The organism is Bartonella tamiae Th239 (assembly GCF_000278275.1).
Lineage (GTDB): Bacteria > Pseudomonadota > Alphaproteobacteria > Rhizobiales > Rhizobiaceae > Bartonella > Bartonella tamiae.
On sequence record NZ_JH725147.1, the window covers coordinates 1021206 to 1136548 of the forward strand.

Here is a 115343-nt window from a genome sequence, read left to right on the forward strand (position 1 = left end):
TCAATCATTTGAAATTGGATATCAGTAATTAACTTTTTTTTATAGAGAGCAACGAGTTTTTGAGCTAAGCAATTAAGAATAAAAGATGGTTTATTATGAGTTTTTAAATATTCATCATTGATTTTAAAATTCAATTCTAAAAGAGCTTCAGGAATGGCTTTTGAATTTTTTAAATCATAAGCAAGACTGAAAGAAAAGGCAGATGTTAAGTAGAGAAACGCATGACGTTCATTGATGCGATCAGAAAATAGATATGTTTGTCGTATAAGATCACGTGAACTTGATACGATTTTACCCCAAATAATACGCCCTTCCCACCAGCGATCATAACAGGCATTATTACGAAATCCTAAAAATACCGATAATGCAATACCAAGCATAGTAAATGCGGACGCACTATTATAAGTTGGAACAATATTTGGAAAAAAATAATGTGCCAGAACAACTGTCACTGAAAGCAAAAATATTGCAATAAGTTGTGGGGCAATTTTGGGTAATATTGATCCTTGCATTACAAAAAAAAGTTTAAAAATATGTGGGCGTGGACGAATAATCATCATTATTCTCCTTGTTTAAGCACAATCATTACAAATGATATATTTAGGGCTTAAAAACATTTTCATTAAGGTGATATGATTAAGCTCTTTAAATTTATTTAACCAGTGATGAGTATTTTTTCATAACACAATTTATTCATTCAGTTTTGAAAAATCAGCCACGCTTGTCGTGACAGATTTTATTCGTTGTAGTAAAGCAAGACGATTGGTTTTAATCGCTTTATTATCATCATTCACAAGCACTTTATTGAAAAAAGCATCAATGGGTGCGCGCAATGTAGAAAGCACATTTAAAGCTAAAGAATAATCACCCACAGTGATAGAGTGATGCACTTTTTCTTCAACCTTTTGAATTTGATCAAAAAGCGTTTTTTCTTCCGTTTCAATGAAAAGATCAGGATCTATATGTTTTGGTATCACCATTCCTCTTTTCAATTCACTATCAAGAATATTCACAGCGCGCTTTGTCCCAGAAAGAAGATTGACTCCGTCTTGACCATTGATAAAAACAATGAGAGCTTCAACACGGCGAGCGAGCTGAAGTATATTGTCAGCATCATCGGTGACAACTGCATCAATAACATCGTAGCGCGCACCTTCATCTTTTAAATGTACTTTTAAACGTTCATGGAAAAAAGAAAGTAAATCTTTTAGAATTGAATCTGTCTTTATAGATAATGCATTTTCAAGTTTTATTTCTTCATTGCGCAAGGCGTTGTTTATGTCTTGGGCATCATCAGTTTCATTGGCCTTTTCATGATCAAGTTTACTTTCATAGACAGCAAGATCTATTTCGACAATGTGACGGGTAAGCAGCTCTGCTGCTTGTTTAAAAAGCGGCATGAGATGGATTGTCCAATCTCGCGCCATAAGAAGACGAATGACACCTAATGATGCACGCCGCAAAGCGTAAGGGTCTTTAGAGCCTGTTGGCTTTTCATCAATGAGCCAAAAACCAACTAATGTGTCCAATTTATCAGCAAGTGAAACAGCTATAGAAAGTGTATCTTGAGGAATATTATCTGTTGGACCTTGTGGCTTATAATGGTCTTCAATTGCTTGACTAACCAAAGGGTTTTCACCTTGTAAAGCAGCATATTTATGCCCCATTACACCCTGTAATTCTGGAAATTCACCAACAGCTTCTGTTTGTAAATCTGCTTTTGCCAAACTTGCTGCTCGTTTGGTTAAAGCTTTATCTGCTTGTACTTGAGGTGCGATAATTTGCGCCAGATCAACAATACGTTCAACACGTTCGCCTTGAGTTCCAAGACGTGCATGAAACGTGACATCCAAATAATCAAGACGCGCCATGCGCTGATCAAGGGGTTTTGTCAAATCAAGATCAAATTTTTGGGCGGATGGCACAAGAGCGTTCTGATCAGGGAGATCATTTTGGTCTGTTTGCCAAAAATAGAATGCATCGGATAAACGCGCCCGCACAACTTTTTCATTGCCATAAGCAATCATTTTTCCACCATCAGGTGCTATAATGTTTGAAACAAGAATGAAATGGTGAGAAAGTTGTGACGGCTCATCTCTTTTACGCGTGACAAAACATTTTTGATTAACACGAATTGTAAGTTGTATAATTTCGGGTGGAATCGCAAGGAATGCTTCATCAAATTGTCCCATAAGAACGACTGGCCATTCAACCAAGCCTGAAACTTCTTCGGCTAATGCGTCGTCATCGACAAGATCGAGACCATTCGCAAAACAAAGATTTTGTGCATCGGCAAGAATGATCTCCTTTCGTCGCTGGCCATCAAGAATGACCTTTTCTTCTTCAAGGCGCGTAATATAATCATCAAACCGCCGAATGGTGATTGGTTTTCCATCACTCAAAAAACGATGCCCATAGGTCATATTCGTGCTTCTTAATCCAGCAATTTCAAAAGGTATAACTTCCGTTTCGCCTGTTTCAGAACCAAAAACACATAATATATTTTGAAGAGGGCGTACCCATCTTAAAGAATTGTCTTTGTCAATAAATCTATTCCAACGCATCGATTTTGGCCAAGGAAAATCACGAATGATTTGTGGCATAATCTCAGCAATAATTTCTTGAGCAGAACGCCCATTTTTTATGATTTCAGCGGCATAAAAACCACCTTTTTTGGGGTCATTAATAATTTTAGCCTGTCTAATATCGCTTAAGCCTACAGAACGTAAAAAACCCGCAATGGCTTGCTCACCAGCTTTGATACTTGGACCTTTGCGTTCTTCATGAACATCTTTTGAGCGAGGTGTTAATCCACGAACATCTAAAGTTAACCGTCGTGGTGTCCAATATTCACGTGCCGCCTCATAGGTTAAACCAGCATCAACCAATTTATTGGTGAGTATTTTTTTCAAATCACCGGCAGCTTTGCGCTGCATACGAGCCGGAATTTCTTCACTAAAAAGTTCAATCAGTAGATCGGGCATCAGACGTTTCCTTAAAATTGACCCCACCGGCCTCTGTGAAAAGAAAGGCTTCACCACATCGACGTGCAAGATTGCGCACACGTAAAATAAAACTTTGTCGCTGAGTTACAGAAATTACACCGCGTGCTTGCAATAAATTAAAAATATGGCTTGCTTTAATACATTGGTCATAGGCAGGCAAAACACATAGATGAAGGCGCTCATCGTCATTTGAATGACCAGCATTCAAAATGTCATTACATTCGCGTTCTGCATCCAAAAAATGCTGATGTAATATTTCTGTATTGGCAAATTCAAAATTATAGCGTGAATATTCTTGTTCAGCTTGAAAAAAAATATCACCATAACTGATACGTTCAGCGCCTTCACCCCCATTGAAGTTGAGGTTATAAACATTGTCAACGCCTTGAATATACATAGCCAAACGTTCTAAACCATAAGTCAACTCGCCAGATACAGGGGAACACTCGATGCCGCAAACTTGCTGGAAATAAGTGAATTGCGATACTTCCATACCATCGCACCAGCATTCCCAACCAAGTCCCCAAGCACCTAATGTAGGGCTTTCCCAGTCATCCTCAACAAAACGCACATCGTGTAGTGTTGTATCAAGACCAATTGCGCGTAATGATCCAAGATAAAGATCCTGAAGATTTGGAGGGGAAGGTTTGATAATGACCTGAAACTGATAATAATGCTGTAAACGATTGGGATTTTCGCCATATCGCCCATCGGTGGGGCGGCGAGAGGGCTGAACATAAGCGGCTTTCCAATGTTTTGGCCCCAGAGCGCGCAGGGTTGTCGCTGGGTGAAAAGTGCCTGCACCAACCTCCATATCATAGGGTTGTAAAACTGCACATCCATATTGTGCCCAATAATTTTGTAATGTTAAAATCAACCCTTGGAAAGAGCGTTTCGGATTGAGATGTTCAGGAAGGTTCACGTGGTCACCTTTAAAATTTAAAAAAAGTGCAAACTCTATTATTTTCTTGTTAAAAAGACTTATTCTCTCCTATGAACTTGGTCAAGTCGCAGCTGAAGTGAAACCATGACTTTCCCCATTCATCCTTTTTATTTTACAGATGTTCGATCCTTTAAGACGATAAAAGCATTTTAAGACGATTTAAATTTTTAAATTTGATAAAACCATCTTTTCAGAGACATTTAAATAAATATTTTCAAACTTTAATGATGATACGTGTTGATTAAATCTCAGCATGATAATGATTAAAATCGATATATTATGGATTTGCTGTGCATTCTTATTTATGCAAAGTGATCGTTGAAAATATCGGCGCGTTTGATGACTGATGAAGTCACTATTATATTGATTAGGTTAGTTGTCTTCACTCATTACTTTTATTGATTTTTTCAACATTAGAAGATTGTTCTTGCGTTTTTAACCCTGTTTTGAGCTTTTCTTCAATTTTTTCAAGCTCATCATCAGTTGGTTTGCCTGCAATTGCATGATTCCACTGAAATGTTGCTTCTAACTTTCGCCCAATATGCCAATAGGCATCACCTAAATGATCATTAATTGTTGGATCTCCGGGCAATAATTGTACGGCCCTTTCCAGAATTGTAACGGCCTCATCAAATTGACCAAGCTTAAAATATGCCCAGCCAAGAGAATCGACGATATAGCCATCATCTGGACGTAAATCAGCAGCTTTTTTGACCATATTTAAGGCTTCATCAAGTTTTTCATTACGATCAATCAATGAATATCCAAGATAATTTAAAACCTGCGGTTGATTTGGAAAAAGCTCTAACGCTTGGCGAAAATCAGGTTCTGCTTTTTGCCATTCCTTCATTCTTTCACGCGCAATACCGCGTTGATAAAATAACAACCAATCTTCTCTTTGAAGTTGAGGAATTTGATCAATTGTTCGATCCATTACTTTTTCTGTTTTTTCAAAAGCATCTTCTTGCATGTAAATACCAGCAAGAGCCAGCGAAATGCGGCGATCATCTGGGTATTCTTCTTCTAAAAAGACAAGATGGTTCAATGCTTTTTCATTATCACCAAAATCAGAATAGCTAAGCGCCAATCTTAATTCAGAATCACGATAATAAGGCGATGTTTTTTGAACATTTTTATAATATTCTATAGCGCTTTTATAGTCACCAAGCTTTGTCGAAATATCCGCAAGTTGAAAGAGTGTGGCATCATTTTGAGGTCGTAAGGCAAGGGAGAGTTGTAAAATAATACGTGCAAATGATTCTGCACTACCGCGATTGATAGCCGTTCCTGTATCATATAACACTTCGCCAGCCGCTTCTTGTGGCGTTTTGACAAGCCTATCAATTGTGCCACCATTTTCAACATTTTCACGCATATATTTCAAAGCATCGCGGCCAGAGAGAAGTGTCTCACCTTGACGCAATGTTTTCAAGGCATCATCACGTTTTTTATGACGCAATTGAAAAGAGGCGTAAGCGACAATGACACGTTCATAAGTATCAGGGGCTGACATGCCCCCTCTTTGATCATTAAGGGCTTGTTTATAATAGCGTTCCGCCTCTTTTTTGTTTCCTGCAAGATCATTCATAAGTGCCAAATGGAAACTGGTGAAAATATCAAACCATGCTGGTCCCAAAAGTTGTTTTATTTCTGAAGCCGCTTGTTTGCGATTGCCTTGACCAAATGTTGCCCAAGAACTTATTAAATGTGACATAAGGCGATCAACATCTGTTGATTGCGAGGGTTTAATTTCTTTTTTTGCAGTTTTGTAAGATTTTTTTATAAAACCGTCGCTTGCCAATGTTAGACGAACAAAACGGTCAATATCTGTATCGTGTTGAAGCGTTTTTGCTAGCTTAACGGCTTGTTTAAAATCACCAGCTGATAATAAAGTAAGCAACATATCTTGTTGCATGAAAATATTATCTGGTTCAAATGCAAGTGCTTGATTAAAATAATCAATGGCAAGATTAATGTGTTTGTCTTGTCCTGCAACACGACCGGCAATGAAAGCACCTGCGAAAGATTCTGCCTTTGTCATAGCGTCATGATGGGCAAAAGCGCTCGAGCTTATCAATATCGTTCCCGCCGATAAAACTGCTAAAAAACGAGTAGCTTTTGTACGCATCATCACACTCTTCCTTTGTTTTTCCACGGATCGTTTTGAGCCGTAATTAAGACCAGTATTCTCACCTATAACAGATGAATTTGCGAAAGCATATCAGATTAAATATCATTGCCTTAGTCAATACGATAACTCTAATGAAACACTATTTATAAATTCAAAAAACAAATTTAAAGATGAAAGTGATAATTGCCAATTGTTAATTGACACGTGAAATGCAAAAATCAATAACCTCAAGAAGCGCCTGTTTATGTGCATTATCCTTGATAGGATTTAATGCATTTGCTGCTTGGCTACCGTAAGTGCGTGCTTTAATAATTGTTTTGTCGAGGCTACCATGTTTTTGCATCAATGCGCGGGCATGCTCTAATGCGTCATTATCATTTTCACCCCTTTCTAATGATTGTTTCCAAAAGGCTTTTTCCTGCTCATTGCCACAAGCATAAGCGATAATAACAGGCATTGTGATTTTGCCTTCGCGAAAATCATCGCCTGTATTTTTACCCAGTTTTTTTGCACTGCCGCCATAATCTAGCGCATCATCGACAAGCTGAAATGCTAATCCTAGTGCGCTTCCATATTCGCGTAAGGCTTTGCGTTCGTTTGTTCCAAATCCTGCAATAATTGGTCCGACTTCAGCAGCTGCAGAAAAAAGAGCGGCTGTTTTTGCATTAATAACTTTAAGGTAATTATCTTCAGTCGTTTCAAGGTCTTTGGCGGCAGCAAGTTGCATGACTTCACCTTCTGCAATGATTGATGCCGCATTGGCTAAGACGGATAATGCATCCATAGACCCTACATCAACCATCATTTTAAAAGCTTGGCCTAAAAGAAAATCGCCAACAAGGACGCTTGCTTGATTGCCCCAAATCATTCTGGCTGTGGATTTGCCGCGCCGCAAATCGCTTTCATCAACGACATCATCATGTAATAAGGTTGCTGTATGCATAAACTCCACAGCCGTTGCCAATTGAATATGCCCTTTTCCTTCATAACCAAAAAGCCGTGCGCTGGCTAATGTCATCATAGGGCGCAATCTTTTACCTCCTGAAGAAATAAGATGATCTGAGATTTCAGGAATCATATCAACATCAGAACCTGCCATTGATAAAATCAATTGATTGACATGGTCCATATCGTTTTGTGTAAGATCAATAAGAGGTTGGATAGACGCTTGTTGAGGGTTTTTTAGATCTTTTTTTTGTGCGGCAAACAAGGTGTTCACTCCTAAAGCATATTTATATTTGCATGCACCATAAAGAACGCATTGAAAGGACTCAAGCTTTCATTCTGATTTGACAGAAGCTTTGCTCTAAAATATCTGGAAAACATTTTATATTTTGAAAATGCGCTATATAATCAATGAGGGATATGGCACACATCAACAATGATTGAACTGATACGCACAAATGATATTGTTTTATTGTCTTTCGTAGAAAGTCTTATGAAAGAGGCGGATATTATTTATTTTATTGCTGATTGTCATACGAGTATGGCTGAAGGCTCTATGGGCTTTTTACAACGTCGTCTTATGGTTGATGAGAGGCGTAAAAGTGAGGCGCGAAAAATCATTATTGATGTTGGATTAGCGCATGAATTGCGCACGAAATAAATCGATTGATTAGGAATTAAGTGATGGTCGATATTCATCATGATAATGAAACATTAGATGAATTTCATCGCGGAGGTTTTTATCTGGTGCAATCGCGACGTCAAGGACATCGCTCAGGTATGGATGCCATGATTTTGGCAGGCTTAGTCCCAACTTCATTTAAAGGTCGTGTCGTCGATCTTGGTGCTGGTGCAGGTGCAGCAGGCTTTGCAGTTGCAGCTCGATGTATCAATACAGACGTGACTTTGGTTGAGCGCTCGCCAGTAATGTTTGCGCTTGCGAAAAAAAGTTTGTCACTGTCGCAAAACAAAATTTTAAAAACGCGTATTAGTATTTTACAAGCTGATGTGACTTTAAAAGGACGTTATAGAGTTGAGGCGGGATTAAAGAATAATATGTATGATTTTGCTGTTATGAATCCGCCCTTTAATTTTTCTTCTGATCGCCGCACCCCTGATGTTTTAAAGGCTGAGGCGCATGTTATGGAAGATACAATGTTTGAAGATTGGCTGCGTTGTGCAGCCGCAATTGTCAAACCCGGTGGTTTTTTAGGCTTAATTGCGCGTCCTCAATCTCTTGAGCATATTTTGTTATCTATGAAAGGACGCTTTGGTGATATAAAAATCATTGCTCTACATCCACGTGATGGTCAGCCTGCAATTCGCATTTTGGTGCATGCAAGACGAGCAAGCAAGGCACCACTTCAAATTCTTCCCTCACTCATCATTCACATGAAAGATGAGCAGTGTTTTACGACAAAAATTGATAATGTTAATAATGGACTTTTAAGTTTATGGGATCTTCCATAAATCATGTAATCTGCGTTAATAAAATATTGCAGTTTTAAAATTATATCTTAAATGAAAAGTTAGAAGAATAGACGATAGAAGATCATATGATCACTATCTAAAACACTATGAGGAGTCTTATTTTGGCCGGTTTTATTAAACGTTTAATCCCCCGTCGGTTCCGATCAAGTGCGGTTGAGATACCTGTTGTGCGGCTACAAGGTATGATTATGGATTCTTCTTCACCTTTGCGTCAAACGTTGTCATTAGGCTCATGCGCGACAGTGTTAGAAAAAGCATTCGGCGAAAAAGACGCACCCGCTGTAGCCCTATCGATTAACTCACCTGGTGGTTCTCCTGTTCAGTCACGTTTGATTTATCGTCGCATTCGTGACCTTGCAGAAGAAAATAATAAAAAAGTTTTGGTTTTTGTAGAAGATGTTGCAGCTTCAGGGGGATATATGATTGCTTGCTCAGGTGATGAAATTTTTGCTGATCCTTCATCCATCGTAGGGTCTATTGGTGTTGTATCTTCTTCTTTTGGCTTTCCTGAGCTTTTGAAAAAAATTGGCGTTGAACGGCGTGTTTATACAGCTGGTAAAAATAAAGTTTCTTTGGATCCATTTCAACCTGAGAAAAAAGCGGATATTGATCATTTAAAAAAATTACAATTGGAAATTCATGATACTTTCATAACAATGGTTAAGAACAGCCGAGATAAAAAATTAGCGGATGATGAGACATTATTTACAGGTATGTTTTGGACAGGAACAAAAGCTAAGGAGCTTGGACTTGTCGATGAATTGGGTGATATACGCTCTGTTATAAAAAAACGTTATGGACAAGATGCAAAACTGAATCTTATTGCACCTTCCAAAGGGTTTTTAGGGCGCAAGACACCTTCGGGTGTTTCGGCATCATTCGTGACGAGTGCTATTGATGGCGCATTAAATGCAGCTGAAGAGCGGAGTCTATGGCAGCGTTATGGTTTATAATTTTAATTATATTAGACTTATGCCGTAAAAAAGCTTAAGTTTAAGAGTAATAATTATTCTTTGACTTGGCTGTGACAAAATTCTTTAGTTTACGTTATAGAAATGCGTATCCGCCAAACTTTGAGGTTAATATCAAAGAATTTGCCCATATGATGGTTTGGGAAAGGAAAAAAATGATTAGATTAATTGTTTATGGTTTAATTTGTGCGGCTGCTTTATATCTTTATCGCGCATTAAAGGGAGAATCGCAACGTGTTGCACAGCGTGTCAAACGTGCTGAAGCCGAACAACGTAACGGTGTGCGTGGAACTCTTGTGCAAGATCCTAAAACTGGCGTATATCGGGTTGTGCGCGATTAAACTGTCCTTTCTTGTAAAAGTAGATTGTGCATAATTTTTATGGGTTAAAAATAGCCACATGGGCTGTCATGTGGTTGTTTTTTTTGCAAGACGATGGAAATTTATACACCTATTAAAGTAAATTTAGCCCTCCATGTTGTTGGACAACAAAGTGATGGTTATCATAGTCTTGAAAGCTTGGTTTATTTTAGCCTTGATGGTGACAAAATCACGTATGCACCATCCAATCATGATGTGGTGAGTGTTTCTGGGTCTTATGCTAAAAATTTAAAGAACAACCAGCATAATCTCATTGTAAAAGCACGTGAGTGTTTAACTGCGTATTTTCCAAATTATTATCGCCCTTCCTTTTTGAAGCTTGAAAAAAATCTACCGCTTTCTTCTGGTTTAGGTGGAGGGTCTGGTGATGCCGCAGGCGTTATGCAGCTTTTACGGCATGCATGGTGTTTAAAAGCTTCGGATAAGATTTGGTCAGAGCTTGCTTTGTCTTTAGGGGCAGATGTTCCTATGTGTTTAAGCGCTTTAACGACAGGGAAGTCCTTAATTGCGAAAGGTGTTGGCGAAGAGTTAACACTTTTAAATGAAGCATGTCCTTTATGGCTTGTTTTGGTTAATCATGGGGAGGAAATTCCCACAGCTGAAATATTTAAACGCTTAAAAAATAAAAATAACACGCCTTTAAATCTTGACATTTCATGTTTAAAACATGTTGATAGTTTGGTTGAAGCCCTAAAAAAAACGCGCAATGATCTTTACGAACCCGCACGAAGTGTTGCACCCAAACTTGAAGACGTTTTAACATTATTGGATCAAACTGGATCAAAATTGTCACGTATGTCTGGTTCTGGAGCGACGTGTTTTGGAATTTTTGGTGATAAGAGAGCGGCATGTGCAAGTGCGTCAAAAATTAAAGAAAAACATCCAACTTGGTTTGTTAAAACGATTAAAACACTTGGCACAATTTGAAATGTGTTTAGAATTTTGAGTAGCAATGATGAAAAACGAAATTGATGAAAATCTTCCCTTTCAGCCATTAAATATTGCTATATTAACCATTTCAGATACGCGAAATATTGATCAGGATCGTTCAGGCGATGTTTTAGAAACACGTTTAAAAAGTGCAGGCCATAAGCTTTCAGTGCGTAGTATTGTTCGTGACAATGTGAGTGATATTGCTGAACAGGTTAAAGCATGGTCAAAAGATCCCGATATTCAAATTATTATAACGACAGGTGGTACAGGCTTTACAGGTCGTGATGTAACGCCTGAGGCCGTAACGCCACTCTTTGACAAAGTTATGGACGGCTTTTCTGCTATGTTTCACCATGTTTCTTATCAAACGATTGGCATGGTGACCATTCAATCACGTGCTGTTGCTGGTTTGATAGATGATACATTTGTTTTTTGTTTGCCCGGTTCGACTGGGGCGTGCAAAGATGCGTGGGATTTTATTTTAAAAGGTGAACTTGATAGCCGACAAAAACCGCATAATTTGGTTTTGCTTCTACCACGCTTAAAAGAACGATAAGTTTGTTGGTACCGCGTTCACCACATTTTTGAGATAAAATTAAGTGTTTGATACAAAAAATAAGGAAAACTCTTTTTTCTGTCATGATAGAAAAAATTAAAAAACCGCCATTTTAACGTTTTTTTGCATTGGCTGAAAGTTAAGCATTTTACTGCAGTGTTCAATTATAATTTTAATATTTTCATTTAGAACGTTTGATACATTCGCATATTGCAGAACAAATTTTTATATGAAATTTATATTTTCATAAAATGTTCTTTATTTGTTCTTTATGGTTTGATAAGTGAAATTTATGAAAAAATCGATTATTGATCAGAATCTGTTAGGTCTGTTAAATCAAGCTGATGATATAGCTTTTTGGGATCATGATGTTTCAAAAGCAGAGTGTTTTATCAAGCAATCTTTGATGCGAGTTTCTGAAAAACAAGCAAAAGGGCGAGGAACAAGTCTTAATCCTTCAGGACGATTTGAAACTCATAGTCGCGTTTTGATTGATGATGGTTGGGAAAAGGACGAGGTTGAAACGCCGCTTAAAACCAATGTTCAAATTGAAACAGCACGCCATATTATTACTCATAATCGATCACCTGATTTACCATTTGATCGTTCAATTAATCCCTATAGAGGATGTGAGCATGGTTGTGTTTATTGTTTTGCGCGACCCTCTCATGCCTATATGGGGCTTTCATCGGGTCTTGATTTTGAAACTAAACTTTTTGCAAAACACAATTGCGCGACTTTACTTGAACGCGAATTATCAAAACCAAGTTATAAACCAAAAGTTATTGCGATTGGGACGAACACTGATCCCTATCAGCCCATTGAGAAAAAATGGAAGTTAATGCGTGAGATCTTACAGGTGTTGAATAAAGCCAATCATCCTGTACAGATTGTCACAAAATCGGCGCTTATCACACGAGATTGCGATATTTTAAAACAAATGTCGCAAAAAGGGCTTGTTCATGTAAGCATATCGATAACAAGTCTTGATGCCCACCTCATTCGTGCTATGGAACCACGAGCGGCCACCCCCCAACGTCGTTTGTGGGCTTTAGAATATTTGACAAAACTTAATATACCCGTGTCAGTTATGGTGGCACCGATTGTGCCTGCTTTAAACGATCATGAAATTGAAACAATATTACATGCATCAAAAGATCATGGTGCTTTGAATGCCTCCTATACTATATTGCGGTTACCTTATGAAGTTGCACCGCAGTTTCGAGATTGGTTGTTAAGAGAATATCCAGATCGTTATCGGCGTATCATGCATGCCATACGTGACATGCGTCAGGGCAAAGATTATGATGCCAATTGGAAGACACGCATGAAAGGGGAAGGAACTTTGGCGCAACTCATTGCAAGGCGTTTTGATGTGGCGGTCAAAAAAATAGGGTTTGCTGATAAAAGAATAAAATTTAATTTTGATTTATTTCGTGCTCCACTTCAACAGGCAGAGCAGCTTAACTTGTTTTCATAAGGAAAAACTTATGCCCACCAACTATTTTTTCTTCTCATAAATAGTTGGGCTTGCGGAAAATCGGTGGTAATGCGAAAATAGTATTATGTCTCGTAGTATCACCGATTTACCCTTGTCATTAAAGCCTTCTTTAAAGCCCGATTATTTATCTGAAATCCATTTGATATCAAAAGGGTTTCAGGCAATAGCAGGGGTTGATGAAGTTGGTCGCGGCCCACTTGCTGGCCCCGTGGTTACGGCTGCTGTTATTCTTGATCCTTATCGTTTACCAATCGGCCTTAATGATTCGAAAAAATTATCGAAAAAAAAACGAAATTTTCTTTATGACGATATTTTAAAAAAAGCGTTATCCGTTTCTATTTGTAGTCTGAGTGCAAAAACTATTGATATGATCAATATTCGAAAGGCAGCATTAGAAGCAATGCGGCGTGCTGTTTTTTCTTTGTCGATCAAAGCAGATTTTGTCCTTATTGACGGGCGTGATATTCCGCCGCATTTGGACTGTCCTGCAACGGCGCTTATAAAAGGAGATCAACGTTCAATGTCGATTGCCGCAGCGTCAATTATAGCCAAAGTTACACGTGATCGGATGATGGAACGTATAAGCTCGATTTATCCTGTTTATGGGTTTGATCGTCATGCTGGATATGGGACAGAATATCACCGCGATGCCCTTATAAAAAAAGGTGCAGTTGAAGAACTTCATCGCTTTAGTTTTGCTCCTTTAAATCGAAAGTCTTAGGAAAAAAATTACATGTCCATTTTGCCTGTTGAAAAAAAAACTATTGATAAGGCTGTGGCTTTGCTAGCTGATGGAAAACTCGTAGCCTTGCCCACTGAAACTGTTTATGGTCTGGCAGCTGATGCAACAAATGGCAAAGCAGTGGCTTCAATTTTTGCTGTGAAAGGGCGACCACAATTTAATCCCTTAATTGTTCATGTGAATTCAATAGGAATGGCTGAAAGATTTGTTCATATTGATTCTATATCACAAAAACTCATGAATGCTTTTTGGCCAGGGCCACTAACGCTTGTTTTAGCGTTAAAAGACGAACACACTATTCATCCATTAAGCAGTGCTGGTTTGCCAACATTAGCTATACGTCAACCGCAAGGTGTTTTTGCTGATATTGTCACACAACTTGATGTGCCACTTGCCGCACCCAGTGCTAATCTTTCAGGGCGCTTAAGCCCTACATCGGCACAAGATGTCAGTGATATGTTAGGCGATCAAATTCCCCTTATTGTTGATGCGGGTGCTGCATCAGTGGGGGTTGAATCGACAATTGTTAAGGTCACACATGAAGGTGTATTTTTATTGCGCCCCGGTGGTGTGATTAGTGAAGAGATCGAAGCTCTTATAAAAATGCCATTGAAACGTATGGAGCAGCATACCGCTATTGAAGCACCAGGAATGCTTAAATCACATTATGCGCCACTTGCAAAAGTCAGATTAAATGCGAAGCAGGTTGAAGATGGAGAAGCACTTTTGGCTTTTGGTGAAAGTCGTATTTCACAAAGCCAGAAAGCGATAGCGATGCTCAATCTCAGCAAAACTGCAAATCTCACGGAAGCGGCAACCAATCTTTTTCATTTTTTAAAAGAACTAGATCAAAAAAATATAGCGCAAATTGCTGTAGAGCCCATTCCTAATTATGGTTTGGGGGAAGCAATTAATGATCGTTTGCAAAGAGCTGCGGCACCAAGAGGATAAGGCTGATGGATAAAGCTTTGATTGATCAATTTTCATCAATTGTTGGACACAAAAATGCGCTGACGACGGATGATTTTATTGCACCTTATTTAAGAGAGGAAAGAGGGCTTTTTATTGGCGACAGTTCGTTGGTTTTGCGTCCTTCTTCGACACAGCAAATATCTGAAATAATGAAACTTGCCTTTAACACAAAAACGGCAATCGTTCCACAGGGTGGTAATACGGGTTTGGTTGGCGCACAATTGCCTGATCAAAGTGGAAAGCATGTTATTTTATCACTTGAACGTCTTAATGCCATTCGTTCTATTGATGTTGAAGGCAATATGGCACTTGTTGAAGCTGGTGTAATCTTAAAAAAGTTACAAATAAAAGTTGAAGAACAAGACAGATACTTTCCTTTATCGCTTGGTTCTGAAGGCTCTTGCCAGATAGGGGGGAATTTGTCGTCAAATGCTGGCGGAACAAGTGTTCTTGCTTATGGTAATAGTCGAGAACTCTGTTTAGGCTTGGAAGTTGTGCTGGCTGATGGGCGCATTCTTGACGATTTGCGCTTTGTAAAGAAAGATAATAGTGGCTATGATTTGAAAGATCTTTTTATCGGTGCAGAAGGTACTCTTGGTATTATTACCGCTGCTGTTATGAAAATTTTTCCAAAGCCGAAAGGCAAAGCAGTGGCTTATGTCGGGTTAAAATCTCCATATAAAGCACTTGAACTTTTTGTTCACGCGCAAAAAAAACTTGGATCATTATTAACGGGTTTTGAATTAATGGCAAAAATTGGTATGCAAATGAGTTTAGCCTATGCCTCAAATATACGCCCACCATTGAAAAATGATCATGAATGGTACGTGCTTATTGATCTATCCTCAACAAAAAGCGAAGATGAAGCAAAACATGCTTTGGAGGAATTTTTAAATGAGGCGTTGGAGGAGGATATTATAGAAAATGCAGTTCTTGCACAATCTTTAAACCAGCAAAAAATATTTTGGCAGCTGCGAGAAGATATGTCACCGGCACAAAAAAAATTCGGCGGATCAATTAAGCATGATATATCAGTACCTATTGCATCAATTCCTGATTTCATCGTTGAAGCAGAAAATATTGTTCAAGAGCTCTCTCCAGGCGCCCGTACTGTGTGTTTTGGCCATATGGGGGATGGCAATTTGCATTATAATATTTCTCAACCTGTAAAGAGCGATAGACAGGCTTTTCTCAATTTATGGGAAGACATGAATCATCGTATTCATACCTTGGTTATGCGCTATCATGGTGCATTTTCGGCAGAACATGGTATTGGTCAATTAAAACGTGATGAACTTAAAGCCTTTAAATCACCTGTCGCGCTTGACCTTATGCGCGGCATCAAAAAACTATTTGATCCGTATAATATTATGAATCCCGGCAAAATTTTATAAAATAAAATGATCACGTTATGGTGATAATATGATTGAGAAGAAAAATAATTGTTTTTTATTGATGTGTTTGTAATTTGCTAACCATAATTTATGCCAATACTTTTTTAACCTAACCTTTTAATAATCCGCTTAATAAAATGCGTTAAACTGACCCCGTAGTAACGTAAATATTGGGGACTTTTATGGCCAATCAATGGGCAAACCAAGCAAAATCAGGATTAGAATTAAGACTGGATCCGTGTCATTTACCGCAAAATGTGGCTTTCACAGCAACAGATACTGGAGATGTTGTTATGTGTACGCTTAATGAGGGGGGTGTATCTATAACAATTCAAAAGGGCAAACATATATCACAATTAGTGCCAATTCAACATTTTAAAGCAGTGATTGCACGCGCGACAACAACACCAGCGGGTCACAAAGTTGTTTCATTAGAGTTGTTGCATGATGATACCAATAAATGCATTCCTTTATTGGTTTCGCGGGATCTTGATGATGTCTTGATGGATTGGCGTCTTTGGTCTGACATATATGATTTACCTATGATGCTTATAAATGATGATGGGTCTTATGTTTCTGTCAAAGATCGCTCTCCTTTGCAGCAATTTTTAGGTCAAACACCGCATAACTATCAACGCAAACACTTTTATCTTCGATGTCGTGGTCGTTCGCTCGGCTTGCGTTTGGTTATTGCTAATCAAGTTATGTTAGGATGATGAATATTCATCCTTAACAAAGGATGATAAAAAAAAATTTAATCTTAATTGAACACAGCATACAAAGCAGTAAGCTTTTAAACGATTTATGATATAAATTTTTTTACTTTTTAAAGCGAAAAAACCACATTGAAAGGTTTTTTTGATGTTTATTTGCGTGTGATACTCTTAGCGATGATACCCATATAGCATTGAAATTTGAGGATGTATGAAACGAAAATTGACATTCCAGTTGAGCGAAAAGGAAGCATTCACGATGCTTCACGATTTTTTTAGCATAAAAAAAAATAACAAAAAAATTATAACTTTTTTTCTTCTTTTGTGGTTGTGCATTTGTCTTGTTTTGATAACAGCATTTTGGTCTTTTGGTGCTGTATTCAATTTTCATATTTTATTGCTTTTCCTTTTTTTCATTTCCGCTATTTTTGGTATCACCATCAGCGCAATTTATGCGTTAAAGAGATTTTATATTTTGCCACGATTGGTGCGTCAGTTTATGCGTTCCGATAAACAACTTTGCCTTAAACAAACATGGATATGGGATGAAAACGCCGTGGCTTTATCAAGCAATAAAATAAAAGGATCTTATCCTTTTCGTTTGTTTTATAACTGGCAAGAATTTGATAATTTTTTCGCATTATTCATATCTGCGGAAAAGTTTTATGTTTTGCCCAAGCATGCTTTTGACTATGAAGAGCCAGAAAATGGTATGAGTGAACAACAACTTGAAGATTTACGTAGAATTTTTACTCGTGAAATTACCCATAAATGACAATAAATGCATTTTTTTATTTAATATAAAATTTAAACATATTTTTTAAAATATATCCGTCAAAGACGCGCTTCCTTAAATGTCATGTTTCAAAAGGACAAGTAAAAAATAACTTATTTCAATAAAATTATTATTTTTCACGCGCAATGGCACGCCAGCCAATATCACGCCGACAAAAACCTTGTGGCCAGTCAATTTGGTCTACAGCGTGATATGCTTTTTCTTGTGCTTTCGCTACTGTATGTCCTATCGCTGAAACATTAAGAACGCGTCCCCCATTGGCAATTAATTCACCATTTTTACATGCTGTACCTGCATGAAAAACTACAATATCAGGTAATGCCTCTGCTTTATCTAGCGCGCAAATAATACTGCCTTTTTTGGGGGTTTCAGGATATCCTTGTGCTGCCATAACAACAGTCAGCGCTTTATCATTGCTCCATTCAGCGCAATGATTGCTCAAATCACCTTTGGCACAGGCAAAAACAATTTCAAGTAAATCGCTTTTTAAACGCATCATTAAAACTTGGCATTCAGGATCACCAAACCGTACATTATATTCAATAAGTTCAGGACCTTTATCTGTGATCATAAGCCCAACGAAAAGAACACCGCAAAAAGGTGTTCCGCGTTCTTTCATGCCCATTATCGTTGGTTCGACAATTTCGTGCATTGTGCGCTCAATCATTGTTTCATTCATAATGGGTGCAGGTGAATAAGCACCCATGCCGCCCGTATTTGCACCTTTATCACTATCACCAACCCTTTTATGGTCTTGTGCTGTGCCAAAAGGGATAGCTCTTTGTCCGTCACAAAGACAAAAAAAGCTTGCTTCTTCGCCAACAAGAAAATTTTCAATCACAAGTTCAGCACCGGCATTTCCAAAATGACCGTTAAAGCAATCATCAACAGCTTGCAGTGCTTCATCAATGGTCATTGCAACGACAACACCTTTACCAGCAGCGATACCATCGGCTTTCACGACAATAGGTGCTCCTTTTTTTTGAATATAGTGCTTTGCATCTTCTGCATTGCTAAAACGCCCATAGGCACTTGTTGGTATGTTATATTGCGCACATAAATCCTTGGTAAATCCTTTTGATCCTTCTAAGCGTGCGGCTTCCTTGCTTGGCCCAAAAACATAAATGCCATTAGTTCTCAATGGGTCTGCAAGTCCTTCAACAAGAGGGGATTCTGGTCCAATAATGACAAGGTCAATGGCATTTTCTTTACAAAATTTTACCACATCTTCATGGTTGCTTATATCTAGCTCAACATTTTGGGCAAGTTTTTCTGTTCCAGGATTACCCGGTGCACAAAACAAAGTTGTTAACAGCGGCGAATTTGCAATTTTCCATGCTAAAGCATGTTCGCGACCACCAGAACCGATTAGAAGAACGTTCATTGCTTGCTCCTATTGCAGAAGATGAGTAAATAGGTTCCTATGTCATAGAAATGAAATCCCTTCGCTTCAAGGTAAAATATGAGCCTGTATGATGAAACACACTGAAAATACCTCTTCAATACACACAGATTCTATTATGAAGGGCAGGGTAAAAGATGCACCGTATCATCATTGGGTGTATCGATTGTTACCAGTTTGGGCTTGGCCTTATGCGCAATTGGCCCGTTGGGATCGACCTATTGGTTGGAAATTATTGATGTGGCCATGTTTTTGGTCTCTTTTTTTAGCACTTGGTTCACCTATATTGCCTGAAAATATTTTTCTTACGCATATGCCGACAATCATTTGGTACCTTTTTTTATTTTTTATCGGCTCGGTCGCTATGCGTGGGGCAGGGTGTACATGGAATGATCTTGTTGACCATAAAATTGATAATATGGTTGCGCGGACGCGTTCGCGCCCTTTGCCTTCAGAAAGGGTAAGTCGACTTCAAGCTAAAATTTTTATGGGCTGTCAATGTCTAATCGGTTTGTTCGTTTTGTTACAGTTTAATCTCTTCAGTATATTTTTAGGTTTTTCTTCGCTCATCATTGTTGCACTCTACCCATTTATGAAGCGTGTGACGGACTGGCCACAGTTTTTTTTAGGTCTTGCTTTTAATTGGGGTGCTTTAATAGGGTGGTCCTCTATTTATGAAGCTTTAGACATTGCCCCTATTTTATTATATGTCGGAGCCGTATTATGGACAATTGGCTATGATACGATTTATGCCCATCAAGATAAGGAAGATGATGCCCTTGTGGGGGTGCGCTCAACGGCGCGGCTGTTTGGGGCGAAAACCTCATGGGCACTAAGCCTTCTTTATGGAGGCTTTCTATTATTCACATCACTTTCCTTTTATTTTGCAGCACTGCCTTGGTACGCCTTTTTAGGCATTGTGGCTGCAGGAATGCATATGTTTTTGCAGATTTTTCGTATTGATATTAATAATGATACACAGTGCTTAAAATTGTTCAAATCCAATACTCATGTTGGTGCTTTGATTTTTTTAGGACTTATTGCTGCAGCTTTAACGCCTTAAAAGGATGAATAAAATAGTAAAAAGTGAATCATATTTTTTCTATTTGGGCTTTTTCGAAAAAGGAAAATGAGGCGGTTTTTTGTCCTTTGGGTATGAGAAATTTTGTTGGTACCTTTGTTAAGCTACCTTAAAATACCTCAATTTTCTCAAATTTTTCTTCTTTTTCAAAAAAAGTCTTCATACCATTTCAATAAAATAGAGCCGTCTTGAGCCTAAGGATAAAGACGTGTTTTTTCCCACAACTCATCGCTAATATCTTGGCGTGTGAATACAATACGCTCATGTAAGCGAAATGATCTGTCATGCCAAAATTCTATTGATAAAGGCTGAATGCGAAATCCTGACCAATAAGGCGGACGCGGAATTTTACCAATGCTAAAACGCGCTGTGTATTCTGCCACTTTTTTTTCCAAAGCAAAGCGACTTTCAAGAGGTCGCGACTGTTTTGATGCCCAAGCGCCAATCCTACTGCCTCTTGGTCGTGATTGATAATAAGCATCCGCTTCTTCAGTGGTGACTTCTTTAACAAGCCCGCGTATTCGAATTTGGCGGCGTAAAGACTTCCAATGAAAACATAAAGCCGCTTTCATCGATGAAAGAATTTCACGTCCCTTTTGGCTTTCATAATTGGTATAAAATACGAAACCATCATTGTCATAACCTTTTAATAAAACCATCCTAACATCAGGAAGCCCTGTTTCATCGACAGTGGCTAATGACATGGCATTAGGATCATTTATTTCTGTTTTGGTTGCATCGTTTAACCATTGAGAAAATAATGGTAGAGGTTCATTTTCTAAACTAAAGTCATCTCTTGTTAACGTTTCATCGGGCATAATAACTTCTCATTTTGTGTATTGCGTAAAGATTAGGTGCCGTTCATATAATGGGGGGCACAGAAATAGTTTAGTATGAATATCTTTTCTCATTTGAAAAGCCGATATAGTTGTTATTTTATTTTTGTCACGATCATTATATCAATGCAAGGTTGCATTGTTGCAGGTTTTAAAAATCAGGCGGTTCCTTCTCACAATGATGTTGATACTTCTGTCATTACAGGCGCAATTGGTGGTGTTGATGAGAGACCAGCTGATCCAACAATAGTGTCTGATCAGCGCCATGTGCGTGATACAATTTCCCAAATGGATTCTCAATCTTTAAAGACTGATTCTGTTTCATGGGATAATGCAGAAACGGGCAATCAAGGTATTATCAGCGGTATACTGGAACGCGATGATGGAGATCGTTTATGCCGTCAATTTCAAACAACACGTGCGACCTATGATGGTGCTCATCTTTATTACGGTCAGATATGCCTTATAGCTCCACAAGTTTGGGCAGTGACAGCATTTAACCGTTTTGAATGAAGAGTATTATATTTTTGATCAACGAATAATGTATTTATATAAGAAAATAACAGTTGCCATCTGGTTTTTTTGCTTTTCAATAGACATATAAAGTACAATACTATGAAGCACTTTTTAAAAGTAAAAAAATTCATTAAGTTGTCATGAGGTCTTGACCTTAATATAATGATGACTGGAAAGAGGAATAAATATGCGTGATCCCTATACGGTTTTAGGTGTGGTGCGCACTGCCAAGCCGCAAGAGATTAAATCGGCATTTCGCAAATTGGCGAAAAAATATCATCCTGATCATAATCAAGGCGATGAAAAAGCAAAAGAAAAGTTTTCTGAAATTAATCAAGCTTATGAAATTGTCGGTGATAAAGATAAAAAAGCTCAGTTTGATCGGGGCGAAATTGATGCTGAGGGCAAACCCGTTTATCAGGGGTTTCAAGGTGGTGGCCAAGGCTTTTCAGGAGCACAAAATCCTTTTGGGGGTGGTGCCGACCATTTTGAGTTCCGCTCATCTGGGGATAGTGGTTTTGATGCCAACGATATTTTTCGTGATTTATTTGGTTCAGCAGGTAGAAGAAATGGCTTTTCAGGTTTTGGTGGGCAGGAGCGTGCAAGGTCGGCTCAAAAAGGTGCGGATTTACGAGCAAATTTAACCGTTTCGTTAGAACAGATTGTTGGTGCAGATAAAGTTGAAGCTGTTTTCCCTAATGGAAAAAAGCTTAAAATTAAGCTTCCCAGCTTTGTTGAAGAAGGTCAAACAATCCGTCTAAAAGAACAGGGTGAAACTTCAGCTCGTGGAAAAGCTGGCGACGCATTGGTGACAATACACATCAAAAAACATCCACGTTTTCATGTTGATGGTCGTGCTCTTCATCTTGATCTTCCAGTTGCCTTAAAAAATGCTGTCTTAGGTGGAAAAGAGCAGGTGGAAACTCTAGAAGGGCGTATAGCATTAACGATACCTGCATGGTCGAGCTCGGACCGTGTTTTACGTTTGAAAGGTAAAGGATTGCCATTAAAAAATGGCACGCGCGATGATCTTTTTGTGCATGTTCGTATTATGCTTCCTGAAAATGGAGATCCTGCCTTAGAAAAATTTTTTAAAAACCAAGCGTAAAAATAATGATAGATATTTGTTTTCACCTATTTAGAAAATAGATATAATATAATAAAATCAAATCTTCCTTACAGATTTTATTATATTTACATAAGATGACAGTTTATCATTTCTTGTTTATGCATGAAAAATCAGTGTTTCTTTTCAAGAAAACATCAGGTAGTTTTATGACATCTTGACCCGAAGCTTGAAGAAACATGATAGCTGTGCCATAGGGCTTAGAGAAAAATTAAAGTGAATGAATAAAGAGGCAATGCCGATGGCTGAAGGTAATGGTTTGTTGCGTGGTAAGCGTGGTTTAATTTTGGGGCTTGCAAATAATCGATCTATTGCATGGGGTATTGCAAAAGCCGCACATGCTGCAGGTGCCGAGCTTGCATTTACCTATCAAGGCGAAGCGATGAAAAAACGCGTTGAACCCTTGGCAAATGAACTAGATGGGGTTGTTTGCGGTCATTGTGATGTGACAGATGCGGCGTCTATTGATGCGGTTTTTACTGAAATTGAAAAAAAATGGGGCAAGTTGGATTTTCTCGTTCATGCTATTGGTTTTTCAGATAAAGACGAATTGACAGGACGCTATGTGGATACAAGTGAAGCCAATTTTGCTATGACCATGAATATTTCTGTCTATTCCTTTACCGCCGTCACGCAAAGAGCAGAAAAATTAATGACGGATGGTGGTTCCATTTTAACACTGACTTATTACGGTGCAGAAAAAGTGATGCCAAATTATAATGTTATGGGTGTTGCAAAGGCTGCATTGGAAGCAAGTGTAAAATATTTAGCAGTTGATTTGGGTCCTAAAAATATCCGTGTTAATGCTTTATCTGCGGGGCCTATCAAAACACTTGCTGCTTCTGGCATTGGTGATTTTCGCTATATTTTGAAATGGAATGAATATAATGCTCCTTTGCATCGCACAGTAACGATTGAGGATGTGGGAAATTCTTCTCTATATTTATTGTCTGATCTTTCACGCTCCGTCACGGGCGAAGTCCATCATGTTGATTCTGGATATCACGTAATTGGAATGAAATCTGTCGATGCACCTGATATTTCTGTTATAAAGGATTAGATCTATGTCTATGCGTTCGCTTATTTATTTTTCACGTCATGGTCAAACAGACTGGAACATTAGCAAACGTATACAAGGTCAAATTGAGCGTGATATTACGGATTTTGGTCGTGAACAAGCGGCTCGTAACGGTCGTCTGTTAAAGGAACTTATTAAAAATAGTTCTGATTTTGATTTTGTCGCAAGCCCGTTACGTCGTACCCGAGAAACGATGGAAATTATTCGTGGAGAAATGGGCGTAGATGTTACAAACTATCGTACCGATCCCAAGCTTATGGAATTAAATTTTGGTGACTGGCAGGGATTTACAGAAGAGGAAATTGCAAAAACCAAGCCTCAGGATATTCAAGCGCGGATTAACGATAAATGGAACTTTCTTCCACCTGGGGAAAATGCTGAAAGCTATGCGATGCTGGCTGTCCGTATACAAACATGGATGAAAACTGTAGAGAAAAACACCGTATGTGTCACCCATGGAGGGTGCTTACGTTCTATCCTTCATCTTTATGGTGGTTTAAGCGAGGTTGAAGCAGCAAATATATCTATTCCACAAGATAAAATCTTGAAATTTGATAAAAACGGTTTGGAATGGCTTTGAAATTTATTTGATAACGATAATAGATAATATCTGATTAATCAGTCTATCCTATTAAATTATATGCACATGAATATGATTGGTGATGCAAAAACATTAAGTTTAGTTTGTAAATTTCTATGAAGAAGAGGTTGTTGCTTTGATTTAGCTGCAACTACTATGTAAAATTTCATAGGATACGATGTATAAAACACATGGCACAACTGAACAATTAAAGAAAATGAAATGCGCAAAAGAATAAAAACTCTGTCTTAAATAACAGAGTTTTATTTTAGCTATCTTGAGGTTCAATATCCGTAATATAGCGATTGTCGCCTTGTGCATCATAAAACACAATAACTTTCATACCCATATTCAAAACCGAATAGTCAAATTCACCAGGAAGTTTATAACTGATCCCGTTATCGAGAAAAATTGTATCAGTATTTTGATCAATCGCGGTAATCGTTCCTTCTGCGTCATCTGCATGAGCAAAAACGGGAAAAAGTGATGCAATAAAAAAGCTTATATATGCAAATTTTCTCATCGAGTGACCCTTTCAGATTAAAGTTGGCAACATGATTCGTCTCATAAAATTATGGCAAAAGGATAACACATCCTCAAAAAATAAATTTTAAAGTTATACTATAATATGAGGAAACAAAAATTTTAACAGTCTGCATTTTTTGACTTTTTAACTAAAAAAATATGCGCTTAGTTTTGAAAAACGAACAGATTGCTCTCTTAAAGATATTCACCATCATGTATAAATGTTGTGATGAAGCATGAGGCGGTTTGACCACGATCAAAAAGGGCAATAAAGTTAAATGATTGATTCATAAAGATAGGCACTTTGCATGTCGCATAATACATTTGGACAGCTTTTTCGTGTAACAACATGGGGTGAAAGTCACGGACCTGCATTAGGCTGTGTCATTGATGGGTGTCCTCCTGGAATTATTTTTAGCCTTGATGAAATACAATTCTATCTTGATAAGCGCAAACCTGGTCAATCAAAATATACAACACAACGCCGCGAAGCCGATAAAGTTAAAATTTTATCGGGTGTCTTGCCATGTGAAAACGATACACTTCTCGTTACGACCGGTACACCTATATCGATGCTGATTGAAAATACTGATCAACGTTCAAAAGATTATGGAGCGATTGCTCAAAAATACCGTCCAGGTCACGCTGATTATGTTTATGACATAAAATACGGCTTGAGGGATTATCGTGGAGGAGGACGGTCCTCTGCTCGTGAAACCGCCGCGCGTGTTGCTGCAGGTGCGATTGCACGCAAAATTATTCCTAATCTTAGTGTACGTGGCGCTATTGTTGCTATTGGGCCAATACAAATTGATCGCAATCATTTTGATTGGAATGAGGTTGATCAAAATCCTTTTTTTTCTCCTGATAAAAAAGCGGTATCAAAATTTGAAAATTATATGGATGGTGTACGTAAATCGGGCTCGTCCACTGGCGCAATTGTTGAAATTGTTGCCGAAAATGTGCCCATTGGGTTGGGTGCGCCAATTTATGGTAAGCTTGATCAGGACATTGCTTCTTTTCTCATGTCGATCAATGCTGTGAAAGCGGTGGAAATTGGGGATGGTTTTGATGTGGCGAAGCTTAGTGGTGAAGAAAATGCTGATGAAATGCGTCTTGATGAAAATGGCAATCCGATATTTTTAAGCAATCATGCTGGTGGAATTTTAGGCGGAATATCGACAGGTCAACCAATTATAGTGCGCTTTGCTGTTAAACCGACCTCTTCCATTTTAACATCACGGTGTTCTATTGACGCTCAGCACAATCTTGTTGATGTTTCAACCAAAGGTCGACATGATCCTTGTGTAGGAATTCGTGCGGTTCCTGTTGGTGAGGCGATGGTAGCATGTGCGCTAGCTGATCATTATTTAAGGCATAGAGGCCAGACAGGTCGCAGTTGAAAGGACAATCATGACATATAACCAAAAATCGGTTGTGGATGCTATACGCGCCTTTGAGCGTGGAGAAATTGTTGTTGTGACCGATGATGATGGTCGTGAAAATGAGGGTGATTTGATCGTTGCTGCAGTGCATTGCACACCTGAAAAAATGGCATTTATCGTACGTCATACTTCAGGAATTGTATGTGCACCCATGCCTAAAGATGAAGCAAAACGCCTTGGATTGGCACCGATGGTGGCTGATAATGATTCAGCTCATCATACAGCCTTTACAGTGACGGTTGATTTTCGACATGGGACAACAACAGGCATTTCAGCTGAAGATCGCTCACTGACGGTGCGTAATCTTGCCAATCCGAATGTTGGAGCAGATGATTTTGTGCGTCCGGGGCATGTTTTTCCATTAATTTCACGCGAAGGCGGTGTGTTGATGCGTTCGGGGCATACAGAAGCCGCCGTTGATCTTTGTAAGCTTTCTGGTTTGCCACCTATTGGTGTTATCGGTGAGTTGGTTAATGATGATGGAACTGTTAAACATGGTATGGAAGTAAGTCATTTTGCTACTGAAAATAATTTGCATTGTGTGACAGTGGCAGATTTGATTGCATATCGTCAACGTCAAGAAACATTGATTGAGCATGTGGGTGAAATGGCAGTTGAAACAATAGCTGGACAGGCTATCGCTCATAGCTATCAATTGCCATGGGAACCCATGCAACATGTTGCAATTGTTATAGGGGATATACGCGATGGTGAAAATATCCCTGTTCGTCTTCATCGTGAAAATGTTATCACGGATGTGTTTGGTAAAAATCATGATGTTGAAACAATTTTGTGTAAAATGGCTGAAAAGGAAAAACGTGGAGTTTTTGTCTATTTGCGTGAAGGTTCTGTAGGTGTTGGTGCAAATGGTCATGAGCGTTATCTTGAAATGGCGCTCGAAGGGCAGGAAAACCATCAGCAAGCGGTAGAACGTGATGAAGAATGGCGCCAAATTGGTTTGGGCGCGCAAATTCTGAAACATCTTGGAATTGGATCTGTTATCCTATATGCATCTCGTGAACGTCATTATGTAGGGTTACAAGGGTTTGGAATTCAAATTTCAAAAACCGATATTTTATAAAACATTGAAAAGATTTTTTGGGGCGTGCTATGGAACAAAACGGACAAAAGCAAGAGTTTGATAATAATGATATTTCAGCAATGAGTTTTGAGCAGGCACTTGAACAGCTTGAGCGCATTGTTGAAAATTTAGAACGTGGCGATGTTGCACTTGAACAGTCTATTCGTATTTATGAACGCGGTGAAGCTTTAAAAAAGCATTGTGATACGCTTTTACAAGCAGCAGAAAATAAAGTTGAAAAAATACGATTATCACGCGAAGGTCTGCTTGAAGGGGTTGAGCCGTTAGATCCTGAATAAAATTAAAAGAAAAATTTAATAAGATAGGGACCGTAGCCCCATACAGTAATCCATGCGACGGCACCAATAATATTTGCAATAAAAAAAATTAAAAATTTCATGCCGCCAGCACCGGCAATAATTCCATTGAGTTGCCGCAAAACAACGATAAAACGTGCGCTGACAACAAAATAAAAGCCGCGTTTATTAAGGTTTTCTTCAAATTTTTCTAATTTTTTTGGGGTTAATTTAACGTAACGCCCATATTTTAAAAGAAGCTTTCTCCCTCCATAACGTCCAATGGCATAGCCCACACAGTCACCAAGAACAGTTCCTAAAAATGATAATATTAAGAATGTTGTTAAATCGATTTTTCCCGCAGCAGCCAAAAGTGAGCCAAGGATAAGACCGCTTTCACCTGGTAAAGGTAAACCTAGTGAAGACAAAAACAAAATAACAAAATAAGCATAGGCACCATAATGTTCCAAAAAATGTTCAATCATCGATCAAGCTCACTTATTATTTTTAATTCATGATATAATTTTACCTATAAAAATAGAGAGTAAAATTATTTATCCTTTATAAGCAGATTTTTTAAAGTGATTTAATTGAACGTGGTTTTCAATGAAATGTGAGAAGATATTTTATTTAATCACTTTTATCCTTTTTTAGATATAGTGTAAAAAAAGATTATCGCTTTTTATATAAAAGCTGTATCATTATTTTTTGAGATAAAGGGTGCAATTTCTTTAAAAAAGTCATAATTAAAAACCATAATATAACAATTAAGGAATATATTTTGCCTCGACTTTTAACGCCCTTGTTAGATTCTGTGAAAAATCCGCGTGATTTGCGTGAAATGGATGAAAGCCATTTAAGCGCACTGGCAGAGGAATTGCGCGCTGAAACAATTGATGTTGTTTCGGTGACTGGTGGACATTTAGGTGCAGGTCTTGGTGTGGTGGAACTCACTGTTGCGCTTCATTATGTTTTTAATACGCCTGAAGATCGTATTATTTGGGATGTTGGACATCAGACTTATCCTCACAAAATCTTAACTGGCAGACGCGATCAAATAAGAACATTGCGCCAAGCAGGTGGCTTATCAGGTTTTACAAAACGCAGTGAAAGTATTTATGATCCTTTTGGAGCAGGTCATTCTTCTACTTCAATTTCCGCTGGACTGGGTATGGCTGTTGCAAGCGCACTGGAAAACAATACACAACGTAATGTTATTGCTGTTATCGGCGATGGTTCTATGTCCGCTGGTATGGCTTATGAAGCCATGAATAATGCAGGTGCACTTGATGCACGACTCATTGTTATTTTGAACGATAATGATATGTCAATTGCGCCACCAACTGGAGCAATGAGTGCCTATTTGGCTCGTTTGGTTTCAAGTCCTGCCTATCGTACTTTGAGAGAAAGGGCAAAAGCATTAACCAAAAAACTTCCAAAATTTTTTTGGGATAAAGCTAAGCGCTCAGAAGAATATGCTCGCGGGTTTTTAACAGGCGGAACACTTTTTGAAGAGTTGGGTTTTTATTATATTGGTCCAGTTGACGGCCATAATCTAGATCATCTTTTACCGGTTTTAAAAAATGTTCGTGAACATCCCAATGGCCCTGTTTTGGTGCATGTTGTCACCCATAAGGGTAAGGGCTATGCGCCTGCTGAAGCTGCAAGCGATAAATATCATGGGGTGAACCGTTTTGATATTGTTACAGGGAAACAAGTTAAAGCAAACAGTAATGCGCCCTCTTATACGAAAATATTTGCAAAAGCTCTTATTGAAGAAGCTCGTCACGATGAAAAGATTGTGGGTATAACAGCGGCAATGCCAACAGGTACTGGATTGGACGCGTTTGGTGAGGTTTTTCCCGCAAGAATGTTTGATGTCGGTATTGCTGAGCAGCATGCTGTGACCTTTGCAGCAGGTATGGCAAGTGAAGGATATAAACCATTTGTGGCAATATATTCAACATTTTTGCAACGGGGCTATGATCAGATTGTACATGATGTTTCGATTCAAAATTTGCCTGTGCGTTTTGCCATTGATCGGGCAGGATTTGTTGGAGCTGATGGTGCCACCCATGCTGGAAGTTTTGATACTGGATTTTTAACCGCATTGCCCGGGTTTGTTGTAATGGCACCTTCTGATGAAGTAGAACTTATGCATATGGTGCGCACAGCTGCCGCTTATGATAAAGGACCAATATCGTTTCGCTATCCAAGAGGGGAAGGGGTTGGAATAGAATTACCAGAACGTGGTGAACTTTTAGAGATCGGTAAGGGGCGAATTTTAAAGCAAGGAACAAAAGTGGCTTTAATCGGTTTTGGTACACGGTTGCAAGAAGCGCTTTTGGCTGGGGAGGAACTGGGGGCAGCTGGACTATCAACAACAGTTGCAGATGCTCGTTTTGCAAAACCACTTGATGAAGACTTAATCCGCAGACTTGCACAAAACCACGAGGTTCTTATCACAATAGAAGAAGGCGCTTCAGGCGGTTTTGGTGCGCAAGTTTTACAATTTTTAGCGCAAGATGGTTTGTTGGATAAAGGCTTAAAAATTCGTTCTCTAACATTGCCTGATGACTATCTTCAACACGGTCCACAAGAAATGGTTTTGGCACAGATCGGTCTTGATCGATATGGCATTATTCAAGCTGTTTTTGCAGCTCTTGGTCGTGATATGGTTATTGCCCCTCAAGCTAGAGCTTAAAATGGCGTTAAAAAAACGGCTGGATATGTTTTTAGTGGATCATGGTTTTTTCCAAACGCGCTCAAGAGCGCGTGATGCGATCTCTCGCGGGACAGTATATGTCGACGGCGTTAAGATTGATAAAGCAGGATACTCTATTTCTGTAGAATCGAGCATATCTGTTGAAGATCCAGCACAAAACTATGTTTCACGCGCTGCCTTGAAATTGCTTTCAGGGTTAGAAGCTTTTCCTATCAAAACGCACAATATTAACGCACTTGATCTTGGTATTTCAACAGGGGGCTTTACCCAAGTTTTATTGGAGCATGGTGCGGCACATATTATCGGTATTGATGTTGGACATGACCAACTAGCTCCTTCGCTTATTGGTCACCCTTATCTTACGCTGCATGAAGGTTTAAATGCACGTCATTTAGAAGCGCATCATTTAGACGGAAAAGAGATTGATCTTATCGTGTCGGATGTCAGTTTTATATCATTAAAATTAGCTTTGCCCCCAGCTTTATCTCTTGTCAAAAAACAGGCGCAAGCCGTTCTTCTTGTTAAACCACAATTTGAAGTCGGGCGAGAAAATATTGGAAAAGGTGGACTTATCAAAGATCCCGAATTAGGTCTAAAAACAGCGCATGTTATAAAAGATTGGCTGGACGCACAAAAAGGGTGGCACGCGATTGATATGATAAAATCGCCGATTGAAGGTGGCAATGGAAATGAGGAATATTTGCTTTTTGGAGAATATCATCATGAATGAAAGGGTTAAGATTGACCATGTGGGAGCCAATGGTGATGGTGTTGCAAAAACTGCAAAAGGTGCAGTCTATGTGCCGTTTACATTGCCTCAAGAGGTTGCCAATATTGTCCGTCTAGAAAATCGTGCAGATGTCGTCTCCCTCATACATCCCTCACAAGAACGTATTGATCCTGCTTGCAAGCATTTCGAAGAATGCGGTGGTTGTGCATTGCAACATTGGAAAAAAAGATCTTATGAAGCGTGGAAAAGGGCTCTTGTGCAAGATGCGTTAAATGGACGTAAGCTTGAGGGGCATGTTGCTTCGCTTGTTTCTTGTGAGCCGCAAAGCCGCCGTCGTATGACGTTGAGCGCACGTACAACACCAAAAGGGCAAATTGTTGGATATAATCGCGCTTTTTCACATCGGATTATTTCAATACAAGAATGTCCTGTTTTGCATCCGCAATTGGTATCAAATCTTGAAAATTTGCGCGCACTTTGCGCGATATTAATCAACCATGCTAAAAAATTTCATGTGACCGTTACTCTTGTCGATAATGGTTTAGATGTTGCTTTCTCTGATTGTACTGTTCCAGATGAAGCAACGCGTTTGCGTTTGGTAAAAGAAGCTTTACGACAAGAATTAACACGATTATCTATAGAAGATGAAATTATCGTTGAACGTCAAAAACCAAAAATTCATTTTGGTACAGTTGATGTTGAATTTGCAGCAGGTCGTTTTTTACAAGCAACACAACATGCAGAATCCGTAATGGGTGATCTTGTTTTAAACGGATTAAAAAAGAGCAAAAACGTTGTTGATCTTTTTTCTGGCTCAGGAAGCTTTACTTTTCGTCTTGCACAAAAAATGAACGTGCATGCAGTTGAAAGTGATGGTGTGGCCTTAAATAGTCTTGATCGAGCAATGCGCAATGCATCAAATTTAAAAACCATAACTTATGAAAAACGGGACTTATTTCGTCGACCGCTTACAGCAAAAGAATTAGAAAGATTTGACGGTGTTGTGTTTGATCCACCACGTGCAGGCGCGCAAGAACAAGTGTTTGAACTGGCCAAAACATCCATTCCTCGTATTGTTGCTGTTTCATGTAATCCTGTTACATTTGCACGTGATTTATCTATTCTGGTAGATGGCGGATATAAGATTGAAAAAACAGTACCAATTGATCAATTTTTATGGTCACCGCATGTTGAGGCTATTGCTGTTTTAACTAAACGCAAACAAAAACCAGGTTGGCGCTTGTAATTATTAACATGATCCCTGTTTCATTTTTATTTGTTCATTATTGAAAAAGTAGGGTCTTAAATATACTCCTGCAATATTACCCAAAAAGGCCGATGCCAACCACAGCCAACCATGCAAACTTCCCGAGGCAATGCCTGAAAAATATGCACCAATATTGCAACCATAGGCGATGCGCGAACCATAGCCTAAAAGAAGCCCACCAATAATGGCTGCAAAAAAAGAACCAATTGGCATTTTTAAAGTGGGTGCAAAACGTCCTGCCAATGTTGCTGCCAACATAGCACCAGCCATAATTCCAAAATTCATAACGGATGTAACATTTGAAAACACACTTGATGATAAATTTTTGGCGTTTTTTGGGTGTTGCCAAAATGTCCAGTCAGAAACAGAATAACCTAAAAATTCACTTAATTTTGCACCCCAAAGTGGAAAAGCACCTGTAATACCCCAAGGTCGACCTGAAAGAATGAGTGTTATAAAGTTTAAGAGTGCCAATGCGATAGCCCCCCAAATCATTGGCCAAGGACCTGTTAAAATTTGTTTGAATTGTAAATTATCATGTGTGTCATCTTGTTCCAAATGTCCATAACGCCGTTTTTCGATAATAATGGTTATTAAGATAATCAGGGCGAAAATACTCAGTGAGATAAGAATGCCAAAGAAAACACCTAAACTTTGAACAAGCGAGATAGGCTCTGAAGAAGGCAGAGATGCCCAAAAAGTATCATGGGTTGTATAAAGAAGAGCACCGAAAATAAAAAACAATAAAACGATAAGCATGCGGGCATTGCCGCCGCTTGAGGTAAAAAGAACACCAGATGCACACCCACCACCTAATTGCATACCAATGCCAAAAATAAAAGCGCCGATTATAACAGATACACTTAATGGCGCTAGAGCACCCTGCACTGATCGCCCAAAAATTTCACCCATTCCTAAAGTTGGAAAAAATAAAAGGACGGCAATAGCTAGCATAATCATTTGAACACGCAATCCTCGCCCACGTCCTTTAAGAATAAAAACGCGCCAGGAAGACGTAAATCCAAAAGCAGCATGATAAAGAGTAAGACCTAATGCAGCACCTACTAGCAAGAGCAGAGCTTGTGAAATGTCATAAACATAGCCAAGCCAGAGTGATGCAATCAATAAAAATAAAACACTGAGGATAAAGGCCGTCATGATAAACACAGTACGCTTTATTGGCTGACCAGACACGACTGTGTTCATGGCGAATAATCCTTTCAAATAAAACATGAAGTTAAGCATGCATAATTTTTTATGACTAAGAAAATATGTGAATTGTCCTTTTTTTAAACATAGAGACTGCAATGTCATAGGCTTATTATAGTTATAAATTTATATCAATTTGGTAAAACGTGTTTTCATAGATCACTAGGCTCAATATCAATTAATTTTCACAATGTATTAGATAAAATTTATGTGAGGATGAGAAAAAGAATCTCAAAAAAACGAAATATTTCGAGGATTATCGACGAAGACAATCGCAAAAATCTTTCATATCAGAAAGTTACAAAAAAGCTTCGATCTCATTTGTTCAAAAGCTCAACTGGAAAGTTCATCCGATGCTCTCTTTCTTCTTTGAACATTTATGCTAAGCATTATTGCCATTTTAATAAAATTAATGGGTTTTGAGCCTTAATATGTTAAAGAATTTTAGCATAAAATAAGTATTGATGGTTTTAAATGTTGGCTTTTGGATGTTTTGTAACCAATGTAATCAAATCATCAATCTCGACGGGATCACTGAAAACTACGCTTTGTACATATTCACATCCTTCTTCACGCAAAAGCATTGCCTCATGTTCTGTTTCAACACCTTCTGCGATAACTTTAAGATTAAGATCGTGTGCCATACTTATAATTGATTTCAGCACAACATTTTTTTTGGTAGTGTCAACCGTCAATAAGGAACGATCAAGTTTAATAATATCAAATGGATAACGCACAAGAAATGCAAGAGAAGAATACCCTGTTCCAAAATTATCCAATGCAAGGTTAATGCCCATTGATTTGATTTTCTCAAGCAAATTTGATGAGTGTTCTGGTTTTTCGATTAAGATTGCTTCAGACATTTCTAACATGAGCCAACCTTTGTTGATTGGATTGCGTGATAGAATTGAGCGCATTTCATTAACAAAATCTTGATGCAACATCTGAGCGCTTGGCAAATTCACTGAAACAAAAAAAGACTGTTTTGGGAAACGTACTTGTATTTCTGTGAGGTCTTCAATAACCTTAGTCATAGCATGACGAGCAATTGGCAAAATCATATTCTCGCTTTCTGCAGCGGTCATGAAATCAGCCGTTGAAAGATTGCCATGGCGCGGATGATGCCATTCAAGTATCGCTTCAAAACCAACTATTTGTCCATCAGCAAGATCAAGAATGGGATGGTAGAGGACTTTAATTTCCTTGCGTTGTAAAGCATAGCGAATGTCATTGCTTATACTATTTCGTTCTAATCCAAGCGCACGATAATTTGGCCTGAAAGGTTCAATACGATTTCCACCAGCCTGTTTTGCATGAACCATTGCTAATTCAGCATCATTCAATATATCTTCTGCGTTAGAACTGCCTTCTGTCCAAGTGAGCAACCCTATTGAAGCCGCTAATTTAATTTCACGTTGTGAAAAGAGAATAGGCGCTGCAACAGTTTTTTTCAAAAGATCCGCAAAAGCTGCAATAGCAGCGGTATTCGTTTGGCTTGTCAAAACAATTGCAAATCGATCTGCCGATAAACGGGATAAGGTATCTTGTGGTTTGATCAATCGCCCTAATCTGCGAGCAATGGTAAGAAGAAATGTATCGCCAACGGACATACCAAAACGATGATTGATATCGCGAAAACCATCAAAGTCGATGACAAAAACTGTGGGGCGTATTTTTTTTGCCGATATGGCCATATTGACGTAATTTTGAAGGCGATCTAGAAAAAGTTGCTGATTGGGCAAGCCTGTTAGATTATCATGGATTGAATCTTGTAAAAGACGTTCTTCTGCTTTTTTATGATCCGTAATATTGGATAATGTGCCAACAATACGCACAATCTCGTTATCTGTTCCAATGACAGGACGTGCCCGCAATGAAAACCAATGATAATGTCCATCGCCAGAGCGTAATCTGAAATTTTGGTCGATGCGACCTTTGCGTGTATCTAAAATCGTATCCAGAATAGTGCGAAACTGATCACGGTCATCACTATGAAGTAAGGTGACCCAATTGCGAATTGTCCCGTTTAATTGGTGTGCTGCCGAACCTAAATACATGCTTAAATCGGGATTAATGACCACACGATCTCGACGAATATCCCAGTCCCAAACCACATCCCCTGCACCCATAACAGCCAATGCACGTCGTTCGAGGTCTGAAAAAAGACCTTGTTGAAAGGCCCCTCCTGAAAACGCATGCTGCATCACAGTAAATGCAATAAGAAGTACAATGAGAACCAAACCGCCAGCAAGCGCTGGTTGAGCGATATCGTTATTTAGCTCACCCATAATACAAACATAAGCACCGCAAATCCAAAAGATCAGCAATAGCCATGTTGGTATTAGCATAATCGCGCGATCATAACCGCGAATAGACAAATAGCCAATTAAAATAATGCCAATTAAAGCAGTAAGACCAAAAGATAAGCGGGCAATACCTGCTGCACGTGTTGGGTCATAAATGGCGAAGGCACCAAGGCCACATAAAGCAATAAACCAAGCCGCAGCTCCGTAACTAAAATGATAATGCCAGCGGTTGAGATGCAAATAAGTAAAAAGAAAAACAAATAAAGAGGCGGCTAGGGCAACTTCTGTTGCGGCACGCCATATTGGTTCGCTTCCTGGAGCAATTGTAAATAATTTGCTTAAAAAATTAAAATCAATCCCAATATAAAATAATACAGCCCAGGCAACGGCGGCAGTGGCTGGAAAAAGTGTTGTGCCTCGCACGACAAAAAGAATGCTTAACAAAAGGGCCAATAAGCCTGAAATACCTAATAAAATGCCATGATAAAGTGTGTAAGCATTAATTGTATCTTTATAGGCATCTGGTTCCCATAAATTTATTTGCGGTAAATTAGGAGAACCAAGTTCTGCAACGAAAGTAATAACAGCTCCTGGATTGATGGTAATGCGAAAAACATCAGAATCTGGACTTGATTGACGATCAAGGGCGAAACCTTCACTTGGCGTAATTGATTGAATACGAATCGAACCAAGATCAGGCCATAAAAGACCAGAACCAACCATGCGATAATGTGGCGCAACTATAAGACGATCAATTTGCTCATCCGTTGGATTGGAAATTGAAAAAACTGCCCAGTCACTTTGCCCATGATCACTATTGCCTTGAACCTCAATACGCCTCACAATACCATCTGATCCAGGCGCAGTGGACGTTTGAAAACTATTGTTGTTTGAGTGATGAATTTCGACAGATTGAGAAAGATCAATTGCGGTGTTTTGTGAAGAGATGACAACAGGCTCTATGGCTTGTGCTGTTGGCACAAAACTGAACAATGCCAATAGCCAAAAACAGACTAAGCCGATTATTTGACACTTATTGTTCACAATGCCTCACTTTCGCTTGCCTTTGCAGGCTGTTCTGATTCTAGCATGGCATAAAGAATATGATCTCGCCATTCACCGTTTATTTTGACATAGTCTTTTAAAAGACCCTCTTGAGAAAAGCCTGCTTTTTCTAACAAACGCATGGAACGTAGATTTGTCGGAATCGAGGCAGCTTGAATTCTATGTAACTTAAGTTGTTGAAAAGCAAAAGTGATAAGGCAGTGTAAACTTTCAAGCATAAACCCTTTACCAGAAAATTTTTCGCCACACCAATAGCCGATATCGCCACTTTGTATGACACTGCGACGTATATTTCCAATACTTATACCGCCGATAAGATTGCCAAATATTTTGTCAAAAATAAAAAATATATAAAACTGGTCTTTCTTTCGCCCATCTAAATAATTGTTGAGATAAACTTTATAGCGTTGATAGCTATGCGCATTGCATGGCCATAAAGGTTCCCATGGTTCAAGAAAAGATCGACTTTCAACACGAAGTTGAGACCAAGCTTTATAATCATCAATGTGTGGCGGGCGTAAATAAATTTTGTTTGCTTGCAAAATAAAATGTGATGGCAGTGATTCAGGCTTTTGACGTCGAAGGGACTTTTTAAATAAGCCATTACCTTTTTGCATAGGTTTTAGCCTATTTTTTTTGATTGTGATGAAAGTCCTAAAACAAGATCATCAAAACCCATAAGAGATCCAACAGGACCAACTGCGGTTAATGTTGGTTTGGCATCTCTAAAAAGACGCTCTGCCAGATCTGAAAGACGCTCAGCTGTGATAAGAGAAAGCCGTTCTTTCATCTCAGATGTAGGAATTGGTCTGCCATAAAGTAACATTTGACGCGCGATAAGATGTGCCCGACTGGAAGAATTTTCATGCGATATCATAAGGCTTGCGTGATATTGCGCGCGTGCACGATTGACTTCGTTTTCATTAATTTTTTCACTTAATTTATAAAGTTCTTCTAAAATAACAGGAACCAATTCTTCTATACCATCTTGACCTGTTGCGGCATGAACGCCAAATAACCCAGTATCAGAAAATCCCCAATGAAAAGCATATATTGAATAGCACAAGCCTCTTTTTTCACGAACTTCTTGAAAAAGTCGTGACGACATGCCTCCACCTAAAATAATGGATAAAAGTTGAGAGGCATAAAAATCACGCATATGATATGCGCGTCCTTCAAAACCTAAAAGGATTTGTGCATCAAGAAGTTCTCTATACTCGCGATAATCACCACCGACATAATTTGCCAAATCTGCCATTGGTGTTTTTGTATGCGATGGCAAAGTATTGAGACGACTTTCGACTTCACGCACGAATGTTTCATGTTCTACAGCACCTGTCGCCACAATAATCATTCGATCGGCACTATAATGATCTTTCATAAATTTTCTAAGATCATCAGATGAAAATGATTGAACAGTTTCAGCTGTACCCAGTATTGAGCGACCAATGGTTTGATGGCGAAATGCCGTTTCAGTGAAACGATCAAAAACGACATCGTCTGGAATATCATGCGCTGCACCAATTTCTTGCAAGATAACCTGCTTTTCGCGTTCAAGCTCATCTTCATCAAATTTAGATGATGTCAAAATATCAGCAAGAATATCAACAGCTAAAGGCATATCATCTTTAAGAACACGGGCATAATAAGCGGTTGTTTCAACACTGGTTGCAGCATTAATCTCACCACCAACATCTTCAATGTCTGTCGCTATTTTATAAGCTGATCTGTTTTGTGTCCCTTTAAAAGCCATATGTTCTAGAAGATGTGCAATACCATGTTGATCATAGGATTCATTGCGTGAACCAGATTTTACCCAAATGCCAAGCGTTACACTTTCTATTTGAGCCATAGTATGCGTGACGATAGTCAAACCATTACTTAATCGGCTGATATCTACACTCATACTTATTTCACTCCTTGGCTTATGTTTTTGGTTCTAAAAAAATATTGTTATACATCTGTCATGCTAAAATGCCAGTAGGGTTAAGTAGATGCGCAAGATTTTAAAGCAATATAGTTTTTTACGATTTTTTCGTCATTGGCTAAAATTTGATATCGTTCTTCGCGTTGCATAAGACCATCAAGCCAATTTGGAAGATGTGGCGTGATACCTGATGCATATTTAACCGTTTCTGGAAATTTAGCAGGATGTGCTGTTGATAGTGTAATCATCGGAATATTGGTATCAATATGCTCACGACCAACTTTTAACGCTATTGCTGTATGGGGGTCAACCAAATAACCGGATTGTTTGTAAATTGTATCAATCATTTGTGCAGTTTCGCTTTGGTTGCATGAGCCTGCCGCAAAAAGCGTTCGTATTTTGGTCATGAGCTTTTCATCAATAACAAACTGTCCTGATTGTTTTAAATTATCCATAGCATTGCGTATCCAAAGAGAATCACGATCGCTGCATTCAAATAAGAGGCGTTCAAAATTAGATGAAATTTGAATATCCATTGAGGGTGATGTGGTATGGATAATTTTTCGTGTTTCATAAATGTTGGTTGCAAGTGTGCGCGCAAGAATATCATTATCATTGGTGGCAATCACTAAACGTGCAACAGGTAATCCCATGCGCGACGCTACAAAACCAGCAAAAATATCACCAAAGTTACCTGTGGGTACAGTAAAAGAAACCGCTCTATCGGGAGCACCAAGGGAAATCGCAGAAGTGAAATAATAAATAATTTGCGCCATAATTCGCGCCCAATTAATAGAATTAACTCCTGAAAGCTTCATGGAATCACGAAATTTATGATCATTGAACATAGTTTTTACGAGTGCTTGACAATCATCAAAATTGCCTTCAATGGCAAGTGCGTGAACATTAGTGTGATGATTGCTAGTCATTTGACGTTGTTGAACAGGCGAAACTTTTCCTTTAGGAAAAAGAATGAAAATATCACTCCGCTGACGACCTGCAAAAGCTTCAATGGCGGCTCCACCTGTATCTCCAGAGGTGGCTGCGATAATCGTTGCACGTTCATTTTTTTGTTCAAGAATATGATCCATTAATCGCCCTAATAATTGCATAGCAACATCTTTAAAGGCGAGCGTTGGACCATGAAAAAGCTCTAATACGAATTCATTGGATCCAGTTTGAATAAGCGGACAGATTGCTGGATGTTTAAATGTCGCATAAGCTTCATCAATCATATTTTCAAATTCATGGCGGTCAATATCTCCTTCGATAAATGGCCACAAAATAGTTTTGGCAATATGGACGTAAGACTTTCCGCGTAATGCACGAATTGCACCGGGAGAAAATTGGGGAAATTTTTCTGGAACGTAAAGACCGCCATCACGTGCAAGGCCTGTCATAACGGTATCAGAAAATCCTAGAATGGGAGCATCCCCTCTTGTACTTATATATTTCATTGATTTGCTCCTCAATTTACCAGTATAAAAAAGTGTGTTAGCATTATTTTGACATTTTTAAAGTGAATTTAGTATCGTTAATTGGTTGTAAAATTTCTAAATTGTTGCATAAAATGAAAAAAACAACCATAAACAAACATTATAGGATGATATAGAACAGGTTTACCACGTGAGGGAAGTCCACTACATGAGAAAAAAATCGATTTGTCGTTTTTCATTTGGCATGGGTCTCATCTTTGCAGCTTTAATGTTTCTGTCGGCATGCGCCAATAAAAGCGCGAAAACGGAACCTCTTGAGCCGCAAATTACTGAAGCAGAACTTCTTGCTTATTGTCCTCTTGTTACTTTGCGCGCTGGGACCGCATTCTATAATACTTATCAAAGTGGTGGGCAGGATGATCCAACGATGGTAGTCTATCAGGCAGCGATTCGAGATGTGACGCGTACATGCCAAACTTCCGCGAATACGCTTTCGATGAAGGTAGCAGCCGCAGGTCGTGTTGTGCCAGGTCCAAAATTTAAAGCTGGCACAATCACTATGCCTATTCGTGTGGTTGTGGTTCAAGGAGAAAGAGTGTTGTATTCAAAATTACACCGCTATCCCGTTAAAATTAATAATAGTCAGGAAGCAACACAATTTATCTTTAGCGATGATCATATATCACTGCCAAAACCAACTGCAAAAAATTTGCGTGTTTATGTTGGATTTGATGAAGGTGCAAAAAAATAATTTTAAGCTTAACCGAAAAGTTATTGACTGCTTTAAGAGGGTACGATTAAAGATGTATTTTTTTAACGCGATAAAAATAGTTTAAAATAAGACGTTAAAATTGATAGCATCGTATAAAAGATGAGGATGATTACTTTATATAAATTCATCGATTTTATAAATTTATCTGAAATCAGGCTTTCTAAAAATATATGATATGTGACATATCAAATATCACTTATTGTTTTCTATCCTTTTCATATCACTTATTATTTTGAGAAGTACCTGGGAATTTTGACATATAATAAGGAAGATTTTTAAAGAAACGTTTCTTTAAAATTGCTCCTGTAAGATCACGATGAACATCCATTTGTTTGCCAAAATTAACAAACACAATCACATCTTTTTCATTTTCCATCCACCCCACAAACCATGCGATGCGATGGGGAACATTATCTGTCGTTTGTTTTCGAAATCCTGTCGCTCCCGTTTTTGCATAAACAGTCCAGCCATGAAATGACTGATCGATGCGAAAAATATTTTTTAAAAACTTTTGTTCGTTAGATGTCTGACTATAGTGACCAGAAGCGACATTGCTTAAAAATCTTAATTGTTCCTGGGGTGAAAGAGACAATGTTCCATTGAGCCAAGCGCGTTGTAAACCATTTTCTCCGTTTTTATCTGATATATCTTTATTACCATAATCAAAACGCTCTAATTGGTCTTGAAGTGTTTGTTTCCCAATTTTTTCAGTTAAGTGTTGAGAATACCAAACAACAGAATGGCGGATCCAGCTTTTGGGTGTTTGAGCTTTTTTCCAGATATTAAGTGAAGCATTATAACTTACATCATAAGGCCATTTGGGCGTATTTTCATCTTTTAAAATGCCTGCTTCATATCCAATTATAGCCAAAGGAATTTTAAAAGTTGATGCAGCTGGAGCACGTTCATTACAATCTCCCGACTGAAAAAAGGGGGCTACCGCATTGATGTTTTTAAGCAAAATACAATCAGCGAGACTTGATGACGAATAGAAAAGACAACATAAAAAAGGGCAAATATAAAAAATATGTTTCATATATAAAAGGCCTAACATGATAATAAACGTGATATAAACTGTATAAAATGAATTTTTTTTAGTATGTAATGTAAAAAACTATTTAGGATGATTTATTAAGTTCAAAATAAGAAATTATTTATCAAAAATCTGAATTTTATTGATCTTATGATTATTTCTGAATTTTAAACTGCTGTACCACCGATTGTCATACCATTCATACGTAAATGTGGCTGCCCTACACCAACAGGAACGCTTTGTCCTGCTTTACCACAAGCACCAATGCCATTATCAAGTTTAGGATCATTGCCAATCATCGCAATGCGTTTCATCGCATCGGGACCATTACCAATCAATGTTGCGCCTTTTATAGGCGCTGCAATTTTACCATTTTCAATACGATAAGCCTCTGTGCATTCAAAGACAAATTTACCTGAAGTAATATCAACCTGCCCACCACCAAAGGATACGGCATAAATTCCATTTTTTAATGAGCTTATAATTTCATCTGGATGATGTTGACCACCAAGCATCATAGTGTTTGTCATTCTAGGCATTGGCGCATAAGCATAGGATTCACGTCTTCCATTGCCTGTTGGTTTCACCCCCATAAGTCTTGCATTAAGACGATCTTGCATGAAACCCACTAATATACCGTCTTCAATCAAAATGTTACGCGCTGACGGTGTCCCTTCATCGTCAACATTAAGAGAGCCTCGACGTTCAGAAATTGTGCCATCATCAACAATAGTTACGCCTTCTGCGGCAACTTGCTGCCCTAAGAGACCAGAAAAGGCCGATGTTTTTTTTCGATTAAAATCACCTTCAAGACCGTGTCCCACTGCTTCATGCAACATGACGCCAGGCCAACCATTAGCGAGAACCACATCAAATGTACCAGCAGGTGCGGCTTCTGCCTCTAAATTTACGATTGCCATACGCAAAGCTTCATCAGCCGCGTGTTGCCAGTTTTCCTCTTGAATAAATTGATTAAATTCTTGGCGTCCGCCGCAGCCATAAAAGCCGTTTTCAAGACGATCTCCTTTGCCTGCAACAATAGAAACAGATAAACGGACAAGGGGGCGTATATCACGCACCAAATGACCGTCTGCCCTTAAAATTTCAACATGTTGTAGTGATCCTGCCAAAGAGACACTTACCTGCCTGACAAAATCACTTTTTTCACGAATATATCCATCAATTTTTTCTAAAAGCGCAACTTTTTCTTCAAATGAGGGTGTCAGTAAAGGGTTATTATCTGTATAAAGCTTATGATTTGTACGCAAAGGTGCGGCACTATATTCCCCTTGATATCCATGGCTTATCGCTTTTGCAGCATCACTGGCCCGTTTTAAAGCAGCTTTTGATAATTCACCTGCATGCGCATAAGCGGTGGCTTCATCGGCAACGGCGCGCAAACCAAAACCTGTATCTTGATGAAATGAGCCGTTTTTTAACCGCCCATTATCAAATAAAAGAGCTTCACTTTCACGATGTTCAATAAACAACTCACCATCATCTGCGTTTTTCAAAGTGTCTTGAAGCACCTTTTGTACTTCATTTGCTCCAATATCAAATTGATCAATAAGCGATTTCATCAAAGGGTCCAATCATGAAGATTATAATGTCTTTTAAAAAAGGGATAAACTCAATCTCATATATGATATGATAAAAATTTGAGCATTGAGTTTATTTTCATATGTTAATGACAATTGGCGTTTATTTTTTAAAATTAAAGGTTATTATTTGAGTGCATTATAGGCTTGATTAAGTCCAGTTAAATCAATCATACCACCAACACCTTCTTCAGGTGTTGTAAAAATAAAATATGTTGCCATTTTTCCATCAAGAAATGCTTTAAGGTCTTCAGGTTTTAAAAAGGCTTCGGCAACACAATTGTCACCAAGGCAGCGCCGATAGTCCATTTTGCCCATGTCTTTATCATCAATTTTAATGCCAACACCTAAGCGCAATTCTACTCTTATAGGAACGAAAACGCGCATCAATGTTCCCTCATTGTTAGGGAGTTTATAAAGTGTAACACGAAAGGTAATGTCTGGACGGTTTTGAGCGCGCACATTTTGAACCACCTCACATTGAATATTCGGTGTTCCAGGTGGAAGTGTACAGATCTTTGTCCAAGCACCAAAAGTTTCAGGGGCAGGTACGTCTTGTTGGCTAGGGGCTTGCGCCAATGCGAAATGTACAGAAAATGCAACAATGGCTATAAAAGCTGATGCAATAATACTCAAAAAGTGAAATGTTTGACGAAGTGACATAAAAACTCCTGATCGAATCATCATGACGTTATCGCGCATGCGCCTTCATGAAAAGTAAAGTTAAGCTCATTAATAACCAGTTTTTTATATATAAATGCAATTTTCTCACTTTATGCAATCAGAACATGGCAAAAAGGCGATAGTATTCACGAGCTTTTTTCTTTTTAAGAGTATTGAGGCTGTTTGTCGCATTGTTTTATGGGATAGAAATTGATAAAGCATCATAAAATTAGTGCATATTAATAAAATTCTCTGTTTGAAGCAGGAGAATATAGCTTTATTGGCAAAATTTATGTCTAAAAAAAAGAAAACGCCTTTTTTTTCGTCTATTTTAAAATGTGATCATAAGATGATCGGTACATTTTATTTGGTGTTGGCTATTATATCGGGTCTTTTAGGGGCCGTTTTTTCTCTTTTGCTGCGTTTAAAATTAGATGACATTAATTTGGCGCATTTAAATGGATTTCTTTCAACGCCCTCAGATGAATTATGGTTGTTTATATTGAATATAAGTCATGCTATCATTTTTATTTTTTTTACGCTCATACCAGCCTTGATGGGTGGTTTTGGCAATTGGTTTTTGCCTTTAATGTTGGGTGCAAAAAATGTCGCATTTCCAAAATTGAATTATCTTAGCTTTGGTCTTTTAGTGACATCATTTATATTAACATGTATTATGGGAGTTATAAAGTATAGTGGATTTGAAGCAAGTATCTTAGGCTTATCAGCAATTTATCTTGCAGCTTTTAGTTTCATCATTATTTTTATCAATTTTATTGTCACAATCGTTACGATGCGTGCGCCAGGTTTAACGCTTTCTGGTTTGCCAATTTTTGTCTGGTCAATCTTGATCGCTTCATTCTTAGGTTTGATTTATGTTCCAGCTATTATCGCGTCCATTCCTCATTCTATGAACTTCCTTTTTTCGATGAGAAATATTGAAACGGATGTTCAAAGTTTTTATCTCATGATGTGGTTTTATACACATCCAGAACTTTACGTCTTGTTGTTGCCAGCTTTTGGAATAATCAGCCAGATTATTATCTCATTTTGTAAACGCGCATTATGGGGAGAGCGTTTTGTTATTGTCGCAATGATCGCGATGGGAGGTATGGGGTTGTTATCTTGGATGTCTGATCTTTTTAGATTCAATGGGTTTGGTTTGGGATCTCTTCATTTCGTTTTGGCGCCTCCAATCATGTTAACAGCAATGGTCTTTATTTTAGGCAGCTGGTTTATGACTTTATTGAAAAGCCATCTTTCATTGCAAATACCATTATATTGGGTGTTCGGATTTTTGGTCATGTTATTTATGGGACTCATTTCAATGGCTCAATTCATCTATGTGACATGGTTTGAATACAATTTGGGTTCGTCAAATTATATTGCTCATTTTCATTATTTATTATCATTAAATGCAGTGTTTGCTATTTTTGCTGCTTGGTATTATTGGTTGCCAAAAATGACGGGATATCAATCGTCCTCTTTGATAAGTAAATTGCATTTTTGGTCTTTTTTTATAGGAAGTAATGCTATTTTTATACCGCAATATTTGACTGGCTCAGACCTTAAAGCATCCTATTTGATTGCTGTTTCTTTATTTGGTGCTTCGTTATCTGGAGTGTCGGTATTTATTTTTCTTTATAATCTAGCTGATACTTTTTTACGCCGACGCCAATCTAAACCTTACCCATGGGGTAAAGGTACAAATACATTAGAATGGCAATTGCCCTCTCCGCCTAAAGAGGGGTGGATATTAGTTCCGCGTCTTTCAAAATAAAATTTATGTCAAATACATTAGAAATGTGTGATAATGAAACCATGACTATGCTTTCTAAAGGCTTACATCGTGTTTTTAGTCTATGGCAAGACTTGATGTCGTGATGCGTTTATAGTGTGTCTACACGATGTTGATATGATTATGCATAAGCAGAATATCGCTCAAGCTGGATTTAATTAAAATGAAAAAGGTCGTTAAATAGAATGTCTGTGCTTCATCCTATAAAAAAAAATGTTGTCGATGAACCTTCAGAGGCAAATGCACATGATTATATGACACTATTAAAACCACGTGTCATGTCTTTGGTTGTTTTTACGGCGCTTGTTGGTCTGCTTGTTGCACCGAGTTCTATCAATCCTATCATCGGATTTATAGCTATTTTTTGTATTGCAGTTGGCGGTGGCGCATCTGGTGCATTGAATATGTGGTATGATGCGGATATTGACGCAATCATGAAAAGAACGCAAAAAAGAGCCATTCCATCCGGAAAATTAAAACCGAAAGAAGTTTTTATTTTTGGAATTGTGCTTTCTATTTTTTCCGTTTTAACAATGGGTATTTTTGTTAATTGGTTTTCGGCAGCGTTTTTAGCTTTTACAATATTTTTCTATGTTGTTATTTATACGATGTGGCTAAAAAGAATAACACCGCAAAACATTGTTATTGGTGGTGCATCGGGTGCCTTTCCGCCAATGATTGGATGGGCGGCAGCGACGGGTACAATCAGTGTTGATAGTTGTATTTTATTTCTCATTATTTTTATGTGGACACCACCTCATTTTTGGGCATTATCTTTATTTGCAAAAACAGATTATGGTGCCGCAAAGATCCCTATGATGCCTAATGTTCGTGGAGAAAAGTCTACGAAAAATCAGATTTTGGTTTATGCAATTCTTATGGCACTCTGTGGAGTTTTACCCTCTATCATGGGTTTTGCTGGATTGTTTTATGGTGTTTTATCTGCGCTTTTAGGTATAATTTTTGTTTATCGGGCTTTTTATTTATGGAAAGTTGTCGATAAAGAAAAAACGATTTTTGCTGCAAAAAAACTTTTCTTTTTCTCACTTATTTATCTTTTTGCTATATTTGCGGTTCTCTTAATTGAATCAACCGTATTGCGTTTCATGGGCTATTGGGGTTGAAAAATGGACAATAAAGTCAAAATTATAGACCAGATACAATTAAGCGAAACACAAAAAAGAGCACAACGTCATCGTGCAAAAGGACTTGCATTGGCTTTGTTTTTATTTGTATTGGTCATATTTGCGGGCACAATGGCACATTTATATGGTGCATAGATAAGACGTAAGTGGAACGTTAATAGGAAAAAAAATGGCTGATAAACCACCATTAACGATAAGACTATGCGGACCACGCGGCTTTTGCGCAGGTGTTGATCGTGCAATTCAAATCGTCGTTTTAGCATTAAAAAAATACGGTGCGCCTGTTTATGTGCGTCATGAGATCGTCCATAATCGTTATGTTGTTGAGGGGTTGCAGGCTCGTGGTGCTATTTTTGTAGAAGAATTGTATGAAATTCCTGTAGAACATCGTCATCAACCAGTTGTTTTTTCAGCGCATGGTGTCCCAAAATCTGTTCCTGAAGAAGCAAAAAAACATCATTTGTTTTATCTTGATGCGACATGTCCACTTGTTTCAAAAGTTCATAAACAGGCAATGCGCCATCAACGCCGTGGTCGCCATGTAATTTTGATTGGTCATTCTGGTCATCCAGAAGTTATAGGCACAATGGGACAAGTGGATGAGGGGGCTGTCACATTAATAGAAACAGTGGAAGATGCCCAAAATTATCAACCAGAAGATCCAAAAATGCTTGGTTTTGTTACCCAAACAACTCTTTCGGTTGAAGATACTGCGGGGATTTTAGATGTTTTAGAAAGACGCTTTCCAGAAATGGAAGCACCAGCAGCAGAATCGATCTGCTATGCCACAACCAATCGTCAAGATGCAGTAAAAGAAGCGGCGAAGGGAAGTGATTTATTTCTTATTGTCGGGGCACCAAATTCTTCCAATTCACGCCGTTTGGTGGAAGTAGCCGAGCGATTTGGTGCAAAAAAATCTCTTCTGGTTCAACGTGCTGATGAAATTGATTTTGAAAATCTTGGATTGATTAAAGTTGTCAGCCTATCAGCTGGAGCTTCCGCTCCTGAAATCATTGTCGATGAAATTATTGAAACATTCAAAGACCGTTTTGATGTGACAATCGAATTGGCTGAAACAACAATTGAAACAGAAACATTTCTTGTGAATAGAGAGTTACGTGATGTTGCTTTAACACATGATGATATGGCTTTTGTCAACGGCAACGGCAACGGCAACGGCAACGGCAACGGCAACGGCAACGGCAACGGCAACGGCAACGGCAACGGCAATATTGACAAAAATAATTTACATGCAGTTTTATCTGCACCACTAGGGCACTAAAAATGGCCGTTTATACTGATATTGGTGAAGATGAATTAGAAACCTTTCTTAGCTTTTATTCGATTGGAAAACTCATGTCCTATCGAGGTATTGCTGAAGGTGTAGAAAATTCTAATTTTATGCTCCATACAGATCAGGGAAATTTTATTTTAACGCTTTACGAAAAACGTGTTTGTGAAGATGATTTGCCATTTTTCCTTGGTTTGATGCAGCATTTAAGTTTTAAAAATGTTCAATGTCCGCAACCTGTTTTGCGTAATGATAGACGTTTGGTTGGTCAACTTGCTGGACGTCCTGCTGCTATCATCACTTTTTTAGAAGGTATGTGGATGCGTAATCCGAATGTACAACATTGTCGAGAAGTGGGAAAAGGATTAGCTGGCTTTCATTGTGCAGGGCAAGATTTTGCGTTAAGTAGAAAAAACAATTTATCGGTTTCTGCGTGGCGATCTTTATGGGAAAAATCGCGACAAGAAGCGCAAAGCTTATCGCCTTTTATCGTCAATAAAATTGATCATGAAGTGGATTTTTTAGAGCAATATTGGCCTAATAATCTTCCTACAGGGATCATTCATGCAGATCTTTTTAACGATAATGTGTTTTTTCTTAACGACCATTTATCAGGTATTATTGATTTTTACTTTTCCTGTAATGATTATCTGGCTTATGATATTGCAATATGTTTGAATGCTTGGTGCTTTGAACGCGATTTTTCCTATAATTTAACGAAGGGGCAGGCGCTTTTAAAAAATTATAATAGCGTTCGTAGTTTTGACATAAGAGAAATAACAGCAATGCCTATATTAGCGCGTGGTGCTTCCTTACGATTTTTGTTAACACGCCTTTATGACTGGTTTAATACACCTCAAAATAGTCTTGTTGTAAAAAAAGATCCTATGGAATATTGGCGTCGTCTTTCTTTTTTTCAAAATGTTCAATCTTCGTCAGAGCTTGGATTTTGAATGCGAGATAAAGAGTATAAACACATTGAAATTTATACTGATGGTGCGTGTTCTGGTAATCCAGGACCTGGCGGTTGGGGCGCTATTTTGCGTTGGAAAGATATTGAACGTGAACTTTATGGTGGAGAACATCAAACAACAAATAATCGAATGGAGCTCATGGCGGCAGCGAGTGCTTTGAATGCATTAAAAGAACCCTGTTCTGTAGATTTGTATACCGATTCAGTTTATGTCCGTGATGGCATATCAAGTTGGATTGATGGTTGGAAAAAAAATAACTGGCGCACTTCTGCCAAAAAAAACGTTAAAAATGAAGATCTCTGGAAGATGCTTGATTTAGCGCGGATGCGCCATGATGTGCGTTGGCACTGGGTTAAAGGGCATGCCGGTCATCCTGAAAATGAACGCGCGGATGCGCTGGCACGTAAAGGGGTCGAAGATCATCGTTAATGACTGGTGAGACTAAAAAGCTAGGTTCAGAACCATTTCATTTTATTCAAATGATATAAGTTTTTTGAAAACGAAGAGATGAGTTGCAAGAAATATGAGTATTTTGAACGTGGGTCAACAAAGTTACTGACAAAATTTTCATATCCAAAGAACACAAAAATCGCTTCAATCTCCTTTATTAAAAAAGCCAAGAAGAGGATATATCATCCGCTTTTCACTTTTATTCTCGTTTTTTTGCTGTTTATTGTGTCCTTTCATTAAAATGAAGTGGTTTTAAGACTATTCGTCTATTTTTTGTTGTCAAAAATATGAAAATTGCCTGTAAAGGCTGACGTTTTTGTTTTTGCAATGTAAGTTATAGTTGTGTCGAAAATTTCTGGATCAAATGTAATATCAGCTTGAGCGATATATTTATCTCCTTGTTTTTTTAAGATTGATACTGGACCCAATTGCATATCTCCGCCATCTAAGAAAAGATCAGTCAAAATGTCATGCCGATTGAGAGTATTTCCTATATTAGAAATAATGAGATCCAATGTTTTATGTTTTTTTATTGCTTCAATTTTTACAGCCTCTCCCACTTGATTGGGAAGAGCATTTTGTGCCATTAAAAGTGTATCATTTCCTATAATATCATTGTCATTATTTTGAGATGTGAAGTCAAAATCAATCGTAAAGGGCAAGCAAATATCCTCGCAAATGCCAACTGTGACAGATCCGTAAATAGTATCAAAGTCTTGGTCCGTTTCTATCATGAAAGGCAAAAATACATGTCCCTTGTAACCAATTGACCAATCATTCTGATCTTGAAAGAGTTGAGGTGTTGGATAGTCTATTTTATAATATATTTTTTGGTCAAATGAAAAAAAAGGTGCCATTCCTGAGTTGCCAGGATTTTGCCAGTATGTTTTCCATCCTTTTTTTAAGTCAATTTCTATATAACCATGATAATGCTTTGTGTGCATAGTGTTTTCCAATGCAATGCGGACTTGCCCACCCTCCATTTTATGCCAAGGCGTTACATAGAGTGTATTGTCTGAATGTGACTGTCCTTGAACATTGATTGGTGTAAGACTTATTATAATAAACGTAAAAAAATAAATAAGATTATGTTTCAATGGTTTATGCCTTTTTAAACGAAAAAATCAAATTGGCTTTTAAAAATTTATATTAATTTTTATTTTTTTCTTGCACTTCTTTTTATCACGTTTAACCTTGTGATTATGGAAAAATTAAGAGCAATGAAAAACCGAAATGGTTTTTTAAACAACCATTTATTAATCGCCATGCCCAGTATGGCAGATGAACGTTTTAAACGCGCAATTATATATATTTGTGCCCATGGTGATGAAGGTGCTGTTGGTCTTGTCTTGAATAAGAAGCTTGAAACGACTTTTCCAGATCTTTTAATTCGATTGGGTATTATCAATGAAGAAAGAAAACCTTTTTTAAGCGATCGTGCTAAAACACTACCTGTATTAAATGGTGGTCCAGTTGAGCGTAATCGCGGCTTTGTATTGCATACGAATGATTATTTTTGCCGGGCCACAATGACTATTGCGTCTGGTCTATGTTTAACCTCAACTACGGATGTATTAAAAGCGATAAGTGGTGATAATGGTCCAAAAATGTCGCTGACAACACTTGGATACTCCGATTGGACAAAAGGTCAACTCGAAGCAGAGGTCTCGAATAATGTATGGTTAACCAGTAGTGTCGATAGCAATTTTCTTTTTTCTGGTGAGATTGAAAAACAATATGATCTTAGTTTATTGCGTATGGGCATTAATCCGAATTTTTTAGTTGCTGAGGCAGGACATGCATGATCAAATTATACTAAAATACGCAACTTTTGATGATTAATTCTTTTGTTTGATCCAAAAGGAAATAGGAGTTTTTGATCGTTAAAGGTTTAAATTTTATGATACAATATCATTTATTGAAACGAATGATGTTTCTTGACTATGATGAATGCGTGATAAAGAATAAAAATATTTTTTTTAAAAATATCTATTGTCTGGAAAAAAAGTAAAAATCCATGATGTGTTTTAAAAAAAACCTCTCTTTCAAAAGAATATAGTCATAATTTATAATGTGTTAAAGCATGACTATAGACAGTTGTTTTTAAAAAATGTTAACATAAGCACACTGGATCTTAAATATCGTTCCATTCTGCCATAGCATGAATAACAGCTGGTAGATCTTTATGACGCGAAATAACAGTTTGTGCGCCAGCTTCTGTTAAAGCATCGGCAAGACCTGAATAAGCATGAGAGCCACCAGTAAAACCAATCACACGCATTCCAGCAGCTGTTGCGCCATGAACACCATGGATTGAGTCTTCAATAACGATGGTATTTCTAGGGCGCGCTTTCATTGTTTGAGCTGCAAAGAGATAGACATCAGGCGCAGGTTTGACTTTTTTTGTCCCAACTTCAGAAGCAGAAAATATTTTTCCTTCAAAAAGATCGTAAAGACCCACAAGTGTTAGCATCCGTTCAATATTGGCTTTCGTTGAATTTGAGCAGATACAATAAGGGTAATTTTTTGATATTGCAGTGACGGCATCTCTAACATCATCTATAGATTGTAGTTCAGTTTCCATGCGTTGTCGAAATACATCTGCAACGCGATCAATGATACTTGCTGGAATGGGTGTATTGGTTTCACGTTCAATTTCTTTTAAAATATCAACAAAAACAAGACCTGCATATTGAGAACTGAGTTCTTCTGGAGAGATGGGATGACCAACTTCAGTTAAGAGTTGAGAATTGACTTGTGCTGCAAGATATTCAGAATCTACCAAGACACCGTCACAGTCAAAAATAATTAGATCTATTTCAGTCATTATTTCTTCTCTTTCATATCTTGTTTTACGTCTTCATGATTTAATAGTGCAATTTGTAAACTGTTCCGCATGGAAATAGCAAGGGTAGTGGTCATAATGTTTTTAACTGTTTACTTCAGGGTTGAAGAAATGTCAGATAAAGAAAAATAAAGCTCTTTTCTTTCAAAAAAAAGTAAATTTGATGTTTTATGAATTTATAAACATTTTTAACGTGATCTTTACCCTATTCAATAATGATAAGCACATATCGTGCCTGTTGTGAAAAAAGCTTCAGGATGTGTTTTTAGTATGTGTTGTTGAGTAAGTCATGACTGCTATACGTCTCGTTGAAGAATTAGGGACTGCTTCTCCCGAAAAGAAATGGCGCAATCAAATCCTTAAAGGTGATTGCGTTGCCGCTTTAGAAAAATTACCACGCCATTCTGTCGATGTTATATTTGCTGATCCTCCTTATAATTTACAGTTAGAAGGAGCTTTGCATCGTCCAGATCATTCACTTGTTGATGCCGTTGATGATGCATGGGATCACTTTGAAAGTTTTGCCGCCTACGATGCATTTACACGTGCTTGGTTATTGGCTTGCCGCAGAGTGTTAAAACCTAATGGTACAATTTGGGTTATTGGTTCTTATCATAATATTTTTCGTGTTGGCACAGCCTTGCAAGATTTAGGCTTTTGGATGCTTAATGATATTATTTGGCGTAAAACCAATCCTATGCCTAATTTTCGTGGAAGACGCTTTCAAAATGCACATGAAACGATGATTTGGGCATCACGTGATCAAAAAGCAAAAAAATATACATTTAATTATGAAGCGATGAAAGCAGCAAATGATGATGTTCAAATGCGTTCAGATTGGCTTTTTCCCATTTGTACAGGCGCTGAAAGGCTCAAAAATACACAAGGGCATAAAGTTCATCCAACACAAAAACCAGAAGCTTTGCTCGCGCGTATTATTATGTCATCGTCAAAGCCCGGAGATGTTATCCTTGATCCTTTTTTTGGTTCGGGAACAACAGGCGCTGTTGCCAAACGTTTAGGGCGTGATTTTGTCGGTATTGAACGCGAACAAACCTATATTGATGCCGCCATGGATCGCATTAATGCCGTTCAAGTCTTAGCGCAACCAGAGCTGGCAATCCATTCTGGTAAAAGGGCGGAGCCGCGTATTGCCTTTTTAAGTCTGGTTGAAGCAGGTCTGATTGCTCCGGGCACCGTGCTTTATGATAAAAGAAAAAATATAAGTGCGATCGTACGCGCTGATGGCACATTGGTTTCAGAGGGTCAGGCAGGTTCAATTCATAAAGTTGGTCGTCTTGTTCAAGGGGCAGAAAGTTGTAATGGTTGGACGTATTGGCATTATGAAGATAGGCAAAATTTGTTGTCCCCAATTGATACTTTACGTACCCATATACGTGAAAAAATGGTTCAACACGGCGTATAGTTTTAAACTTTGATCGGATCGTCTCCAGTCTCCGGTCTTAAAAAGCGTGTGCATTTTGTGCACGTTTTTTTTACGTTTGATTACGTAATAAAATCGTGACTTTTCTCATTATGAGAATCGTAAAATCATTCATGATTTTTTTTAAATTCAATTTTTAGCGCGGTATTGAGAACTTTTTTCATAGCTGTTGGTAACGCTTCGCGCTCAAGTTTATCCAATGGGCACCACCATCCATTACCGACCAAAGTTTTATCAATATTTTTTGCTAAATAAACTTCAAGTATAAGAATAAAATGTGTGAAGATATGTTTTGCCTGCCCACATAATTGCCAGTTCGCTGCAAATGGTCGACATTTTTGGAAAACTTCTTCATTTTCACTAAATTGATTAGGAACTTGTGTCATGCCAGCAAGTAAACCTTTGTCATGGCGTCTTTCTAGATACACGTGTTGATCTTTATTTAAAGCGACAAAAGCAAAACCTTTTCGTATAGGTTTTGTTTTCTTTTTTTCTTTTATAGGAAATAAGTGTGCATTACCTTGGGCATTTGCACGACAATCCATGTTTAGCGGGCATAAAGGACAATGAGGTTGGCGTGGTGCGCAGACTTTGGCACCAAGATCCATCATGGCTTGTGCAAAATCGCCGGGTCTATGTTTTGGAGTGAGTGTTACAGTGTGTTTTTTTATATCTTTTTTTGCTTTTTTAAGCTCTGTTTCAATAGTAAAAAGACGTGTAATCACTCGTTCTACATTGCCATCCACCACGGCTTCACAGCGATTGAAAGCTATTGCGGCAATTGCGGCTGCGGTATAATCGCCGATCCCAGCGAGCGTTTGTAAGTCTATTTTTGATGATGGAAAAACCCCATCAAAACGATTGACAACATCATCAGCACATTTTTTTAAATTTCTTGCCCGAGAATAATATCCAAGTCCGGCCCATTGTTTTAATATATCATCTTGACTGGCATTCGAAAGTGCAAGGACGGTTGGCCATTTTTTAATAAATTTTTCAAAATAGGGCTTAACAGCTTCTACTGTTGTTTGTTGTAACATAATTTCCGATAACCATACATGATACGGATCAGGTTTTTTGCCTTGGCTTAATTCTTCCGGATTCATCCGCCATGGCAGAATACGATGATTTTTATCGTACCATGAAAGCAAATTTTGTGAAATTTTTTGCATGGCGTTTCCAAGCATAAACTAAATAAAAAGGCAAAAGAAAAATACAGTGAACAAGAATATATGACGATGAGATTTAGTGGTATGGTGTTCAATGATGTCTCTGATTCGAGTAGGGTACAAAATTCGTTAATGCAATGATTTTGTCTAGGTCCTGTGTCTAATGGAACGTTGTATTTTTTTAAATTGCGATAGCATGGGAATTCTTTTATGCTTGCATATGTAAGTATTATTTTTAATTTGTCGTTTTTAATTCAAATTGTTTCGTAACAATAATGATAATTATAAAACATCTATCATTAGAGCATGAATTTTATGGTTATGAAACTTTAAAAATGATGATTAAGAAGGTAAGATCAATCATATGTTTAATGAGGCCGCGTGAATATACCTGTCTATATAATCAATCTTGATCGTTCTCAAGAACGTTACAAAGCTGTCTCATCATATGCAAAAGAAGCACATTTGGATTATCAACGTGTACCTGCAATTGATGGTGGATTGGTCGATGTCATGAATTGTCCTGAAATTGATGAAAAACGATTTCGCCGTCGTCATGGTAAAATTCTACTTCCAGGGGAAGTAGGATGTTATCTTAGTCATTTGGCTGCGTTAAGGATTATTGCGGAAGGTGAACAACCTTTTGCAATCATTGTTGAGGATGACGTGGCTTTTCATGAAAATTTTAAAGAGATTGCGTATAAGCTGGCAAAAATTGAAGGCTGGGATATTATAAAATTTGCTAATCATCGCCATCGTCTTTTTCGTCCATATAAAAAAATTATGGAATCGATCACTATTGGGCGTTTTTTACATGGGCCTATTGGTAGCTCAGCCGCTTATATGGTAACATGTGAGGGTGCAAAAAAACTGCTTAAAAAATTAACTCCAATGAGTCTTCCATACGATGTGGCATTAGAACGGGGATGGGCGGGTTTTCGTTTTTTTTCAACAAATGCCAATATTATTGATTTTCGTGGTGCAACAAAATCAACAATCGTCAGTGGACGCCAATCTTATCAAAAAACACGATTACCAAAATGGAAGCGTCTCGGTACGTTTGGTTTTCGTACTTCTGATTATATCTGTCGCATAATCTATAGTCTGATGCCTTCATCTTTGAAGGTCATAAAGGAAGATAAATCATGAAAGTTATTTTAACAGGCGCTGCAGGTTTTATAGGGTCTCATGTTGCCAAAGAAATGCTGAGAGAAGGTTTTAAGGTCGTGGGGCTTGATAATCTTAACCATTATTATGCACCAGAATTAAAAAAAGCACGTTTGGCTAACATTTTGAATCATCAAAATTTTGAATTTCATCTATGTGACATTACAAATAATGATAGATTGTCGGAAATATGTTTGAAAGAAAATGATGCGGATATCATTGTTCATTTAGCGGCTCAGGCAGGAGTACGGTATTCTATTGAAAATCCCTCTGCCTATGTCAGCGCGAATGTTGATGGACAGATAAAAATTTTTGAACAATCACTTAAAATGATAAAACGTCCTGCGATCATTTATGCGAGTTCTTCATCTGTTTATGGTGCAAATAAGAAAGTGCCTTTTAGTGAAGATGATAAAGTGGATAATCCTGTGTCTGTTTATGCGGCAACAAAACGTTCTGGCGAACTTTTAGCTGCGTCTTATGCCAATGTGCATGGTGTGCAATCTTCAGGATTAAGATTTTTTACAGTTTATGGTCCTTGGGGAAGACCTGATATGGCACCTTGGCTGTTTGTCGACGCGATTTTTTCAGGCCAGACGATTAAATTGTTTAATTACGGTAAAATGCAGCGCGATTTTACCTATATTGATGATATTGTCTCAGGCGTTATGGCCGTAACGCATCGAATGATTGAAACACCTCAAAGGGTCGCGCCTCTTTATAATTTAGGCAATAATCATCCAATTGAACTTCTTGATTTTGTCGCATCGATTGAAAAAGCGACGGGTAAAAAAGCACAAACTGAACTTTATCCAATGCCGCCGGCTGACGTTGTTAAAACTTATGCTGATATTACACGCGCACAAAAAGATTTGGATTTCCTGCCTCAAATGAATATAGAAGAGGGAATGGCACATTTTGTAAAATGGTTTGTTGATTATAAAGCTATAAAATGACTTATAAAGCGTCATATTTTTCAAAAAAAAACAAACGTCGGTTTTATTCTCTAGGTGAAACTGCAGCTAAAATGCTTGATCCTCTTTTGCGCAAGAAAGCTGGGTTAAATATCGAGCTTATTGACAATTGGTCTCATATTGTTGGTGAAGATATTGCACAGACAACAGTCCCAAAAAAAATTATTTGGACAAAACGCGCTCAATTTGACGAAGTTTTTGAACCAGCAACATTGGTGGTTATTTGTGAAGGCTATTCGGCCATGAAACTCACTCATGAAATTGATGAATTTTTACAGCGTATCAATGCTTTTTTTGGCTATATCGCCATTAATCGGATAAAAATTGAACAAGGGCAGGTGCACACTTCAAATATCCCTTTAAAAAAAGAACACGATATTGATGAGGTTGATAAAGCGCTGGTTCAGGAACTCACAGCAGATATTGAAGATGATAAGTTGCGTCAATCTTTATGTAATCTGGGTTTAGCGGTTTTTTCTGAAAAGAATATGTCGCATCACGAAAAAAATAAGAAATAACTCAAGACATTGCCGCAAATCTGGCATAAAAGATACATAAGATAATTTTGTATTCATGTTAATATAGATTGAAAAGGTTGAATTATGGTTGCCACTTTGAATCGTCGTCATCTTTTTTCTGCAACGGCTGCTTTTGGTCTTGCTACAACAACAGGGCTTATTTCTCTTCCTGCTAAAGCAGCAAGTATTAAATCCTCTGGCACTGTTGATATGGAAAAATTGTTGGCACCAGCCAAAGCAAAAGATATGATTGAAGGTGATGTGAACGCACCAGTGACAATTGTTGAATATGCCTCTCTTACCTGTAGTCATTGTGCAGATTTTTATAAAAATACTTTGCCAGAAATTCGTGAGAAATACATCAAAACAGGTAAAGCACGTTTAATTTTTCGCGATTTTCCATTTGATCCTCGTGCAACTGCTGGTTTTATGTTAGCAAGGTGTTTGCCTGAAGATAGATTTTTTCCTATGGTGCATGTTTTATTTGAACAACAAATGGAATGGGCTGCGGCAAATGATGCTTTGCCTCCTTTGAGAAAAATTGCATCAATGGCAGGTCTTGATGACAAAGCATTTAATGCATGTCTTGAAAATCAAACAATCCTTGATCAAGTCAATAGTTCTTTTGAACGGGGTAAAGAATTAGGTGTGACGGCAACACCTACTTTTTTTATCAATGGCAATAAATATGAAGGGGCGTTGTCTGTTGAAGAGATGTCTACAATTATTGATAGCTTTCTTTAAGTTTTAATTTTTGATAAGAACGGGCGTAGTGTAACTGCGCCCGTTTATGCATGGATAAGATAGCTATATGCAATTCATCAAATTAAGACTTGTTGGATTTAAGTCATTTGTTGAAGCTCAAGAGTTTGTCATTGAACGTGGGTTAACAGGTGTTGTCGGTCCCAATGGTTGTGGTAAGTCAAATCTTGTCGAAGCTTTGCGCTGGGTCATGGGCGAGAATTCTTATAAAAATATGCGTGCCTCTGGTATGGATGATGTCATATTTTCAGGCTCAGCTATGCGTCCAGCACGCAATAGTGCAGAAGTCACCCTTTTTCTTGATAATTCAGATTATAGCGCACCGATTGCTTTTAATACTGCAGAGGAATTACAAGTAGTACGACGCATAGAACGTGCCTCTGGATCGCTTTATCGGATTAATGGCAAGGAAGTCCGTGCCAAAGATGTGCAACTTCTTTTTGCAGATCAATCAACGGGTGCGCGTTCACCATCGATGGTTGGACAAGGGCGTATTGGCGAACTTATACAAGCAAAACCACAAGCTCGGCGCGCTTTATTAGAAGAAGCTGCTGGTATATCGGGCTTACATAGCAGACGTCACGAAGCAGAATTGCGTCTTAGAGCAGCAGAAACCAATCTTGATCGATTGGAAGATGTCGTTGGTGATTTATCATCACGCATTGAAAGCTTGAAACGTCAAGCCCGTCAAGCCAATCGGTTTAAGAGTTTATCGGCAGATATTCGTCAAGCCGAATCAGGAGTTTTTTATCTTCGTTGGACAGAAAGTAAGAGCCATGAGGCTAAAGCGGAATCAGTTTTAAATAAAGCAACAATCCGTGTTGCAGAACAAGCGCAAGTCCATATGCGCGCACAACAGGCACAAGAAAATGAAAAAATAAATCTTCCTTCTATACGTGAAGCGCTCGCAAAAGCTTTATCGACTGAACAAAGGCTTCAACTTGCTTATCAACAATTGGAAGAAGAGGAAAAAAGAAACAAACAACGTCATTTTGACATCAAACGCCTTTTGGAAGACCTTAAAACAGACAAAGAAAGAGAAGAACAAAACGTTTGCGACTTTGAAAAAATGTTGGAAAAACTTGTTTTGGAAGAAGAAGAGCTGCGTCTGGAGGCTGAAAATCACATTGAAAATGAAGAAATACTTGCTCAAAAACTTGAAGACTTACGGCAAAGCTTAAACGATCAAGAAATTGAAGCAGAAAGCATTGCATTAAAACGAGCTGAGGCAAATGCTGAGCTAACGCGTATAGAACATGAGCGCAAACGTTTATATACGCGCAAAAAGAAAAATGAAGAAGAAAGTCAGGCGGCTATCGCACATATACGTCAATTAGAGGATAAAAAAATACAAAATGGCGGTATTCATGAAATCATAGACGCATTAGAGACTGTGAAAAAAGACTATGCCGACAGTGAAGAAAAAGTAATACAAGTAGAAGAAAAAATAGAAAAAGCGCGTCATGAAATTGCTCAAGCAACATCGAATCTCCATCAATGTCGTGATACGCTAAATGCTTTTTTAACAGAAAAACGAACGCTTGAAGACATATTGGAGTCTTGGACAGTCGGGACATTTCAACCTGTTATTGATAATATGAAAGTAGAGCCTGGTTATGAAAATGCTTTAGGGGTTGCCTTGGGAGATGATTTATATGCTTCAATTGAAGATGATGCACCTATGATATGGAGTGATCATGCTTCTTTTTCTAAGCAAGACAATCCTTTGCCTTTAGATGTAAAGGCAATGTCACATTTTGTTAAAGCCCCTATACAGCTTCAAGCGAGCTTATCACAGATCGGTGTAGTGGATGACAAAGACGGTGATAGGCTTCAACGGCAACTTGCAATAGGACAATGTCTTGTGAGTGTTTGTGGTGCATTATGGCGGTGGGATGGTTTAAAAAAGCGTGCGGATGCGCCTAATACTGCCGCACAACGTTTGGCTCAAAAAAATCGTCTTCATTTTCTTGATATAGCGATTGTTGATGAAGAAAAAAAACTAAAACAGCACGAAAAACACTTAGACATTAAAGAAAATGTTTTAGAAAAAGCTCTTATTGAAGCGCGTAATCAGCGCTCTCATATGCGTTTGATACAAGAAAAACGCGATGAGATACAAGAATATCTTCTAAAAAAAGAACGTCAAAACCATGAATGGCAATTGCAGTTATCTGCGTTAGAAGACAGTGTAAAACGTTTAAAGCTTGATGATACTGAGATTGCAGCGGAAATTGAGATTGCTGACAAACAGTATTTATCTTTGCCAGATATTCAGCTTATTGAAGCAGCTTTAAACAAGGCAACAGAAAAGCTTCATGAAAAGCGTGCTTTGGTTTCTGAGGTACATACACAATTTCACACTCTTAAACAAAACTCTCAAGCCCGTTTGCGTCGCTTTGAGAAAATAGAAATAGAACGTAAAAATTGGCTTTATCGTCTCGAAAATACAAACAAACAACTTGAACGTTTGGCAGAACGGTATGTGCAGGCTATGAATGAAAGCAAGCAATTGATCAATATACCTGAAAGTTTTGCAAACAAGCGTCAAACTATACTCGATGAAATTGCTACGGCACAAACAAAAACGCATGATATGCAAGATCAATTGACACGTGCAGAAAATACACAATTGCTTTTTGATAAACGTTTGCGTGAGGCTTTTACAATGCTTTCTTCTCTGAGAGAAGAACGGGCAAGAGACGAAGAACGATTAAATGCAGCAGTTGATCGCCGAAAAGACATTGAGACCCGTATCTATGAGGCAATGAATTGCACACCAATAGAGACCTTGCAACATTCAGGTTTAACCTTAGATAAAAAAATGCCTGAAATAACTGTTTTGGAACACAAAGTTGAACGCTTACGTCTAGAGCGTGAGCGGCTTGGTGCAGTGAATTTGCGTGCAGAAGAAGAAGAAAATGCCTTGCGTAGTCATTTGGATGCGATGATGTTGGAGCGTCATGATGTTTTGGAAGCCATTAAAAAACTTAGATTAGCAATTCAAAATCTTAACCGTGAAGGGCGTGAAAGACTTTTAGAAGCTTTTCATCAAGTTAACCAAGAATTTAAACGTCTGTTTGAACATTTATTTGGTGGTGGAACAGCTAAGTTACAATTGATTGAATCCGATGATCCTTTAAATGCGGGATTAGAAATTATTGCCAATCCACCCGGAAAAAAACCACAAACAATGACTTTACTCTCAGGTGGAGAGCAAGCCTTAACTGCCTTGGCACTTATTTTTGCAGTATTTTTAACAAATCCTGCGCCAATATGTGTTTTAGATGAAGTTGACGCTCCCTTAGATGATCATAATGTTGAGCGTTATTGTAATTTAATGGATGAAATGGCCGCTTCAACACGCACCCGCTTTGTTGTAATAACACATAATCCCATAACAATGGCGCGTATGAACAGATTGTTTGGTGTCACAATGGCAGAACAGGGGGTGTCTCAGCTTGTTTCTGTTGATTTGCAAACGGCTGAACAAATGAGCGATACTTTATAAGGCTTTTTAAAAATCACCTATATATAGATGATAAAAGATGGATATATTCACCGCATTGAATAAGTTTGGTTGCCATTGACGGGTGCATTGAAAACGGCTCTTAAAGCGATTGTTTATATTAAATACTCTCCCATATGACATTTTAAAATTTCTATCCTAAATGAATTGATTCCTTTTTAGATTCTTGAGCCTAATTAGTTATGTTGAAAAACTGCATAGCTATTGTTTATAGAGTTTCACAATGAAGCAAAATACGAAAGATCTTTCTAGATTTTTTGTCATGTTATTGAATATGATTGTGCTGATGAGATAATAATGTATAACCATTTGGAGGCGTTATAATGAAAAAATGGGTATACAGTTTTGGCGATGAACAAGTCGAAGGAACTGCTAAAGACCACAATTTGCTTGGCGGAAAAGGTGCAAACCTTGCTGAAATGTGCAATCTCGGTTTACCTGTTCCGCCAGGATTTACACTTACAACACAAGTCTGCACATATTTTTATAATCATCAACGCCATTATCCAATGGATCTTGAAAAAAAAGTTAATCAAGCAATTATAAAAATTACCCAACAAACAAAGCGCATTTTTGGAGATAAAATAAAACCGCTGCTTTTATCCGTGCGTTCTGGTGCGCGTGTTTCTATGCCTGGCATGATGGATACAATTCTTAATCTTGGTTTGAACGATCAAACTGTCAAAGCAATTGCTGAAGAATCTCAAGATGAACGTTTTGCTTATGATTGTTATCGACGGTTTATTCAAATGTATAGTGATGTTGTGTTAGGTATTGATTATGCCCATTTTGAAGATATTCTTGATGGTGTGAAAGCTCGTTTTGGCTATGACGTTGAGACACAATTCACCGCTCATGACTGGAAAAACGTTATTCAAGATTTTAAATCATATATTGAATATGAATGGGGGAAACCTTTTCCTCAAGATCCTGCGCAACAATTATGGGGTGCAATAGAGGCTGTTTTTTCCAGTTGGATGACACCGCGCGCAATGACTTATCGGCGCTTGCATAGTATTCCTGAAGATTGGGGATCAGCCGTGACTATACAAGCAATGGTTTTTGGAAATATGGGGGATAATTCCGCAACGGGTGTTGCTTTTACGCGCAATCCATCAACAGGCGATCATGAACTTTATGGTGAGTTTCTTATAAATGCACAAGGGGAAGATGTTGTTTCCGGCATTCGAACACCGCAAAATATCACAGAGTCTGCACAAATTGCAGCAGGTTCAAATGAGCCCTCACTTGAAAAATTAATGCCTGAAGCATTCTCTACTTTAAGGTCAATTGCAGATACGCTTGAACGCCACTATTGCGATATGCAAGATATAGAATTTACAATTGAAAAGGGTAAAGTATGGATGTTGCAAACAAGGGTTGGTAAACGTACAGCGCTGGCTGCCTTGAAGATAGCGGTTGAAATGGTTAAGTCAGGATTGATCACAAAAGATGAGGCCATTTTACGGGTTGATCCAAAATCATTCGATCAATTAGTACATCCCACGCTTGATCCTGATGCACCAAAAACCATTTTGGCTATTGGGCTTCCTGCATCACCGGGGATTGCAACAGGGGAAATTATTTTTACCTCTGAAGAAGCGGAAAAGGCATTACTCGAGGGACGTAAAGTTATTCTTGTTCGAAAAGAAATAAACCCTGAAGATATTCATGGTATGCATGGCGCGCAAGGAGTCCTAACCTTATATGGTGGAATGACCAGCCATGCCGCTGTTGTGGCGCGAGATATGGGAAAACCTTGTGTGTCAGGCGCAGCTTTTGTGCGCATTGATGAAAAAGCTGGTGTTTTAACCGCTGCTGGTGAACAATTTGTAAAAGGTGATATCTTAACTATTAATGGTGCAAACGGGCATATTTATAAAGGTCATGTTGCTACGATGACTGCCGAACGATCAGATGATTTTGCAACATTGATGGAATGGGCAGCTGAAAAATTTTAACTAAAAGTGTGATCAAAGTCTGAAATATTTTTGATGCATATGTGATAAAATGGCTGATTACAAAGTTATTGTGCTTTGCAGTATAGAAAAGTTGTTTTTATCACCGAATATCGTAAAATAACACTCTGTAAATAACATTGTTATGTCATTCAAATTCATTGAAAAATAGTATACTCACTTATAATAGCAGAGTTAGTGTTAAATTTTATTAAGTAAAACTGATACAAAACAATTTTTTTGTAAAAGTTTAGTAATCATTATTGTAAAAGTTTCATAAAACGGAAAAATCTTAGATGAGAAGACGATATGTAAGAAAACATTCTCTCGCTGCATTATGGTCCCTACGCTTTGGTTTTTTTGCTTTTTTACTTCTTATCGTATCAGTTTTATTGCATCGCGTATCTTTTATTCCGACACGTAATTTTTTTGCTTTTCTCATAATTATTGCTGTAATCGCTTTTTTGTCATTGCTTCTTGGCATAAAAGGTCTTTATGATTTATGGACTTTTGGTCATCGCGGCGGATTAAAATCACTTAAAGGATTGATCTATGCTTTTTTAAGCGGGGGTCCTTTGATTATTGCTTTTTTCTTTTGGTTGTTTGCACAACCTATTTATGACGTATCAACAGATACAGTTTCCCCGCCTTCTTATCTTATAAATATACGTCCAAAAGATGCTTTACCGATTGTTGCTGATTTATCATCGCAAGAGGTTTTGCAAATGAATGAATGGCCACAAATGTTAGGAAGGCGTTTTGAAGGATCACCTGATATTGTTCTAAAATCAGTTTTAGAGGTACTTGAGCATAAAAAATGGCCTGTTATTGCGCAGTCTGGACACAATGCAAATTGGCAAAATAACACAACATTAAGGCGCAATGAAATGCGCCGAGATGATCAGTTTTTGAAGGATGAAGGATTTTTAAATCGTACAAAGAGTCAAAGTAGCAAGAAAATTCATTTAGACGATAATTTTAAAATAGATGAAAATGAAATGAAAGATCATCTAGTAGTTGATAATGAAAATATCAATATATCAACGGATTTAACGCACTCTATGCTGGATGATGTCTTTTTAGTTCAAACTCAGGCAAAAACTTTTTACTTAGGTTTTTTAAGTGATATCGTTATTCGACTTATTGATGAGGGAGAAACGACCTTTGTTGATATGCGTGCAACGTCACAATATTTGAAACGTGATTTTGGTAATAATGCTCGTTTTACTATGGCATTTATGCATGAACTTGATACAAAAATGCTTTTAACACCAACTTCTCAAGAAATTGAATAATGGCCATAAAGGCTTGGTGCCCCTTTTGTTTTGACCAGATTGCGCGCCACCAAATCTTCTAAATGTGCAAATACAGATAGTGCTGCTGCTTTATGAAGCTTTGGATCCGTATCGCGATAAAGAGTTTGGACAATCGTCTTAATATCACAATCGCCTTTTGCAAGACGATTAAAAATAGCACATTCTCGTATTTTACGGTGTGTTTTTAAAGCACGAACAAAATGGTGAGGCTTGTATACAGCACCACCATGGCCAGGAAGATAGACTTTATCATGCCGTTTTAACAACTTGTCGAGTGAGTGCATATAATCCCTCATTGAGCCTTCAGGAGGAGCTATAACGGTTGTTGACCAAGCCATAACGTGGTCGCCCGTAAATAAAATACCGCTATTAGCAAGAGCAAAAGCCGTATGACTTGCCATATGTCCTGGTGTTGTGACAGAAGTGATTGCCCAACCATCCCCTTCAATGGTTTGACCATCTTTAAGGTCAATATCAGGTTTAAAATCAATCTGGCTACCAGATTCAAGAATTATTTGATTTGAAAATGCTTCATTATTTGCATGCCGATACCGTCCTACTGCAACAATTTTTGCTCCTGTATGCTGTGCAATTTTCTTTGCAAGTCCACAATGATCCAAATGACAATGCGTAACGAAAATATGGCTTAATGGGTGACTATCAATATGTTTTAATAAAGTTTGTAAGTGATTTTTATCATTAGGACCGGGATCGATAAGCGCAAGTGTATCAGTGCCAATGAGAAAACTATTGGTTCCTTTAAACGTAAAAGGAGAAGGATTAGGCGCCGTAAGTCGACGAATATTTGGAGCAAGAATAACAGCCTGTCCATAATTAGGATCAAATTCCTTTACGAAAGGAATGGGCATCATATTGTCCTTTTGAATTACTCTTATGATATGAATTTCATTAGCATAGATATAAGAAATAGGGCAGTTTCATATAGATACGAATACATGGCATCTTATTTTATAATAATCCTCTATAAATGATAGGGACGATAAATAAAGAGAGGTATTTTATCGAGTTTTTTAAATTTATTTTTTCAGTCATTAAAAAAATTGTCAGCTTTTTATTTAAGATATTGCGTAATTAAATTTGACTCGCTATAAGGCGCACACACATATGAATATATTGTGTTTTTGGGGTATAGCCAAGCGGTAAGGCACCGGTTTTTGATACCGGCATTCCCTGGTTCGAATCCAGGTACCCCAGCCATTTTAAATAACATGTCTGTATGTTCAATTTCATTATTCTTTTTTAAAATTTTATAAAAGCAAAGATTATCGGTGCTATAAGCTTACTGTGTTTCTTGTTATTTAAGCACGAATAAAAGATCAAACACACTATATCATTGTTGATGTTTGTTATTTCTCTGATCTTAATTAAGAATTGGATCATCAGGACTTATAAGTACATATTAACATTTATAAATGGTGTTTGCGTTATTAAAAAAAATTTACAAAGAATTTTATTCACTAAGTTAGTGATTTTAAAATTTATTTGTCTGTTTATGTCTTTATTCTAACCATATGATTCTATCATTATTTAATGATGCTTTTCAGAATAATCCTGATCATAATTTTAGAAATACAAAAGGATTAAAGCCAGCCTTTTTTTCGAAAATAGGCAAGCGGTAGAATAGACGATACAATCATAATAAAAAGGGCAATGGGATAGCCCCATTTTTCATCAAGTTCTGGCATGAATTGAAAATTCATACCATAAATGGATGCAATTAATGTCGGTGGCATAAAGCCTACAGCAGCAACAGAAAATATTTTAATAATCGCATTTTGTTCAGTAGATATCATGTCAACAACAGTATCTAGAAGAAACGTCATTTTTGTAGAAAGAAAATCCGTATAATGTTCCAGAGATTGAGTATCGCGTTCTAAAGATTCAATAGCAGCTTTTACATCTTTTTTAGGTAATAGTTTTTTGCCATAGCTATCTGCATAGACAAGCAAACGACTGATTCCTGCAATACTTTCGCGCACCATAGACAAAAATGTGCCCACGCGTCCAATCCGTGTTAACATTTTTCTAAAGTAACTTGTGGACATTGGTGGCGCTGATTTGTCGCGGTGAAAAATACGACGCGCGGCTTTTTCTATATGGCGTGAGATGCGAGCGAGAAAATCAGCAAGCCGATCTGTTGCAGCTTCAATAAGTCCAAGTAGAATGCTAATGCCTATAGATTGACTGTTGATGAAACCATTTCCTGCTTTTGTGAAGCGGGAAATAAAAAGATCTATTGCTTTAGGTTGGCTATAACGCACTGTAATTAAGCGAAATCTCACCAAAATAAAGGTTATAGGTGCAATGTCTTTTGTGTCATCTTCTAAACTATAAATCAATGGAGCAATCAGATATTGAACATTATTTTCCATATAAAACCGATTTGATTCGGCAATATCAACCATATCGTCATAAGTAGGTATTTCAATTTTTAACCAATGTTCTATTTTCTTTTTTTTCATCTATCGTTGGATGAATAAGATCAATCCACAATAAATCGTCAGATAATGATTTAGGATTATCAAGATTTATTTCTATAAGGTGGTCACAACAGTTTCGAAAACCGCGTATCATTCACTTATTTTCACAGGTTCAATGGGGGCACGTTTTTGCGCTTCTAATAAATCTTGGTCCCAACGTCCTGTTGTCAAGGGGTCGCAATGTTTTATGCCTTCCGCTTGAAACGATGTTTTCTGATTTGTTGTAATATGCGTTGGTCCTTCCTCTTCCACAGAGAAAATGGACGTTCCAATAATTGCTCTTTCATTCTTATGGAAACGGATCAATTGTAGATCGCGAGATTCTTCAATACGCTTTTCTAAATGACCATCAATAAGGCTTTGCATCACACCACCCTCATTTTCAAAGCGTTGAAATTCCTTCCATGATGCATCAATAAGAGCCGTAACATCATTCGTTGGTTGGTTTGATTTTTCTGTAATGGGGTGGACTGTTTCATCAATTAAAACAAGTTGACTATTACGTGCAATGCGTCTTGCATAAGAATCTGGTAGTCCAAAAACGAAACTGTGCGGCAAAATAGAAACTGATGTTGCACCATTACTAATGGCTGTATGTGCAGCTGTTGAAGCACGGATAATATTGTTATGAGTGTCTCTACTGGTCATCATGCGCATTGATGTTTCAACATGAATAACAGCTTGATATGGGGAAGGGACACCACGTTCTTCCTGCAGTCGTCGCCATAAATAATCCAACGCCTGTATCTTTGCCTGTCCTGTAATGGGATCTTGGTCAAGAGCCATCGCAAAACCAATATGGGGTAGTGCATAAACAATATGATGGCGTGCATCTTCCACCATGCGCAAATGACCTAAAGCGACTGATAGCATTGCACCGATTTCTTGCGCAGGTGTTGCACCAGCATTATGATAGGGGCGGCTATCGGCTTCCAGCACTATGCCTGGAAGTCCAGAAGAAAAAAATCCCGACATTGATTGCGGCAAGGATGCTTTGAGCGCTTCAATCGACATTTTAAGCTTGCCTGTTGTTGCAAGAATAGCTGTAGGATCTGTGCTAAAAGTCAGTTTTGTTTTATTAGGGTCAATACGACGGTGCTGCAAATAGTCAATAAAACTATCGGCAACAAGACGTCCATGTGGGTGGTTGTCTAAGCGTATATGAATGCCGTCAAGGTTAATGTTTTCAAATAATATTGGAATTGTTTCTGCTAGTGCAGGAAGACCAAATCCGTAAGCACTATTTGCACCTTCAAAAATAAGAGCAACACCCGTTGCACCATTTTCCAGATCTTTTTGAAGCTGGTGGTGCGCGCGTTCAATATCAGGATCATCAGCTCGCTGCATGACAGACCAATTTGCTTTACGAGAAGAGGTTTTTGGTAGGGTGTGCGTATTTTTTGGGTTCATGAGACAACCACAATCCTGCTTATTATATTTACAAACTCATTTCTAACTATGAAGACAAAAACACAAAGCGCATTTCTATGCAAGGTCAACGATGTATATTCTATTTAACGAAGAAATATAAAAATCCCAATCATTTCCTTAAATAAGGTAATCTATTTTGACGTTTTATCATTATACAAATGTGAGAATTTTTCATCAAAAGTATTTTTATTTTGTTTTTATATGATTTATCTTTCTATTTTAGTTTTTAAAATTTTGAAAAAGAATCTGAACACATAAAAGTGATAAGAAAAAAGTCAAAAGTCAATGAATTTGGAAATTATAACAATCGTTTGGATATTTGTTTATAAAATAAGCTTTTAGCAATCAGTAATATCAACTCTCATCACAATTAATCTTATGAAATAATTTATTTTAAATACGACTTATAAATGAAAAAATACCGCTTTGAATAAGCTTGATAATGACGAAAGATTGAATATGAATACTTCAAAATCTTCAACAGTGATGGCTAATTTTGTCTTAGGATTCAGCCTAACACTGATTGCTTTTAATCTGCGTCCAGTTTTTTCATCTCTTTCTGTTTTACTGCCAGATATTTTACGCGATTTAGAAATGAGCAGCTTAGAAGGTGGGATTTTAACGACGCTGCCTGTGTTGTGCCTTGGTCTTTTTGCACCTCTTGCGCCTTATTTATCTCAAAAAATTGGCGCAGAGCGCACGTTGTTCGTCGCGCTTATTCTTTTAGCAATTGGACTTATTTTACGTAGTACAGGCCAAGTTCCGTTTCTCTATCTTGGCGCTATTTTTGCTGGTGCTGGTATTGCTTTAGGCAATGTCTTATTACCCGGTGTTATTAAGCGTGATTTTCCTCATCAATTGGCTTTGATGACCAGTCTTTATACAATGGCATTATGCGGTGGCGCGGCACTAGCTGTAGGAACAACAGTTCCCATTATGCATTTTTTGAGCGATTCGTGGCAAAAAGCACTTGGGTTTTGGTTTTTTCCTGTTTTTATCGTGATGATTTTATGGCTGCCTCAACTTAAAAGCAAATATGCCCAATCATCAAAACAAAATTACAAAGTCAAAGGGTTTATGGGTGATCCCATTGCTTGGCAAGTGACCTTTTATATGGGGTTACAATCTTCTTTGGCCTATTGTGTTTTTGGCTGGCTTGCCCCAATTTTGGTTGAACGTGGTATTGAAATTACCGTGTCTGGAACATTCATTTCAGTCTCTATTATTATTCAAGCACTCTCATGCCTTGTCACTCCTTTAATTGCGTCTAGATTAAAAACACAAAGTTGGTTGAATGTTATTTTATGTATTGTGGCTCTCATTGGTCTTTTAGGTTTTATATTTGCACCGCTTTCAACAATGTGGATTTGGGTTTTTGTACAGGGTATAGGGCAGGGTGGTTTAATTGCCGCAGCTATGATGATGATTGTATTGCGCGCGCGTGATGCGCATGTTGCTTCTTACTTATCAGGCATGGCCCAATGTATTGGATATTGTCTTGCCGCTATTGGCCCGCTTTTGGTAGGTCTTGTACATGATTGGACAGGACGTTTTGAGTGGTGCAGTTTGGTTTTTTTGGGCTTTGGTTTTGGTGCCGCAATTGCAGGCTTTTATTGTGGACGCAACCGTTATACAAATACGCAAACTATTTTTAAATATTAGCCATTATCAACAATCAATGCACTTAATACATAAAAATAATATCTGGAATGCTTTTTTATTTCACTTTATCTTTATCTGTGAAAACGCGACCTCAAGCTATTATTTCATCAAAGGTAAAACAGAATGACTGATCAAAATGGGATTCTTTTAGGAGCAAGTCATCAAAAAAAAGATGACGCGATAAAGTCTGAATATATTTGGTTAAAATATGCTAATCGCCATGGCTTAATTACTGGTGCAACAGGTACTGGTAAAACAGTAACATTACAGGTCATGGCAGAATCGTTTTCTCAAGCAGGCGTGCCTGTTTTTTGTGCCGATATAAAAGGCGATCTTTCAGGTATTGCTAAAAAGGGTGAGCTGAATGAAAAGCTTCAAGAAAGAGCAAAACGTGTTGGTCTTGATTCTATTATTATGCAAAAAAATCCAGTTATTTTTTGGGATTTGTTCGGCAACCAGGGACATCCTATTCGCGCGACTGTTTCAGAAATGGGACCTTTATTGCTTTCACGTCTCATGGAGCTAACGCCTGCGCAAGAAGGTGTTTTAAATATTACTTTTCGTGTTGCAGATGAAGAGGGGTTGTTGCTTCTTGATCTCAAAGATTTACAATCGATGTTAGCCCATGTCGGCGAAAAGGCAAAAGAATTGTCAACACGTTATGGAAATGTTTCCAAAGCCTCAATTGGCGCAATACAGCGTCAATTATTAGTACTAGAAAGTCAGGGAGCCAAACATTTTTTTGGAGAACCCGCTTTAAAATTATCAGATATTATGCGTACAAGCCATGATGGTCGTGGAATGGTGAGTGTTCTTGCCGCCGATAAATTGATGTTTAATCCAAGACTTTATTCAACGTTTTTGCTTTGGCTCATGTCTGAATTGTTTGAGCAATTGCCTGAAGTTGGCGATCCAGAAAAACCGCGTTTGGTCTTTTTCTTTGATGAAGCTCATTTGCTCTTTAATAATGCGCCAAAAGCGCTTATCGAACGTATTGAACAAGTGGTAAGACTTATTCGCTCAAAAGGTATTGGTATTTATTTTATCTCTCAAAATCCTCTTGATGTTCCTGAATCAGTCTTGGCACAACTTGGAAATCGCATACAACATGCTCTAAGAGCTTATACACCGCGTGAAACCGCAGCAGTCAAAGCAGCTGCATCGACATTTCGTGTCAATCCAGATTTTGATACAATGGAAGCAATTGGACAATTGGCAACAGGTGAAGCACTTGTTTCTACATTAGAGAAAAAAGGTATTCCTTCAATAGTTCAAAAAACACTTATTCGACCTCCTTCTTCTCAAATAGGTCCTATTGATGATCAAGAACGACAACATCTTATTGCAACAAGTCCAATAAGTGGACAATATGACGAAGCTATAGATCGTGAGTCCGCTTATGAAATGTTAGCGCGCCATGCACAAGAAAAAGAATCAACCAACATTCAAGATGAAAATGACAGTTTTTGGGGAACTGTTTTTGGCAATGAGAAAAAAGGTAGGGGACGTCAATCAGTAGCAGAAGCGGCGGTCAAATCAGTAACGCGGTCTGCCGCAAACTCAATTGGTCGTTCCATTGCAAAAGCAGGTGAGAAATTTCTTCGTGGAGTTTTGGGAAATCTTTTAGGCGGTAAGCGTAGATGAAATAATGGCAATCAATGATTTTTATATTCTATAATATGAAAACGATTGTTTTTTGTAAAATTATTTGAGAACGAACCGCTATAAATTCTAAAACATATAAGAAAAAGCGCTATAAATTATTGTTTTCTTCAAATGTTTTGCGCGCTATTTCTTTCATTGAATTACGCCTCTTTTTACCTTTAAAAAAATAAAAAGAGGCTTGTCGTTTTTATTGAATGTTTGATTAAAACATAATTTTTGTTTTTCGTTTTACTCTTAAAAAGCTCTCAGATCATAGTGAAAGAGTCAGTGAAGTTTATGTTTAAACAACAAGAATGGGTGTTTTGCCTGGAACGCGTTCATAGAGATCAATAATATCCTGATTTATGAGGCGTACACAGCCAGACGACATTGCTTTTCCGATGGATTGCCATTCAGGTGAGCCATGTAAACGATAAAGTGTATCTTTACCATCTTGAAATATATATAATGCACGTGCCCCAAGTGGATTGTTAAGACCTGGTTTCATGCCACCGTTATCAGCGCTGTATTTTTTCAGGTTTGGCTGACGTGCAATCATTTCTTCTGGTGGTGTCCATGTAGGCCATTTGCGTTTATATTGGATAATTGCACGACCAGACCATGCAAATCCTGCACGACCAATGCCTACACCATAACGAATGGCTTTACCATTTTGACGTACGAGATAGAGAAAGCGCCTTTTGGTATCAACAACGATTGTCCCAGGCTTTTCACCTGTAGGATCATCAACAATCTGACGTAAAAATTGTGGATCAATTTTTTGATAAGGTATTGCAGGAAGAGAAAAATCACCATCTTGACGTGCTGCATACATGGAAGCAAAAGGAGCTAAGGGTTCTTCCGTTTGTTTCGCCAACATGAAATTTGTATTATGTGGTCCTGTTGACCTACAAGCAGCAAGACCACTAGCTGCAGCACCGGCGGCGAAAACACTAAGAAACCTGCGACGAGAAAATTGAGTGTGCATAGATCATCCCATTTTGTTAAATGCTGCCATTATAGGCAAAAGAGGTTAAAAAGAGGCAAATACATTCATGGGAAAGCAAAAACATTAAACCATGAGCGGGTCAATTTTGATTTTTGGAATCACTTCGACCATTGATCTTATGGGGGAAGAAAAATAAAAATTCTATTCAAACTCGTGTGAAAATGACATCTCCTCTTGTTTTTCAACTGTTATCGCGCCAAATTAGAATGATTACATTGTAAAGTTGAAGGAGTGTCTAATATGGCTTTTGAATTGCCCAATCTACCCTATGATTATGACGCATTAGCGCCTTATATGTCGCGCGAAACGCTTGAATATCATCATGATAAGCATCACCAAGCTTATGTTACAAATGGGAATAAGCTTTTAGAAGGTTCTGGTCTTGAGCAAAAAAGTCTCGAAGACATTATAAAAGAAAGCTTTGGCAAAAATCAGGGTCTATTTAACAATGCTGCTCAGCATTATAATCATATCCATTTTTGGAAATGGATGAAAAAAGACGGTGGGGGAAAAAAACTTCCTGAAAAATTAGCGAAAGCAATTGATTCTGATTTGGGTGGTTATGATAAATTCCGTGAGGATTTTCTTGCCGCTGGTGGCGGACAATTTGGTTCTGGCTGGGCTTGGGTTGCTGTGAAAAACGGTAAGCTTGAAATTATGAAAACACCAAATGGTGAAAATCCTTTGGTTCATGATGCTCAACCTATTTTGGGTGTGGATGTTTGGGAACATTCTTATTACATTGATTATCGCAATGCCCGCCCGAAATATTTAGAAGCTTTTGTCGATAATATGATCAATTGGGATCATGTTTTAGAAATGTATGAACAAGCTTAAATATTCAAGTTATTAAGAATAACCATTATGTTTTGTAATGGTTATTCTTATATTCAAGACTAATAATAGCACTTGGTTTAATTAATGAAATAAGACTGTAGTTATGTTAACTTCTTCATTGGGATGTGCTTTCTGAATCCTACAAATTTAAAGCATTTCTTTAGTATTGGTGATGGTCTCTAGCCATTTTTATAATCCACATAAAAAAATCAGTTGCGATGTTTTCGATACATATTTCATAATCGATTTATCAAAATATATATTGCCCTTCAATTTTGATGTGGGATCTTTGATGTTATTAACATAGATAACTTTCTCGGATTTTTTGTGTAAAAACGTAAACAATCTAATGAATGGTCAAAGCAGAAACGAGATTCAGAATCCATAATTTATCAAAATCATAGAAGGGAATTTATACAAGAATGATAATAATGGTTTCAGAAAATATGGCTATTTTTTAAGAGTGGTCGACAAAAGTAATTTTAAAAATTTGTCAGATCTGAAGAATATAAATAACGCTTCATTCTGCTTTGTCCGATTATTGAACTGTATCGTTTATCCGTTTATCGATTTCTTTCTCGCATAGTTTTTTTCTTTATAATACTTTTTTAACAAAATTATTGAGTTCTAAGCTTAAGCAATATGAGTCCTCATACCATCATAATGATCATTAAAATGAAAAGTAATTTCATATAAATTTGCTTCATTGTTTTGAAAACCACTCAATCCTTTTATTAACATTATTGACTTAAATTATGTTATAACATAACGTTATCTTTAATGGTAGGTGTTGTCTGGATATATTTTTATGATTGAGTTTCATGATCTTAGTGTGGGATATCGTAATTTAGTGACGTTTGAACATTTTACGGCAACAATACAGGCTGGTGATCTTGTCGCTATTATTGGTAATAATGGTTCAGGAAAAACGACTTTTTTAAAAACAATTTCAGGTTTAATCAAACCATTATCTGGTCGTATAAAATATTTCACAAATTTAAATATTGCTTATCTTGCACAAGACAATCAAATTGATCGCACATTTCCAGCCGATGTTCGTGATCTTATCCGAATTGGATTATGGTCTCAATATGGTTTATTTAAACGGCACTCCAAAGCTAACCATATTATTGATGATGCTTTGTCGGCTGTTGGACTTGAAAATTACGCATATAAACCCTTACAAATCTTATCAGGAGGGCAATGGCAAAGAGCATTATTTGCGCGTGTCATTGTTCAAAACGCTAATATTATTTTGCTGGATGAGCCCTTTTCTGGCGTTGATCAACAAACACGCTATGATCTTTTAAAAATCATCAAAAATTGGCAATTGCAGGGAAGAACCATTCTTATGGTTCATCATGAAATGGAATTGATGCGATCATTTTTTTCAAAAACAATTCTGTTTAAAGACAAAAAAATAATTTTTGGAGAAACAGAAAAAATTTGGTCTCGTTATGTGACTTCTTCACACGCATATCAAGAAAATCTAAAAAATGTCGACACTTTAAAATTTATGTCTTCTAAAGTTGAATGTTAAAAAAATATGAGCATTTTGTATGATCTATCATTATTTGTTTGAACCTTTTTATGAATTTATGTTCATGCGCAATGCATTATTAGGCGCGATTTTACTTTCTTTCAGTGCCTGTCCTGTCGGTGTTTTTCTCGTTCTACGTGGTATGAGTTTAACAGGAGATGCAATGTCTCACGCAATTTTACCAGGTGTTGCTGCTGGCTTTTTGCTTTATGGATTTTCAATGATAGCCATGACAATTGGTGGTATTATTGCCGGACTTTTTGTAGCCATGTGTTCTGTTTTTTTTAATCGTAAAACTGTACAAAAAGAAGATGCTACAATGGCTGTATTTTATTTGATGGCATTAGCGGTAGGTGTGCTCATAATTTCTCTGCGTGGTTCAAGTGTTGATTTGCTGCATCTTTTATTTGGTTCTGTTTTGGCCATAACCAATCAAGGCGTAATTTTAATAGCGGTAATTGCATTTTTGTCCTGTGTATTAATAATTACATTGTGGCGGGCACTTATTGCAGAAACCATGGATCCGCTATTTTTTGGCTCTATATCTTCGATTGGCAAATACGTTCATGCTATAATGCTTATGATTATGGTGATTAATCTTGTAGCAGGTTTCCAGTCACTTGGTACATTGCTGTCTGTCGGTTTGATGATGATACCAGCAATCACTGCGAGATTTTGGGCATCTCATGTTTCTTCAATGTGCGTTATCTCTATTCTTTTAGGAGGGCTATCTAGTATTTTGGGGCTTGTTATATCTTATCACGCCGCTTTGCCTTCTGGACCCGCAATTATTTTATGTGCAGGTGCGATGTATTTGTTGTCAGCATTACTAGCGCCTCGGGGACTTGTATTAGGTGAAATTTTATTTTCAAAAATGAATAAAACAACGGATAAAGGACATTAAATGATTAAATTTTTAAAAATTTTTATGACTGTAATTGGTATAAGTTTAGTGACGATTGTTTCATCATTTTCAGCAGAAATCAAAGTCGTGACCAGTTTTTCTATTCTTGCCGATTTAGCCAAAAATGTGGGTGGCGAAAGAGTTGAGATCATTTCCCTTGTCGGCCCTGATGGTGATGCTCATAGTTATGAACCAAAACCCACTGATGCTCAAAATATAAAAAACGCTGATGTCATTCTAGTAAATGGTTTAAATCTTGAGGGTTTCATGACGCGTCTTATTAAAGCAAGTGGGACAGATGCTCCGGTTATTGAACTGTCAAAAGGTATTGTGCCTATTAAAAACGAAAATGATGATCATCATCACCACCACGATCATGGTGAATTTGATCCTCATGCTTGGCAATCCGTTGTTAATGCAGAAATATACGTAAAAAACGTTACTGAATCTTTTTGTACAGTCGATGTTGAAGGATGCGATACATATAAAAATAATGCTCAAGAATATACAAAAAAAATGAAATTATTAGATAAAAAAATTCGGTCAGAAATTTCCCAAATACCAGATGATAAAAAGACAATTATTACCTCTCATGATGCGTTTGGATATTTTGCCCAAGAATATGGTTTGATTTTTCTAGCACCTCAGGGTGTTTCCACTGAAAGCGAGGCAACAGCGTCGAGTGTTGCTAAACTAATCACGCAAATTAAAGCCGATAAAGCTTCTGCCTTATTTATAGAAAATATTTCGAATAAGCGATTAATAGAACAGATTGCTAAAGAAACAGGTCTTAAAATTAGTGGACAATTATATTCTGATGCTCTTTCTTCTGTCTCAGGTCCAGCATCAACATATATTAATATGATGGAACATAATCTTAACACAATTATAACAGCGATTCATTGATTATAGTTTTATATGAAGAGCATAAATGTTGATTTCAAATTTACAAGGATTCCAATCGAAAGTATTTCGTTCATTACAACGAAATTTATACTTAGTCTGTTTGTCATTTATGCTCTTATATGTCGCTTTTTTTAGTTTTATTGAAGGCGCAAACGCTCATCCACATATTTTCGTCGATGCATATCTGAATATTAAGGTCAACAATTCAGCTGTTATGACGTCTATGACGCAAAAATGGATATTTGACCCCATTTTTTCGTCGGGCGTTGTTTTAGACTTTGATAAAAACGGAGACCGTAAGCTTGATAAAGATGAATTGGATGAGGTCAGCAAAATTATTAAGGATTCTTTGGGTGAGTATGATTATTTTCAATCACTTACAAAAGATGGTGTGACTATTCCGATAGCCGCGCCAGACTTTATTAAGGCAGAAATAATTAAACAACAGTTGGTATTGTCATTCACTGTGACACCAGTAACAAAAACAAATCTTGAAAAAGGTCATAAGTATAATTTTTCTCTTTATGACCCTACTTTTTATGTGGCTGTTGACTTTGCGAAACAACAAAATTTAACTGTTACTGGGCTTCCATCTTATTGTGTTAGTAACTTTATACGCCCAGATATTGATAAAGTACTGTCAACTGATTATTCACAGCAGACTGAAGATTTTTTTAATGATCCACAACAAAGCTTTAATCTTGCTTTGAGCTTGGCAACGCAGTTGGAAGTACTATGCGATTAAAATTCTGGTTTTCAATATTCACATGGGCTAGTATTTTTAGCTTACTATGCATCATCAATGTCAATAGCCAATCTCCATTAGGTATCGGTGTTTCGGAGCCTGTTTTATCTCATAATGGTTTTTGGTCTAAGTTGACCTTACAACTTAGCGTATGGCAACAACAATTTGAACGAAGCATTTCTCGTTTTCTGATAGGAATGCATGATTCACCCGAAAATGCATTAAAACTATTAGGTTTTTCATTTATTTATGGCATTTTGCACGCTGTTGGACCGGGGCATGGAAAAATCGTCATATCTTCTTATTTACTTGCAGAAAATGAAAGTCTTAAACGCGGCATTATTTTATCTTTTTTATCTTCAGTATTACAAGCTATAAGTGCAATTATCATTGTCGGTTTAGTTTTTTTTATGCTTCCTGCGCGTCTGACAAAAGCCACTGAATGGGCAACGAAAGCAAGTTTTGCATTGATCATGTTGCTTGGCTTAGGATTACTTATAAAAAAAACAAAACAACTCATCAAAAAGAGAAATTTGTACCGTTTTATCGCTCCACAAAAGTCGCAAATTCATCGTCTTTTTGAAAATGAAGCTATCAATGTAACACCTCAAGAAGGCTCTTATTCAAGCGCTTTGACAGAAAAAAATACTTCGACCCTATTAGGCATATGCGATATGTGTGGCAATTCTCATATTTTATCTGCCGAATTTGTAAAAAAGCCACTGAAATGGAAAACAGCACTGCTTGCTATTTTTTCTGTAGGTATTCGTCCTTGTACAGGCGCAATTTTTGTTATGAGCTTTGCTATGATTAATCACTTGACATGGATCGGGAGCTTTTCGGTTTTGGCTATGTCATTAGGGACTTTTATCACCGTGTCATGTCTTGCTGGAATAGCTGTTAAAACCAAAACTTTTGCATCAAAACTCAATATTCACGCAGAAAAATTAAGTCGCTTTGTTTCTGTTTTGGAATGGCTATTTGCTTTAGCCATTTTTCTAATAGGATTGATGTTTTTTATTCGTTAAAATGGTAAACTTAAAAAATGAGATATTTACTTTCCCATTCTTTAAGTGTTTGATGAGTATTTAAGTATAAATTTTATAAGTGATTAAAATTTTGTACACATGCTGGCATCAATTGTTTTGTCATTATAGTAAAAGGTCATTGTTTTTAGCCATGACTGGCATTTTTCAATGGTCGTAAAACACCGATAACGGTCAACAGGCATTAATCCAGATCCTTTGTCTTGAAATGGTGTTTGTTTCCAACCGCGGAAAAAACCTGCAACGACACCACTGCCCTTTGGAGGTGTTGAACATCTCTCACCAGCAAATTCACTTGTCATATTGGCGACTTGCGCGGGATTAATACCTGCAGAATAAGACAAGGGTATTGTTGTTAACATGAATCCAATTAAAGTAATAAATATTTTTATAGAGCGCATTTTTTCAGTCTCCTTGATCTTTTTGTTATTTTATTCCTAATTATACTTAGTTATTATAAAATATAATGAGATGAGAATGTGTCAAAAACCTTAAAATTAATTTATTTTAAGTAAATTTAAAAATCATATTGACAGTTTAAATTAATAAAAATTTATAATTTTATTATATATAAGTTTAGCTATAGATTTATTCAAATTTATAATTGTAGTCATCATGAAGATGAGACATAATAAGTCTTATCTCAAAATACATCTTTTTTAAATTTTACCAACTGTTTTTAAAATATAGGCATATACAAAAGCATTTTCTTCCATTTTAGAAAACCGTCCAGCCGCTCCTGCATGACCAGAATCCATGTTTGTGCGTAAAAGTATTGGATTATTGTCTGTTTTGACTTCACGCAATTTTGCTATCCATTTTGCGGGTTCCCAATACGTCACACGCGGGTCAGTCAAACCTGCCATAGCAAGTATTTTAGGATACTCTTTCGCCTCTACATTATCATAAGGAGAATAGGAAGCGATAAGTTCATAATCTGTTTTTGACGTTAAAGGATTGCCCCATTCGGGCCATTCAGGCGGAGTCAGCGGTAGGCTTTTATCCAACATCGTTGATAATACATCAACGAAGGGAACAATAGCAACAATTCCAGCATAGTCTTGTGGAGCCATGTTGGCGACAGCGCCCATTAACATTCCACCAGCAGAACCGCCATAGGCAACAAGACGATCATGAGAAGTATAGTGCATTTTAACCAAATGTCGTCCGCATGCGATAAAGTCTGTAAATGTATTGCGTTTCAATACATGTTTGCCATGTTCATACCATTCAAAGCCTTTGTCTTTACCACCACGTATATGCGCTATTGCATAAACAAAACCACGATCAGCAAGAGATAGAGCATTGGTATTAAAGCTTGCAGGAATGGATATACCATAGGCACCATAACCATAAAGAAGACAAGGAGCTGTTCCGTCTAAGGCCGTATCTTTATGGTAAAATAACGATATGGGGACAAATGTGCCGTCTTCAGCTTCTGCCATAATACGTTGCGTATAATAATTTTTACTGCAATGCCCAGAAGGAACTTCTTGTGTTTTTAAAAGAAACCGATGACGCGTCTGCATATGATAGTCAAATAACTGACTAGGCGTTGTCATTGATGAATATGAAAACCGAATAGTCAAACTCTTATATTCGGCAGCGCCTTGCAACCCAAGCGAATAGGCTTCTTCATCAAATGCAATGGAATGGGTTTCATTTGTATTGCGATTTAAAATTTGAATACGTGGTAGGCCTTCAATTCGTTCAAGCCATACAAGATGATTAATGTAAGCACTATGGTTAAGAATTAAGCGTCCAGGAATATGTGGGACAACTTCAATCCAATTTTCTTCTTGCGGTGACGCAAAAGGTGTTGCCATAATTTTAAAATCTTTTGCGCCGTCAATATTGGTTAAAATATAAAGCAAATCACCCGCTTCTGTTAGACTATATTCTACGCCTTTTTCTCGTTTTCGGACACATAGTGGTTCACTTAATGGATTATCCGCTGGGATTAACCAAGTTTCTGAAGTTTCATGGTCGTGAATATCTATAAAGATAACATCATTAAGAAGAGAACCTGAAACACTTAAAAAAAATCCTGAATTGTCTTCACGAAAAATGAGTGTATCGTCAGTTTGTAGACTGCCTAAGCGGTGGTAATACAATTCGGATGGACGGTGATTATGATCCATTTTAGTATAGAAAAAACCTTGAGATTTAGCATCCCAAACAATATGGCCAGCTGTATTTTCAATAGTATCAGTTCGATCGGTCAGTGTTTTGAAATCTCGAATTTTTACTGTATAATATTCTGATCCTTTATCATCATAAGTCCATGCACATTTTTCGTGATCTGGTGAATATTGCACAGAACCTAGATTAAAATAGTCTTTATTTTGTGCCAAAATATCGCCGTCAAGATAAACATAGTCTTCACCGCCATCTCTTGGTGTACGAAAATATTGCGGTTGCTGACCACCTTTTACATAAGCAACACCATAGGCAAAATCTCCATCTTTAACTGGAATGGAGCGTTCATCTTCTTTTATTCTACCTTTCATTTCGTTAAAGAGTTGTTCTTGTAACTCTATAGTATCTGCCATTTGCTCAACTTGATAGGCGTTTTCTTGATCCAAATACGCACGAATGTCATGATCAAGACAGGAGGGATCTTGAAAAACCTCCTGCCAATTTTGTGCGCGCAGCCAATGATAGGGATCATTTTGAATGAATCCATGATGTTCTTGAGAAAACGCCACTTTCTTTGCACGAGGGGGCGTAAGAGATATGTTATTGGCGTCATCTTCTAATTTCATAAAACATCCTGAATCTTAAATTTATTTATTTTTATCATATGTCAGAGCATGACCATTCATGCAATAACGCAAACCAGTTGGTTGTGGTCCATCTGGAAAGACGTGACCAAGATGGGCTTCACAATCTGCACACCGTACTTCTGTACGAACCATACCGTGAGACCGATCTTCGACAAATGAAACCGCATCTTTTTCAATTGGTTCATAAAAACTTGGCCAACCAGTACCTGATTCATATTTTGTTTCTGAATTATATAATGCTTTCCCGCAACATACGCAGCGAAATACGCCAGGCGTAGATGTGTCAAAGTCAGGCGAAGAAAATGCGCGCTCTGTTCCGTGTTGTCTTGTGATTTGATATTGTTCAGGTGTAAGAATTTCACGCCATTCTTCGTCGGTTTTTACAACTTTGGGTTTTTTATCAGTACTCATTTGTGACTCCATGACGCTTAAAAGAAGTAATTAAAATTATTATAAGATTTGTATATTTATTTGGTATCTTTGTTTAAAAAAACAATATTGTTTGATCAAAATAATTTTATCACATAGCCTAGTTGTATTGATATGAGACAAAAAACATTTATTTGAATTTTATAGAGCATTTATCAAATAAATATAGATAAATATAATCGAACTGATCTCAATTATATTAATATTAAAATATTATTTAATCTCTGCAATTGACAATCATTTTATTTACACAATATGAAGAAAATGATTATTCGTATCTTTGATGCGTTTGTTTTGAATATAAATATAAAACTAAATATAAATAAAGGAAAAGAAAATGGATCATCAGATCGTTAAAGAAACTGAAAACGATCTTATCATACCTATGGTCGCAGATGTCGTCGCGGCATATGTTGCAAATAATTCTATTCGCCCAAGTGAGCTTGCTGGCTTGGTTTTAGAAGTACATGCAGCATTTGCAAAAGCAAGTGCACAACCTGTTGAAGAGCCTGAGGTTGAGAAGCAAAAACCAGCTGTTAATCCAAAACGGTCAGTTTTTGCTGATTATATTATCTGCCTTGAAGATGGACAGAAATTTAAATCTTTAAAGCGTCATATTAAGACACATTATGATCTTACCCCTGAACAATACCGTGAAAAATGGAACCTTGATTCCAATTATCCAATGGTTGCGCCAAATTATGCAGAAGCGCGTTCTGCTTTAGCAAAACAAATGGGTTTAGGACGTAAAAGCGAAAAGAAAAAAGGTAAATAAATAAAATGCATTTGCGGGGGGAATGCGTTTTACTCCTCTTTGAAAGCTTTTACATCTTATGCCGCTTCTGAACGTATGCGAGCGATCATGGATTTAAGACCATTTGAGCGTTGCGGGGTTAAATTTTCTTCAAGACCTAGATCTTTAAGAAGACTTTCACTATCACTTTTAATGATTTCTGATGCTTTTTTACCTGAATAAAATGCGATTAAAATATATACGAGACCACGTACAATATGGGCATCAGAGTCTCCTTGGAATGTTAGGATAGGATCACTTCCTTCCCCCTTTTTGGTTGTGAGCCAAACCTGACTAACACAGCCTAGTATTTTATTTTTTTCTGTGCGCAAATTTTCTGGAAAATCTGGCAATTCTCTTCCAAGTTCAATAACATAACGATATCGATCTTCCCAATCATCAAGAAGAGCAAAACTGTCTTTAATATCTTCTATACTATCGCTCATTCTTACCATTTCTCTTAATGTATTAAATATGTTTATTTGCTTTTACGTGTTGAATAATTCACGTTTTATATGTTTTCATGTTTTATATGTTATTGAGAAGTGGTTTTGAATGCAAGAATAATGCTTAACCACTTTTTATTATAAAACATATTTCATATATTTTTCAATATTTTTAAAACTAAGATTCTTAATCAAAGGGATAAAGTCATCATTTTTGTATTGAGAAGCATCATTATAATCGTTTATTTTTTTTAAAAAACAAAGAATGATAATTTAAAAGATATTAAATCATCAAATGATTTTTTTTTCAAATAATTCAATAAACCGACAGTTTTAATATTCTTCTTGAGAAGATTGTGATGCTGCATCATGGTTGATGTTTTGATTATTTTGATGAGATGAGGAGAGAAAACTGCTATCGATAGTGTGTGGTTCAACAGATGGATTTGCATCTTCTTTTGCAATAGTGCTTCCAATATAATCATAAGCAATTTTTGCACCATCTTTGGCGCGTGCGCTTAATGATCCCAAAAATGTTTTTCCCGTCTCACATGTTGTTGCATTTCGATCACAAAACCCACCCAAATCCGATAGTGTATCTTTTAGCGCAATAAAAGCACTTATAGGATTTGTTGATTGTGCTTGATTTGTCATATCTGATGGAGTTTTAGGTCCAAAAAATGAAATGACAATCAGCAATAAAGCAATAAAAAAGGCCGATTTAAATAAAAAACGTATCATAACTATCCAATGCATAAGGAGTACACATTTTATAATCTTCTCTTTAAGAGAAATTCATTGACAAAAGATTGATAAAATTTTTTTTAAATTTTCTTTTGTTTCCTTAGTCTTTGTTAACCATAGAAGCAAAGTTAGATCTTTTTTAAAAACAGTTTAAGCGTTATTATCTTTTCGTTAAAATCTTCCCTTCAAGGATATTTCATCAATATCAAGAGAAAATCACTCTATGGTCGTTTGTGTGTCTATATGATGACTTATAACGATTTTGGTGCTGTTTAAATATTATGAATTGCTGATAGAAAGCTTATATAGAATGGAAACCTTGCAAACCAAACTTATGGTCAATGGTCATGGTATTATCTTAAAAGAAACGGATCCAACGCATTTTCTTGGACATTTAAAAAAACATGATCAGTTGTCTGATTTTACTCATATTGCAGATCGCATCACGCTCATGTCATTTTTTGCTGATTTGCGAGAAAAAGGACACGCAATACCGATTACAATTCGAATAAATTGTTTAGATAAGGTGCAGTTTTTTAATGTAAGATTAGCGTGTCAAACAATAAAAAATAAGTCTTATACGAACAATTCTTTTTATGATTTAGAGTGCGAAACAGACAGTCAAAATCTCTTTATACAACCAATGAATCACGTTCCTGATGTGGCTTATACCGCTCATGAAATGCGCACACCTTTAAATGCAATTTTAGGATTTGTAGGACTTTTGGAGCACACATCTACGAACGATAAAAATGAGTTACGTCAGACTCATTATATAGAAATGATTAAGGAAGCAGGTTTGCATCTTCTTGATCTTGTTGACCGCACCTTGTCGGATGCAAATAAAGATATTAGCGATCCAAAAGGCGCTGTTTCTTCTATCGCAACAATTCTTGATCAGGCAGTGCATTTGACCACGCCCTTACATGGTGGGCGAACTATAAACTTACAACAATGTGACAAACAGATCAGCTGTCGTATTGATGCGTTATCTTTGCGCCAAATTTGTTTTAATCTAATTTCAAATGCCATTAAATATAGCGCAGATAATGGTATTATTGATATTTCGATTAATATGAAAGAAAATGGATATTGTCAGTTTACTGTTGAAGATAATGGCGTTGGCATGTCTGATCAGGATTTACAAAAATTAGGTCATCCTTTTTATCGTTCACTTGATGCCACTGCCTGCGGTATTGAAGGCACGGGTCTTGGGTTAAATAGTGTTTTTCGTCAAGTTGAAAACGCGCAAGGTTTTATTTTTGTTGATAGCCAAAAAGGACAGGGAACACAGGTTCAGATCTTATTGCCAACAACAGAGCTTGAGCTTTCACATTTAATGATGAGCCATAGTGATGTAGCTTGTGAAGCGAAAGCCAATCTTAAATTTGCAAACATGATATAAAATATGACAAAAAGAAGAAAAACAAATAGAAGACAGCAAAAAAAACGTCAAACTATTCTAGTTGCGCTTATGCTCTCTATAGGAAAAGTCTTTGGCTGGGTTTTTCGTTGTCTATTTTATTATTCACGCAAAAATCCCTTATTAATGGGGGGGTATTTTCTGTTTTTGGTTGGTTTTAGTTTGATTGGATTTAATGCCATTTTTGATCAAACATCTGTACATCATGGTGTTTTTATTAAGACACGTCCAAATGCAGATATAAATCTCGAAAATGCACAGAAGAAAAAAATCGTTACGGTTTTTCCTGATAACCCTCCTTCTGTTATTGTTCCTGAAAAACCTGATGAAGATCTCGCGACTGTTTCTGTGCAAAAAATAGCTCAGAATGATCAGGTCAATTATGGTGAACTTGGCAAGACATTGTTAGATGCGCAAAAAACGCTCACCAGTTTAGGGCTTTATGATGGTCCAATTGATGGGTTGGATGGTCCGAAAACAAAGCGTGCACTTGCTACTTGGAGACAAGGTAAACAAGAAAAGCAGGATACACAATCACATCAGTCTGCTTCGTCCCAAATAAAAGATGATATTGCAGCTTTGATTGCCGAAGGTTCACCAGATCAGACGATATCAAAAAAAACGCAAAAAAACGATACAGATTTTGATGAAATCGTGACGCGTTCTTTACCAGATGAAATAAAAGAAACACATGTAAAAAATGCTTACAAAATTGAAACCTCTTCATCTTCAGAACAAAGTCATGAAGTTGAAGATCATTATAAGGCAGACACGACTGATATCTTGCGTGTGCAGGCTGCATTGCGTGCATTTGGCAATAATAATGTTGAAGTCACGGGTAAGGAAGATCAACGTACTAAAGAGGCCTTAAGTGATTTTCAAAAGATGTTCAGCCTCTCAATTACTGGTAAAATTAACAAAGAGGTTCTTGATAAAATGAAGGATGTCGGTCTGTTTGGGTAAGTAAAATAAAAACTTTTACTTTATTCCTTTTAATTCAAGCTGTCATTGAACATCAGTTTTCATAAATTCATGGATTTTTACAAAGTTTTAGGGTTACAATATGCGCTTAACGTCTGATTTTTGGTGTTCGGCTTTTATGCGTCAAATACGCGCAGAAGGTGGTTTTGCTTATCTTACGCGTCGTGGTTCACAAGAGGCTGGAGCTATATTTATTCTTTTTCGCCGTAACGATGGATTTATTGATCTTTATGCGCCTGCACCGCAAAGCGCTTATCAGGGAGATCAAAATTATGATGACAGGCAATTTATGTCTGTGTTGCTTTCTAGCAAAGAAGACGTAGTTGTTGATAAGCTTGAAAAAGAATTACGCTTTGATCCCGATTTATGGCTTGTGGAAGTGGAAAATTATAATTCAAATACATTGCCACATTTCGTTCATGTCTTAAATCTTGAATAGTCTTCTTAAAATGCTTAATAAACAATGGATTTGCAACTGGTTTGAGCAAAAAAAGCCTTGATGGAAGGATCGATATCAGGATCAAAACTTCGTAAAAGAACAAATCCTTTTTGTATATTCTGATGAACAAAAATTGAATTTGATAACTCATCTTGCGCGGTTTGTTTTATTTCCAAAAGTTGAGTGGATGTTGCAATAACAAGATCAAGCAGACCATTGGCACTTGCTGCATCATTCATACTGTAAAGATTGTTACCTGATTCATTATAAATTGATAAAGACCAAAAGGGTGTCTTTACTTGGGATTGTATGTGGACAGGATTTTTATTCAAATCGAAGTGACAAGATGCTACATGAAATAGTGGATCATTGGTTAATCTTATAGGGTTTTGCTTATCAAGCTCGACAAAGCGATACGGTGGGGCATTTTCTATCAAGCGTTGCCACGCTTTATTGGGCGTTACGTACGGAATTAATAATAAAACACAAATATGTACAATAACGGCGCCTATAAAACTGACCAATGATATGTACATAATTCTATTCACAACCTTTTTCTCCTGTTAAAACAAGATCAACACTAGGCATTTTCAATGCGTTTAAGGGAGTGTTGGTAAGAATTTGCGTGTCATAAAGTGTCAGAATGAGACCATATTTCATGTCTTTAAAAGAGGTGGCAAGCCAATTATAGGGCTGAGCATTGGGAGATATTGAAATTGATAAGTTTTCATCTTGTCTAAAGATTATGTTATTGCTGTGAAGAGAAAATGGTAATAGCTCATCGATTTTTAAGGGATAAAAGGTCTCATTAACCGTGTACAGCGTGAAAAGTCTTGCTTCTGGAAGTAATCCATAAAGACGATAAGTGCAGTGACTTTTGAGTGGTCGATTGTTTGAATCATTCCATAATTGAAATGCCAATCCTTCTGTTTGACCAAGTGAAACTATACCATTTTTTGCAAAACGCGCTCGGCTATATGGCTCGTCTTGCTCTGTTCCAGCTTTAGGGTAAGCACTCCATTGGCCAATTTTAAAATGACCAAAGCCTTCAAAATGTTTTAATATATAATCAACGCTCCATGCACCTCCGCTTAAAGTAATGCATATAATAATTAATATTGACAAAACTGTGCGAACCATTTTACGACAGCCCTTTAGTGCATAATTGGTGTTGTCGTTGAAACAATATGAGAGGGTGTAGGATCAGTTAAAGAAGGTGCATTTTCAAAGGCATTGAGAATTTTCTTCATCATAAGAGTGGAAGATCGAGATAATGTAGCAGGGATTTCGGACTCTAAATGATAATTTTTTTGCTCGATTATGCTTTTTTGTTTTTTAGTAAAAACAGAATTTTCAACACCAAATAAAGGTTTTGGGACTGTGTTATCGTGGGCATAAAGCATCATGCGTTGCCACATCATGGCAGGAACAACACCCCCAAAGGCTCTGTTCATAGGAGAAAAATCATCATTTCCCATCCAGACAGCGCCAGTATAATTTCCTGTATATCCAACAAACCACGCATCACGATGTTCTTGTGAGGTTCCTGTTTTTCCAGCAACAGCATTCATAGGAAGTTGAGCGCGTTTTCCAGAACCGCGTGTGGTGACGCCAACCAACATTTGATTCATATAAGCAGCAGATTGTTCACTTAAAGCACGATGGGGTTTTTCTCCATCGCGCAAGAAATCCCAGATAAGTCGTCCCTGTGCCGTAAATATTTGTGTAAATCCATGTCGATTGCCTGCCATGCCGCCATTAGCAAAAACATTGAAACCTGTCGCTTGATCAAGTGGTGTCATATTTGATGTGCCAAGAACCATTGTTTTGTGTGAAAAAATATCAGCATTAATGCCCATATTTTTTATTAAATCTCTTATGGGTTGTGTATCTTTATGAAGATTTTGATAGGTCAGTCTGACAGGTACAGTATTGATAGAGAATGCCAAAGCAGTAGCAAGATCGACATTTCCGCGATAGCGTCCAGAATTGTTTCGTGGTGACCATCCACCCCAATTGATTGGGGCGTCAGAAATAATTGTTTTTGGTGTCAGTCCTTGTTCCATGGCGACGGCATAAACATAAGGTTTAAAAGAGGAACCAGGTTGACGTCCGCTTTGCGTTGCGCGATTAAATTGACTTTCTAAATAATCTTTTCCCCCAACGATAGCACGTACTGAACCATCATTATCAATAATAACAGCTGCAGCTTGGCTGACGCGATATTGTGCTCCATAAGCCCGCAAATGGTAAGCAATGGATTCTTCTGCGGCTTTTTGAATGCCAAAATCTAAAGTTGTGCGGACTGTCAAATTACGGCTAGGTAGTTGGTTTTCTAATTTTTTAACTTCATCAAACGCCCAATCAAGAAAATAGTTTGGCTGATCGTCGTGAAGCGCTGTGATAACATTGGCTGGTTCACGCCGTGCTTTGATAACTTGACCTTCACTCATCATGTTATTGTCAACAAGATTAGAAAGAACAACATTGGCTCTTGCTCGTGCTGCAGGCAGATTGATATGAGGCGCATATTTGCCCGGTGCTTTAAACAACCCTGCAAGCATTGCAGCTTCAGCAAGTGAAACCTGTCTTATATCTTTACCAAAATAAAATTTTGAGGCCGTCGAAATACCAAATGCTCCTCCTCCCATATAGGCCCTATCAAGATAAAGCTGTAAAATTTGTTTTTTAGTAAGATTGGCTTCAAGCCACAAAGCAAGATAAGCTTCTTTAATTTTACGTGAAATTGTTCGTTCATTGTTTAAAAATAAATTTTTTGCCAATTGCTGGGTAAGTGTTGATCCACCTTGGACAACACCATTGGCTCGGATATTTTGCTGTAATGCTCTTGAAAGTCCATAAAAATCAATTCCCCAATGATCAAAAAAACGACGATCTTCAGTCGCAAGAACGGCTTTAATGAGATAGTCTGGCATGTCTTCAATGGGGACGGTTTCTCCACGAACTGTTCCACGGCTTCCGATTGGATTTCCTTGTCGATCCAAAAAATTGACAGCAAAATCACGTGGCGCAAGCCAATCGTTTTTTGTCAGATCAAAAACAGGAATGCCAATAATTGTAAAAAGAGTAAATCCTATAAGGCCGAGTGTTAAACTTTCATCAACAATTTCGACAAAAAAACGTTTCCAACCTGTTAAATGTAAGCGACGAGATAAAAAAGTAATATTGAGCCACAATAATGAGATGGATGTTTTAAATTGATAAAGCGAACTATCTATCCATGCATCGATGTCAATGAAGAGTGAGCTTTTGAAACGCTTTTTCTTTTTCTTATATGTTTTTCTTCCTAAGCCTAACATATGTCTCAATCCAGATATTGAACCCGATTTTTTTATGAAGCGTATTTCTCAACGATCCGTTTATTGATGTTTGCATTCTTCGGTTTTATCTTCAAAGAAAATAACGTTTATGACATGTCTTACACTGAATACTGAACTAGCACATCAAAGGAATGAAATCTTGGTTAAATTCCTATTAGAGATTTAGAATAGGAATGATAAGCAAACAAAAATAAAATTTTTAATTATCTTGAAAAGAGGCCTTGATAGTCCCTATTTATTTCATAAAATTTGTTCATATTCTATTCAGATATGATCAGTTATAAAGATGAGTATGATGAAAAAAATGTTCAATTTAAAAATACTGGCTATTATTTCTTTGCTTACCGTAAGTTTATTAGGAGCGACTGGCGTATTGGCAGCTGACTGTGCTGAGGTTGGTAAACGCGTTGCTGAAGAGCAAGCAGGTCGGCTTGCGCGCTCAACGCCGGTTGTTCAAAATGGTCAAAATATGTGCGTTGTTGTCGTCATTGTGCCTGCAAGTAATGGCGAAAAACCACGTCGTGTTGAAGTTGCTGTACCTGCAAAATAAGTTAAAAAGAAAACTTCTATCATGCGTATTCTTATTGTGGAAGATGATAAAGAGTTAAACAGACAACTCTTTGTCGCTCTTTGCAATGCAGACTATGCCGTTGATCAAGCCTATGATGGAGAAGAGGCTTTCTATCTTGGTGACAATGAGCCTTATGATGCGGTTATTCTTGATATTGGATTACCACTTATGGATGGGGTCAGTGTGCTTGAAAAATGGCGTAAGGCAGGGCGGAATATGCCAGTCTTAATGTTAACTGCACGTGATCGATGGTCTGATAAAGTCGCGGGTATTGATGCTGGTGCAGATGATTACGTTGCTAAACCTTTTCATATGGAAGAAGTCATTGCACGCTTGCGTGCTTTAATCAGGCGTTCTGCGGGATATGCATCAAGTGAATTGATGTGTGGAGATATTTATCTTGATACAAAAACTTCAAAAGTGCGTGTTAAAGGACATTTGGTAAAACTTACCGCCCTAGAATTTCGTCTTTTATCTTATTTAATGCATCACCGCGATGAAGTTATATCGCGTAGTCACCTTATCGAGCATCTTTATGATCAAAACTTCGATCGCGACTCAAATGTGATTGAGGTTTTTGTTGGTCGATTACGTAAAAAACTTCAATCCAATTTGATTGAAACAATTCGTGGTATGGGATATCGTCTCAATACGCCAAAAAGCGTATAAAAAGTTATCTTATCTTATGATCGTCAAATCGTTGTTTCGTTATTTAGCAAAATCATTGGGCTTGAGAGTCAGTATATTATCAACTCTTTGGGTTTTATTGGCTCTTATTGCTCTTTCAATAGTCAGTATTATTTTTTATCGTCAATCGAATGATCAATCTTTAGAAAGCATTTTAACGGCACAACTTTATAGCCTTATTTCAGCAGTTAGCCTGAGTGAAGAGGGCTATCTTCAAGGGAAACCTGAATTAGGCGATGTACGTTATTTGGATGCCTCATCGGGGTGGTATTATGATGTGACACCTTTGTCCTCTGGTGTTATGGGGCGCATCACATCTCCATCATTGGGGACGAAAAAAATAGACGCTATGAGCGAAAAACAAGACCCGTTTGACGATAAATTTTTTCGTTCTTATACATCCATTGGACCAGACGGTCAGAAATTGCTTGTTGTGGAAAATGATGTCATTCTTGATAATATAAACAACCGTGCAGCACGCTTTCGGATTATGGGTAATATTGATGAAACGCGAGAACAATTGCGCCAATTTAAAGATACTTTGCTTATCTATTTATGGACATTAGGAATATTAAGCGTTTTAATTAATATTATTATTATTCGCTTTAGTTTACGCCCCTTAAAGCAGATAGGGCGTACGTTGGCGAGAATTCGTCAAGGTGATGCCGATCATGTTGATACAGATTTGCCATTAGAAGTGTTGCCTTTAGCGTATGAGATGAATGCTTTGATTGATAATAATTTTCGTATTATTGAGCGTTCGCGCACACAGGTTGGAAATTTGGCACATTCATTAAAAACACCTTTATCGATTATTGCAAATGCGCTTGAAGAAAAAAAATCTTCACAAACCTTTCTGATATCTGAGCAGATTCAAATAATGCAAAGACAGATTGATCATTATCTCACGCGTGCACGTATTGCAGCACAACGTGATAGTGTAGTTTATCAAACACCCGTGCGTCCTGTGATAGAACGCATGGTTCGGGTGATGAAAAAACTATATCCAGAAAAAACCTTTGAGGTTTCTTTCAGCAAGGATGAAATTATTTTTATAGGTGAACAAGAAGATCTTGAAGAGATGATTGGAAATTTGCTCGAAAATGCAGGAAAGTGGGCAAACAGTCATATTGTTTTAGCATGCCGTTATCTTGCAAAAACATCGAATGAAACCATAATGTTTTCCATTTCTGTGAGTGATGATGGCTTAGGCTTGGCAGAGCCACAACGTTATGAAGCGATAAAACGAGGAAAAAGGCTTGATGAGACAAAACCTGGAACAGGACTTGGTCTTTCCATTGTTGCAGATATGAGCGGTGAATATGGTGGTGATATGAGTCTTGAAGAGTCACCTTTAGGTGGGCTTACAGTAAAAATTTTATTGCCCTGTTCTCAACTTAAATAAGGACATATGAAGTTTTTAGAAAATACTGTATATTTTAGGTAGTAAACGTTTTAAGGCATATTTTGTAAAGATGTTTTGAATGGATGAAACCCTTGCAGTTTTCATTTTATTAAAATGAAGACTTCCTTTAAATAAGCTTTGAATTTTTGTGATTTTAAGTCTATGAAAACATTGTTGGCAAATGATGGTGATAAAATGAATAAATGTCTTTTGGGAACTTTTTTGGCGCTTTTATCTTTGACAGCCTGTACGCAAACGCCTTTACAGCACATAAATCCAGAAATTAAACAAACAAACGTTTTATTGCAATCAATGGGCAATGGGCTTTTGGGAACATCGGCGCATTTATTATCACCAGCTGATCGCAATCAGGCTTTGGAAGCTGAATATAATGCATTAGAATATACAGATGCAGGAAAAGTTGTTCCATGGGTTTCACAACAAGGTAATGCTTCTGGTGAAGTGACACCGGGGCAACCTTATCAAGTAGGTTCTCAAAACTGTCGTCAATATAGCCATTCTTTTACAATTGGTGGTGTTCCACAAACAAACCGTGGAAGTGCTTGTCGTAATGAAAATGGTTCATGGTCACCATTAACTTAAAAACACATTTAAAAAATCACACTTCAATGATCAATTCGTTGCGATCACGTGTTTGCATGTAGATTTTTTTAAATCTGTTCTATAGTATATCCTTATGATATTTTGGATAGGTGCGGCGGTTCTTGCTGCGATAGTTACGATAAGCGTTCTCTGGGCTGTAAGCGTTGATTCTTATGGTAATGAATCAAATGTACTTCTTGATTCGCGAATGTCTAATCTTTCTATGTATAAAAATCAGCTTGCCGAAATCGATACGGACTTGGCTCGTGGAATGATTGATGAAGAAGGAGCTAAAGAAGCCCGACTTGAATTGTCACGTGCTATTTTAGCGCAAGAAAAACAATTAACACGTGGAGCATTTACAAAGAATCGTTCAAAATTTTTGCGCATAAATATCTCTTTAGGTGTGCTTTTTGTACCTATTTTGATGATAGGCGTTTATTCTTTGACAGGCAGCCCTGAAACAAAAAGTTATTTTTTTAATGATCTTATGCGGATCAATCCACAAAATTTAAACCTTGAACAAAATTTGGTGCGCATGGAGGCTTTATTCTTGCGCGATCCCGATAATGGAAAACTTGCTGATGATTTAGCCTCTTCATATCTTGTTGCTGGTCGTTATCAAGATTCAGCCAATACTTATCTTGATGCATTACGTTTAAACGGAGAAACTGCCCCCCGTCTTGTTGGATATGGCATGGCTTTATCAGGATTTGAAGGGGGGACAATTACTCAAGAAGCACAAAAAGCTTTTGAAAAAGCAGTAAAATTATCCCCACAAGACTTTTATCCCAGACTGTTTATTGCTGAAGCATTGCGACAAGAAGGAAAGGCTGATGAAGCAGCAAAAGGCTTACAAAATTTTTTAGATCAAGCACCAAAAGACAGTCCTTGGCGTAGTCGGGTTGAAGCTATGATTATCCAATTGCAACAAAATGCTAAAGATTCATCATCAATGACACAACAAAACCATCAATTTGACAAGGCACCATCGAAATTTAAATCTGATGAACAAGTAATGATAATAGGTATGGTAACAAGTTTAGAGCAACGCTTAAAAACCGATCCAGATGATTTAGAAGGATGGAAAATGCTCATTCATTCTTGGTTGGTTTTAAAAAAGAGTGAAAAGGCCCAAAAGGCGTATAATGAAGGTCGAAACAAATTATCTTCTAAAAAGGTTGATGCACTTAAACATTATGCAAAAGAACAAGGACTTGTTGTGAACCAAAATGGGGTAATAAAGACGCCATGATGAAGAGTATCAATAAACAAATGTCATTACAACAAGGATTAAAACGACGCAAAAAAAAACGTTTGTTGATGATCGTTTTCGGCCTAGTTGTATTAGGTATTGCAGTTGGGCTTGTGCTTTATGCAATGCGTGGGAGCGCAAGTTTTTTTAGAATGCCATCTGAAATCACTACAGATGATATGACTTCTATGCGTTCATTGCGCCTTGGTGGTTTTGTTGAAAAAGGATCCGTTCACAAAACAGATAAAACAAAAGTATCATTTACCATAACGGATTATGCAAAGCAGGAAAAAGTAGAATTTAACGGTATTCTTCCAGATCTTTTTAGAGAAGGACAAGGCATTATTGCTGAAGGTCATTTCAATCAAAATGGCTCATTTATCGCTGATCGGGTTTTAGCCAAACATGATGAAACTTATGTGCCAAAAGATATTGTTGATCGTTTGAAGGCAAAGGGATTGTGGGAGGAGTATCAAAAAAATGCTCGTTGAGTTTGGTTCTCTTGCGTTATCGGCAGCATTGGCTATTGCAGTTTTTTTGGCTTTTTTCACTGCCATTGGTGTTTTTTTTGAAGATCGCCGATTAATAGGTTCGGCAGTGCCTTTAACTTATCTTTTGTTTGTCTTAATTTTAGTGTCTTTTGTTGTTTTAGTCCACGCCTACATTGTCTCAGATTTTTCTGTGTTAAATGTTGTTGAAAATTCGCATTCTGAAAAACCATTGCTTTATAAGATAACGGGTGTTTGGGGAAATCATGAAGGTTCCATGCTGTTATGGGTTCTTATTGTGAGTTTTTTTAGCACTTTGGTTGGCTTTTTTGGGCGTGAATTGCCAGCGCGATTGAAAGCACTTATTCTTGGTTGTCAGGCATGGGTTACAAGTGCATTTTTATTATTCATCCTTTTTACCTCGAATCCATTTCAACGTGTTGACCCACCTGCATTACAAGGCAACGATCTTAACCCTATATTGCAAGATATCGGCTTGGCTATTCACCCTCCTTTACTTTATCTCGGCTACGTTGGCTTTTCTGTTTGCTTTTCTTTTGCAATTGCGGCTTTAATTGATGGGCGTGTGGATGCCGCATGGGCACGATGGGTACGGCCTTGGACGCTTGTTTCTTGGTTGTTTTTAACAGGTGGTATTATGGTTGGCTCTTATTGGGCTTATTATGAACTTGGCTGGGGAGGGTATTGGTTCTGGGATCCAGTGGAAAATGCTTCACTCATGCCTTGGTTGGCAGGAACAGCATTGTTGCATTCTGCTATCGTTTTAGAAAAACGTGGTGCATTGAAGATTTGGACATTGTTTTTAGCAATCTTAACGTTTTCACTATCTCTCATGGGAACGTTTTTGGTGCGTTCGGGAATATTGACATCTGTGCATAGCTTTGCGGTTGATCCATTGCGTGGTCGTGCCATCCTTGCCATATTATTTTTCTTTATAGGTGCCGCCTTGTTCCTCTTTGCTTTGCGTGCGTCATCATTAAAAACGGGTGGTTTTTTTCGACCAATGTCACGTGAAGGATTATTGGTTTTTAACAATCTTTTTTTAACAACCGCTACAGCCACAGTTTTTGTTGGAACGCTTTATCCATTGTTGCTTGAAACACTAACAGGACAAAAAATTTCTGTCGGTGCACCTTTTTTTAATCTCACATTTGGTCCGTTAATGATTCCTCTCTTGATTTTGGTCTCTTTTGGTCCAATGATAGCGTGGAAAAGAGGTGATTTTTTTGCCGTTGCCGAAAAATTATGGTTTGCTTTTGGTCTTGCTTTCATCATGATAGGTGTCGTTTTATATAAGACATATTTGCGTGAAATTTTAGCGGCTTTAGGAATTGGGCTTGCAACTTTTGTCTTTTTTGGCGGCATAACGGATTTATGGTATAAAAGTGGTCTTGGCTCAACAAGTTTGAGAGTTCGCTTTAAACGTTTATGCGGTTTACCACGTTCTGCCTATGGGACAGCTCTTGCACATATGGGGTTGGGGGTTACCTTGTTTGGTATCATTGCTGTTGCGACATTTGGTCAGGAACGTATTTTAATAATGCAAACAGGTGACAAAATTGAAATCGCTGAGCGTTTGGTGACATTAAAAGGTGCGCGCAATGTTAATGGCCCTAATTATACTGAAACGCAATTTGAGTTTGGTATTGAAAATGGGCAGAGAAAAGTCGGCGATGTCATGGCCGCTAAAAGGTTTTACCCGTCACAAAAAATGCCAACAACTGAAGCTGGGATTCAAAGTCGTGGCCTTTCGCAACTATATATTGCTCCTGGCGACATAACAGACCAAGGATTGATTTTGCATATTTGGTGGAAACCATATGTTATTTGTATTTGGTTGGGCGCAATTATGATGATGCTTGGCGGGTGTATGTCTTTATCGGATAGACGCCAACGTGTAGGCGCACCGCGACGTGAGAAATCGCAACATGAAAAGACGCTGAAATCTATGCACAATCATGAAAAGACTCTTTCAAATAAAAAATCTTTTGCTCATACCGTCCCGTAAGAAAGCTGAAAATCATGGGCTTACAGCGTTTTATTTCATGGATTGTTATTTTTATATTTGCTTTGCACTTACCTGTTTTAGCCGTTCAACCAGATGAAATATTGGATAATCCGGTATTAGAAAAACGTGCGCGGGATATTTCGTCTCATTTAAGATGTCTTGTTTGTCAAAATGAATCTATTGATGATTCAAATGCACCGCTTGCGCGCGATATACGTTTGCTTGTAAGAGAGCGTCTTGTAGAAGGCGATACTGACAAACAAGTTCTTAATTTTATGGTTGAGCGTTATGGTGAGTTCGTTCTTCTAAAGCCGCGTTTAAACCGTGAAACTTTTCTTCTTTGGGGCGCTCCTGTTATTATTATTGGTGTTGCATTCAGTATAATTGTTTGGCGTGTTAAAAGACGTAATAGTCAAAAACGTGCTCCACTTACTGAAGATGAAGAAAAAAAACTGGAAAATTTATTACGCAGGTAAGACGAAGCGGGAAACATTGATGATTGATTTTATCTCTTTCTCTAAGAAACGAAGTGTTCAGTTATGATTTTCAAGAAATCTATAATGTTCATTTTATAATGAAGAAGGCTTAAAGCTGAACGATTATGCTGACCTTACAAAACTTTAACCATTTAGACAGGAGACGGTAAGGTAGACTATCTTATTTGTATGCTTATGATGCGAAAAACGCATAAAACAAGGAGTTTTAAAATGACAACAGCAACGTTTCGCAAAAGCTTAGCAACAGTTGCTTTAACAACAGCATTGGCTGGAACTATGATGTTAACTGTACCTGGCGTTTCTTTTCAAATAGCGCAAGCAAAACCTGTTTTTGTCGAAGGTGATCAGCAACCAGGTTTTGCTAATGTAGTTTCTGAAGTAAAGCCAGCTGTTGTTTCTGTTCAAGTCAAAAGCGATAAACAAAATGAAGAAAGTGGATTTACAGGATTTTTTGGCGGTTCAGGCATTGATCAATTGCCAGATGGACATCCATTAAAACGTTTTTTTAAAGATTTTGAAGAACGCAGTAAACCAAAAGATAGACCCAATCAACGTTCACGACCACGTCCTGTTGCGCAAGGTTCTGGTTTCTTTATATCTGAGGATGGTTATATTGTGACCAATAATCATGTTGTTTCTGATGGTACAGCATATTCTGTTGTTTTAGATGATGGTACTGAGTTAGATGCGAAACTTGTTGGAAAGGATCCGCGTACCGATTTGGCGGTATTAAAAGTGGATGATGAAAAACATAAATTCACTTATGTAGACTTTGCGAATGATGAAAAAATTCGTGTGGGTGATTGGGTTGTTGCGGTAGGTAATCCCTTTGGTCTTGGAGGAACAGTAACAGCTGGTATTGTATCTGCACGAGGTCGTGACATTGGTGCGAGTGTATATGATGATTTTATACAAATTGATGCTGCAGTTAATCGCGGCAATTCAGGTGGACCAACATTTAATCTTTCGGGGCAAGTCGTTGGTATAAACACTGCGATATTTTCACCTTCTGGCGGTAATGTTGGTATTGCATTTGCAATTCCTGCAACTACTGCTAAGCATGTTGTCAATCAATTGATTGAAAATGGTTCAGTTGAACGCGGTTGGCTAGGTGTGCAAATACAACCTGTTACGAAAGAAATTGCTGATTCAATCGGTCTTAAAGAAGCAAAAGGTGCAATGGTAGCAGATCCGATGGATGGCCCCGCTGCAAAAGCAGGTATTAAAGCTGGCGATGCAATTATTGCTGTCAATGGTGAAACAGTTTCCGATGCACGTGATCTCGCCCGTCGTATTGCCAATATAAAACCTGATGAAACGGCAACAGTAAGTGTTTGGCGCGGTGGTAAAAAGGAAGAAGTTAAAGTTAAAATCGGTTCCATGCCTCAAGACGAAAAAGACAGTGATGGTACAACTCGGTCAGGCGAAAGCGGATCAGCTGAAACATTTGATAATTATGGTTTAACGGTAACACCGTCTGAAGATGGATCTGGTTTGGTAATTACCAATGTTGATCCAGATTCGGACGCTGCAGATAAAGGTTTGCGCCCTGGCGATATTATAATGGCAGTCAATTATCGCGAAGTTAAAAAAGCCAGTGATTTTACTGATGCAGTAAAGGATGCGCAAAAAGAAGGCCGTAGTTCTGTTTTGCTGCAGGTTAATAGTAATGATCAAAATCGATTTATTGCTTTACCGATTGCGCCAGAATAATTATCTTTAAAAAAGTTATGGCGAAATAAGCCATAACTTCAGTAAAATTTAAACGAGGAGTAGCGCGTGATGAAAATTTTGGTCATTGAAGATGATCGTGAAGCAGCGCGCTATCTTGTAAAAGCTTTGTCGGAGGTCGGCCATTTGGCTGATATTGCTGGTGATGGCGAAACAGGTTTTGCGCTTGCTGAAAATGGGCATTATGATCTCTTAATTGTAGATCGCATGTTACCTCAGCGTGATGGACTTTCTGTTATTGCAGGTTTGCGAGCAAAGGGTGATGAAACACCAGCATTGATTTTATCAGCATTGGGACAGGTTGACGATCGCGTGACAGGTTTGCGCGCAGGTGGTGATGATTATTTAACCAAACCTTATGCATTTTCAGAACTTTTGGCACGTATTGAAGTTTTGCAAAGGCGAAAAAGTCCCAAAGAGGCCGAAACTGTTTATCGTGTTGGTGATTTAGAACTTGATCGTATGGCACATACAGCGCGTCGTGCTCAAAAAGATATTAATTTGCAACCACGTGAATTTCGTTTGTTAGAATATCTTATGCGTCATGCTGGTCGTGTCGTAACACGCACTATGCTTTTAGAAAATGTTTGGGATTATCATTTTGATCCTCAAACCAACGTTATTGATGTTCATATTTCAAGATTGCGTTCAAAAATCGAAAAAGATTTTGAAACACCACTTTTATACACAATACGTGGCGCTGGCTATATGTTAAAAGCCTCGGATAGTTAAAAATGTGGCGCCTTGTCAATATGATGCGCACGACTGCTTTAAGGCTTTCAGCTCTTTATATCCTATTATTTGGACTGGTTGCTTTAGGATTGGGTTTCTATATGACATCGCTATCAGTATCGATGCTTAATCAACAAACAGAGCAAGCTTTGAAGGAGGAGCTTGCCAGTGTTGAACATGCCTATCAGCGCGGTGGTATTGCTTTACTTGTGCGTACTATTGATCGGCGATCACGTCAGCCGGGGGCATTCCTTTATCTTGTCGCCGACCCGATAGGCCGCATACTTGCGGGTAATGTTGCCAGTATTGAACCGGGTTTATTGCATAATAATGGTATGATACACGGCTCCTTCGTTTATACAAGGTTTGGCGAAAGTGGCGTACAAATAGACCATAAAGCTATTGCTGCTGTGATTGACCTTCCTAATGCCATGAAGGTACTTGTTGGACGCGATTTGGGAGAGCCTGAACGTTTTTTAAGCATAATAAGAAAAGCGATGATAATTGCTTTTGCGGCGATGGCGGTTGGTGCAATGTTTATATGGTTTTTTATTGGCAGGCGCGCACTTAATCGTATTGACCAAGTGACCGCCGCATCTAAAAAAATAATGGAGGGAGATTTTTCTAGCCGATTGCCTATTTCTGGCGCAAGCGATGAATTTGACCGACTTTCCATAAATTTGAATGTCATGCTGGATCGCATTAATGAACTGAATATAGGTTTAAGACAGGTCTCAGATAATGTGGCGCATGATCTTAAAACGCCTTTGACACGTTTACGCAATCGCGCAGAAAATGTTTTGTCAGGAAAAAACGATCCGCAAGAATATCGTTTAGCACTTGAAGCGGTGATTTTGGAATCAGATCAACTTATACGTACATTTAATGCTATTTTGCTTATTTCACGTATTGAAGCGAGCGCATCGATTGAAGGATTGCAGCTAAAAAATGCCCGTCCTATCGTTGAGGATGCGGCTGAACTTTACGAACCCGTTGCAGAAGAAGCTGGTGTTGAGTTTACATTAGGTGAAACCTTTGATGCTGAATTGCTTATTAATCGTGAACTTCTTGCACAAGCGATTATTAATCTTTTAGATAATGCCATAAAATATGCAGGCAGCGGCCATCATGATGCAAAAGTTTCTCTTTCTATGCGCGACCAAGATCATTTTATCTGTGTCATTGTGAGTGATAATGGACCAGGAATTGCTTTTGAAAATCGTGAACGCGTTACAGAACGTTTTGTTCGTTTGGAAGAAAGTCGTACATTGCCAGGTTTTGGTATAGGTTTAAGTATGGCAAAGGCAGTGATGAAACTGCATGGAGGTCAATTGATTTTAGATGATAATGCGCCTGGATTGCGTGCAATTCTTAAATTTCCAAAAACTTTTGAAACAGATTGAAATGATGAAAACTACATCGCTTAAATATAATAAATGACTTAAATTAATCGTAAACAAACAAAATAATGAATTAATCCTTTTACTTTCTTTGTTAAACTCTTCATTATTAAACGAATGAATGGTGCTTTTTGACTCATCTTTTCAAGTGAAACAGAATGAAACGAGAAATTTTCTGGACAAAAGACTTAAAATCGCTTTTGCCTTTAAATGATAAGGGACAGCAGTGGATGGGCGCGCTTATTGAAAAAGCGCGCAATGACAGATTGAATAATTTAGCAGATGCCTTATCAGTAGAAACGGCAGCTTCTCGCTTAATTAAAAATATTTTAACACTTTCACCTTTTCTACGTGATACATGGATAAAAAATCCGAACTATCTTTGTCCTTTGCTTGAGATGGATATTGAAACGCGTTTAATAACATTGTTAGATGATATTGCCCAAAGCCATCAGCTTAAAAATCTTACTGAATCAAAAATTATGTCGTATTTGCGGCTAAAAAAACGTGAAGCTCATAGCCTCATCGCTTTGGCAGATTTGGGTGGCATTTTTACACCGGCAATAACATGCTTATGGTTAAGTCGTTTGGCAGAAAAAAGTCTTAATGCGGCTTTGCAATTTTTGTTGCGTGAAGCCCATGATCGAGGAAAAATTTCTCTGAATGATTACGATAATCCAGAAAAACAATGCGGATTGATTGTTTTAGGAATGGGAAAATTGGGTGCAGAAGAACTCAATTATTCATCCGACATTGATTTAATCGTTTTTATTGATGAAACATCATCGCATATTGGCGATCCTTATGAAAGTGTTGATTTTTTTTCTAAAATGATGCGTCGTTTGGTTCGAATTATGCAAGAACGAACAGCCGATGGTTATGTTTTTCGCGTGGATATGCGGTTACGACCTGATCCAGGTGCGACACCGCTTGCAATTCCTGTAAATGCTGCACTTCATTATTATGAAGCAAGGGGGCAAAACTGGGAACGTGCTGCCATGATAAAGGCACGTCCTGTTGCAGGTGACATAGATGCAGGGCAACAATTTTTAAAAGATCTATCCCCATTTATTTGGAGAAAATACCTTGATTATGCAACCATAGCAGATGTTCATTCAATTAAGCGACAAATTCATGCGCATAAAGGTTTAGGTGAAATTGCTGTTAAAGGTCATAATGTTAAACTAGGACGCGGTGGGATCCGTGAAATTGAATTTTTTGTACAAACCCAACAACTCATTGCTGGAGGACGATTTCCGCAATTACAAGGCCGTAAAACAGAAGACATGTTAAACGAACTTGTTACGCTTGATTGGTTAAAAAAAACAGACCGTGATATTTTAATTGAAAAATATTGGTTTTTGCGGAATGTTGAACATCGTATCCAGATGCTTGCAGATGAACCCAGCCATATTTTACCTGAAGAAGATGAACACCTTTTAAGTATTGTTCGTTTGATGGGATATTCAAACGAGGAAAGTTTTAAAAAAGACTTTTTGGATGCTTTAAGAAACATTGAAACACATTATGCTGCTTTGTTTGAAACTGAAAACGAATTGGGTATTGATGATGGAAACCTTGTTTTTACTGGAGATGGGGATGATCCAGAAAGCTTAAAAACATTAGCGCGCCTTGGTTTTGATCGGCCTCATGATATTAGCCGGATTGTACGCACATGGCATTTTGGTCGTTATCGTGTGACACAATCATCAAAAGCGCGTGCAAAATTAACAGAGCTTATTCCCTTAATTTTAAAGACTTTTGGCGCATCAAAGCGTGCAGATGAAGCTTTCATGCGTTTTGATCGTTTTTTGCAGGGTCTGCCCAGTGGGGTGCAGCTTTTTAGTCTCTTACAATCCAATCCCTATTTGTTAAATTTATGTGTCACAATTATGAGTGCGGCGCCACGCTTGGCTGAAAGTATTACGCGCAGACCACATATTTTTGATGCATTATTAGATCCAACAATTTTAACAGATATTCCAGTAAATGATTATTTGCAAAATCGGCTCGAAAATTTCTTGGTTCCTGCTACACGTTATGAAGATATTTTAGATCAACTTCGTATTTTTGCTGATGAACAACGCTTTTATATTGGGGCGAGATTGTTAACAGGTGTCATTGATGGTGTGAGTGCAGGGCGTGCTTTTAGCGATCTTGCTGATCTTATGATTATCAATACACTCAAAGCGGTAGAAGAAGAATTTATACATAACCATGGTATCATAAAAGATGGGCGCATTGTTATATTTGGAATGGGCAAGCTTGGCTCTCATGAAATGACAGCAAGTTCTGATGTTGATCTTATATTACTTTATGATTTTGATAAAGCATGTGAAATGTCAAATGGCAATAAACCTCTTTATATTACACAATATTACACTCGTTTAACTCAAAGACTTATTGCAGCACTTTCAGCACCTACAGCTGAAGGTATTCTTTACCAAGTGGATTTAAGGCTGCGCCCTTCAGGTAATAAAGGACCAGTCGCCGTTTCTTTCGATGCTTTTAGCAAATATCAACGTCATGACGCTTGGGTCTGGGAGCATCTTGCTTTAACGCGTGGACGAGTGATTGCGGGGGATCTATCACTGAAAGGAGAATTAGAAAAAGATATTTTAGCAATTCTTGGTCAAAGGCACAATAAAGATGAAATTGCTGAGGAAGTGATAAAAATGCGTGCGTTAATTGAACGTGAAAAGCCACCATTGAACCAATGGGATCTTAAACTCATTCCTGGTGGTTTAATTGATCTAGAATTTATTGCTCAATATTTCATTCTTACAAAAGAAATATCTTTCACTATAGGGCAGTCGACTTTCGAGTCATTGAAAAATTTTTCTTCGATTGATGAAAAGGAAAGATCGATAAGTGAATTATCTCAAATTTATCGTTTTTTTACAGATCTCACGCAATTGCTGAGATTGTGTTTAAATGAAATAACCGAAACCCAATCAATGCCTTCTGGTTTGTTAGACTTACTTCAAAAAAAAGCTGGAGAACCGGATTTGGCGCGTGTAGAAAGTTTGATTCAGGAAAAAGCAGCGACTGTCCGTTCTGTTTTTCAACAAATTTTAGTGAAAACCACGTGAAGTTTATAGAATAAGGAAGCGATCGTTTATAATAGAATTTACACATTATTTTGATGTGTTGATAATCTATAATCTTTTGATGATTGATATGAAATAAAACTAAAAGCGTCAAGTATATTATCCATGATAAAGAACTGAATTTTGATTGTATTTTCTTATCAAATAACCTCACTTGGCACGATCTTAGTTGCAAGGTCTTCTAAAGGTCTTTGTTATGTTGACTTTATTGATGATCAACAATCGTCATTATTTTTTAAAAAATATAATACCAGAATATGTTTATGCCCTAATGATTTAGAACTCAATCATGATATTGAAAAAATTGTTTCAAGTATTGAAGCGCCACAAAAAAATCCTCACAAGTTTCAACTCGAGATGGACGGAACTGATTTTCAAATGAAAGTTTGGCATGTTTTATCTAAGTTAAAAACCGGTGAGACAATAAGTTATCAAAAACTTGCGGAAAAAATTGGCAACTCAAAAGCATCGCGTGCTGTGGCAAATGCTTGCGCTGCAAATCATTTAGCAGTCGTGGTGCCTTGTCATAGAGTGTTGCATAACAATGGCGATATTTCTGGATATCGATGGGGAAATGTGCGTAAAAAAATATTATTAGATCGTGAACAAAAACCTGAAAGTGAACGCGTTTTTTAAATTTGTTTGATTGGTAATTTAACGGTGAGAGTCGTACCTTTGCCTTCAACAGACGCAATATGAAATGTCCCATTATGCAACTCAACAAAAGAACGCGAAATAGCCAATCCTAAACCTGAGCCTTCATGCGTTTTGGTGAATTGATTTTCAACCTGTTCAAATGGATGACCAAGTTTTTCGATTTCAGATTGTGGAATACCTACTCCATTATCTTTTATGATGCAAAGAAGATGATTGTCTTCTTGATAACTGATCACATCGACTTTTCCACCTGATGGTGTAAATTTAATCGCATTGGATAAGAGATTTAAAATAACCTGAAGTATGGCACGTTGATCAATTTCGCCATGAAGATTGGAAGCTATTTCACTATGAATGGAAATCGATTTTTCACGTGCTTGAGGTGCCAAAGTGCGAAGAGCTTCTGAGATAATAGGAGCAAGATCTGTTTTTTTACGATCAAGCATAAACCGTCCAGCCTCAATCTTCGACATATCCAGTATATCATTGATAAGATTTAGTAAATGTTTACCAGAATTATGAATATCGTTCATATATTCATGATATCGCTCTGAACCGAGAGGTCCGAAAGTGGACTGAACCATTATTTCTGAAAAACCAATAATAGCATTGAGTGGTGTGCGTAATTCATGAGACATGTTGGCAAGAAATTCGGATTTTGCCTTATTGGCACTTTCTGCACGTTCTTTTTCACGCTGTAGATTTTCATTGAGTTTTGCAATTTCATTTGCGCGTTTTTGCGTGTCTAGTCGAGAATGTTTTAATTCTTGAATCATCTTGGTAAAACGTTTACCGCTATCCATAAGTCGTTGTTCTTGCTCTTTTAATTCAGAAATATCTGTACCAACTGAAATAAAACCACCATCTTTTGTTCGCCTTTCATTAATTTTCAACCAACTACCATCGGCCATTTGGCTGATTGCTGTATGATTTCCTGAATCATCAGTTTCAATAATATTTTGTTGAAGTGGAAAACGTGAAATTGCTTCAATGGTTTTTCGTTGTACACCTTGCTGTAAATAGTGATCAGGTATAGCTGCATATTCACGAAATTTACTGTTTGACATGACAAGGCGTTCTTCTGAATCCCAAAGAACAAAGGATTCAGAAATATTTTCTATGGCATCACGAATACGAAGTTCTGCTTGTGCTGTTTCTTCTGCAAACTGTTGTTGTTCGCTTATGTCAAAAGAAATTCCCACCAAATGCGGTTCTTCACCATCGTCAATCTCAGCTCGAATGCGCATCCAAACATTATATCCATTCGCATGACGCATGGGGACATTAATATCAATATGATCGTTTTCACCTTCTAACAAGCCGCGAGCAAGATCATATAGATCAGCATCATTCGGATTGATAATTTCTGTGATTTGAGAAATCGATAAAAGCGCATCTTGTGGTTTAAATCCAAGCATTTCATACATGGATCGTGACCAATAAACCCGACCGCTTGCCATATTCCAATCCCAAAGGCCACAGCGTCCGCGCATCATCGCCATATCAATACGATTTTGTATTTTTTCTGATATTTTATCAGTATCTCTTGCTCGTGCAGCTTGGCTATAATAAGCAAAGAGTATAGCCAACATCACACCTACTGTACCAGCAAACAAAGTAATATTAAGAGAAACTGTTTTGCGCCATTCAAGATACATTTGTTCATTTGTTTCAACGACAAATATACCATATTTGTTTTGACCAGCATTATCCAATGAGGCAAGTGCAGTTTCACCATATAATTGAACGCGCATAACACCAGCATTGCGTCCCATAACCATTAAGGTTTGAATGTCTTTTACCGCTTCACTAAGATCTCGACCAAGCAATGGTTCCATTCCTGATGCGGCAACAACAATGCCATGCTCATCAATAATAGCAATGCGAGCCGCATTATCAATGAGGCTACGTGTACGAAAATCGATAAGAATATTTTGCAATACATTTGCATCAATAACGCTATTTTTGTTTTGTTGATGTTGTGAATAGTAAATACGATCAACCGAACTTCCAATATGACCTGTCGCGAGTGATAAAGCCGATCTTGTGGATGCATCAATATTTTGGCGCCATTCATAAAGCGCCACCATTCGTGTTGCGGCTAAAACGACCAAAAAGATAAGAATGAGAATGGGGATAGAACGCCGCAACCATGGCTCAACAACTAATAGCCTACGATAGGTCGGGTCTGAAAGAAGATCGACATGCGCGGAACGGCCTTTTCGCTTTTTGGCGAAAGGCTTTGAATCAACAAACGCCCCTGTGGGCGCGTCAACCGCGTCCAAATGTGCCATTTCTGGCTCCCTCTAAATTTGATGCAAAAATCAGATAACTGATTCGGTACGCAAAACACCCGAACAAGGGCAATGAATCAAAACTGATTCGTTCTGTCCAGCTTTTTTTTAACAAAAACTTAATTTTCATTCCAATAGTGTAAAATAAAACACTTAATAGGCATTTAATGCGCAAGAATTCGTCAATTATTTTTATAAATCATTCTCATAGGTTCATATTTTTTTAAGGTAATTTTCGCGCGATTTAATCAGGCTAAAATGCGCGTAATGATATCTTTGACATCTGTCGAAAGTTGTGGCTGTCGTGCGATATGCTCAAGTGCTTGTTTAAATTTTTCTCTTCGTGTTGGTTCAAGTTGACGCCATGAGCGCGCGATTGTTAAAAGACGTGAAGCAATTTGAGAATTTTTAGGATCAATTTTTAAGATCATTTCAACTAAAAAATCATATCCTTTACCATCAATGCGGTTAAATCCTGTTGGATTAGCACCACAAAAAGTACCGATAAGAGCACGTATGCGATTAGGATTATCAAGTGAAAAGGCACGATGCTTCATAAGCTGACGAACATGATCTAACGTTTTATAGCCAGCTATTGTCGCTTGAACACTAAACCACTTATCCATAACGAGTGCATCATTATGGTAGCGCTCTTCAAATTCATGAAGCGCTTTTTGGCTTTGCTCATTGTTAAAAAAACGATGAAGGAGAACTGTAAACGCTCCCATTCGGTCAGTCATATTATCAGCGGTCCTAAATTGTCTAAAAGCATAATCTGGTGTGTTATCTGCTATAGATATATAATCAAGAACGACGTTTTTAAGGGCTCTTTTTCCTGCTTGATACGCATTCGGTGTAAATGGATTGGTATCTTGTAAACTTTCATAGAGAGAAATAAAGTGCGGTTTTAACTGTTGTGCCAGAGAGTTTATAAATCTTTGCCTGACTTGATAAATACGATCTGGATCAATATTAAAACCAAGAAGACGAGCAATTTCTCCTTCTGTTGGTAATTGTAAGCAAAGAGCAATAAAATCCGATTCTAATTGATCATCGACAATAAGAGATTGTATAAGATGAACAAGTTTTTCCGGCATTTGAATGCTGTTGATGTCTTGGCGTTGACTATAATCACATAAACTGCGCGTTAATAACGTGTTAATGGATTGCCAACGATTAACGAGATCTTTGTCAAATTGTGCAAGAAAAATAAGTGCGTCTTCATCGAGGGTGCTTTGTATATTTATTGGTGCAGAAAAATTGCGCAATAAAGATAAAACAGGTTTTTCTTTTAAATGCGTGAAACGAAAAGTTTGCTTTTCTTGAGAAAGAATAATCGTGTTGTTTTGGATTTGGTTATCACTGCGATACTCCAATTCTTTGCCGTCTTTGCCTAAAAGTCCGAAGCTGATTGGAATAGCCATGGGCTTTTTTTCTTTTTGTCCGGGCGTTTGGGCAAGCGACTGTGTGCATTCAAGTGTTAAAGTGTCATTTTCAAAATGCGTATTAACTGTGACGAAAGGCGTTCCTGCCTGTTCATACCAGAGCATAAATTGTGTGAAATCGCGCAAAGAAACATCTGAAAAACATGTAATAAAATCCTCGATCGTACAGGCTTGTCCATCATGACGTTCAAAATAAAGATCCATGCCTTTGCGAAAAAGTGTTTCACCTAAAATTGTATGCACCATGCGCACAATTTCTGCGCCTTTTTCATAAATCGTTGTTGTGTAAAAATTATTGATTTCACTATATTGGCGTGGTCTTACGGCATGCGCTAAAGGGCCTGCATCTTCAGGAAATTGTGCAGCTTTTAACATTCGAACATCGCTTATGCGATGGACAGCGCGGGAACGTTGATCAGAAGAAAACTCCTGATCGCGATACACTGTCAAACCTTCTTTCAGACAAAGCTGAAACCAGTCGCGACATGTGATACGGTCACCCGTCCAATTATGAAAATATTCATGAGCAATCACACGCTCAATAGCAGCATAATCTGAATCCGTTGCCGTTTCCTGATCGGCTAAAATATATTTATCATTAAAAATATTAAGGCCCTTATTCTCCATTGCACCCATATTAAAATCTGAAACTGCAACGATGTTGAAAATATCCAAATCATATTCTCGTCCAAATCGTTCTTCATCCCAGCGCATAGAGCGCTTCAATGCGTGCATTGCAAAGTTTGCACGATCTTTTTTTCCCTTTTCGACATATATGCCTAGTTTTACATTACGACCAGAAGCTGTTTCAAAGTTATCAGACAAACAGTCAAGGTTACCACCAACCAGTGCGAATAAATAGGAAGGCTTTGGAAAGGGGTCGTGCCAAATGGCATAATGGCGTTCCCCGTCAATTTTGCCTTCTTCAATTAGATTTCCGTTGGAAAGAAGAATAGGTGTCGATTTTCTATCAGCTTCAATTCTTACTGTGTAGACAGATAAAACATCAGGCCGATCATAAAAATATGTAATGCGCCGGAAGCCTTCAGCTTCACATTGTGTGCAATAAACCCCTTTGGATAAATAAAGTCCCATCAATTGTCGATTTTTTTCTGGGTCTAAGTCTGTTGTTATTTCAACTATAAAATCGCCTTTAGGTGGATGTAAAATTTCTAATGTATTTTCTGTTGCATGATAGGCGTCTTTTGAAAGTATTTCCCCATTTATTGATAGGTTTAAAAGTTTTAAACCATCACCTGAAAGCACAAGGGGTTGAGGCTTTATCATTTCTTGACGAGGTGTTATTGAAAGTTTGGCATGCACTCGTGTTTTTGTAGGGTGAAGTGAAAAATCTAAATCAGTCTTTGGGATTGCATATTCTGTTGGACGATAGTCTTCAAGGCGAAAAACAGGATGGGATAGTGCACTCATTTTATTTGCTTTCTTATTATAGGTTGTTCCCAATCATTGCACTACAAGTCTATAAAAACAAGGCTTCCATAATCAATGTTTTGCATTGCAAAATTATAACGATTATGACTAAACACTTTGTCGTTATGCGTTGTGTGATCCTACAATTCAAATAGGGAGAAAATCATATAAGATTTGCTAGTTAATTTATATAATTTAAGCACAAATAAAGATCCATTCAAAATATTTACGGGGAAGTTTTTGTTCAAAAAAGAGAAAATGTACTTTAATCATTCCAGTAGCAATGTGATGCTTGGCATTTGGATGAAAATTCTATCCGTTATGTGTTTTGTCATTATGTATAGTTTTTTGAAATCAGCAAGTGGTGTGCCCGCTGGAGAGCTAAGTTTTTTTCGTGCTTTTTTTGGTCTCATTCCCATTTTTATATGGGTCATTTTTACGAAAGAATTACGCGGTGTATTTTATACACGTCACTTATTAGGTCATATATTTCGTGGTATGGTTGGAACATTTGCCATGTTTTTTAGCTTTTATGCTCTGACATTATTGCCATTGCCAGAGACCATTGCTATTAATTATGGAGAACCTCTTATTCTAACTATTTTATCAGCACTCTTTTTAGGTGAAAAAATACGTGCTTACCGCTGGAGTGCCGTAACAATTGGTCTTGTTGGTGTTTTAATTATACTTTGGCCAAGATTAACTGTTTTCGGCAGTGATAAAGTCGATATCGGGGCTTCCATTGGAGCACTTTCAGCTTTATGCGCTGCTTTTATGGCAGCTATTGCGATGCTTTTGGTGCGTAAGCTTGTATTTACTGAAAAAACCGCAACAATTGCGCTTTATTTTATGATAACGTCTAGTGTTCTTTCTCTTATTACACTTCCCTTTGGATGGGTTTGGCCTGACTTTTATCAAAGTTTAATGTTAATTTCTGCTGGAATTTTTGGTGGAATCGCTCAAATATTTATGACCCAAAGTTATCGTTACGCTGAAGCTTCCATTGTAGCACCATTTGAATATAGTTCAATCATATTGGCCTTATTGACGGGATATGTTTTTTTTCATGAAATCCCTACATTTACAATGTTGTTTGGCGCAAACCTTGTTATTGGCGCAGGTATTTTTATTATTTTGCGTGAATCTTATCTGAGCCGTTTGAGGGGCCAATAAAATACACTTTTCACCATTGTAATAGAATGTATTGAAAAATAGCAGCTTATAATAATAAAGATTTAAGAACTTTCAGCTTTTAGAGCTTTTAAAATTGTTAAAAAATCTTTCCAGACAAGCTTCTTTTGGCTTGGTGTTTTCAAAATATAGTCTGGATGAAAAGTGGGCATTACGGGGATCACATGTTTGTTTTCACTGATATGTTCCAACCATTTTCCCCGAGAGCGTATTATCCCCTGATTTGTACCAGTGAGAACATGTGTGGCCAAATCTCCTAATGCAACCAAAATTTGGGGTTTAATAAACGCAATTTGCTTTTCGATGAATGGACGACATTGTTCTATTTCTAATAATGTTGGTCTGCGATTACCAGGAGGACGCCATGGAATAATATTGGTGATATAGCATGTCTTACGTGAATAACCGATTGCTTCCAAAATGCGATTGAGCAATTGCCCTGAACGTCCAACAAAGGGTACGCCTTCTTTATCTTCTTCTCGTCCGGGAGTGTCACCAATAATCATTATGCTACTTTGCGGATTACCATCAAAAATACAAGTATTTTTGGCGGTGAGCTTGAGTGTGATACGGTCAAAATTTTGTATGTATTGATGCAGCTCTTCAAGCGATTTTGCGCTTTGCGCAAGCTCTAAAGTTGTTTTAAATGCGCCACTATTTGTCTGCGTATTGATAAAATTGGTGTTTGTATCATCAACCTTATTGGTATAATGTTTATTTGATTTTTTGGTTTCACGTTGAAAAGCAGGCTTTAGTTCTTGTTCCAACAATTCTGATTGAGCAAAGCGATTGATTGGTTCTTCACTTATTGCTCTATCGACACCAGCGCAATCAAAAAATCCTAACAATTCTTCATAGGAAATTGTGGAAATACTCTGTGTCAATTGTTCATCCTTAAGTCTGACCTTGGCAATAATATTATTGTCATCTTTATTTTAATCTTCAAGATTAAGGATATCAATACGATAATTTTCTGTTTCGACTGTTATTGGTTGGCAAAAAGCAGAATCTGTATAAAATGCTTGATTGAAAGTCATAGCAGCTTCATCACCTTGCATAATCTCTGTCATTGGCTTTCTGTAATTGACGCAAATGCAATCGCCCCCTAAAGAAAGGGTTATAGCTGTTTTGCGCGCGAGAATTTCTATGCTATCTTTTGGAAGATAATAAAGTATTTCTGAAAAGATAATGAGATCATAGTGCCCATCTGGCCATTCATCTGGCAAGAATGCCTGTTTAAAAGATATATTCTCCATATTTTTGCAATGGTCTCGCGCGTGCATTAAAGCCGTAGGCGCGCAATCAATACCTGTAATATGCTGACAGCGTGTTGATAATCGACGTGTAAGGACACCAATGGAACAGCCTATTTCAAGAGCATTTTTATAATGAATTTTAGGCAAGGCTTTGAGCGTTCGGGCGTATTTTTCTTGTTCATAGGGTGAAAAACAATAATTCCATGGATCTCTTTGTGTTTGATAAAGTTTTTCAAAACGCGCGATATTCACGATCTGCCTCCAAAAAATATTCATCTTCTGAAATGAAATGCTGACGTGTTTGCTCACTCATGACAAAGCCATCTGGATCATCGTCAATAAGCCTTGTCATTTGTGAGCGATGTGCCATGACAGCTTTTTCTTTGATTTTTTGGTATGGCTTTGTGTTCAATTTTAAAACCTTTTTTTCTTTTAATAAATCAGTTTCAATAAAACGTCCCCAAACAGTATAAAAAAATAATACTGAATCAGAAAATAAACGTTTTAATGCATAGGCAAGATGAGCGGTGTTTTGATGATCTATATGCGGATCTCCTATCCAACTGGACCAAATCGTTGTGGGATAAAATGGTGCCAAACGTTTTTTTATATGCATGGCTGCAAGTTCTATTTCTGAGATTAAATTGGGGCTGTTTTGATCTTCATAATTCAACATAAAATTACGCGCCAATCCATTGCTTAATATGAAGGTTGATTTGAAAAATTCATTTGCGCGTAATGTAACCAATTTATCTTTTGGCCAATGAAGAGAATTTTTATGAGAGTGGCTTCCATCCGTTATACAAATAATATCAACATTCATTCCTGCTGCGCAAGCTGCAGCGATACCACCGCCACATCCCAAAGCTTCGTCATCAGGATGAGGGGCAAGTACAAGAAGTCGATTTCCTCGGGTTATGTCTTTAAGATGGATGTGATGACAAGGCATCTGAAAGAGGCTACCTTTTTTAAGCGGCGTTACCATAAAAGATCTCCTTTTCGTTCAATAAGTCGGTTAGCGCTTTCTAGCAGTTTGGCGTCAGGGGCAGCTTGGCGGATAAATAAGGATAAATCACGTCTCATTCTTTCAAGTGCGCTGTGTTCTTGATAGGCTTCCATACCCAAAGATTTTTCGCAAAGGTTAAGAATATTTACACAGACATTCTCTGTGTTTTCTCGCGCAAGAAGAGCGGCTAAAACGGCATCGTCAATAAGTTTTTTTGTTTTGTTGTCCGATGCTTTTTCTACCAAACTGGCAACTTTCGATAAAAAAGCAGCCAGTCCAAGAACTAAAGTATAAGCCTGCGCTAGTCTAGATAATTGAAAAGGATTATTTAAACGATTTCTGAGTTTTAAAAGAGTTTGCCATTCTTGGAGAATGGATTCTGCTCCTCCTAAATGTGCAACACAATAGCGCCATATCCCCCCTTGGAAATGCGGCTCC

Annotated in this window: 101 protein-coding genes, 1 tRNA gene and 2 pseudogenes (2 of these 104 cut by a window edge); 66 read left to right on the top strand and 38 right to left on the bottom strand. The window is 37.6% G+C overall.

Annotated features, from left to right (window positions below; genetic code table 11):
• The 5 genes from ME5_RS04525 to ME5_RS04545 all read right to left on the bottom strand — a co-directional run.
• Positions 1 to 560: the 5' portion of a bestrophin family protein gene (locus ME5_RS04525; RefSeq protein ID WP_245256491.1), read on the bottom strand. It extends 355 nt beyond the left edge of the window; the window shows 560 of its 915 coding nt (coding positions 1-560); its start codon is at positions 558 to 560; the stop codon falls past the left edge of the window.
• Between the two features lie 129 nt (positions 561 to 689).
• Entirely contained in the window at positions 690 to 2984 is a 2295-nt protein-coding gene (gene glyS / locus ME5_RS04530) for a glycine--tRNA ligase subunit beta (RefSeq protein WP_008038868.1), read from the bottom strand.
• A complete protein-coding gene (locus tag ME5_RS04535) occupies positions 2965 to 3927 on the bottom strand; it encodes a glycine--tRNA ligase subunit alpha (RefSeq protein ID WP_008038869.1) in 963 nt (320 codons plus the stop codon). The genes glyS and ME5_RS04535 overlap by 20 nt, the downstream gene beginning before the upstream one ends.
• 403 nt (positions 3928 to 4330) lie before the next feature.
• The gene (locus ME5_RS04540) at positions 4331 to 6079 is read right to left on the bottom strand and encodes a tetratricopeptide repeat protein (protein WP_008038870.1); all 1749 of its coding nucleotides are present in this window, start codon (positions 6077 to 6079) and stop codon (positions 4331 to 4333) included.
• A 193-nt stretch (positions 6080 to 6272) separates the two neighbouring features.
• A complete protein-coding gene (locus ME5_RS04545) occupies positions 6273 to 7289 on the bottom strand; it encodes a polyprenyl synthetase family protein (RefSeq protein WP_008038871.1) in 1017 nt (338 codons plus the stop codon).
• Positions 7290 to 7460: 171 nt separating this feature from the next.
• Here ME5_RS04545 and ME5_RS04550 point away from each other — a divergent pair, with 171 nt between their 5' ends.
• From ME5_RS04550 to ME5_RS10775, 12 genes are all read left to right on the top strand, one after another.
• Complete coding sequence (locus ME5_RS04550; RefSeq protein WP_008038872.1) at positions 7461 to 7685, top strand: putative signal transducing protein; 225 nt, start codon at positions 7461 to 7463, stop codon at positions 7683 to 7685.
• A 23-nt stretch (positions 7686 to 7708) separates the two neighbouring features.
• Positions 7709 to 8494 carry a tRNA1(Val) (adenine(37)-N6)-methyltransferase gene (locus tag ME5_RS04555; protein WP_008038873.1) on the top strand — a complete coding sequence of 262 codons (786 nt, stop codon included), beginning with the start codon at positions 7709 to 7711 and terminating at the stop codon, positions 8492 to 8494.
• A 107-nt stretch (positions 8495 to 8601) separates the two neighbouring features.
• A complete protein-coding gene (locus tag ME5_RS04560) occupies positions 8602 to 9468 on the top strand; it encodes a S49 family peptidase (RefSeq protein WP_035000267.1) in 867 nt (288 codons plus the stop codon).
• A 173-nt stretch (positions 9469 to 9641) separates the two neighbouring features.
• Positions 9642 to 9827 carry a hypothetical protein gene (locus ME5_RS04565; protein WP_008038877.1) on the top strand — a complete coding sequence of 62 codons (186 nt, stop codon included), beginning with the start codon at positions 9642 to 9644 and terminating at the stop codon, positions 9825 to 9827.
• Positions 9828 to 9920: 93 nt separating this feature from the next.
• Entirely contained in the window at positions 9921 to 10793 is an 873-nt protein-coding gene (locus ME5_RS04570) for a 4-(cytidine 5'-diphospho)-2-C-methyl-D-erythritol kinase (RefSeq protein WP_008038878.1), read from the top strand.
• A 25-nt stretch (positions 10794 to 10818) separates the two neighbouring features.
• Positions 10819 to 11355 carry a molybdenum cofactor biosynthesis protein B gene (gene moaB / locus ME5_RS04575; protein ID WP_008038879.1) on the top strand — a complete coding sequence of 179 codons (537 nt, stop codon included), beginning with the start codon at positions 10819 to 10821 and terminating at the stop codon, positions 11353 to 11355.
• Between the two features lie 292 nt (positions 11356 to 11647).
• Positions 11648 to 12835: a PA0069 family radical SAM protein gene (locus tag ME5_RS04580; protein WP_008038880.1), complete on the top strand. Its 1188-nt coding sequence runs from the start codon at positions 11648 to 11650 to the stop codon at positions 12833 to 12835.
• Between the two features lie 85 nt (positions 12836 to 12920).
• Entirely contained in the window at positions 12921 to 13577 is a 657-nt protein-coding gene (locus tag ME5_RS04585; protein ID WP_008038881.1) for a ribonuclease HII, read from the top strand.
• A 12-nt stretch (positions 13578 to 13589) separates the two neighbouring features.
• Positions 13590 to 14549 (top strand): L-threonylcarbamoyladenylate synthase, encoded by a 960-nt coding sequence (locus ME5_RS04590; RefSeq protein WP_008038882.1) that lies wholly within the window; start codon positions 13590 to 13592, stop codon positions 14547 to 14549.
• Between the two features lie 5 nt (positions 14550 to 14554).
• Positions 14555 to 15964 carry an FAD-binding oxidoreductase gene (locus ME5_RS04595; RefSeq protein WP_008038884.1) on the top strand — a complete coding sequence of 470 codons (1410 nt, stop codon included), beginning with the start codon at positions 14555 to 14557 and terminating at the stop codon, positions 15962 to 15964.
• Between the two features lie 182 nt (positions 15965 to 16146).
• A complete protein-coding gene (locus ME5_RS04600; protein ID WP_008038886.1) occupies positions 16147 to 16680 on the top strand; it encodes a DUF6101 family protein in 534 nt (177 codons plus the stop codon).
• A gap of 496 nt (positions 16681 to 17176) precedes the next feature.
• The gene (locus tag ME5_RS10775; protein WP_245256492.1) at positions 17177 to 17452 is read left to right on the top strand and encodes a YcxB family protein; all 276 of its coding nucleotides are present in this window, start codon (positions 17177 to 17179) and stop codon (positions 17450 to 17452) included.
• 130 nt (positions 17453 to 17582) lie between these two features.
• Here the strand turns inward: ME5_RS10775 and purD are convergent, their stop codons facing one another.
• Positions 17583 to 18857 (bottom strand): phosphoribosylamine--glycine ligase, encoded by a 1275-nt coding sequence (purD, locus tag ME5_RS04610; RefSeq protein WP_008038888.1) that lies wholly within the window; start codon positions 18855 to 18857, stop codon positions 17583 to 17585.
• 91 nt (positions 18858 to 18948) lie between these two features.
• On the opposite strand from purD, the gene ubiA reads away from it, so the two are divergent.
• Complete coding sequence (ubiA, locus tag ME5_RS04615; protein WP_035000263.1) at positions 18949 to 19938, top strand: 4-hydroxybenzoate octaprenyltransferase; 990 nt, start codon at positions 18949 to 18951, stop codon at positions 19936 to 19938.
• A gap of 212 nt (positions 19939 to 20150) precedes the next feature.
• On the opposite strand, the gene pdxH is transcribed toward ubiA, so the two are convergent.
• A complete protein-coding gene (gene pdxH / locus ME5_RS04620; RefSeq protein WP_008038890.1) occupies positions 20151 to 20774 on the bottom strand; it encodes a pyridoxamine 5'-phosphate oxidase in 624 nt (207 codons plus the stop codon).
• 144 nt (positions 20775 to 20918) lie between these two features.
• Here pdxH and ME5_RS04625 point away from each other — a divergent pair, with 144 nt between their 5' ends.
• From ME5_RS04625 to ME5_RS04640, 4 genes are all read left to right on the top strand, one after another.
• Positions 20919 to 21305, top strand: a complete 387-nt coding sequence (locus ME5_RS04625; protein ID WP_008038891.1) for an RT0821/Lpp0805 family surface protein — start codon at positions 20919 to 20921, stop codon at positions 21303 to 21305.
• Between the two features lie 190 nt (positions 21306 to 21495).
• Positions 21496 to 22416, top strand: a complete 921-nt coding sequence (locus ME5_RS04630) for a DnaJ C-terminal domain-containing protein (protein WP_008038892.1) — start codon at positions 21496 to 21498, stop codon at positions 22414 to 22416.
• A gap of 259 nt (positions 22417 to 22675) precedes the next feature.
• Positions 22676 to 23494, top strand: a complete 819-nt coding sequence (gene fabI, locus ME5_RS04635) for an enoyl-ACP reductase FabI (RefSeq protein ID WP_008038893.1) — start codon at positions 22676 to 22678, stop codon at positions 23492 to 23494.
• 4 nt (positions 23495 to 23498) lie between these two features.
• On the top strand, positions 23499 to 24092 hold the full coding sequence (locus ME5_RS04640; protein WP_008038894.1) for a histidine phosphatase family protein: 594 nt from the start codon (positions 23499 to 23501) through the stop codon (positions 24090 to 24092).
• A gap of 268 nt (positions 24093 to 24360) precedes the next feature.
• Here ME5_RS04640 and ME5_RS04645 read toward each other — a convergent pair whose 3' ends face one another.
• A complete protein-coding gene (locus tag ME5_RS04645) occupies positions 24361 to 24615 on the bottom strand; it encodes a DUF1344 domain-containing protein (protein ID WP_008038895.1) in 255 nt (84 codons plus the stop codon).
• 310 nt (positions 24616 to 24925) lie between these two features.
• On the opposite strand from ME5_RS04645, the gene aroC reads away from it, so the two are divergent.
• Genes aroC through ME5_RS04660 form a run of 3 tightly spaced genes read left to right on the top strand, consistent with a single transcriptional unit; the run spans position 24926 to position 27442 of the window.
• Positions 24926 to 26020, top strand: coding sequence for a chorismate synthase (gene aroC / locus ME5_RS04650; protein WP_008038897.1), 1095 nt, complete (start codon positions 24926 to 24928; stop codon positions 26018 to 26020).
• Positions 26021 to 26030: 10 nt separating this feature from the next.
• Positions 26031 to 27143 (top strand): 3,4-dihydroxy-2-butanone-4-phosphate synthase, encoded by a 1113-nt coding sequence (gene ribB / locus ME5_RS04655; RefSeq protein ID WP_008038898.1) that lies wholly within the window; start codon positions 26031 to 26033, stop codon positions 27141 to 27143.
• Between the two features lie 29 nt (positions 27144 to 27172).
• On the top strand, positions 27173 to 27442 hold the full coding sequence (locus ME5_RS04660) for an exodeoxyribonuclease VII small subunit (protein ID WP_008038900.1): 270 nt from the start codon (positions 27173 to 27175) through the stop codon (positions 27440 to 27442).
• Between the two features lie 2 nt (positions 27443 to 27444).
• On the opposite strand, the gene ME5_RS04665 is transcribed toward ME5_RS04660, so the two are convergent.
• Positions 27445 to 27924 (bottom strand): DedA family protein, encoded by a 480-nt coding sequence (locus ME5_RS04665; RefSeq protein ID WP_008038902.1) that lies wholly within the window; start codon positions 27922 to 27924, stop codon positions 27445 to 27447.
• A 296-nt stretch (positions 27925 to 28220) separates the two neighbouring features.
• On the opposite strand from ME5_RS04665, the gene dxs reads away from it, so the two are divergent.
• The 3 genes from dxs to ME5_RS04680 are packed head-to-tail and all read left to right on the top strand — an operon-like array spanning position 28221 to position 32140.
• Positions 28221 to 30143, top strand: coding sequence for a 1-deoxy-D-xylulose-5-phosphate synthase (gene dxs, locus ME5_RS04670; protein ID WP_008038904.1), 1923 nt, complete (start codon positions 28221 to 28223; stop codon positions 30141 to 30143).
• Position 30144: 1 nt separating this feature from the next.
• Complete coding sequence (locus ME5_RS04675; protein ID WP_008038905.1) at positions 30145 to 30894, top strand: TlyA family RNA methyltransferase; 750 nt, start codon at positions 30145 to 30147, stop codon at positions 30892 to 30894.
• Complete coding sequence (locus tag ME5_RS04680; RefSeq protein ID WP_008038906.1) at positions 30887 to 32140, top strand: class I SAM-dependent RNA methyltransferase; 1254 nt, start codon at positions 30887 to 30889, stop codon at positions 32138 to 32140. The genes ME5_RS04675 and ME5_RS04680 overlap by 8 nt, the downstream gene beginning before the upstream one ends.
• Positions 32141 to 32143: 3 nt before the next feature.
• Here the strand turns inward: ME5_RS04680 and ME5_RS04685 are convergent, their stop codons facing one another.
• The 5 genes from ME5_RS04685 to thrC all read right to left on the bottom strand — a co-directional run bounded on the left by ME5_RS04685 (position 32144) and on the right by thrC (position 40125).
• Positions 32144 to 33367 carry a YeeE/YedE family protein gene (locus tag ME5_RS04685; protein WP_008038907.1) on the bottom strand — a complete coding sequence of 408 codons (1224 nt, stop codon included), beginning with the start codon at positions 33365 to 33367 and terminating at the stop codon, positions 32144 to 32146.
• Positions 33368 to 33840: 473 nt separating this feature from the next.
• Positions 33841 to 36720 carry an EAL domain-containing protein gene (locus ME5_RS04690; RefSeq protein ID WP_008038908.1) on the bottom strand — a complete coding sequence of 960 codons (2880 nt, stop codon included), beginning with the start codon at positions 36718 to 36720 and terminating at the stop codon, positions 33841 to 33843.
• Positions 36717 to 37358, bottom strand: coding sequence for a GNAT family N-acetyltransferase (locus ME5_RS04695; protein WP_008038909.1), 642 nt, complete (start codon positions 37356 to 37358; stop codon positions 36717 to 36719). The genes ME5_RS04690 and ME5_RS04695 overlap by 4 nt, the downstream gene beginning before the upstream one ends.
• 5 nt (positions 37359 to 37363) lie before the next feature.
• A complete protein-coding gene (locus ME5_RS04700; protein ID WP_008038910.1) occupies positions 37364 to 38647 on the bottom strand; it encodes a M16 family metallopeptidase in 1284 nt (427 codons plus the stop codon).
• Positions 38648 to 38727: 80 nt separating this feature from the next.
• Positions 38728 to 40125 carry a threonine synthase gene (gene thrC, locus ME5_RS04705; protein ID WP_008038911.1) on the bottom strand — a complete coding sequence of 466 codons (1398 nt, stop codon included), beginning with the start codon at positions 40123 to 40125 and terminating at the stop codon, positions 38728 to 38730.
• A gap of 187 nt (positions 40126 to 40312) precedes the next feature.
• Here thrC and ME5_RS04710 point away from each other — a divergent pair, with 187 nt between their 5' ends.
• On the top strand, positions 40313 to 40855 hold the full coding sequence (locus tag ME5_RS04710) for a hypothetical protein (protein ID WP_008038912.1): 543 nt from the start codon (positions 40313 to 40315) through the stop codon (positions 40853 to 40855).
• Between the two features lie 241 nt (positions 40856 to 41096).
• Here the strand turns inward: ME5_RS04710 and ME5_RS04715 are convergent, their stop codons facing one another.
• From ME5_RS04715 to ME5_RS04725, 3 genes are all read right to left on the bottom strand, one after another.
• Complete coding sequence (locus ME5_RS04715) at positions 41097 to 41912, bottom strand: penicillin-binding transpeptidase domain-containing protein (RefSeq protein ID WP_008038913.1); 816 nt, start codon at positions 41910 to 41912, stop codon at positions 41097 to 41099.
• A 164-nt stretch (positions 41913 to 42076) separates the two neighbouring features.
• A complete protein-coding gene (gene tldD / locus ME5_RS04720) occupies positions 42077 to 43489 on the bottom strand; it encodes a metalloprotease TldD (RefSeq protein WP_008038914.1) in 1413 nt (470 codons plus the stop codon).
• Between the two features lie 144 nt (positions 43490 to 43633).
• The gene (locus tag ME5_RS04725; RefSeq protein WP_008038915.1) at positions 43634 to 44170 is read right to left on the bottom strand and encodes an invasion associated locus B family protein; all 537 of its coding nucleotides are present in this window, start codon (positions 44168 to 44170) and stop codon (positions 43634 to 43636) included.
• 349 nt (positions 44171 to 44519) lie between these two features.
• Here ME5_RS04725 and ME5_RS04730 point away from each other — a divergent pair, with 349 nt between their 5' ends.
• The 6 genes from ME5_RS04730 (at position 44520) to rnhA (ending at position 49807) form a co-directional block, all read left to right on the top strand.
• Positions 44520 to 45950: a cbb3-type cytochrome c oxidase subunit I gene (locus ME5_RS04730; protein WP_245256493.1), complete on the top strand. Its 1431-nt coding sequence runs from the start codon at positions 44520 to 44522 to the stop codon at positions 45948 to 45950.
• Positions 45951 to 46153: 203 nt separating this feature from the next.
• The gene (locus ME5_RS04735) at positions 46154 to 47092 is read left to right on the top strand and encodes a heme o synthase (RefSeq protein ID WP_008038918.1); all 939 of its coding nucleotides are present in this window, start codon (positions 46154 to 46156) and stop codon (positions 47090 to 47092) included.
• A gap of 3 nt (positions 47093 to 47095) precedes the next feature.
• On the top strand, positions 47096 to 47248 hold the full coding sequence (locus ME5_RS10635) for a hypothetical protein (protein ID WP_196793521.1): 153 nt from the start codon (positions 47096 to 47098) through the stop codon (positions 47246 to 47248).
• A 34-nt stretch (positions 47249 to 47282) separates the two neighbouring features.
• Positions 47283 to 48395 carry a 4-hydroxy-3-methylbut-2-enyl diphosphate reductase gene (ispH, locus tag ME5_RS04740; RefSeq protein ID WP_008038919.1) on the top strand — a complete coding sequence of 371 codons (1113 nt, stop codon included), beginning with the start codon at positions 47283 to 47285 and terminating at the stop codon, positions 48393 to 48395.
• Positions 48396 to 48397: 2 nt separating this feature from the next.
• Positions 48398 to 49357: a homoserine kinase gene (locus tag ME5_RS04745; protein WP_008038920.1), complete on the top strand. Its 960-nt coding sequence runs from the start codon at positions 48398 to 48400 to the stop codon at positions 49355 to 49357.
• The gene (gene rnhA / locus ME5_RS04750) at positions 49358 to 49807 is read left to right on the top strand and encodes a ribonuclease HI (protein WP_008038921.1); all 450 of its coding nucleotides are present in this window, start codon (positions 49358 to 49360) and stop codon (positions 49805 to 49807) included.
• 287 nt (positions 49808 to 50094) lie between these two features.
• Here rnhA and ME5_RS04755 read toward each other — a convergent pair whose 3' ends face one another.
• Positions 50095 to 50925 carry a protein-disulfide reductase DsbD domain-containing protein gene (locus tag ME5_RS04755; protein WP_008038927.1) on the bottom strand — a complete coding sequence of 277 codons (831 nt, stop codon included), beginning with the start codon at positions 50923 to 50925 and terminating at the stop codon, positions 50095 to 50097.
• Between the two features lie 123 nt (positions 50926 to 51048).
• Here ME5_RS04755 and ME5_RS04760 point away from each other — a divergent pair, with 123 nt between their 5' ends.
• Positions 51049 to 51633 carry a YqgE/AlgH family protein gene (locus tag ME5_RS04760; protein ID WP_035000257.1) on the top strand — a complete coding sequence of 195 codons (585 nt, stop codon included), beginning with the start codon at positions 51049 to 51051 and terminating at the stop codon, positions 51631 to 51633.
• Positions 51634 to 51962: 329 nt separating this feature from the next.
• On the opposite strand, the gene ME5_RS04765 is transcribed toward ME5_RS04760, so the two are convergent.
• Complete coding sequence (locus ME5_RS04765; protein WP_008038929.1) at positions 51963 to 52655, bottom strand: HAD family hydrolase; 693 nt, start codon at positions 52653 to 52655, stop codon at positions 51963 to 51965.
• 307 nt (positions 52656 to 52962) lie between these two features.
• On the opposite strand from ME5_RS04765, the gene ME5_RS04770 reads away from it, so the two are divergent.
• Positions 52963 to 54099 (top strand): site-specific DNA-methyltransferase, encoded by a 1137-nt coding sequence (locus ME5_RS04770; RefSeq protein ID WP_008038930.1) that lies wholly within the window; start codon positions 52963 to 52965, stop codon positions 54097 to 54099.
• Between the two features lie 125 nt (positions 54100 to 54224).
• On the opposite strand, the gene mutY is transcribed toward ME5_RS04770, so the two are convergent.
• Positions 54225 to 55289, bottom strand: coding sequence for an A/G-specific adenine glycosylase (mutY, locus tag ME5_RS04775; RefSeq protein WP_008038938.1), 1065 nt, complete (start codon positions 55287 to 55289; stop codon positions 54225 to 54227).
• A 378-nt stretch (positions 55290 to 55667) separates the two neighbouring features.
• Here mutY and ME5_RS04780 point away from each other — a divergent pair, with 378 nt between their 5' ends.
• The 7 genes and pseudogenes from ME5_RS04780 to ME5_RS04810 all read left to right on the top strand — a co-directional run bounded on the left by ME5_RS04780 (position 55668) and on the right by ME5_RS04810 (position 65489).
• Entirely contained in the window at positions 55668 to 56435 is a 768-nt protein-coding gene (locus tag ME5_RS04780) for a glycosyltransferase family 25 protein (RefSeq protein WP_008038943.1), read from the top strand.
• Entirely contained in the window at positions 56432 to 57409 is a 978-nt protein-coding gene (locus ME5_RS04785) for an NAD-dependent epimerase/dehydratase family protein (RefSeq protein WP_008038945.1), read from the top strand. The genes ME5_RS04780 and ME5_RS04785 overlap by 4 nt, the downstream gene beginning before the upstream one ends.
• Positions 57406 to 57945, top strand: coding sequence for a DUF721 domain-containing protein (locus ME5_RS04790; RefSeq protein WP_008038947.1), 540 nt, complete (start codon positions 57406 to 57408; stop codon positions 57943 to 57945). The genes ME5_RS04785 and ME5_RS04790 overlap by 4 nt, the downstream gene beginning before the upstream one ends.
• Before the next feature lie 84 nt (positions 57946 to 58029).
• Positions 58030 to 58689, top strand: a complete 660-nt coding sequence (locus ME5_RS04795; protein ID WP_008038949.1) for a DsbA family protein — start codon at positions 58030 to 58032, stop codon at positions 58687 to 58689.
• Between the two features lie 67 nt (positions 58690 to 58756).
• Positions 58757 to 62218 (top strand): chromosome segregation protein SMC, encoded by a 3462-nt coding sequence (gene smc, locus ME5_RS04800; RefSeq protein WP_008038951.1) that lies wholly within the window; start codon positions 58757 to 58759, stop codon positions 62216 to 62218.
• Positions 62219 to 62559: 341 nt separating this feature from the next.
• A pseudogene (locus tag ME5_RS04805) lies at positions 62560 to 64182 on the top strand (pyruvate, phosphate dikinase); the annotation flags it as partial.
• A gap of 308 nt (positions 64183 to 64490) precedes the next feature.
• Positions 64491 to 65489 (top strand): DUF1499 domain-containing protein, encoded by a 999-nt coding sequence (locus tag ME5_RS04810; RefSeq protein ID WP_008038954.1) that lies wholly within the window; start codon positions 64491 to 64493, stop codon positions 65487 to 65489.
• Here ME5_RS04810 and ME5_RS04815 read toward each other — a convergent pair.
• On the bottom strand, positions 65474 to 66379 hold the full coding sequence (locus tag ME5_RS04815; protein ID WP_008038955.1) for an MBL fold metallo-hydrolase: 906 nt from the start codon (positions 66377 to 66379) through the stop codon (positions 65474 to 65476). The two genes, ME5_RS04810 and ME5_RS04815, sit on opposite strands and share 16 nt — an antisense overlap.
• A 274-nt stretch (positions 66380 to 66653) precedes the next feature.
• Here ME5_RS04815 and ME5_RS04820 point away from each other — a divergent pair.
• Positions 66654 to 66728: transfer RNA gene (locus tag ME5_RS04820), tRNA-Gln, on the top strand.
• Positions 66729 to 67111: 383 nt separating this feature from the next.
• Here ME5_RS04820 and ME5_RS04825 read toward each other — a convergent pair.
• Positions 67112 to 68105, bottom strand: a pseudogene (locus ME5_RS04825) (magnesium transporter CorA family protein).
• Positions 68102 to 69421 carry a methylmalonyl-CoA mutase family protein gene (locus ME5_RS04830; protein WP_008038961.1) on the bottom strand — a complete coding sequence of 440 codons (1320 nt, stop codon included), beginning with the start codon at positions 69419 to 69421 and terminating at the stop codon, positions 68102 to 68104. The pseudogene ME5_RS04825 and the gene ME5_RS04830 overlap by 4 nt, the downstream one beginning before the upstream one ends.
• Positions 69422 to 69901: 480 nt before the next feature.
• Between ME5_RS04830 and ME5_RS04835 the strand changes: the two genes are divergently transcribed.
• Positions 69902 to 71104 carry a CynX/NimT family MFS transporter gene (locus ME5_RS04835; RefSeq protein ID WP_008038963.1) on the top strand — a complete coding sequence of 401 codons (1203 nt, stop codon included), beginning with the start codon at positions 69902 to 69904 and terminating at the stop codon, positions 71102 to 71104.
• 123 nt (positions 71105 to 71227) lie between these two features.
• Positions 71228 to 72748, top strand: a complete 1521-nt coding sequence (locus ME5_RS04840) for a helicase HerA-like C-terminal domain-containing protein (RefSeq protein WP_008038965.1) — start codon at positions 71228 to 71230, stop codon at positions 72746 to 72748.
• Between the two features lie 301 nt (positions 72749 to 73049).
• Here ME5_RS04840 and ME5_RS04845 read toward each other — a convergent pair whose 3' ends face one another.
• Positions 73050 to 73736, bottom strand: coding sequence for a L,D-transpeptidase (locus tag ME5_RS04845; RefSeq protein WP_008038967.1), 687 nt, complete (start codon positions 73734 to 73736; stop codon positions 73050 to 73052).
• A 261-nt stretch (positions 73737 to 73997) separates the two neighbouring features.
• Here ME5_RS04845 and ME5_RS04850 point away from each other — a divergent pair, with 261 nt between their 5' ends.
• From ME5_RS04850 to ME5_RS04875, 6 genes are all read left to right on the top strand, one after another.
• Positions 73998 to 74594 carry a superoxide dismutase gene (locus ME5_RS04850; RefSeq protein ID WP_008038969.1) on the top strand — a complete coding sequence of 199 codons (597 nt, stop codon included), beginning with the start codon at positions 73998 to 74000 and terminating at the stop codon, positions 74592 to 74594.
• 808 nt (positions 74595 to 75402) lie between these two features.
• Positions 75403 to 76134 carry a metal ABC transporter ATP-binding protein gene (locus ME5_RS04855; protein ID WP_008038971.1) on the top strand — a complete coding sequence of 244 codons (732 nt, stop codon included), beginning with the start codon at positions 75403 to 75405 and terminating at the stop codon, positions 76132 to 76134.
• Between the two features lie 19 nt (positions 76135 to 76153).
• Entirely contained in the window at positions 76154 to 77038 is an 885-nt protein-coding gene (locus ME5_RS04860) for a metal ABC transporter permease (RefSeq protein ID WP_008038972.1), read from the top strand.
• Entirely contained in the window at positions 77039 to 77944 is a 906-nt protein-coding gene (locus ME5_RS04865; RefSeq protein ID WP_008038973.1) for a metal ABC transporter substrate-binding protein, read from the top strand.
• Between the two features lie 25 nt (positions 77945 to 77969).
• Positions 77970 to 78689 (top strand): DUF1007 family protein, encoded by a 720-nt coding sequence (locus tag ME5_RS04870; protein WP_008038974.1) that lies wholly within the window; start codon positions 77970 to 77972, stop codon positions 78687 to 78689.
• On the top strand, positions 78680 to 79717 hold the full coding sequence (locus tag ME5_RS04875; RefSeq protein WP_008038975.1) for a nickel/cobalt transporter: 1038 nt from the start codon (positions 78680 to 78682) through the stop codon (positions 79715 to 79717). Before ME5_RS04870 ends, ME5_RS04875 begins: the two co-directional genes overlap by 10 nt.
• An 83-nt stretch (positions 79718 to 79800) precedes the next feature.
• Here ME5_RS04875 and ME5_RS04880 read toward each other — a convergent pair whose 3' ends face one another.
• The 3 genes from ME5_RS04880 to msrB form a co-directional block, all read right to left on the bottom strand.
• Positions 79801 to 80136, bottom strand: a complete 336-nt coding sequence (locus ME5_RS04880; RefSeq protein WP_008038976.1) for a hypothetical protein — start codon at positions 80134 to 80136, stop codon at positions 79801 to 79803.
• 258 nt (positions 80137 to 80394) lie between these two features.
• A complete protein-coding gene (locus tag ME5_RS04885; protein WP_008038978.1) occupies positions 80395 to 82500 on the bottom strand; it encodes a S9 family peptidase in 2106 nt (701 codons plus the stop codon).
• 21 nt (positions 82501 to 82521) lie between these two features.
• Positions 82522 to 82932, bottom strand: coding sequence for a peptide-methionine (R)-S-oxide reductase MsrB (gene msrB / locus ME5_RS04890; RefSeq protein WP_008038979.1), 411 nt, complete (start codon positions 82930 to 82932; stop codon positions 82522 to 82524).
• A 355-nt stretch (positions 82933 to 83287) separates the two neighbouring features.
• On the opposite strand from msrB, the gene ME5_RS04895 reads away from it, so the two are divergent.
• A complete protein-coding gene (locus ME5_RS04895) occupies positions 83288 to 83725 on the top strand; it encodes a Ros/MucR family transcriptional regulator (RefSeq protein WP_008038980.1) in 438 nt (145 codons plus the stop codon).
• 56 nt (positions 83726 to 83781) lie between these two features.
• Here ME5_RS04895 and ME5_RS04900 read toward each other — a convergent pair whose 3' ends face one another.
• Both ME5_RS04900 and ME5_RS04905 read right to left on the bottom strand, forming a co-directional pair.
• On the bottom strand, positions 83782 to 84189 hold the full coding sequence (locus ME5_RS04900; protein WP_008038981.1) for a SufE family protein: 408 nt from the start codon (positions 84187 to 84189) through the stop codon (positions 83782 to 83784).
• Positions 84190 to 84522: 333 nt separating this feature from the next.
• A complete protein-coding gene (locus ME5_RS04905; protein WP_008038982.1) occupies positions 84523 to 84930 on the bottom strand; it encodes a DUF5330 domain-containing protein in 408 nt (135 codons plus the stop codon).
• A 313-nt stretch (positions 84931 to 85243) separates the two neighbouring features.
• On the opposite strand from ME5_RS04905, the gene ME5_RS04910 reads away from it, so the two are divergent.
• The 3 genes from ME5_RS04910 (at position 85244) to ME5_RS04920 (ending at position 87776) form a co-directional block, all read left to right on the top strand.
• Positions 85244 to 86338 carry a sensor histidine kinase gene (locus ME5_RS04910; protein ID WP_008038983.1) on the top strand — a complete coding sequence of 365 codons (1095 nt, stop codon included), beginning with the start codon at positions 85244 to 85246 and terminating at the stop codon, positions 86336 to 86338.
• Positions 86339 to 86341: 3 nt separating this feature from the next.
• On the top strand, positions 86342 to 87319 hold the full coding sequence (locus tag ME5_RS04915; protein ID WP_008038984.1) for a peptidoglycan-binding domain-containing protein: 978 nt from the start codon (positions 86342 to 86344) through the stop codon (positions 87317 to 87319).
• Between the two features lie 100 nt (positions 87320 to 87419).
• Positions 87420 to 87776, top strand: coding sequence for a DUF1491 family protein (locus ME5_RS04920; protein WP_008038985.1), 357 nt, complete (start codon positions 87420 to 87422; stop codon positions 87774 to 87776).
• A gap of 14 nt (positions 87777 to 87790) precedes the next feature.
• Here ME5_RS04920 and ME5_RS04925 read toward each other — a convergent pair whose 3' ends face one another.
• The 3 genes from ME5_RS04925 to ME5_RS04935 are packed head-to-tail and all read right to left on the bottom strand — an operon-like array spanning position 87791 to position 91096.
• Complete coding sequence (locus ME5_RS04925; RefSeq protein WP_008038986.1) at positions 87791 to 88324, bottom strand: DUF1254 domain-containing protein; 534 nt, start codon at positions 88322 to 88324, stop codon at positions 87791 to 87793.
• Complete coding sequence (locus ME5_RS04930; RefSeq protein ID WP_008038987.1) at positions 88317 to 88916, bottom strand: DUF1214 domain-containing protein; 600 nt, start codon at positions 88914 to 88916, stop codon at positions 88317 to 88319. The genes ME5_RS04925 and ME5_RS04930 overlap by 8 nt, the downstream gene beginning before the upstream one ends.
• Before the next feature lie 14 nt (positions 88917 to 88930).
• Positions 88931 to 91096 (bottom strand): transglycosylase domain-containing protein, encoded by a 2166-nt coding sequence (locus ME5_RS04935; protein WP_008038988.1) that lies wholly within the window; start codon positions 91094 to 91096, stop codon positions 88931 to 88933.
• A gap of 316 nt (positions 91097 to 91412) precedes the next feature.
• Between ME5_RS04935 and ME5_RS04940 the strand changes: the two genes are divergently transcribed.
• The 13 genes from ME5_RS04940 to ME5_RS05000 all read left to right on the top strand — a co-directional run bounded on the left by ME5_RS04940 (position 91413) and on the right by ME5_RS05000 (position 106261).
• Positions 91413 to 91667 (top strand): hypothetical protein, encoded by a 255-nt coding sequence (locus ME5_RS04940; protein ID WP_008038999.1) that lies wholly within the window; start codon positions 91413 to 91415, stop codon positions 91665 to 91667.
• Positions 91668 to 91688: 21 nt separating this feature from the next.
• Positions 91689 to 92357, top strand: coding sequence for a response regulator transcription factor (locus ME5_RS04945; protein ID WP_008039001.1), 669 nt, complete (start codon positions 91689 to 91691; stop codon positions 92355 to 92357).
• 16 nt (positions 92358 to 92373) lie between these two features.
• Positions 92374 to 93780 carry an ATP-binding protein gene (locus ME5_RS04950; RefSeq protein WP_008039005.1) on the top strand — a complete coding sequence of 469 codons (1407 nt, stop codon included), beginning with the start codon at positions 92374 to 92376 and terminating at the stop codon, positions 93778 to 93780.
• Between the two features lie 162 nt (positions 93781 to 93942).
• Positions 93943 to 94383, top strand: coding sequence for an RT0821/Lpp0805 family surface protein (locus ME5_RS04955; protein WP_008039006.1), 441 nt, complete (start codon positions 93943 to 93945; stop codon positions 94381 to 94383).
• Between the two features lie 94 nt (positions 94384 to 94477).
• Positions 94478 to 95638, top strand: coding sequence for a c-type cytochrome biogenesis protein CcmI (ccmI, locus tag ME5_RS04960; RefSeq protein ID WP_008039007.1), 1161 nt, complete (start codon positions 94478 to 94480; stop codon positions 95636 to 95638).
• Positions 95635 to 96129, top strand: coding sequence for a cytochrome c maturation protein CcmE (ccmE, locus tag ME5_RS04965; protein WP_008039008.1), 495 nt, complete (start codon positions 95635 to 95637; stop codon positions 96127 to 96129). Before ccmI ends, ccmE begins: the two co-directional genes overlap by 4 nt.
• On the top strand, positions 96119 to 98155 hold the full coding sequence (locus ME5_RS04970; protein ID WP_008039009.1) for a heme lyase CcmF/NrfE family subunit: 2037 nt from the start codon (positions 96119 to 96121) through the stop codon (positions 98153 to 98155). The genes ccmE and ME5_RS04970 overlap by 11 nt, the downstream gene beginning before the upstream one ends.
• A 14-nt stretch (positions 98156 to 98169) precedes the next feature.
• Entirely contained in the window at positions 98170 to 98631 is a 462-nt protein-coding gene (locus ME5_RS04975) for a cytochrome c-type biogenesis protein (RefSeq protein WP_008039010.1), read from the top strand.
• Positions 98632 to 98862: 231 nt separating this feature from the next.
• Positions 98863 to 100365: a Do family serine endopeptidase gene (locus tag ME5_RS04980; protein WP_008039012.1), complete on the top strand. Its 1503-nt coding sequence runs from the start codon at positions 98863 to 98865 to the stop codon at positions 100363 to 100365.
• A gap of 69 nt (positions 100366 to 100434) precedes the next feature.
• A complete protein-coding gene (locus ME5_RS04985; RefSeq protein WP_008039014.1) occupies positions 100435 to 101115 on the top strand; it encodes a response regulator transcription factor in 681 nt (226 codons plus the stop codon).
• Between the two features lie 2 nt (positions 101116 to 101117).
• Positions 101118 to 102518: a sensor histidine kinase gene (locus ME5_RS04990; RefSeq protein WP_008039015.1), complete on the top strand. Its 1401-nt coding sequence runs from the start codon at positions 101118 to 101120 to the stop codon at positions 102516 to 102518.
• A 155-nt stretch (positions 102519 to 102673) separates the two neighbouring features.
• On the top strand, positions 102674 to 105607 hold the full coding sequence (locus ME5_RS04995; protein ID WP_196793520.1) for a bifunctional [glutamine synthetase] adenylyltransferase/[glutamine synthetase]-adenylyl-L-tyrosine phosphorylase: 2934 nt from the start codon (positions 102674 to 102676) through the stop codon (positions 105605 to 105607).
• 141 nt (positions 105608 to 105748) lie between these two features.
• Positions 105749 to 106261 carry a methylated-DNA--[protein]-cysteine S-methyltransferase gene (locus ME5_RS05000; protein ID WP_008039017.1) on the top strand — a complete coding sequence of 171 codons (513 nt, stop codon included), beginning with the start codon at positions 105749 to 105751 and terminating at the stop codon, positions 106259 to 106261.
• Here the strand turns inward: ME5_RS05000 and ME5_RS05005 are convergent.
• Together ME5_RS05005 and pepN are read right to left on the bottom strand one after the other, a co-directional pair.
• Positions 106258 to 108576 carry a sensor histidine kinase gene (locus ME5_RS05005; RefSeq protein ID WP_008039018.1) on the bottom strand — a complete coding sequence of 773 codons (2319 nt, stop codon included), beginning with the start codon at positions 108574 to 108576 and terminating at the stop codon, positions 106258 to 106260. The two genes, ME5_RS05000 and ME5_RS05005, sit on opposite strands and share 4 nt — an antisense overlap.
• Positions 108577 to 108824: 248 nt before the next feature.
• Complete coding sequence (pepN, locus tag ME5_RS05010) at positions 108825 to 111452, bottom strand: aminopeptidase N (RefSeq protein WP_008039019.1); 2628 nt, start codon at positions 111450 to 111452, stop codon at positions 108825 to 108827.
• A 288-nt stretch (positions 111453 to 111740) separates the two neighbouring features.
• Here pepN and ME5_RS05015 point away from each other — a divergent pair, with 288 nt between their 5' ends.
• Complete coding sequence (locus ME5_RS05015; protein WP_008039020.1) at positions 111741 to 112625, top strand: DMT family transporter; 885 nt, start codon at positions 111741 to 111743, stop codon at positions 112623 to 112625.
• A 62-nt stretch (positions 112626 to 112687) separates the two neighbouring features.
• On the opposite strand, the gene ME5_RS05020 is transcribed toward ME5_RS05015, so the two are convergent.
• The 4 genes in view from ME5_RS05020 to ME5_RS05035 are tightly spaced (at most 51 nt apart) and all read right to left on the bottom strand, a layout consistent with a single transcriptional unit that may run on beyond the window.
• Positions 112688 to 113527 carry a uracil-DNA glycosylase gene (locus ME5_RS05020; RefSeq protein WP_008039021.1) on the bottom strand — a complete coding sequence of 280 codons (840 nt, stop codon included), beginning with the start codon at positions 113525 to 113527 and terminating at the stop codon, positions 112688 to 112690.
• A gap of 51 nt (positions 113528 to 113578) precedes the next feature.
• Complete coding sequence (locus tag ME5_RS05025) at positions 113579 to 114151, bottom strand: SAM-dependent methyltransferase (protein WP_008039023.1); 573 nt, start codon at positions 114149 to 114151, stop codon at positions 113579 to 113581.
• Positions 114132 to 114884 carry a PIG-L deacetylase family protein gene (locus ME5_RS05030; RefSeq protein ID WP_008039024.1) on the bottom strand — a complete coding sequence of 251 codons (753 nt, stop codon included), beginning with the start codon at positions 114882 to 114884 and terminating at the stop codon, positions 114132 to 114134. The genes ME5_RS05025 and ME5_RS05030 overlap by 20 nt, the downstream gene beginning before the upstream one ends.
• Positions 114878 to 115343, bottom strand: the 3' portion of a protein-coding gene (locus ME5_RS05035; protein WP_008039026.1) for an acyl-CoA dehydrogenase family protein. The gene runs 647 nt beyond the window's last position; 466 of the gene's 1113 nt are visible here — the last part of the coding sequence; its start codon lies off the right edge, out of view; the stop codon is at positions 114878 to 114880. The genes ME5_RS05030 and ME5_RS05035 overlap by 7 nt, the downstream gene beginning before the upstream one ends.

Bases quoted from the DNA above. Each gene is read 5' to 3' on its own strand.
- glyS (WP_008038868.1), bottom strand. From the start codon at position 2,984: ATGCCCGATCTACTGATTGAACTTTTTAGTGAAGAAATTCCGGCTCGT.
- ME5_RS04540 (WP_008038870.1), bottom strand. From the start codon at position 6,079: ATGATGCGTACAAAAGCTACTCGTTTTTTAGCAGTTTTATCGGCGGGA.
- ME5_RS04550 (WP_008038872.1), top strand. From the start codon at position 7,461: ATGATTGAACTGATACGCACAAATGATATTGTTTTATTGTCTTTCGTA.
- ME5_RS04555 (WP_008038873.1), top strand. From the start codon at position 7,709: ATGGTCGATATTCATCATGATAATGAAACATTAGATGAATTTCATCGC.
- ME5_RS04560 (WP_035000267.1), top strand. From the start codon at position 8,602: ATGAGGAGTCTTATTTTGGCCGGTTTTATTAAACGTTTAATCCCCCGT.
- ME5_RS04565 (WP_008038877.1), top strand. From the start codon at position 9,642: ATGATTAGATTAATTGTTTATGGTTTAATTTGTGCGGCTGCTTTATAT.
- ME5_RS04570 (WP_008038878.1), top strand. From the start codon at position 9,921: ATGGAAATTTATACACCTATTAAAGTAAATTTAGCCCTCCATGTTGTT.
- moaB (WP_008038879.1), top strand. From the start codon at position 10,819: ATGATGAAAAACGAAATTGATGAAAATCTTCCCTTTCAGCCATTAAAT.
- ME5_RS04580 (WP_008038880.1), top strand. From the start codon at position 11,648: ATGAAAAAATCGATTATTGATCAGAATCTGTTAGGTCTGTTAAATCAA.
- ME5_RS04585 (WP_008038881.1), top strand. From the start codon at position 12,921: ATGTCTCGTAGTATCACCGATTTACCCTTGTCATTAAAGCCTTCTTTA.
- ME5_RS04590 (WP_008038882.1), top strand. From the start codon at position 13,590: ATGTCCATTTTGCCTGTTGAAAAAAAAACTATTGATAAGGCTGTGGCT.
- ME5_RS04595 (WP_008038884.1), top strand. From the start codon at position 14,555: ATGGATAAAGCTTTGATTGATCAATTTTCATCAATTGTTGGACACAAA.
- ME5_RS04600 (WP_008038886.1), top strand. From the start codon at position 16,147: ATGGCCAATCAATGGGCAAACCAAGCAAAATCAGGATTAGAATTAAGA.
- ME5_RS10775 (WP_245256492.1), top strand. From the start codon at position 17,177: ATGCGTTCCGATAAACAACTTTGCCTTAAACAAACATGGATATGGGAT.
- purD (WP_008038888.1), bottom strand. From the start codon at position 18,857: ATGAACGTTCTTCTAATCGGTTCTGGTGGTCGCGAACATGCTTTAGCA.
- ubiA (WP_035000263.1), top strand. From the start codon at position 18,949: ATGAAACACACTGAAAATACCTCTTCAATACACACAGATTCTATTATG.
- pdxH (WP_008038890.1), bottom strand. From the start codon at position 20,774: ATGCCCGATGAAACGTTAACAAGAGATGACTTTAGTTTAGAAAATGAA.
- ME5_RS04625 (WP_008038891.1), top strand. From the start codon at position 20,919: ATGCAAGGTTGCATTGTTGCAGGTTTTAAAAATCAGGCGGTTCCTTCT.
- ME5_RS04630 (WP_008038892.1), top strand. From the start codon at position 21,496: ATGCGTGATCCCTATACGGTTTTAGGTGTGGTGCGCACTGCCAAGCCG.
- fabI (WP_008038893.1), top strand. From the start codon at position 22,676: ATGGCTGAAGGTAATGGTTTGTTGCGTGGTAAGCGTGGTTTAATTTTG.
- ME5_RS04640 (WP_008038894.1), top strand. From the start codon at position 23,499: ATGTCTATGCGTTCGCTTATTTATTTTTCACGTCATGGTCAAACAGAC.
- ME5_RS04645 (WP_008038895.1), bottom strand. From the start codon at position 24,615: ATGAGAAAATTTGCATATATAAGCTTTTTTATTGCATCACTTTTTCCC.
- aroC (WP_008038897.1), top strand. From the start codon at position 24,926: ATGTCGCATAATACATTTGGACAGCTTTTTCGTGTAACAACATGGGGT.
- ribB (WP_008038898.1), top strand. From the start codon at position 26,031: ATGACATATAACCAAAAATCGGTTGTGGATGCTATACGCGCCTTTGAG.
- ME5_RS04660 (WP_008038900.1), top strand. From the start codon at position 27,173: ATGGAACAAAACGGACAAAAGCAAGAGTTTGATAATAATGATATTTCA.
- ME5_RS04665 (WP_008038902.1), bottom strand. From the start codon at position 27,924: ATGATTGAACATTTTTTGGAACATTATGGTGCCTATGCTTATTTTGTT.
- ME5_RS04675 (WP_008038905.1), top strand. From the start codon at position 30,145: ATGGCGTTAAAAAAACGGCTGGATATGTTTTTAGTGGATCATGGTTTT.
- ME5_RS04680 (WP_008038906.1), top strand. From the start codon at position 30,887: ATGAATGAAAGGGTTAAGATTGACCATGTGGGAGCCAATGGTGATGGT.
- ME5_RS04685 (WP_008038907.1), bottom strand. From the start codon at position 33,367: ATGAACACAGTCGTGTCTGGTCAGCCAATAAAGCGTACTGTGTTTATC.
- ME5_RS04695 (WP_008038909.1), bottom strand. From the start codon at position 37,358: ATGCAAAAAGGTAATGGCTTATTTAAAAAGTCCCTTCGACGTCAAAAG.
- ME5_RS04700 (WP_008038910.1), bottom strand. From the start codon at position 38,647: ATGAGTGTAGATATCAGCCGATTAAGTAATGGTTTGACTATCGTCACG.
- thrC (WP_008038911.1), bottom strand. From the start codon at position 40,125: ATGAAATATATAAGTACAAGAGGGGATGCTCCCATTCTAGGATTTTCT.
- ME5_RS04710 (WP_008038912.1), top strand. From the start codon at position 40,313: ATGAGAAAAAAATCGATTTGTCGTTTTTCATTTGGCATGGGTCTCATC.
- ME5_RS04715 (WP_008038913.1), bottom strand. From the start codon at position 41,912: ATGAAACATATTTTTTATATTTGCCCTTTTTTATGTTGTCTTTTCTAT.
- tldD (WP_008038914.1), bottom strand. From the start codon at position 43,489: ATGAAATCGCTTATTGATCAATTTGATATTGGAGCAAATGAAGTACAA.
- ME5_RS04725 (WP_008038915.1), bottom strand. From the start codon at position 44,170: ATGTCACTTCGTCAAACATTTCACTTTTTGAGTATTATTGCATCAGCT.
- ME5_RS04730 (WP_245256493.1), top strand. From the start codon at position 44,520: ATGATCGGTACATTTTATTTGGTGTTGGCTATTATATCGGGTCTTTTA.
- ME5_RS04735 (WP_008038918.1), top strand. From the start codon at position 46,154: ATGTCTGTGCTTCATCCTATAAAAAAAAATGTTGTCGATGAACCTTCA.
- ME5_RS10635 (WP_196793521.1), top strand. From the start codon at position 47,096: ATGGACAATAAAGTCAAAATTATAGACCAGATACAATTAAGCGAAACA.
- ispH (WP_008038919.1), top strand. From the start codon at position 47,283: ATGGCTGATAAACCACCATTAACGATAAGACTATGCGGACCACGCGGC.
- ME5_RS04745 (WP_008038920.1), top strand. From the start codon at position 48,398: ATGGCCGTTTATACTGATATTGGTGAAGATGAATTAGAAACCTTTCTT.
- rnhA (WP_008038921.1), top strand. From the start codon at position 49,358: ATGCGAGATAAAGAGTATAAACACATTGAAATTTATACTGATGGTGCG.
- ME5_RS04760 (WP_035000257.1), top strand. From the start codon at position 51,049: ATGAAAAACCGAAATGGTTTTTTAAACAACCATTTATTAATCGCCATG.
- ME5_RS04765 (WP_008038929.1), bottom strand. From the start codon at position 52,655: ATGACTGAAATAGATCTAATTATTTTTGACTGTGACGGTGTCTTGGTA.
- ME5_RS04770 (WP_008038930.1), top strand. From the start codon at position 52,963: ATGACTGCTATACGTCTCGTTGAAGAATTAGGGACTGCTTCTCCCGAA.
- mutY (WP_008038938.1), bottom strand. From the start codon at position 55,289: ATGCAAAAAATTTCACAAAATTTGCTTTCATGGTACGATAAAAATCAT.
- ME5_RS04785 (WP_008038945.1), top strand. From the start codon at position 56,432: ATGAAAGTTATTTTAACAGGCGCTGCAGGTTTTATAGGGTCTCATGTT.
- ME5_RS04790 (WP_008038947.1), top strand. From the start codon at position 57,406: ATGACTTATAAAGCGTCATATTTTTCAAAAAAAAACAAACGTCGGTTT.
- ME5_RS04795 (WP_008038949.1), top strand. From the start codon at position 58,030: ATGGTTGCCACTTTGAATCGTCGTCATCTTTTTTCTGCAACGGCTGCT.
- smc (WP_008038951.1), top strand. From the start codon at position 58,757: ATGCAATTCATCAAATTAAGACTTGTTGGATTTAAGTCATTTGTTGAA.
- ME5_RS04810 (WP_008038954.1), top strand. From the start codon at position 64,491: ATGAGAAGACGATATGTAAGAAAACATTCTCTCGCTGCATTATGGTCC.
- ME5_RS04815 (WP_008038955.1), bottom strand. From the start codon at position 66,379: ATGCCCATTCCTTTCGTAAAGGAATTTGATCCTAATTATGGACAGGCT.
- ME5_RS04830 (WP_008038961.1), bottom strand. From the start codon at position 69,421: ATGAACCCAAAAAATACGCACACCCTACCAAAAACCTCTTCTCGTAAA.
- ME5_RS04835 (WP_008038963.1), top strand. From the start codon at position 69,902: ATGAATACTTCAAAATCTTCAACAGTGATGGCTAATTTTGTCTTAGGA.
- ME5_RS04840 (WP_008038965.1), top strand. From the start codon at position 71,228: ATGACTGATCAAAATGGGATTCTTTTAGGAGCAAGTCATCAAAAAAAA.
- ME5_RS04845 (WP_008038967.1), bottom strand. From the start codon at position 73,736: ATGCACACTCAATTTTCTCGTCGCAGGTTTCTTAGTGTTTTCGCCGCC.
- ME5_RS04850 (WP_008038969.1), top strand. From the start codon at position 73,998: ATGGCTTTTGAATTGCCCAATCTACCCTATGATTATGACGCATTAGCG.
- ME5_RS04855 (WP_008038971.1), top strand. From the start codon at position 75,403: ATGATTGAGTTTCATGATCTTAGTGTGGGATATCGTAATTTAGTGACG.
- ME5_RS04860 (WP_008038972.1), top strand. From the start codon at position 76,154: ATGATCTATCATTATTTGTTTGAACCTTTTTATGAATTTATGTTCATG.
- ME5_RS04865 (WP_008038973.1), top strand. From the start codon at position 77,039: ATGATTAAATTTTTAAAAATTTTTATGACTGTAATTGGTATAAGTTTA.
- ME5_RS04870 (WP_008038974.1), top strand. From the start codon at position 77,970: ATGTTGATTTCAAATTTACAAGGATTCCAATCGAAAGTATTTCGTTCA.
- ME5_RS04875 (WP_008038975.1), top strand. From the start codon at position 78,680: ATGCGATTAAAATTCTGGTTTTCAATATTCACATGGGCTAGTATTTTT.
- ME5_RS04880 (WP_008038976.1), bottom strand. From the start codon at position 80,136: ATGCGCTCTATAAAAATATTTATTACTTTAATTGGATTCATGTTAACA.
- ME5_RS04885 (WP_008038978.1), bottom strand. From the start codon at position 82,500: ATGAAATTAGAAGATGACGCCAATAACATATCTCTTACGCCCCCTCGT.
- msrB (WP_008038979.1), bottom strand. From the start codon at position 82,932: ATGAGTACTGATAAAAAACCCAAAGTTGTAAAAACCGACGAAGAATGG.
- ME5_RS04895 (WP_008038980.1), top strand. From the start codon at position 83,288: ATGGATCATCAGATCGTTAAAGAAACTGAAAACGATCTTATCATACCT.
- ME5_RS04900 (WP_008038981.1), bottom strand. From the start codon at position 84,189: ATGAGCGATAGTATAGAAGATATTAAAGACAGTTTTGCTCTTCTTGAT.
- ME5_RS04905 (WP_008038982.1), bottom strand. From the start codon at position 84,930: ATGATACGTTTTTTATTTAAATCGGCCTTTTTTATTGCTTTATTGCTG.
- ME5_RS04910 (WP_008038983.1), top strand. From the start codon at position 85,244: ATGGAAACCTTGCAAACCAAACTTATGGTCAATGGTCATGGTATTATC.
- ME5_RS04915 (WP_008038984.1), top strand. From the start codon at position 86,342: ATGACAAAAAGAAGAAAAACAAATAGAAGACAGCAAAAAAAACGTCAA.
- ME5_RS04920 (WP_008038985.1), top strand. From the start codon at position 87,420: ATGCGCTTAACGTCTGATTTTTGGTGTTCGGCTTTTATGCGTCAAATA.
- ME5_RS04930 (WP_008038987.1), bottom strand. From the start codon at position 88,916: ATGGTTCGCACAGTTTTGTCAATATTAATTATTATATGCATTACTTTA.
- ME5_RS04935 (WP_008038988.1), bottom strand. From the start codon at position 91,096: ATGTTAGGCTTAGGAAGAAAAACATATAAGAAAAAGAAAAAGCGTTTC.
- ME5_RS04940 (WP_008038999.1), top strand. From the start codon at position 91,413: ATGAAAAAAATGTTCAATTTAAAAATACTGGCTATTATTTCTTTGCTT.
- ME5_RS04945 (WP_008039001.1), top strand. From the start codon at position 91,689: ATGCGTATTCTTATTGTGGAAGATGATAAAGAGTTAAACAGACAACTC.
- ME5_RS04950 (WP_008039005.1), top strand. From the start codon at position 92,374: ATGATCGTCAAATCGTTGTTTCGTTATTTAGCAAAATCATTGGGCTTG.
- ME5_RS04955 (WP_008039006.1), top strand. From the start codon at position 93,943: ATGAAAACATTGTTGGCAAATGATGGTGATAAAATGAATAAATGTCTT.
- ccmI (WP_008039007.1), top strand. From the start codon at position 94,478: ATGATATTTTGGATAGGTGCGGCGGTTCTTGCTGCGATAGTTACGATA.
- ccmE (WP_008039008.1), top strand. From the start codon at position 95,635: ATGATGAAGAGTATCAATAAACAAATGTCATTACAACAAGGATTAAAA.
- ME5_RS04970 (WP_008039009.1), top strand. From the start codon at position 96,119: ATGCTCGTTGAGTTTGGTTCTCTTGCGTTATCGGCAGCATTGGCTATT.
- ME5_RS04975 (WP_008039010.1), top strand. From the start codon at position 98,170: ATGGGCTTACAGCGTTTTATTTCATGGATTGTTATTTTTATATTTGCT.
- ME5_RS04980 (WP_008039012.1), top strand. From the start codon at position 98,863: ATGACAACAGCAACGTTTCGCAAAAGCTTAGCAACAGTTGCTTTAACA.
- ME5_RS04985 (WP_008039014.1), top strand. From the start codon at position 100,435: ATGAAAATTTTGGTCATTGAAGATGATCGTGAAGCAGCGCGCTATCTT.
- ME5_RS04990 (WP_008039015.1), top strand. From the start codon at position 101,118: ATGTGGCGCCTTGTCAATATGATGCGCACGACTGCTTTAAGGCTTTCA.
- ME5_RS04995 (WP_196793520.1), top strand. From the start codon at position 102,674: ATGAAACGAGAAATTTTCTGGACAAAAGACTTAAAATCGCTTTTGCCT.
- ME5_RS05005 (WP_008039018.1), bottom strand. From the start codon at position 108,576: ATGGCACATTTGGACGCGGTTGACGCGCCCACAGGGGCGTTTGTTGAT.
- pepN (WP_008039019.1), bottom strand. From the start codon at position 111,452: ATGAGTGCACTATCCCATCCTGTTTTTCGCCTTGAAGACTATCGTCCA.
- ME5_RS05015 (WP_008039020.1), top strand. From the start codon at position 111,741: ATGCTTGGCATTTGGATGAAAATTCTATCCGTTATGTGTTTTGTCATT.
- ME5_RS05030 (WP_008039024.1), bottom strand. From the start codon at position 114,884: ATGGTAACGCCGCTTAAAAAAGGTAGCCTCTTTCAGATGCCTTGTCAT.